The sequence below is a fragment of the Natrinema halophilum genome (assembly GCF_013402815.2).
Classification (GTDB): domain Archaea; phylum Halobacteriota; class Halobacteria; order Halobacteriales; family Natrialbaceae; genus Natrinema; species Natrinema halophilum.
In genome coordinates this window covers 115,030-230,372 of the sequence record NZ_CP058601.1, presented here as the reverse complement: position 1 = coordinate 230,372, position 115,343 = coordinate 115,030, and the positions used below count along the sequence as shown (strand labels likewise).

Annotated in this window: 102 protein-coding genes, 1 tRNA gene and 4 pseudogenes (2 of these 107 only partly in view); 48 read left to right on the top strand and 59 right to left on the bottom strand. The window is 60.8% G+C overall.

Annotated elements, in window-relative coordinates:
• The 5 genes from cbiG to HYG82_RS21855 all read right to left on the bottom strand — a co-directional run.
• Window positions 1-205 carry the 5' portion of a cobalt-precorrin 5A hydrolase gene (gene cbiG, locus HYG82_RS21875; RefSeq protein WP_179259273.1) on the bottom strand. Its footprint begins 791 nt before the window's first position, so only the first 205 of its 996 coding nucleotides appear in the window; it begins with the start codon at window positions 203-205; its stop codon lies beyond the left edge, outside the window.
• A gap of 3 nt (window positions 206-208) precedes the next feature.
• On the bottom strand, window positions 209-1,144 hold the full coding sequence (locus tag HYG82_RS21870) for a cobalt-precorrin-4/precorrin-4 C(11)-methyltransferase (RefSeq protein WP_179259272.1): 936 nt from the start codon (window positions 1,142-1,144) through the stop codon (window positions 209-211).
• On the bottom strand, window positions 1,141-1,962 hold the full coding sequence (locus tag HYG82_RS21865) for a cobalt-factor II C(20)-methyltransferase (protein ID WP_179259271.1): 822 nt from the start codon (window positions 1,960-1,962) through the stop codon (window positions 1,141-1,143). Before HYG82_RS21865 ends, HYG82_RS21870 begins: the two co-directional genes overlap by 4 nt.
• The gene (gene cbiT, locus HYG82_RS21860) at window positions 1,959-2,579 is read right to left on the bottom strand and encodes a precorrin-6Y C5,15-methyltransferase (decarboxylating) subunit CbiT (RefSeq protein ID WP_179259270.1); all 621 of its coding nucleotides are present in this window, start codon (window positions 2,577-2,579) and stop codon (window positions 1,959-1,961) included. Before cbiT ends, HYG82_RS21865 begins: the two co-directional genes overlap by 4 nt.
• Window positions 2,580-2,967: 388 nt before the next feature.
• Window positions 2,968-4,275 (bottom strand): cobyrinic acid a,c-diamide synthase, encoded by a 1,308-nt coding sequence (locus HYG82_RS21855; RefSeq protein WP_179259269.1) that lies wholly within the window; start codon window positions 4,273-4,275, stop codon window positions 2,968-2,970.
• 259 nt (window positions 4,276-4,534) lie between these two features.
• Between HYG82_RS21855 and HYG82_RS21850 the strand changes: the two genes are divergently transcribed.
• Window positions 4,535-4,702 (top strand): hypothetical protein, encoded by a 168-nt coding sequence (locus HYG82_RS21850; protein ID WP_179259268.1) that lies wholly within the window; start codon window positions 4,535-4,537, stop codon window positions 4,700-4,702.
• A 138-nt stretch (window positions 4,703-4,840) separates the two neighbouring features.
• Window positions 4,841-5,364: pseudogene (locus HYG82_RS44540) on the top strand (hypothetical protein); the annotation flags it as partial.
• A 19-nt stretch (window positions 5,365-5,383) separates the two neighbouring features.
• Here HYG82_RS44540 and HYG82_RS21840 read toward each other — a convergent pair.
• The 3 genes from HYG82_RS21840 to cobN all read right to left on the bottom strand — a co-directional run bounded on the left by HYG82_RS21840 (window position 5,384) and on the right by cobN (window position 10,869).
• Window positions 5,384-6,169, bottom strand: a complete 786-nt coding sequence (locus tag HYG82_RS21840) for a cobalt-precorrin-7 (C(5))-methyltransferase (protein ID WP_179259266.1) — start codon at window positions 6,167-6,169, stop codon at window positions 5,384-5,386.
• Window positions 6,166-6,912 carry a precorrin-8X methylmutase gene (locus HYG82_RS21835; RefSeq protein WP_179259265.1) on the bottom strand — a complete coding sequence of 249 codons (747 nt, stop codon included), beginning with the start codon at window positions 6,910-6,912 and terminating at the stop codon, window positions 6,166-6,168. Before HYG82_RS21835 ends, HYG82_RS21840 begins: the two co-directional genes overlap by 4 nt.
• A 66-nt stretch (window positions 6,913-6,978) precedes the next feature.
• Window positions 6,979-10,869, bottom strand: coding sequence for a cobaltochelatase subunit CobN (gene cobN, locus HYG82_RS21830; RefSeq protein WP_179259264.1), 3,891 nt, complete (start codon window positions 10,867-10,869; stop codon window positions 6,979-6,981).
• Window positions 10,870-10,903: 34 nt separating this feature from the next.
• Here cobN and HYG82_RS21825 point away from each other — a divergent pair, with 34 nt between their 5' ends.
• The 6 genes from HYG82_RS21825 to HYG82_RS21800 all read left to right on the top strand — a co-directional run bounded on the left by HYG82_RS21825 (window position 10,904) and on the right by HYG82_RS21800 (window position 19,273).
• Window positions 10,904-13,126, top strand: a complete 2,223-nt coding sequence (locus tag HYG82_RS21825) for a VWA domain-containing protein (RefSeq protein WP_179259263.1) — start codon at window positions 10,904-10,906, stop codon at window positions 13,124-13,126.
• Between the two features lie 134 nt (window positions 13,127-13,260).
• On the top strand, window positions 13,261-14,244 hold the full coding sequence (locus HYG82_RS21820) for a hypothetical protein (RefSeq protein ID WP_179259262.1): 984 nt from the start codon (window positions 13,261-13,263) through the stop codon (window positions 14,242-14,244).
• Between the two features lie 312 nt (window positions 14,245-14,556).
• Window positions 14,557-16,146, top strand: coding sequence for a uracil-xanthine permease family protein (locus HYG82_RS21815; protein ID WP_179259261.1), 1,590 nt, complete (start codon window positions 14,557-14,559; stop codon window positions 16,144-16,146).
• Window positions 16,147-16,253: 107 nt separating this feature from the next.
• Window positions 16,254-17,081 carry an alpha/beta fold hydrolase gene (locus tag HYG82_RS21810; RefSeq protein WP_179259260.1) on the top strand — a complete coding sequence of 276 codons (828 nt, stop codon included), beginning with the start codon at window positions 16,254-16,256 and terminating at the stop codon, window positions 17,079-17,081.
• A 461-nt stretch (window positions 17,082-17,542) separates the two neighbouring features.
• Window positions 17,543-18,199: a MaoC family dehydratase gene (locus tag HYG82_RS21805; RefSeq protein WP_179259259.1), complete on the top strand. Its 657-nt coding sequence runs from the start codon at window positions 17,543-17,545 to the stop codon at window positions 18,197-18,199.
• Window positions 18,200-18,949: 750 nt separating this feature from the next.
• The gene (locus HYG82_RS21800; RefSeq protein WP_179259258.1) at window positions 18,950-19,273 is read left to right on the top strand and encodes a hypothetical protein; all 324 of its coding nucleotides are present in this window, start codon (window positions 18,950-18,952) and stop codon (window positions 19,271-19,273) included.
• Between the two features lie 242 nt (window positions 19,274-19,515).
• On the opposite strand, the gene HYG82_RS21795 is transcribed toward HYG82_RS21800, so the two are convergent.
• The 6 genes from HYG82_RS21795 to HYG82_RS21770 all read right to left on the bottom strand — a co-directional run bounded on the left by HYG82_RS21795 (window position 19,516) and on the right by HYG82_RS21770 (window position 28,878).
• Entirely contained in the window at window positions 19,516-20,184 is a 669-nt protein-coding gene (locus tag HYG82_RS21795; protein ID WP_179259257.1) for a helix-turn-helix domain-containing protein, read from the bottom strand.
• Between the two features lie 135 nt (window positions 20,185-20,319).
• The gene (locus HYG82_RS21790; protein WP_235217785.1) at window positions 20,320-21,174 is read right to left on the bottom strand and encodes an ABC transporter permease; all 855 of its coding nucleotides are present in this window, start codon (window positions 21,172-21,174) and stop codon (window positions 20,320-20,322) included.
• Window positions 21,171-22,124 (bottom strand): extracellular solute-binding protein, encoded by a 954-nt coding sequence (locus tag HYG82_RS21785; RefSeq protein WP_179259256.1) that lies wholly within the window; start codon window positions 22,122-22,124, stop codon window positions 21,171-21,173. Before HYG82_RS21785 ends, HYG82_RS21790 begins: the two co-directional genes overlap by 4 nt.
• Before the next feature lie 162 nt (window positions 22,125-22,286).
• On the bottom strand, window positions 22,287-22,952 hold the full coding sequence (locus tag HYG82_RS21780; RefSeq protein WP_179259255.1) for an MBL fold metallo-hydrolase: 666 nt from the start codon (window positions 22,950-22,952) through the stop codon (window positions 22,287-22,289).
• A 2,572-nt stretch (window positions 22,953-25,524) separates the two neighbouring features.
• Window positions 25,525-26,511: a formylglycine-generating enzyme family protein gene (locus HYG82_RS21775; RefSeq protein ID WP_179259254.1), complete on the bottom strand. Its 987-nt coding sequence runs from the start codon at window positions 26,509-26,511 to the stop codon at window positions 25,525-25,527.
• Between the two features lie 51 nt (window positions 26,512-26,562).
• Window positions 26,563-28,878: an arylsulfatase gene (locus tag HYG82_RS21770; RefSeq protein ID WP_179259253.1), complete on the bottom strand. Its 2,316-nt coding sequence runs from the start codon at window positions 28,876-28,878 to the stop codon at window positions 26,563-26,565.
• A 535-nt stretch (window positions 28,879-29,413) separates the two neighbouring features.
• On the opposite strand from HYG82_RS21770, the gene HYG82_RS21765 reads away from it, so the two are divergent.
• The 11 genes and pseudogenes from HYG82_RS21765 to HYG82_RS44530 form a co-directional block, all read left to right on the top strand.
• Window positions 29,414-31,096 carry a DUF1254 domain-containing protein gene (locus HYG82_RS21765; protein ID WP_235217784.1) on the top strand — a complete coding sequence of 561 codons (1,683 nt, stop codon included), beginning with the start codon at window positions 29,414-29,416 and terminating at the stop codon, window positions 31,094-31,096.
• Between the two features lie 330 nt (window positions 31,097-31,426).
• Entirely contained in the window at window positions 31,427-32,551 is a 1,125-nt protein-coding gene (locus HYG82_RS21760; RefSeq protein ID WP_179259252.1) for an HAD family hydrolase, read from the top strand.
• Between the two features lie 404 nt (window positions 32,552-32,955).
• On the top strand, window positions 32,956-33,423 hold the full coding sequence (locus HYG82_RS21755; protein WP_179259251.1) for a DUF1254 domain-containing protein: 468 nt from the start codon (window positions 32,956-32,958) through the stop codon (window positions 33,421-33,423).
• A 30-nt stretch (window positions 33,424-33,453) separates the two neighbouring features.
• Window positions 33,454-33,804, top strand: a complete 351-nt coding sequence (locus tag HYG82_RS21750; protein ID WP_179259250.1) for a hypothetical protein — start codon at window positions 33,454-33,456, stop codon at window positions 33,802-33,804.
• Window positions 33,725-34,105, top strand: a complete 381-nt coding sequence (locus HYG82_RS21745) for a DUF1214 domain-containing protein (RefSeq protein ID WP_179264294.1) — start codon at window positions 33,725-33,727, stop codon at window positions 34,103-34,105. The genes HYG82_RS21750 and HYG82_RS21745 overlap by 80 nt, the downstream gene beginning before the upstream one ends.
• Window positions 34,106-34,337: 232 nt before the next feature.
• Window positions 34,338-34,904: a site-specific integrase gene (locus HYG82_RS21740; RefSeq protein ID WP_218834198.1), complete on the top strand. Its 567-nt coding sequence runs from the start codon at window positions 34,338-34,340 to the stop codon at window positions 34,902-34,904.
• A gap of 180 nt (window positions 34,905-35,084) precedes the next feature.
• A complete protein-coding gene (locus HYG82_RS21735; protein WP_179259249.1) occupies window positions 35,085-35,270 on the top strand; it encodes a hypothetical protein in 186 nt (61 codons plus the stop codon).
• A 401-nt stretch (window positions 35,271-35,671) separates the two neighbouring features.
• Window positions 35,672-36,067, top strand: a complete 396-nt coding sequence (locus HYG82_RS21730) for an Hsp20/alpha crystallin family protein (protein WP_179259248.1) — start codon at window positions 35,672-35,674, stop codon at window positions 36,065-36,067.
• A 743-nt stretch (window positions 36,068-36,810) separates the two neighbouring features.
• Entirely contained in the window at window positions 36,811-37,275 is a 465-nt protein-coding gene (locus tag HYG82_RS21725; protein ID WP_425495415.1) for a hypothetical protein, read from the top strand.
• Window positions 37,160-38,245 (top strand): annotated as a pseudogene (locus HYG82_RS44535) (PAS domain-containing protein); the annotation flags it as partial. The gene HYG82_RS21725 and the pseudogene HYG82_RS44535, both read left to right, overlap by 116 nt.
• A gap of 74 nt (window positions 38,246-38,319) precedes the next feature.
• Window positions 38,320-39,054, top strand: a pseudogene (locus HYG82_RS44530) (sensor histidine kinase); the annotation flags it as partial.
• Between the two features lie 206 nt (window positions 39,055-39,260).
• Here HYG82_RS44530 and HYG82_RS21715 read toward each other — a convergent pair.
• Window positions 39,261-39,334 (bottom strand) — tRNA-Lys (locus HYG82_RS21715).
• A 163-nt stretch (window positions 39,335-39,497) separates the two neighbouring features.
• Here HYG82_RS21715 and HYG82_RS21710 point away from each other — a divergent pair.
• Window positions 39,498-40,958: a DHH family phosphoesterase gene (locus HYG82_RS21710; protein WP_179259243.1), complete on the top strand. Its 1,461-nt coding sequence runs from the start codon at window positions 39,498-39,500 to the stop codon at window positions 40,956-40,958.
• 413 nt (window positions 40,959-41,371) lie between these two features.
• On the opposite strand, the gene HYG82_RS21705 is transcribed toward HYG82_RS21710, so the two are convergent.
• The 10 genes from HYG82_RS21705 to HYG82_RS21660 form a co-directional block, all read right to left on the bottom strand.
• Window positions 41,372-41,665: a PRC-barrel domain-containing protein gene (locus HYG82_RS21705; protein ID WP_179259242.1), complete on the bottom strand. Its 294-nt coding sequence runs from the start codon at window positions 41,663-41,665 to the stop codon at window positions 41,372-41,374.
• Window positions 41,666-41,773: 108 nt separating this feature from the next.
• A complete protein-coding gene (locus HYG82_RS21700; RefSeq protein ID WP_179259241.1) occupies window positions 41,774-42,913 on the bottom strand; it encodes a phosphotransacetylase family protein in 1,140 nt (379 codons plus the stop codon).
• The gene (locus tag HYG82_RS21695) at window positions 42,910-45,006 is read right to left on the bottom strand and encodes an acetate--CoA ligase family protein (RefSeq protein ID WP_179259240.1); all 2,097 of its coding nucleotides are present in this window, start codon (window positions 45,004-45,006) and stop codon (window positions 42,910-42,912) included. The genes HYG82_RS21700 and HYG82_RS21695 overlap by 4 nt, the downstream gene beginning before the upstream one ends.
• A 97-nt stretch (window positions 45,007-45,103) precedes the next feature.
• Window positions 45,104-45,502, bottom strand: coding sequence for a hypothetical protein (locus tag HYG82_RS21690; RefSeq protein ID WP_179259239.1), 399 nt, complete (start codon window positions 45,500-45,502; stop codon window positions 45,104-45,106).
• A 133-nt stretch (window positions 45,503-45,635) separates the two neighbouring features.
• Window positions 45,636-46,655 (bottom strand): metal ABC transporter permease, encoded by a 1,020-nt coding sequence (locus HYG82_RS21685; RefSeq protein WP_179259238.1) that lies wholly within the window; start codon window positions 46,653-46,655, stop codon window positions 45,636-45,638.
• Window positions 46,655-47,392, bottom strand: a complete 738-nt coding sequence (locus HYG82_RS21680; protein WP_179259237.1) for a metal ABC transporter ATP-binding protein — start codon at window positions 47,390-47,392, stop codon at window positions 46,655-46,657. Before HYG82_RS21680 ends, HYG82_RS21685 begins: the two co-directional genes overlap by 1 nt.
• Window positions 47,389-48,450 (bottom strand): metal ABC transporter substrate-binding protein, encoded by a 1,062-nt coding sequence (locus HYG82_RS21675; protein ID WP_179259236.1) that lies wholly within the window; start codon window positions 48,448-48,450, stop codon window positions 47,389-47,391. Before HYG82_RS21675 ends, HYG82_RS21680 begins: the two co-directional genes overlap by 4 nt.
• A gap of 175 nt (window positions 48,451-48,625) precedes the next feature.
• Complete coding sequence (locus tag HYG82_RS21670; protein WP_179259235.1) at window positions 48,626-49,048, bottom strand: DUF7988 family protein; 423 nt, start codon at window positions 49,046-49,048, stop codon at window positions 48,626-48,628.
• Between the two features lie 147 nt (window positions 49,049-49,195).
• A complete protein-coding gene (locus HYG82_RS21665) occupies window positions 49,196-50,389 on the bottom strand; it encodes a YhjD/YihY/BrkB family envelope integrity protein (protein ID WP_179259234.1) in 1,194 nt (397 codons plus the stop codon).
• A gap of 139 nt (window positions 50,390-50,528) precedes the next feature.
• The gene (locus tag HYG82_RS21660) at window positions 50,529-51,497 is read right to left on the bottom strand and encodes a carbohydrate kinase family protein (RefSeq protein WP_179259233.1); all 969 of its coding nucleotides are present in this window, start codon (window positions 51,495-51,497) and stop codon (window positions 50,529-50,531) included.
• A 170-nt stretch (window positions 51,498-51,667) separates the two neighbouring features.
• On the opposite strand from HYG82_RS21660, the gene HYG82_RS21655 reads away from it, so the two are divergent.
• Window positions 51,668-52,918: an RNA-guided endonuclease InsQ/TnpB family protein gene (locus HYG82_RS21655; RefSeq protein WP_179259232.1), complete on the top strand. Its 1,251-nt coding sequence runs from the start codon at window positions 51,668-51,670 to the stop codon at window positions 52,916-52,918.
• 209 nt (window positions 52,919-53,127) lie between these two features.
• Here HYG82_RS21655 and HYG82_RS21650 read toward each other — a convergent pair whose 3' ends face one another.
• Window positions 53,128-54,597, bottom strand: a complete 1,470-nt coding sequence (locus HYG82_RS21650; protein WP_179259231.1) for an aldehyde dehydrogenase family protein — start codon at window positions 54,595-54,597, stop codon at window positions 53,128-53,130.
• A gap of 202 nt (window positions 54,598-54,799) precedes the next feature.
• Here HYG82_RS21650 and dpsA point away from each other — a divergent pair, with 202 nt between their 5' ends.
• Window positions 54,800-55,345 carry a DNA starvation/stationary phase protection protein DpsA gene (dpsA, locus tag HYG82_RS21645; protein WP_179259230.1) on the top strand — a complete coding sequence of 182 codons (546 nt, stop codon included), beginning with the start codon at window positions 54,800-54,802 and terminating at the stop codon, window positions 55,343-55,345.
• 155 nt (window positions 55,346-55,500) lie between these two features.
• Here dpsA and HYG82_RS21640 read toward each other — a convergent pair whose 3' ends face one another.
• The gene (locus tag HYG82_RS21640; RefSeq protein ID WP_179259229.1) at window positions 55,501-55,668 is read right to left on the bottom strand and encodes a hypothetical protein; all 168 of its coding nucleotides are present in this window, start codon (window positions 55,666-55,668) and stop codon (window positions 55,501-55,503) included.
• 415 nt (window positions 55,669-56,083) lie between these two features.
• Here HYG82_RS21640 and HYG82_RS21635 point away from each other — a divergent pair, with 415 nt between their 5' ends.
• Together HYG82_RS21635 and HYG82_RS21630 are read left to right on the top strand one after the other, a co-directional pair.
• Window positions 56,084-56,407 carry a hypothetical protein gene (locus tag HYG82_RS21635; protein WP_179259228.1) on the top strand — a complete coding sequence of 108 codons (324 nt, stop codon included), beginning with the start codon at window positions 56,084-56,086 and terminating at the stop codon, window positions 56,405-56,407.
• A gap of 82 nt (window positions 56,408-56,489) precedes the next feature.
• Window positions 56,490-56,987 carry a macro domain-containing protein gene (locus tag HYG82_RS21630; RefSeq protein WP_179259227.1) on the top strand — a complete coding sequence of 166 codons (498 nt, stop codon included), beginning with the start codon at window positions 56,490-56,492 and terminating at the stop codon, window positions 56,985-56,987.
• Between the two features lie 477 nt (window positions 56,988-57,464).
• On the opposite strand, the gene HYG82_RS21625 is transcribed toward HYG82_RS21630, so the two are convergent.
• Both HYG82_RS21625 and HYG82_RS21620 read right to left on the bottom strand, forming a co-directional pair.
• On the bottom strand, window positions 57,465-58,829 hold the full coding sequence (locus tag HYG82_RS21625; protein WP_179259226.1) for a hypothetical protein: 1,365 nt from the start codon (window positions 58,827-58,829) through the stop codon (window positions 57,465-57,467).
• Window positions 58,830-58,954: 125 nt separating this feature from the next.
• Window positions 58,955-59,809, bottom strand: a complete 855-nt coding sequence (locus HYG82_RS21620) for a 3-hydroxyacyl-CoA dehydrogenase family protein (RefSeq protein ID WP_179259225.1) — start codon at window positions 59,807-59,809, stop codon at window positions 58,955-58,957.
• 155 nt (window positions 59,810-59,964) lie between these two features.
• Here HYG82_RS21620 and HYG82_RS21615 point away from each other — a divergent pair, with 155 nt between their 5' ends.
• The 3 genes from HYG82_RS21615 (at window position 59,965) to HYG82_RS21605 (ending at window position 62,616) form a co-directional block, all read left to right on the top strand.
• Window positions 59,965-60,702, top strand: a complete 738-nt coding sequence (locus HYG82_RS21615) for a hypothetical protein (RefSeq protein WP_179259224.1) — start codon at window positions 59,965-59,967, stop codon at window positions 60,700-60,702.
• Between the two features lie 247 nt (window positions 60,703-60,949).
• Window positions 60,950-61,744 (top strand): class I fructose-bisphosphate aldolase, encoded by a 795-nt coding sequence (locus HYG82_RS21610; protein WP_179259223.1) that lies wholly within the window; start codon window positions 60,950-60,952, stop codon window positions 61,742-61,744.
• Window positions 61,745-61,746: 2 nt separating this feature from the next.
• A complete protein-coding gene (locus tag HYG82_RS21605) occupies window positions 61,747-62,616 on the top strand; it encodes a class 1 fructose-bisphosphatase (protein ID WP_179259222.1) in 870 nt (289 codons plus the stop codon).
• 34 nt (window positions 62,617-62,650) lie between these two features.
• Here the strand turns inward: HYG82_RS21605 and HYG82_RS21600 are convergent, their stop codons facing one another.
• Both HYG82_RS21600 and HYG82_RS21595 read right to left on the bottom strand, forming a co-directional pair.
• Window positions 62,651-62,893, bottom strand: coding sequence for a DUF8119 family protein (locus tag HYG82_RS21600; RefSeq protein ID WP_179259221.1), 243 nt, complete (start codon window positions 62,891-62,893; stop codon window positions 62,651-62,653).
• A 53-nt stretch (window positions 62,894-62,946) separates the two neighbouring features.
• On the bottom strand, window positions 62,947-64,164 hold the full coding sequence (locus HYG82_RS21595; protein ID WP_179264292.1) for a hypothetical protein: 1,218 nt from the start codon (window positions 64,162-64,164) through the stop codon (window positions 62,947-62,949).
• A gap of 645 nt (window positions 64,165-64,809) precedes the next feature.
• Between HYG82_RS21595 and HYG82_RS21590 the strand changes: the two genes are divergently transcribed.
• From HYG82_RS21590 to HYG82_RS21580, 3 genes are all read left to right on the top strand, one after another.
• On the top strand, window positions 64,810-66,615 hold the full coding sequence (locus tag HYG82_RS21590) for an acyl-CoA carboxylase subunit beta (protein WP_179259220.1): 1,806 nt from the start codon (window positions 64,810-64,812) through the stop codon (window positions 66,613-66,615).
• 24 nt (window positions 66,616-66,639) lie between these two features.
• On the top strand, window positions 66,640-66,879 hold the full coding sequence (locus HYG82_RS21585; RefSeq protein WP_179259219.1) for a hypothetical protein: 240 nt from the start codon (window positions 66,640-66,642) through the stop codon (window positions 66,877-66,879).
• 106 nt (window positions 66,880-66,985) lie between these two features.
• On the top strand, window positions 66,986-67,336 hold the full coding sequence (locus tag HYG82_RS21580) for a DUF5658 family protein (RefSeq protein WP_179259218.1): 351 nt from the start codon (window positions 66,986-66,988) through the stop codon (window positions 67,334-67,336).
• A 41-nt stretch (window positions 67,337-67,377) separates the two neighbouring features.
• Here the strand turns inward: HYG82_RS21580 and HYG82_RS21575 are convergent, their stop codons facing one another.
• The 4 genes and pseudogenes from HYG82_RS21575 to HYG82_RS21565 all read right to left on the bottom strand — a co-directional run bounded on the left by HYG82_RS21575 (window position 67,378) and on the right by HYG82_RS21565 (window position 68,746).
• Window positions 67,378-67,686: a PH domain-containing protein gene (locus HYG82_RS21575; RefSeq protein ID WP_235217781.1), complete on the bottom strand. Its 309-nt coding sequence runs from the start codon at window positions 67,684-67,686 to the stop codon at window positions 67,378-67,380.
• 228 nt (window positions 67,687-67,914) lie between these two features.
• Entirely contained in the window at window positions 67,915-68,115 is a 201-nt protein-coding gene (locus HYG82_RS44430) for a hypothetical protein (RefSeq protein WP_343233085.1), read from the bottom strand.
• A 25-nt stretch (window positions 68,116-68,140) separates the two neighbouring features.
• Window positions 68,141-68,209, bottom strand: a pseudogene (locus tag HYG82_RS44425) (PH domain-containing protein); the annotation flags it as partial.
• A gap of 69 nt (window positions 68,210-68,278) precedes the next feature.
• On the bottom strand, window positions 68,279-68,746 hold the full coding sequence (locus HYG82_RS21565; RefSeq protein WP_179259217.1) for a MaoC family dehydratase: 468 nt from the start codon (window positions 68,744-68,746) through the stop codon (window positions 68,279-68,281).
• Between the two features lie 586 nt (window positions 68,747-69,332).
• Here HYG82_RS21565 and HYG82_RS21560 point away from each other — a divergent pair.
• The 4 genes from HYG82_RS21560 to HYG82_RS21545 all read left to right on the top strand — a co-directional run bounded on the left by HYG82_RS21560 (window position 69,333) and on the right by HYG82_RS21545 (window position 73,241).
• Window positions 69,333-69,749 carry an erythromycin esterase family protein gene (locus tag HYG82_RS21560; RefSeq protein ID WP_179259216.1) on the top strand — a complete coding sequence of 139 codons (417 nt, stop codon included), beginning with the start codon at window positions 69,333-69,335 and terminating at the stop codon, window positions 69,747-69,749.
• 184 nt (window positions 69,750-69,933) lie between these two features.
• Complete coding sequence (locus HYG82_RS21555) at window positions 69,934-70,788, top strand: HpcH/HpaI aldolase/citrate lyase family protein (RefSeq protein WP_179259215.1); 855 nt, start codon at window positions 69,934-69,936, stop codon at window positions 70,786-70,788.
• 307 nt (window positions 70,789-71,095) lie between these two features.
• Complete coding sequence (locus tag HYG82_RS21550; RefSeq protein WP_179259214.1) at window positions 71,096-72,352, top strand: Glu/Leu/Phe/Val family dehydrogenase; 1,257 nt, start codon at window positions 71,096-71,098, stop codon at window positions 72,350-72,352.
• 145 nt (window positions 72,353-72,497) lie between these two features.
• Window positions 72,498-73,241, top strand: a complete 744-nt coding sequence (locus HYG82_RS21545; RefSeq protein WP_179259213.1) for a DUF6517 family protein — start codon at window positions 72,498-72,500, stop codon at window positions 73,239-73,241.
• Window positions 73,242-73,319: 78 nt separating this feature from the next.
• Here the strand turns inward: HYG82_RS21545 and HYG82_RS21540 are convergent, their stop codons facing one another.
• Together HYG82_RS21540 and HYG82_RS21535 are read right to left on the bottom strand one after the other, a co-directional pair.
• A complete protein-coding gene (locus HYG82_RS21540; RefSeq protein ID WP_179259212.1) occupies window positions 73,320-74,462 on the bottom strand; it encodes an acyl-CoA dehydrogenase family protein in 1,143 nt (380 codons plus the stop codon).
• 66 nt (window positions 74,463-74,528) lie between these two features.
• Complete coding sequence (locus tag HYG82_RS21535) at window positions 74,529-75,680, bottom strand: efflux RND transporter permease subunit (protein ID WP_179259211.1); 1,152 nt, start codon at window positions 75,678-75,680, stop codon at window positions 74,529-74,531.
• A 181-nt stretch (window positions 75,681-75,861) separates the two neighbouring features.
• Here HYG82_RS21535 and HYG82_RS21530 point away from each other — a divergent pair, with 181 nt between their 5' ends.
• Together HYG82_RS21530 and HYG82_RS21525 are read left to right on the top strand one after the other, a co-directional pair.
• Window positions 75,862-76,671: an RIO1 family regulatory kinase/ATPase domain-containing protein gene (locus HYG82_RS21530; RefSeq protein WP_179259210.1), complete on the top strand. Its 810-nt coding sequence runs from the start codon at window positions 75,862-75,864 to the stop codon at window positions 76,669-76,671.
• Between the two features lie 1,084 nt (window positions 76,672-77,755).
• Window positions 77,756-79,336: an aldehyde dehydrogenase family protein gene (locus HYG82_RS21525; protein ID WP_179259209.1), complete on the top strand. Its 1,581-nt coding sequence runs from the start codon at window positions 77,756-77,758 to the stop codon at window positions 79,334-79,336.
• 143 nt (window positions 79,337-79,479) lie between these two features.
• On the opposite strand, the gene HYG82_RS21520 is transcribed toward HYG82_RS21525, so the two are convergent.
• Window positions 79,480-81,177, bottom strand: a complete 1,698-nt coding sequence (locus tag HYG82_RS21520) for a PQQ-binding-like beta-propeller repeat protein (RefSeq protein ID WP_179259208.1) — start codon at window positions 81,175-81,177, stop codon at window positions 79,480-79,482.
• Window positions 81,178-81,599: 422 nt separating this feature from the next.
• On the opposite strand from HYG82_RS21520, the gene glmU reads away from it, so the two are divergent.
• Entirely contained in the window at window positions 81,600-82,790 is a 1,191-nt protein-coding gene (glmU, locus tag HYG82_RS21515; protein ID WP_179259207.1) for a bifunctional sugar-1-phosphate nucleotidylyltransferase/acetyltransferase, read from the top strand.
• A 240-nt stretch (window positions 82,791-83,030) separates the two neighbouring features.
• On the top strand, window positions 83,031-83,753 hold the full coding sequence (locus HYG82_RS21510; RefSeq protein WP_179264288.1) for a hypothetical protein: 723 nt from the start codon (window positions 83,031-83,033) through the stop codon (window positions 83,751-83,753).
• 313 nt (window positions 83,754-84,066) lie between these two features.
• Here HYG82_RS21510 and HYG82_RS21505 read toward each other — a convergent pair whose 3' ends face one another.
• The 6 genes from HYG82_RS21505 to HYG82_RS21480 all read right to left on the bottom strand — a co-directional run bounded on the left by HYG82_RS21505 (window position 84,067) and on the right by HYG82_RS21480 (window position 88,696).
• The gene (locus tag HYG82_RS21505) at window positions 84,067-84,933 is read right to left on the bottom strand and encodes a carbon-nitrogen family hydrolase (protein ID WP_179259206.1); all 867 of its coding nucleotides are present in this window, start codon (window positions 84,931-84,933) and stop codon (window positions 84,067-84,069) included.
• A gap of 26 nt (window positions 84,934-84,959) precedes the next feature.
• Window positions 84,960-85,394: an SRPBCC family protein gene (locus HYG82_RS21500; RefSeq protein WP_179259205.1), complete on the bottom strand. Its 435-nt coding sequence runs from the start codon at window positions 85,392-85,394 to the stop codon at window positions 84,960-84,962.
• 123 nt (window positions 85,395-85,517) lie between these two features.
• A complete protein-coding gene (locus HYG82_RS21495) occupies window positions 85,518-85,742 on the bottom strand; it encodes a DUF7123 family protein (protein ID WP_179259204.1) in 225 nt (74 codons plus the stop codon).
• A gap of 131 nt (window positions 85,743-85,873) precedes the next feature.
• Entirely contained in the window at window positions 85,874-86,059 is a 186-nt protein-coding gene (locus HYG82_RS21490) for a DUF7525 family protein (protein ID WP_179259203.1), read from the bottom strand.
• Between the two features lie 137 nt (window positions 86,060-86,196).
• Complete coding sequence (locus HYG82_RS21485; protein ID WP_179259202.1) at window positions 86,197-87,228, bottom strand: phosphate signaling complex PhoU family protein; 1,032 nt, start codon at window positions 87,226-87,228, stop codon at window positions 86,197-86,199.
• A gap of 130 nt (window positions 87,229-87,358) precedes the next feature.
• Window positions 87,359-88,696, bottom strand: coding sequence for an ATP-NAD kinase family protein (locus HYG82_RS21480; protein ID WP_179259201.1), 1,338 nt, complete (start codon window positions 88,694-88,696; stop codon window positions 87,359-87,361).
• Between the two features lie 171 nt (window positions 88,697-88,867).
• Here HYG82_RS21480 and HYG82_RS44220 point away from each other — a divergent pair, with 171 nt between their 5' ends.
• Window positions 88,868-88,993 (top strand): hypothetical protein, encoded by a 126-nt coding sequence (locus tag HYG82_RS44220; RefSeq protein ID WP_284145016.1) that lies wholly within the window; start codon window positions 88,868-88,870, stop codon window positions 88,991-88,993.
• A 35-nt stretch (window positions 88,994-89,028) separates the two neighbouring features.
• On the opposite strand, the gene HYG82_RS21475 is transcribed toward HYG82_RS44220, so the two are convergent.
• Entirely contained in the window at window positions 89,029-89,712 is a 684-nt protein-coding gene (locus tag HYG82_RS21475) for a competence/damage-inducible protein A (RefSeq protein WP_179259200.1), read from the bottom strand.
• A 167-nt stretch (window positions 89,713-89,879) separates the two neighbouring features.
• Between HYG82_RS21475 and HYG82_RS21470 the strand changes: the two genes are divergently transcribed.
• Together HYG82_RS21470 and HYG82_RS21465 are read left to right on the top strand one after the other, a co-directional pair.
• Window positions 89,880-90,236, top strand: coding sequence for a winged helix-turn-helix domain-containing protein (locus HYG82_RS21470; RefSeq protein WP_179259199.1), 357 nt, complete (start codon window positions 89,880-89,882; stop codon window positions 90,234-90,236).
• A 339-nt stretch (window positions 90,237-90,575) separates the two neighbouring features.
• Window positions 90,576-91,691 (top strand): beta propeller repeat protein, encoded by a 1,116-nt coding sequence (locus tag HYG82_RS21465; RefSeq protein WP_179259198.1) that lies wholly within the window; start codon window positions 90,576-90,578, stop codon window positions 91,689-91,691.
• 467 nt (window positions 91,692-92,158) lie between these two features.
• Here the strand turns inward: HYG82_RS21465 and HYG82_RS21460 are convergent, their stop codons facing one another.
• Window positions 92,159-93,058 (bottom strand): beta propeller repeat protein, encoded by a 900-nt coding sequence (locus HYG82_RS21460; protein ID WP_179259197.1) that lies wholly within the window; start codon window positions 93,056-93,058, stop codon window positions 92,159-92,161.
• Between the two features lie 265 nt (window positions 93,059-93,323).
• Between HYG82_RS21460 and HYG82_RS21455 the strand changes: the two genes are divergently transcribed.
• Genes HYG82_RS21455 through queC form a run of 3 tightly spaced genes read left to right on the top strand, consistent with a single transcriptional unit; the run spans window position 93,324 to window position 95,366 of the window.
• Entirely contained in the window at window positions 93,324-93,812 is a 489-nt protein-coding gene (locus tag HYG82_RS21455) for a 6-pyruvoyl trahydropterin synthase family protein (protein ID WP_179259196.1), read from the top strand.
• 1 nt (window position 93,813) lies between these two features.
• The gene (locus tag HYG82_RS21450; RefSeq protein WP_179259195.1) at window positions 93,814-94,608 is read left to right on the top strand and encodes a 7-carboxy-7-deazaguanine synthase QueE; all 795 of its coding nucleotides are present in this window, start codon (window positions 93,814-93,816) and stop codon (window positions 94,606-94,608) included.
• 14 nt (window positions 94,609-94,622) lie between these two features.
• Entirely contained in the window at window positions 94,623-95,366 is a 744-nt protein-coding gene (queC, locus tag HYG82_RS21445; protein WP_179259194.1) for a 7-cyano-7-deazaguanine synthase QueC, read from the top strand.
• Window positions 95,367-95,426: 60 nt separating this feature from the next.
• On the opposite strand, the gene HYG82_RS21440 is transcribed toward queC, so the two are convergent.
• The 3 genes from HYG82_RS21440 to HYG82_RS21430 all read right to left on the bottom strand — a co-directional run bounded on the left by HYG82_RS21440 (window position 95,427) and on the right by HYG82_RS21430 (window position 101,365).
• Entirely contained in the window at window positions 95,427-96,806 is a 1,380-nt protein-coding gene (locus HYG82_RS21440; protein WP_179259193.1) for a PQQ-binding-like beta-propeller repeat protein, read from the bottom strand.
• A gap of 196 nt (window positions 96,807-97,002) precedes the next feature.
• Window positions 97,003-98,229, bottom strand: a complete 1,227-nt coding sequence (locus tag HYG82_RS21435; RefSeq protein WP_179259192.1) for an iron-containing alcohol dehydrogenase family protein — start codon at window positions 98,227-98,229, stop codon at window positions 97,003-97,005.
• A gap of 100 nt (window positions 98,230-98,329) precedes the next feature.
• Window positions 98,330-101,365, bottom strand: a complete 3,036-nt coding sequence (locus tag HYG82_RS21430; RefSeq protein ID WP_179259191.1) for a PAS domain-containing sensor histidine kinase — start codon at window positions 101,363-101,365, stop codon at window positions 98,330-98,332.
• 300 nt (window positions 101,366-101,665) lie between these two features.
• On the opposite strand from HYG82_RS21430, the gene yqeC reads away from it, so the two are divergent.
• Window positions 101,666-102,415 carry a selenium cofactor biosynthesis protein YqeC gene (gene yqeC, locus HYG82_RS21425; RefSeq protein WP_179259190.1) on the top strand — a complete coding sequence of 250 codons (750 nt, stop codon included), beginning with the start codon at window positions 101,666-101,668 and terminating at the stop codon, window positions 102,413-102,415.
• Between the two features lie 15 nt (window positions 102,416-102,430).
• On the opposite strand, the gene mobA is transcribed toward yqeC, so the two are convergent.
• Together mobA and HYG82_RS21415 are read right to left on the bottom strand one after the other, a co-directional pair.
• Window positions 102,431-103,069: a molybdenum cofactor guanylyltransferase gene (gene mobA, locus HYG82_RS21420; RefSeq protein WP_179259189.1), complete on the bottom strand. Its 639-nt coding sequence runs from the start codon at window positions 103,067-103,069 to the stop codon at window positions 102,431-102,433.
• Window positions 103,070-103,142: 73 nt separating this feature from the next.
• Entirely contained in the window at window positions 103,143-103,697 is a 555-nt protein-coding gene (locus HYG82_RS21415; protein WP_179259188.1) for a hypothetical protein, read from the bottom strand.
• 228 nt (window positions 103,698-103,925) lie between these two features.
• Between HYG82_RS21415 and fdhF the strand changes: the two genes are divergently transcribed.
• Window positions 103,926-106,067 carry a formate dehydrogenase subunit alpha gene (fdhF, locus tag HYG82_RS21410; RefSeq protein ID WP_179259187.1) on the top strand — a complete coding sequence of 714 codons (2,142 nt, stop codon included), beginning with the start codon at window positions 103,926-103,928 and terminating at the stop codon, window positions 106,065-106,067.
• Window positions 106,068-106,142: 75 nt separating this feature from the next.
• Here fdhF and HYG82_RS21405 read toward each other — a convergent pair whose 3' ends face one another.
• The 8 genes from HYG82_RS21405 to aroC form a co-directional block, all read right to left on the bottom strand.
• Window positions 106,143-107,024 (bottom strand): DMT family transporter, encoded by an 882-nt coding sequence (locus HYG82_RS21405; RefSeq protein ID WP_179259186.1) that lies wholly within the window; start codon window positions 107,022-107,024, stop codon window positions 106,143-106,145.
• A 99-nt stretch (window positions 107,025-107,123) separates the two neighbouring features.
• A complete protein-coding gene (locus tag HYG82_RS21400) occupies window positions 107,124-107,723 on the bottom strand; it encodes a nitrous oxide reductase accessory protein NosL (protein WP_179259185.1) in 600 nt (199 codons plus the stop codon).
• A 93-nt stretch (window positions 107,724-107,816) separates the two neighbouring features.
• A complete protein-coding gene (locus HYG82_RS21395; protein WP_179259184.1) occupies window positions 107,817-108,296 on the bottom strand; it encodes an SRPBCC family protein in 480 nt (159 codons plus the stop codon).
• A 76-nt stretch (window positions 108,297-108,372) separates the two neighbouring features.
• Complete coding sequence (gene lrpA1 / locus HYG82_RS21390; protein ID WP_179259183.1) at window positions 108,373-108,801, bottom strand: HTH-type transcriptional regulator LrpA1; 429 nt, start codon at window positions 108,799-108,801, stop codon at window positions 108,373-108,375.
• A gap of 503 nt (window positions 108,802-109,304) precedes the next feature.
• Window positions 109,305-110,240, bottom strand: coding sequence for a thiamine pyrophosphate-dependent enzyme (locus HYG82_RS21385; protein WP_179259182.1), 936 nt, complete (start codon window positions 110,238-110,240; stop codon window positions 109,305-109,307).
• Between the two features lie 3 nt (window positions 110,241-110,243).
• Window positions 110,244-112,148: a 2-oxoacid:acceptor oxidoreductase subunit alpha gene (locus HYG82_RS21380; RefSeq protein WP_179259181.1), complete on the bottom strand. Its 1,905-nt coding sequence runs from the start codon at window positions 112,146-112,148 to the stop codon at window positions 110,244-110,246.
• 219 nt (window positions 112,149-112,367) lie between these two features.
• On the bottom strand, window positions 112,368-113,153 hold the full coding sequence (locus HYG82_RS21375) for a PHP domain-containing protein (protein WP_179259180.1): 786 nt from the start codon (window positions 113,151-113,153) through the stop codon (window positions 112,368-112,370).
• A gap of 170 nt (window positions 113,154-113,323) precedes the next feature.
• Window positions 113,324-114,475: a chorismate synthase gene (gene aroC / locus HYG82_RS21370; RefSeq protein WP_179259179.1), complete on the bottom strand. Its 1,152-nt coding sequence runs from the start codon at window positions 114,473-114,475 to the stop codon at window positions 113,324-113,326.
• A 126-nt stretch (window positions 114,476-114,601) separates the two neighbouring features.
• Here aroC and HYG82_RS21365 point away from each other — a divergent pair, with 126 nt between their 5' ends.
• Both HYG82_RS21365 and HYG82_RS21360 read left to right on the top strand, forming a co-directional pair.
• A complete protein-coding gene (locus HYG82_RS21365; RefSeq protein WP_179259178.1) occupies window positions 114,602-114,973 on the top strand; it encodes a DUF7344 domain-containing protein in 372 nt (123 codons plus the stop codon).
• On the top strand, window positions 114,970-115,343 hold the 5' portion of the coding sequence (locus HYG82_RS21360; RefSeq protein ID WP_179259177.1) for a histidine kinase. Its footprint extends 358 nt past the window's final position; only the first 374 of its 732 coding nucleotides appear in the window; its start codon is at window positions 114,970-114,972; its stop codon lies beyond the right edge, outside the window. The genes HYG82_RS21365 and HYG82_RS21360 overlap by 4 nt, the downstream gene beginning before the upstream one ends.

Genomic DNA, 115,343 nt, shown 5'->3' with positions numbered 1-115,343 from the left:
CGCCGTGGTACTCGATGACGTCGACCGTCTCGTAGCGATCGCCGATTTCATCCTTGATCTCCTCGGCGGTGTCCATCTTCCGACCGAAGGAGATAATCCCGATCTCCTCGGCGACTTCGCCGTCGCTGTCCGCCGTCGAACAGTGTGCGCCGCCGGAGTCCGATCCAGCATCGTCGTTCGCGTTGTCAGCGTTATCCGTACTCATAGATTAGTCGTCTCCTGCGTGCGTTTCCGATTCGTTCGCGTCGCTCGAGTCGGGGCCGCGGTTCGCCCAATCGCCGTAGAGGAACGACCGCTCGTAGCCCGCTCCCGTCACGGCGTCGCCGATGACGACCAGCGCCGATGCCCGATATCCCGCCTCCTCGACCTGCTCGGCGATATCGCCGATCGAGCCGATAATCACGTCTTCGTCCGGCCAGGACGCGTGATAGATCACCGCAACCGCTGTCTCGGGGTCGTGGCCGTCCTCGAGCAGCCGGTTCATCGTATCCCGGACGGCGTGGGTCCCGAGGTAGATGCAGGTCGTCACGTCACCCATTCCGACGAAGTCTGAGATGTGATCTTCCTCCGGCGTCAGGGTCTTCCCCTGTGGCCGGGTGAAGGCGACGTGATTCGAAACCTCGTTTAACGTCAGCTGCGTCCGCAGCGTCGCGCTGGCCGCGAAGGCCGATGTGACCCCGGGAACGAAGTACGTCGGGACGCCCTCGTGTTCTAGCGCGTCCATCTGCTCGAGTGCCGCCCCGTATATCGCTGGATCGCCGCTGTGGAGTCGGACGACGTCGTCGCCATTCTCGTAGGCGTCTCTCATCAGCGGAATCAATTCCTCGAGGTCTTTCCCCACGGAGTTTACCAGTTCGGCGTGGCTGCAGTACTCGTCCAGCAACTCGCTGTTGACCAGCGACCCCGCGTGGACGACGAGGTCGGCGTCTTCGAGCAATTCCTTGCCCGCAACGGTCAGCAGGCGGGGGTCGCCTGGGCCAGCACCGACGAAGGGGACCCCTTCCTGCTCGTCGCCGGCGCTGTGGTCGAATATTCGGTCGTCCAGTTCCTCGCGACGTCGCTCGCCCTGCGCGTCGATCGCGTCCTGGGGGCCGCCTCCGTCCGTCGTGACGGGTGTCTCGCCGTTCGATGTGTCCTCGGTCATCGGTGGCCTCCACAGTCGCCGTGTGCGCAGCCTTCGGCGCGCTCGAGATCGATCAGTTCGCCGCCGTCCGCGACCAGCTCGTCGCTGGTCGTCGAATCCTCCTCGCTTGAGGTGTCGGACTCGTCGGCGTCGTCCCGCGTGAACGCGGCTGTCGCCTGTTCGACCTCGAGGTCCGCCTTCTCGGCGTAGGCGAGCGTGTAATAGTCTCGTTCGTCGACCACTTGGGGGTCGTTCGTGACGATCGTTTGACCGTGCTCCATGAAGAGCCGGCGGCCGTAGGTCACGTCGTAGCCGGCCTCGACGAGGCCTTCGTGGGTCGCCGGCGTGTCGGTGACTTTAAACAGGATCATCCGGTCAGGCCCCGTCGGACTGTGGCCGCCTGCGGCCTCCCGCAACGAGAGACCCGCACCGGCTTCGATTTCGACTCCCAGCGCGGTCGCGAACGCGGTCACCGCGCTCACGCCGGGAACGATCTCGAGGTCGACGTCGGGATGGAACGCGTCGATCGTTCGGCGCAGGTGACCGAACGTCGAGTAGACGTTGGGGTCGCCAAGCGTGACGAAGGCGACGTCCCCGTCGCGCGCGTTTGGGGCAATCTCCGACGCAGCCTCCTTCCACGCTGCCCGCAGCTTCTCCTCGTCTTTCGTCATCGGAAAATCGAGGTCGCCGATCTTCGATTCGTCGACGTGCTCGAGCGCGACGGTCCGCGAGAGCCGACCCGGCGAGTAGACCACCTCGCAATTCTCGAGGGTCACCTTCCCACGGACGGTCACGAGGTCGGCCTCACCGGGACCAAGTCCGACGCCGTAGAGCGTCATCGCTTTGCACCTCCGGTCGCCGTTCCACCATCCGCGACGCCCGTCTCTCCGTCGGCGTCGTCTCCTTTCGCAGTCGCGCTTCCGACCAGCATGTACACCGGATTGTCCGAGTCGAAACTCGTCGCGCCGGCGAGTTCGTAGCCGTGACTCACCTGGAACTGGACGACCTCTTCGAGTAGGTCGCGCTTCCGGAATGCTTCAGTCGCTTTGCCGGCGACCTCGAGCCGAGACACGTTCATGACGATTCGGTCGATTCCTGTTTCGACGGCGTGGTCGAGAACGGCCCCGAAGTTGCGACTCCCGCCCAGAAAGAGCGCGTCTGCGTCGTCAGGAAGCCCCTCGGGTGCTTCCGCGTTGCGGAGTTCGATATCGGCACGGACCGACTCCTCGTTCGCGGCGAGATTCTTCGTCGTCGTCTCGAGCCGTTCGGACTTCCGCTCGAGGGCGGTCACCCGCCCGGCTCGCTGTGCGGCTTCGATCGTGACGGCCCCCGTACAGGAGCCGACCTCCGCGAAGTGGTCGTCCGGCTCGAGCGCGAGCTTCGAGCGAACGACGGCCCGGACCTCGGACTTGGTCGGTCCGGCCTTCGCGTCGTGTGGAAGCGCGATGGGTGGCATCACCCGTTGGAACAAAGTCCGGCCCTAAAACAATTTTGTTTGTGGTAGGACAACTGTAGTTGCTATTCCGGCGGAGCGGATTGACGACTCCAGTTGTCATACGAAAGCGGACAACCGTTTTCGAGCGAGTTTTCGGCACAGAACGAGTCGGTCGCCGGTCGGATCGAGATGCGAACAACCGACTGATCGGCGCTTCGCAGCCGACATCGCTCGCCGTCGAAGACGCGTCTCACCGAGGAGCCTCCAGACACCGAAAGTCGAGTCTACACAGCTGAAATCGTTTTCACCGCCTTTCATGTTGGAATATGGGTCGAAGGTCACGCGGTCGGGACCGTACGCGATTCCCGTTACCAGGTGAGTGTCCGTCGACGGTCGCGAAAACGGGCTGTTATCGCTCCAGTCGCTCGAGGAACTGATCGAACGCCCCGCTTTCGGGGTGGACGTGGGCATAGGTGCCAAGCGACTCGTGCTCGACTAGCCCGTCGTGAGCGCCGTCGATACCGTCGCCGCGCAGCGTCTCGAAGGCGAAGCGAGCGTCGGCGTCGGCGTCGGCGCTCGAGTAGTGGAACTCGTGGCCCCGAATCGTCTCGCCGGCGCTCGCGGTCAGAGTCCCCTCGAGCGCCTCGAGTTCGACGTGATCCAGCGCCTGATACCGGTCGTGCATGGTCACGTCCGCCGGGAAGATGCCAGCCATCTCGCTGCGCTCGCCCTCGGCGGTGGTTAGCGATCGGCTCATGGCCATCAATCCGCCGCACTCGCCGAGGATGGGCATCCCGTCGGCGGCCAGATCGCCGATCTCCGCGAGGGTGCCGGCCGACTCGAGTTCGGCGGCGTGGAGTTCGGGGTAGCCACCAGGCAAGTAGATCCCCTCACAGTCCGGGACGGAATCACCTGCAGTCGGCGAGAACGTCACCAGCTCGGCACGCTCGTCGATCCGTTCCAGACTCGCCGGATACCGGAAACAGAACGCCGCATCGCTCGCGACAGCGATCGTCGCGTCGACTGAATCCGCGGCTTTAACCGGCGTATCGGGAGCGGGCGGTTCGCTCGCGACGGCAGCCAGACGCTCGGTTCGCAGCGATTCCGCAGCCGTCTGCAGCGCATCCGTCGGCAGCGTCGCTTCCGTGCCCATCTCGAGACCGAGGTGGCGGTCCGGGATTTCGAGGTCGCTCGAAGGCGGTATCCGGCCGAAGTACTCGAGGTCGTCGGGCAGGGCGTCGCAGACCCCCTGCTCGTGGCGGCCGCCATGGGCGCGCTGGGCGACGATGCCGGCGACGTCGACGTCGCGACCGATCGAATCGGCGTATTCGCGGAATCCCAGCGCAGTTGCCGCGACGCTCTCCATACCCGCGCTGGCGTCGACCACGAGGACGACGGGCAACTCGAGGGCTTCCGCGACCATCGCGGTGCTCGAACCGTCGCCGTCGTACAGGCCCATGACGCCCTCGACGACGCAGATATCGCCCTCCCCGCGGCGATAGTTCCGCCGGAGACCGCTTTCACCCTCGAGCCAGCAATCGAGCGTGCGGGACGGGCGGCCAGCGATCGCTTCGTGATGGCTCGGATCGATGAAGTCGGGGCCCGCCTTCGCGGGTTGAACCGCATACCCGGCCGCTTCCAGCGCCCGAAGAATCGACAGCGTTGCGATCGTTTTTCCGACGCCGGAACTGACACCGCCGACGACGAACCCCTTCATCGGTCCCGCCCCGGAAGGCGGCTCGAAGGTACGGGGATTCGGTCACGTTCGTTGCCTTGCGCGTTCTGCACCATTGCTGGATTTTACTTAGTGCAACTGTACTTTAGTCCAGCGGAGTGCGGTACGGGTGCCGGTCGGGGACGAGCATCTAGAGTCGAAATCACCTCACCCGAAGCGATGGGACGCAGCCGTCGATCGGAGCGGGGGCCTCACCGACGAACTTAACCGATTGAATCGGTTACGACCGTTCCCTCGAACTATGAGTGGGGAACACAAAACCGAGACCGAACGTCATCTCCGGAAGGCGCTTCGACATCTGAGCGCAGCCCGAGAAAGCGGCGATCTCAGAAAAACTAACGACGTCGCGCTCGAGGAAGTATCGAACACGGTATCGTCGGTGCTTCGGGAATACGAAGGCGACGAATAGCAGCCGGTCGTTCGGACGAAAACGGGAGGGCCGCGGCCGAAAACGCGGACCGTTTCGGTCGGTCCGCGACAAAGTAGCGACTCCAGGCATCACTCACCGTCGTGGATGTGGCTCGTGTTCCGGATCACGTCTTGCACCCTGGGAAGCATCCAGTTCGGCGGCCCCGTACGCCTCATCGCCGGCGTGCTCCTCATAGGCCTCGGCGCTCGGGAGTATTTTCACGAGCACTCTCACGGCGGACACGCTCACGACCACAGCCGCGATCACGACCACGATTTCGACCAGCAGCATCTGCCCATCTTCACGATCACAGTGATTACAGAGGCCATGATCACAGCGATCGCGAGTACAATCACGATCACAGCGATCGCGAGTACAATCACGATCACAGCGATCGCGAGTACAATCACGATCACAGCGATCGCGGAGACCACGATCACGGAGACCACTCGGATACCGGACTTCGCGCTCGACGGCCAGCGTTCGTTCCCTTCGTTGGTGGCACGCATATACCACCGACCGCCGATCGCGATGAAACGGCCGACCGGGGATTACTGGGTATCTCGTGGTTCGCGTTCGTTCTCGGGTTTGCACATGAAGAGGAGTTCGAAATTATCTCGTTGTGCGCCGGTTCGACCCGCGGCCTCGAGTTGATGGTGGCCTCTCTCGTTCGAGGACCGGCTATACCGGCTGTCGAATCACGAGCACGACCAGGTCGGAAAACGGTGTGTCGTCTCTGCCGTTCCCGCCTGCGTGCTCCGACAGTCCCGCGAGCGTAAATCGATGGACCGCTTCGTCCTCGTGTGTCAGCTTCTCGAGCACGAGCGTCTCCAGCGTCGGTTCTGTGCCCTGCTCGAGCAGGAAGGCGGCGATGTCGCCGGGCATTCGGTCGTAGGGCCGCGGGAGCACGAGCAGGTGGCGGTCGTCCGCCGCGGCTGCGAGCCGATCCAGATCGGCCCCGAGGTCGCCGCTCTTGTGCAGCGTGACGAACTCGGTGTCTTCCATCGGCGTTCGGGCGCGGCTCGCGGCCACCTGCAGCGACGAGATGCCGGGGACGATACGAACCGAGATTTCGGGAGCCTCGCGCTCGAGGGCTTTCTGTACCTTGCCGACGAACTGGTACCCCGAGTGGTTCGGATCGCCCATTGCGACGGCGGTCCCGGATTCGCCAGCGGCTACGCGCTCCGCGAACTCCTCGAGCGCCTCGGCCTCGTCGCTGTAGCCGCAGGTCAGCAGATCCGCATCAGTCTGGCCCTCGATGAACTCCATGACGGTCGTAAAGCCGACGACGACATCTGCTTCGCGGATCGCTCGCTCGCCCCGCGGGGTGAGATACTCCGGATTTCCCGGGCCGACGCCGACGGCGTAGACGGATCTAACCGCCTCCTCGTCGCTGTCCGGCTCCGCCGCTGCCGCGGCAAACGTCGCCGGGTCCGGCCCGCTCTCGAGGTCGTACTCGTCGGTCATTCGTCCTCCGACGATGCCCGTTCGACGGCCGTGAGATCCAATTCGAGGTCGTCCGTTCGGACGTCCGTCGCGACGTGGATCAATTCGTTCGTCAGGGCGGCGGCGAGGCCGCTCCCGCCGCGTCGGCCGACGTTCGTGATCGCCGGGATATCGTACGCCTTGCTGACCTCGCGGATGCGCTTGCGGCTCTCTTCGGCTTTGACGAAGCCGACCGGGGTCGCGACGATAGCGGCCGGCCGGGTCCCGTCCTCGATGCAGTCCGCTAGCGCGAACGCGGCCGTCGGCGCGTTCCCGATCGTGGCGATGGCGCCGTCGTAAACGTCTCGCTTGTCGAGTTCGAGCACCGATGCCGCGGTCCGGGTCATCCCGGTCTCGTTTGCCAGCTTGGCACCGTTGCCGATCGCCTTTCGCTTCTCGCAGTTGTGGCCGCGGCCGGTGATCCCGGCCCTGGACATCGTGATGTCGGTCACGATGGTCGTCTCGTCGAGGACGGCTCGGGCGCCGGCACGGACCGGTGCGTCCTCGTCGTCGCCGAGCGCGTCGCTGCCGGTGAACTCGATCAGGTGCTGGAACTCGATGTCGCCCATCGAGTGGACCGACTTCTGCCGGATTCGGTCAGCCAGCGTCTCGTCCGGCACGAACTGCCGGACGATGTCCATGCTCGTTTCGGCGATGTCCATTGCGTTGCGCGTCGTCGCGCCCAGATCGGCGTACTCGGCTTCGAAGTCCTGACTATCGCTCATCGTGACTCACTCTCCGTTCGGCCGTCGGCTATCGTCCCACCACGGTCGGTCGTCGATTCACCGACGTCAGTCATCGTTCGTCACCTCAACTGCGTCAGTAGTCGTCCGTGCCTCGAGGTCGCCGTCGATCTCAAGATTGAGATCTCGGAGGCGATCGCCCATCCCGTCGTCGGCGTTCCAGAGGCCCCGCTCGATCGCCTCGAGCAAGGTGTCCGTGATCGACTCGAGCGCCCACGGGTTCACCTCGCGCATCCACTCCTGGCGATCGTCGTCGAGTGCGTACTTTTCGGCCACCTCCTCCCAGAGGGCGTCACTAACGACGCCGGCGGTCGCGTCCCACCCGAGCGTGACGTCCACGGTCGTCGAGAGATCACCGGCGCCTTTGTAGCCGTGTTCCTCCATGGACTCGAGCCAGTCGGGGTTGAGGACCCGCGAACGCATGGCCTTCCGGACCTTCTCTTCGTTCGTGTAGACCGAGACGTTGTCCGGGTCCGAGGAGTCGCCGACGTAGGAGGCTGGCTCCTCGCCCGAGATTTCCGAGACGGCCGAAATGAAGCCACCGTGGAACGCATACCAGTCCGACGAGTCGAACTCGTCTTGCTCCATCGTGTCCTCGATCTTGACCGTCGCGTCGACGCTCGAGAGATGGCGCTCGAAAGCCTCGTGAGCGTCCGAGACGCGCCCTCTCGAACCCATGGCGTAGCCGCCCCATTGGACGTACACCTCGGCGAGGTCCGAGCGATCGTCCCAGTTGCCCTCGTCGACGGCCTTGTTCGTCCCGGCACCGTAGCCGCCGGGTCGGGTCGTGAAGACGCGGTGCTTCGCGGCTTTTCGGGCCGACTTCTCGTCGAGTCCCTCCTCCGTTTCGAGTTCGGCCCGCTCTTCCTCGACGTGTTTCTTCACGTAGTTCATCTCGTGGGGTTCGTCGAGATCGACGACGGCGTCGACGGCGTCGTGGACGACCCCTGCCGCCGCCGGGAACGCGTCCCGGAAAAGACCGGAGACGCGCGTCGTCACGTCGACTCGAGGCCGATCGAGTTCTTCGAGCGGGATCGGTTCCACGTCGTCGATTCGCCCGGCGTCAGTCCACTGCGGTTCGACGCCCATCATCGCGAGTACCTGGGCGATGGTCTCGCCGCGGGTTCGAACGGTGGGAGTCCCCCACACGACGACGCCGATCTCCTCGGGGTACTCGCCGTTTTCGTCGTGGTGGCGCTCGAGGACCCCCTCCGCGACGTCGCTCCCGACTTGCCAGGCGGCCTTCGCGGGCACCTTGCGCGGATCGAGCGTGTAGAAGTTTCGCCCCGTCGGAAGCAGGTCGACGCCGCCGCGAGTCGGTGCACCGGACCCACCCGGCGGGACGTACTCCCCCGAAAGGGCATCCGCAGTTCTTGGGATTTCCGCTTCCGAGCCCTGGACCCGCGGCTGAGCCTCCTCACAGATGAATGCGAGAACGTCGCGCAGGTCGTCGTGTGCTCCCGGCTTCGCCCGCCCGTCGCCGATCGTCTCGAGACCGACCACGAGCAGGTTCATGTTCACGTCGTCGTCCGGACCGGCTCCGCGCTCCGATGCGGGGACGTCGAAACCGTGCTCGGCGAGCGTCTCGATCAGGTCGACGCTGGTCTCGTAGACCTCGTCGGCGGCTTCGGCGTAGGTCATCCCGAGGGCCTCGTCGTACTCGCCCGGCGACTCGAGCATCGTCTCGTAGTCCACACCGAGCGCGCCGGCCACGCTCTCGCGCAGGCTCGGGGCACCGGGGTTCTCGAGTCGCGTAAGCGCGACGAGATACTCGACGAGTCGATCACCGACGGGCGGCTCGGACATCGTGTGCAATCCGAGCCGAATCTGCGTCGTCTTCACGTCCGTGAGGTACTCGTGGACGCGATCGACGAGTTCGTCGATCGCAAGATCGTCTCCGTCCACGTGACCGTCCGCGAGCGTCGATCCGGCATCCTCGGGGCCACGTACGTCGGCTTTTTCGTCGATAGTACCCGTGATCCCGAGTTCGACAGCGAGATCGAGTTCGTCGATTTTCTCCCGGATCAGGGTCTCGAGGTGCTCGCCGTCGTCGGCGCGCGCATCTTCCATGCCTGCCTCGCGGTACTGGTTTGCGAGTTCCTCGAGTTCCGAGAGTGCGTCGTAGGTACCCGCGTTCCGCATGACGGGCGTGAGATAGTCGACGATAGCCGCGTAGGACCGTCGCTTGGCCTGCGTTCCCTCCCCGGGGTTGTTCACGATATACGGATAGACGTTCGGTATGTCGTCGAGTAGCTGGTCGGGCGCGCTCTCGCCGTTCAGCCCGACTGTCTTGCCGGGGAGCCACTCGAGGCTGCCGTGAGTCCCGAGGTGGACGACCGCGTCGGTCTCGAACGTGTTCCGGAGCCAGCCGTAGAACGCGTCATAGTCGTGTGGCGGCTGGAGGTCTGAGTCGTGGTAGACTTTCGACGGATCCATGCCGAATCCGCGGGGCGGTTGAACCGTCACGAGGACGTTACCGAACTCGACCCCCGGAATCGCGAACGGGCGGTCAGGAACGTCACCCCACTCCTCGACGATGTTCTCCTGGAAGCGCTCGTCGGCCTCACTGAACCAGTCTGCATAGGTGTCCGGCGAAACCACGTCGACCGACAGCTCCCGGACGTCCTCCGGTGCGACCCAGCGGTCATCGAGCGTGAGCTGTGCGGTCAACTTCTCCACCAGCGACTGTCCGCTATCGGGCATGTCCTCACCCACATCGTAGCCGCGCTCGTCGAGTTCCTCGAGCAGGTTCACTGTCGACTCGGGACTGTCGAGGCCGAACGCGGTTCCGATCCCGTCGTCGCTCGGCGGGTAGTTGTGGAGGACGACGGTGACCCGTTTGTCCTCGTTGGGGGTGTGCCGGAGTTCGGCCCAGTTGACCGCCAGTCGGGTCGCGTGGTCGATCCGGTCTTCGATCGGGAAGTGGTGTTTCGGCGCGGAACCGATGCCGGCCTCGTCGTTGGTGCGTTCCTTGCCCGAAATCGGGTGGGTGATGACGTTCCCGTCGAACTCCGGGAGCGCTACGGAGAGCGCGAGTTCGAAGCCCATCACGCCCGTGTGACTGGACTCGTAGCGCGACCGCGACCGCATCGTCGTGATCGTTTGCAAGACCGGTACCCCGAGGCGGTCGAGGAAGACGTCTTCGGCGCCCGAGCCTTCGTCGTCGGCACTGCGACCGCGTTCGTCCATCGAGAGAGAAAACATGAACGAGGAGAGCACGGCGTCGACGATGGGCCGGTCGGCGTCATCCAAGAGCCAGTTGTCCGTTACCCACTCGGCGTCTTCTTGCTCTTCCGTGTCCGTCGCCGGATTGCAGAAGATCGGCAGGGCGTTTGCCCCATGCTCTTCGAGGGCCCGAACTTGCGCGTCCACGTACCGGGTGTTTTCGTGGGTCCAGTGGGACTCGTAGAACCAGATCGCCACCGTCGGTCTTTCGGGATCGTGGGTCGCGAGCAGGTCTTCGTACTCGATTCCTGGATGGTCGGGGTGGTAGACGCCCTCAGTTGGGAGTTCGGTCGGACCGTCGTACTCGAGGTCCCGGCCCTCGTACTCGGACGCGAGGAAACGGCAAAGGTTTGCAGTGTTGATCGTGCCACCCCTGTCGAGGTAGTCGTAGACCTCGTCCCGATGCGCTGTCGAAACCGTCGTATCCTCGATGGCGAAGGCGTCGCCGGTCGCCTTGACGATCAGCGGGACGCCCGCCTCCTCGAGCGCAGCCGTCGCATATTCGTACCCCGGCATGCTGTCTTCGGCCCCGTGCAGCCAGAAAATCGCTGCCGTGGCGTCGGTCAATGCGTCGACGAACTCCTCGACGTCGGCTTCGTCCTCGAGGTCGCTCTCCGAGCGAACGACCAGTTCGACATCCTCGAGGCGCTCGGCAGCCCGGCCGATCGAGCCGAGTTCGTTCTCCGTCGCGGTGTAAATACCGATGCGTGTCATCGCGTTTTTAAACCTCTGTTGTATTAGCTCAAGTATGGTTGCAAACGCCGGGGGCAAAAAGCTATCGTCACTCCCGTTTCCGGCGATCGTCGGACAGGAGGAGCTAAAGCGCGTGTTGCTCGCCACAGCGTCGAACGACGAGCTCGACGGAGCTCTCGTCGTCGGAGAGAAAGGCACTGCCAAGTCGACCGCCGTTCGGGCGCTCGTCGATCTTCTGCCCGAACAGCGGGTCGTCGCAGACTGCCCGTACGGCTGTTCGCCGAACGACGTCGACTTGCAGTGTGAGGAGTGCCGTCGGCGTGACCCGGACGAACTACCGGTCGAGACCCGATCAGTGCCCCTCGTCACCTTGCCACTCGGCGCGACCCGCGATCGAATCGTCGGAACCCTTTCGATCGAGGACGCGCTGGCGGGCGACGCAGACTTCGACCCCGGTCTATTGGCCCGCGCGAACAGGGGTATCCTCTACGTCGACGAGGTCAACCTGCTGGACGACCACCTTGTCGACGTCCTCCTCGACGCCGCAGCGAGCGGGATCAACACCGTCGAGCGCGACGGAATCAGCGTCTCTCACCCTGCAGACGTCACGTTGATCGGGACGATGAACCCCGAAGAAGGCGATTTGCGCCCGCAACTTCGCGACCGCTTTGCCCTGCAGGCCACCGTCGAAGGGTGTCGCGAAATCGACGACCGCGTCGAAATCATCGATCGAGCGCTCGAGGGAGAGGGCAGTAACGATCCGGCGTCCAAAACGGAGTACGCCGACGACGTCGAGGCGCTTCGCCGCGACCTGATTGCGGCTCGAGACCGCCTCCCGTCCGTCGACCTGCCGGCGGAATTCAAAGCCGAGATCGCCAGCATCTGTCTCGAGGCCGGCGTCGACGGTCACCGCGGCGACGTGGCGACGGCACGAACAGCGCTGTCGCTGGCCGCGCTCGACGGACGAGAGACCGTCATCGAATCCGATGTCCGCGAGGCTGTGACGTACGCACTCCCCCATCGTCTCCGAAGCACGCCGTTCGAGGACGAACCGGACCTCGACGACGTGCTCGAGGATCGATTCGACGAGAGCCTCGCGGACGAAGGCGAGGGGGACGGCGGGTCCAACGGAGACGACGAGACGAGCGGAGACGAAGACGGCCAGACGAAATCGGACTCCGGTGCCGGCGAATGCGATTACGAGAAACACAGGGACGACGGAACCGACGGAGATAGCGACGACTCGATCGACGGTAGCGGTTCCGATTCTGACGGCTTCGGCAGCGATTCCAGCTCCGGCGATGACGGCAACGGGTCCGGTTCCAAACGGCAGTCGGAAGACGGCGGTCGACCGACGTCTGCGAGCCAGTCATCCGCGTCGGTCGGCGACGGAGGGGGCGACGATTCGAGCCGACGCGAGTCGGACGAGTCGCACGACGACACGGAGGACGAAACCGCTCGGCCGGTAGTCCCCGGCCAGCAGCGGGCCGGAATCGGCGAGGCACGGCCGCCGAATCTGGAGCCACCGGCCGCGGACCGGAGTGAGCGCACCATATCGGGTTCGCGCGCGAACGTCGAACCGAGCGTCGACAACCGGGGCGCACGCGTCCGTACCGAACCCGCATCGGAAGACGGGCCGATCGACGCCGCAGCGTCGGTGCGTTCGGCCGCCGCTCGAGGCGAATCTCGTGTCCGGACGGACGATCTCCGTCAGTCAGTTCGAACGGGAAAAACGTCGGTTACGATCGTCTTCACCGTCGACGCCAGCGCCTCCATGCGGCCGGCGATGCGGACCGCGAAGGGTGTCGTCCTCGAGTTACTACGCGATAGTTACGAACGGCGCGATCAGGTCGCCTTCGTCACCTTCGCCGGTGAAGAAGCCGAGGTATTGCTCCCGCCGACCGACAGCGTCTCGCTCGCCGCCCGACATCTCAAGGAGCTGCCGTCGGGCGATCGAACCCCGCTCCCGGCCGGTCTCGAGACGTCGCGGCGAGTTCTCGAACGAGCCGACACCGATACGGCGGTGGTCGTTCTCGTGACCGACGGCCGAGCGAACGTCGCGGACGGCAGTCCGACGGCTGACACACGAGCGGCCGCGAGAGCGCTCGCGAAGCGCGGTGCTCGAGTCATCGTCGTCGACGCCGGCGGGGATTCTCGAGCCGGCCTCTCCGAACTGGTCGCGCGCGAAACCGAGGGCGAACTGGTCGATCTCTCCGCGCTGTCGGCTGAGACGATACGAGACGCTGCCGACCGCGCGACCACCGATGCGAACCGGTAGTGGTGTCGCGAGCGATTGGGGCGCAGCCGCATCGACGGAAGCGCAATCGTCTCGCTTGCATCCGTTTTCTATAACAAAAATTCACATAGATTATTTTAGTTATTTTATAAAATAGGGGCACCTACCTTGCGACGATGACACGGAGATCATCCCGACGAGCGATATTGAAAACAAGCGCGATCGGTCTTCTTGGTAGTGAAGTCGTCTCAGGAACGAAGACGACAGCAGCGAGAAGCACCGTTACAACGGCTGGTGCCCACAACGTATGCGTTTCAGCGCGCGAACACGATCATCGTGGCCACACCGGCGGTATCCTCGAAGATCTAAGCGGCATCGACGAATCGTTCCGAATCGCCGATCTCCACACGTTCGTCTGGGACGACGGTGAAGCGAATACGGGGAACGTACGCGATGACGGGCGGAACGTCTCCGTCCGGAAAGCGGCCGACGCACCGGAGGTCACGATCGATGGACAGATACGGATTGAAGCGATGGGCGGCAGGTCGCTCTACGGAGGCACGTACTACGTCGGTGACGTGGTCCAACGCGCACTGGTCGCGCGTGATCGGCCGGCGATCCTGATCGACACCGAGATCTCCTTTTTCTGGCCGGATGAGGACATCTACGGCTTCAATTACGACGAGAAATTCGGTGACAACGAGCGGACGATATACACGCTGTTGAACCCACAGATCGGCGACGCCGACAACGAGGCGTGGACCACCAGTCACGAGGGATACGATATCCTCGTCGCTCGTGGCGGCACCCGATACGTCGCAGTCGGTCACCGAGCGGGTGACCGGATAACCTTCGACGGCCACTGTATCGGCCGAACGGATGGGACCGAAAAGAGCGCCTGGCAGGACATCTACGGAGAGACCGAGAACGGCTATGCGGACTGGCGAAATCGATACGGCGATGGTTGGCTCGACAGTAACGAGTACAACGAGGGTCCGATCGACGTCGCCTTCGGGAATTATATCGGGACGGCCGACGAGGCCGAATGGCAGGTCGCGCTCGGATTCGGGACCTCCGAAGATGCTGCCGTGACTAGCGCCGTCGGAACGCTCCGCCGAGGGTACGACGCGGAGCGAGATCAGTACGAGCAGCGCCAGTAAGACCGCGTGTTCGGGCTACAACGGTGTCACAGAGGCAGGTCGTTGCCGTCGTACTGAGCGGCCCTGCCGGTTCGATGGGTGAGACGATGCAATCCCGCTTCTCTCCGTCCGTTCGTTCAGGGCCGACTCGAGTATGAGCTGACGGAGTCGATCATCGTTCGCCCGGACTGACAAAAACTCGATACGGCCGTGTTCGGCACCTGTCTCGTCGTGGGTCGTGTTCGCTCGTGGCTCGTCTCGAGGGCGCCCGCGATCGACGATGGCGGATCAACACTACTATCACCGTCCTTCGTTGATAGTCGGCGACTATCGATGACGAGGGACGACTCTGGTGCCGGCGGAGCCGTCGGTGACGAAATCGAGTACGGAATCGAGGATCGGCCGCCGTTCGCGGAATCGGTCGTGCTTGGCATCCAGCACTACCTGACGATGGTGGGCGCCAACATCGCGGTGCCACTGATACTGGCGGACGTAATGGGAATGCCTCCCAACGTAACCGCGCGTTTCGTCGGCACGTTCTTCGTCGTTTCCGGGATCGCAACGCTCGCCCAGACGACGTTTGGCAACCGGTACCCGATCGTCCAGGGTGCGCCGTTCTCCATGCTCGCACCCGCACTGGCCATCGTCGGCGTGGTCACCGCGGGAGGCGTTCAGGGCCAACCGAGTTGGGAAGCAGCGCTGTTGCAGTTACAGGGCGCGATCATCGTCGCTGCGGTCGTCGAAGTCGCGATGGGGTACTTCGGACTGGTCGGGAAACTGCGCCGTTACCTCTCGCCGGTCGTCATCGCACCGACGATCGCGCTGATCGGATTGGCGCTGTTTAGCGCACCCCAGATCACGGCCGAGAATCAAAGTTGGCCCCTGCTCGGACTCACGCTCGGTCTCATCCTGCTGTTCTCGCAGTATCTCGACGTCAAACACAAGGCATTTCGGCTCTATCCGGTGATTCTGGCCCTCGTCATCGCCTGGGTCGCCGCCACCGCGCTGTCGGTACTCGGCGTAATCGGGGCTAGCCACCCGGGCTACGTCGACCTCGGAGCGGTCGCAGGTACCCGGCCGTTGCTGCCGATCTATCCCCTCCAGTGGGGGATGCCGCAGGTGACAACGGCGTTCGTCGTCGGGATGTTCGCCGGCGTCCTGGCCTCGATCGTCGAGAGCATCGGCGACTACTACGCGGTAGCGAACCTCTCCGGGACGGGGGCGCCAAGCGAGAAGCGGATCAATCACGGCATCGGAATGGAGGGGCTGATGAACGTCTTTTCGGGTGTGATGGGGACCGCGGGATCGACCTCCTACTCCGAGAATATCGGTGCGATCGGGCTGACCGGCGTCGCCTCGCGATACGTCGTCCAGCTCGGGGCCGCAGTCATGCTCGTCGTCGGTTTCGTCGGCTACTTCGGCCAACTCATCGCGACGATCCCCGACCCGATCGTCGGCGGTCTCTTTATCGCCATGTTCGGCCAGATCGTCGCCGTCGGCATCTCGAATCTCCGTCACGTCGACCTCGACTCGTCGCGAAACACCTTCATCATCGGCTTTGCACTCTTCGTCGGACTGGCGATCCCGGCGTACATGGGCAACTTCGAGAGTACGATCGCGTTCCGCGACGCCGTTGGTCTCGAAGGAACGATCGAGTTCCTGGTCGGCGCGATCGGCGTTTCGGGGACAGCCCTCGCGGCCTCGATCGAAACAGCGACACAGGCGATCGTCGACACCGTCTACATCATCGGTTCGACCGGGATGGCGGTCGGCGGTCTCGCCGCGCTGTTTCTCGATAATACGGTTCCGGGAACACGCGAAGAACGCGGCATCGCAACCTGGGATCGCATCACCGAAGACGAATCCGAGTTCGAGTCGTTCTGGGATCGGTGGCTCGAGGTCGACGCCGGACGCGAGCGCTGAGTTGACGACGTGGCGGATCGACTCGGTCATCGACCCTCTCCAACATCTTTTCAGTCCGTGCTAACGCAACCCGTCGTTCTAATAGCGAGTGGAGCCCAGAAGATTCCATGGCAGAACTCGGGCTCGAAGACGGCACGATCTGGTACGAGACGATTGGCGACGGCCCGCCGCTGGTGTTCGTCCACGGCGGCTGGATGAACGGTGGGGCCTGGACCCCACAGGTCGATCACTTCGCCGACGACTACCGAGTCGTTACCCTCGATGTCCGAGGTCACGGTAACACCGGTCCGACCGATCCCGATCGATACTCGATTGAACTGTTTACCGACGACCTCGAGGCGCTGCTCTCCCATCTCGAAATCGAGCAGCCGATACTCTGTGGTCTCTCGCTGGGATCGATGATCGTCCAGGAGTTCCTGAGTCGCCATCCGACCGACGCGACGGGTGCAATCCTGGGCGGGGCGGTTCGGTCGATGCCGCCGATCGAACTTCCAACGGGGCTGAAGTCGTTCTGGTCGCCGGTTCCAGCGCTGACCGCGTCGCTGTCGCTAACGGGGACGACGGGAACGTTTCAATCGATGCTGTACTCGATTCAGGCGACGACCGGCCAGCGGTGGCTCTCCGTCGATCCTGAGGTCAGAGCCGACGCGATCGACGACGTCGGCGACATACGATCGACCGAGTTTCGTAAGATCTTTCAGGCACTCTACCGGTACGACCCGCCGGAACTAACCGACGTCCGGACGCCGGCGCTCGTCGTCCACGGCGAACAGGAAGCCCCGCTAGTCAAACGGCAGGGCCAGCGGATCGCCACCTCGGTCGCCGACGGTGATCGACTCGTGCTGTCTGAATCCGGTCACCTCGTCAATCAGGATCGCCCGCATGCGTTCAATGCAGCCACGACCGATTTCCTGCAGGATCTCTCCGCTGTCTAGCTCAATGCGGGCCATCGTCTCGACGTGCTCGTTTCCGATCGTTCGTCTCTGCGGTGGGTGTCTCGATATAGTAGTCGGTGAAACGATTCATCCACCGCTCGCACTACTGCGGCCAGCGCGTACTCGCTGGCCGCGAATTCGCGAGCGGGGTGTGCAATGACTGTCACCGACTACTATAGCACAGCGAACGGATACCGTCGACTGCAGCCGCGTTCGTCCTATTCGAAGGTATCCGATCCGATCGCCTCATGAACGTCCCCGCATCAACCGCACAAACCCGGAACATCCCGTAAAGACACCGGATACGGGCAGGAGAGCCTTCGGTTTCCACGTCGGCCACTCAAACATCGTGTTATTCTTCGAAAGCCATCCAACACGATTTGGCGATACCACAAAGAGGTGGGCTCTCTATTTTCTAGGAGAACCGCCGCCTGGCAAACACCACAGATCGCCACAGCACTATGAGCAGCAAATGTTCAGATACTGACAGCAACGATTCAGGGTCAACAACCACTCACTGGACGAGTATCTCGAAACACGTCGTCAATAGCTACGTCGAAGCTAACAACGCCTTCCTGGCGGCGATCGGAATGTCACCCTCGTATAGTGATGCACCCAATTCCCAGCCGGAACCGACCACGACGACGTCCTCCTCGGTCGACGAAGTCGCCTTCGGCGATGAAACGTGGGTTTTAGAGCGTTCGACGGACAACCACGACGCACTGGGCGTCGGCGACTACGTCCGATTTAGTAAACCGATCGTCGAAAGCGACGTCACCGCCTTTTCACAGATTTCGGGCGATACTAACAGACTGCACCTCGAACCCGGTTTCGCTGAAGGTACCCGATTCGGCGATCGGATCGCTCATGGCACGCTCGTCGCCGGCACGATCAGCGCCGCGCTGGCCCGCCTTCCCGGAACGACGATCTACCTTTCGCAAGACCTCGAGTTCACGGGGCCCGTCGAGATCGGCGAGACGGTAACGGCGGAGTGTGAGATAGTCGAAACACTCGGCGGCGATCGATATCGGTTGCACACGATGGTCGTCGACCAGGACAACGAAACGGTCGTCGACGGTGAAGCCGTCGTTATTATTAACGCACCGCCCGCCGAGTGACGGCTTTCTCACCAGACTGCCCATCGGGCGACAGCTTTCTCACCAGCACGCCTACCGAGTGACGGCTTTCTCACCAGCACGCCTACCGAGTGACGGCTTTCTCACCAGCACGCCTACCGAGTGACGGCTTTCTCACCAGCACGCCTACCGAGTGACGGCTTTCTCACCAGCACGCCTACCGAGTGACGGCTTTCTCACCAGCACGCCTACCGAGTGACGGCTTCACCACCAAAGCGCTGGTCGAGAGTCCGACGGCTCGAGAATCGAGACGGACCATCTCAGCGCAACGTGCGATGCCTGCCACTTCGGTGATCGCCTGCGAATCGAATTCGTCCGTCTTTTGCAATCCGCAAGACAAGTCATGAAGGGAGACTCCGGGCTGTGCCAAGGCGCTGTTCAGATTAGAGTTCGCTAACGGACTCCGGTCTTCGAGGTCGAGATCGTCACCTCTAGCAAGTTGGAGGTGTCTGGCACTGGTGTTGGAGAACGCTCGTTCGAAGGCACTTCGAGTGAGGGCTCTGGCGAAGTCCTCACTCGGATAGGTGCCGTTTGCCTTCGCTCCGAAGTCCATGGACGGATAGAGAAGCGATCCTGCAGCACGGCAGATCTGCCGTGGCTCGGCAGTAGTGACCATACTCGTTGTATGTTGCCACGAAGAAATCCATCTCTCAGGCACTTTGGCAACTACTGTAACGGCGCGAGTATTCTCCTTACCCTTTATAATACATGCGTCACAACCGCCGGCCGACGATGACCGATCGGCCTCCATCGCCGCCGACTCCCCTCTCTGCATCTCCCATCGCCGAAACTGACCGTGAGGACAGCGTCTTGGCGACGACATCCCGACTGAACGAAACGATCGAGAACGCTCTCGGATTTCGTCTCGACGAAAGCGCTCTCGAGGAGTTTTTGTTCGAGTTAGACCGACACGACTACCTCGAATGGGTGACCGTTACCCGTCGCGGCGAGTACGTCTGGGACCTCTCCGACTCACCAGAGCGCATCGCGGACGCGGTCGCCGACGCCCTGATCGATCGAGTTCAGTCGTGGCTTGAGAACGACAGCGAGGGCTAAGTACGCCTTTCGGGTACCTACCGAGACATCACTGGCACCAATCGAACCCGGTCAGCGAAGAATTTTGACTGGCGGTTGTGATCGTGGATGGTGGCGTCCCGTGTATCGGCTCCCCGTGAAGCGTACGTCGACGCGGCCGGTCTCGCACCCTTGTCGAGCCGCGTCCGGACGGAAAATCTCGTGACGCCTGCCTGAGTTCAGACGAGTCCCTCACCGAGCGGTCCGAATACGGTCAGCGTCCGTTAATTCGTCGGAATGGCCGGTGCGGCGGTCTCTTCGTCCGTCACGTTGAGTTCGGACGTGACGAGCGCTCGGTACGCTCGGCGGAGGCGTTCGGAGAGTGCCTGATGGGAGATCCCGAGTTCCTCAGACAGTTCCTGCATCGAGACTTCGCGGGGTATCTCGAAGTATCCGTGGTCGATTGCCGCGACGAGCGTCTCGTACTGACGGGATGTGAGGCCACACTGCGAGTGAGTCTCCTCGGCCAGATCGAACAGCCGGACGATCGTCGGCGTAACGCCGGTATCGTCGAGGCGGTCGTATAGCGTGCTCACGCTCTCGCGGTCGATGACGCGGATACTGAGTAGCCACTTTCCGTCAGTGGCCGACGCACTCAGCACCGTCCCACCCTCCTCGAGGATGAGCTCGAAGGGATCGACCGTATCCGGTTGGAACTCGATGTCGTACAGCCAACGGTCGTCTTCGCTACTGATCTGGGAGTGGGAGCCGATCGCCGACGACTCGACTAGAGCCGTTTCGATCTCCGATTGCGATGGTCCCGACAGCCAGAGCCCGTGGCCGCTCGAAGCGATCACCTGTTCCATCTCGCAGGTGAGAGACGGGACGGTATCGAACAACTCGCCAGTTCCGGTTCCGTCGGCCGGGATTTCGATGTCTGCGATGGAGGTCATGATTCTCAAACGAGGATAGGACGACAACGACCATAATCGCATTTCCAAAGCACTTAGAAGGGATTTGAGCGAATTACACGCGTTCTGATCGGTTGGGAAGTAGATTGGAATATATTCGTCCAAGCTCACCCTCGTTTAGTACCGACGCGGCGTTCCGACCAGCAACTGCACGGCTACGACGACGATCACTGCGATCGCCAGCAGCGCGAGCGCGATCGGAACAATAGCGTCGATCCCGTGGGCGATAAACGAGACGCGAATCTGCGTTGGCATGGTTCGCGGAGTGTAGGCAACCATCATAGTCGCGCCGAACTCTCCGATCGCTCGGACGAACGTGAGGACGATCCCGGCAGCGATGGCGTTGCGAGCGAGGGGTAACGAGACGAGTCGAACCGTCCGTAGTCGGCCGTATCCCAACGTCCTGGCCGCCTCCTCGAGTCGCGGATCGACGCTGTCGAAGCCCGCGCGTGCGGTAACGACCAGAAACGGGGCAGCGACGAACGTCTGAGCGAGAACGACGCCGGCTCGACTCCCTGTCAGTGGTACGCCGAGTGTCGCAGCGGCGGATCCGATCGGCGTAAATCGACCGACGACGGTAAGCAACATCACGCCGCCGACGATCGGCGGGACGACCAGCGGGAGCAACACTGCGGCCTCGACCAGTCGCTTACCACGAAACGAGACCCGCGAGAGGACGTATGCTAACGGAATGCCGAAAACTGCCGCGATCGTCGTCGAAATCGGTGCGGTCAGGAGCGACGTCGTGATAGCGTCTCGAATCGCCGGATCGGCGAACGCGGTGCCGACGGCCACCGCTCGCGTCTGAAGGAGAAATACTGCGAACGGAACGACGAAGTACGCGAGCAACACCGCCCCCAGCATCGCCGGGACGGCTACTCCGTCGGCCGGCCACGTGAGACTCCTGCGAACCGAACTGACGGCCGTATCACCGTCGGCGTTCCCGTCACGCGGCCGATCCGACAGACTCACGGTTCGACCTCCTCGGGCGGATCGCCGTGAAACCGCGGTAGCGAGTCGCCGACGCGCAGTCCGTGCTCGACGAGCAGGTCCCTGTTCTCGAGGAGAAACGAGACGAACGTTCGGCCAATTTTGGGGCTGGCCGCGTCCGTTCGAACCGTCGCGTTGTAGACGACGGGGGACCCCTCGACGGTCTGGCCACCCTCGGTGGTGTAACTCACCGCGGCGTACCGATCCGCGTACGCGGGATTCCCGAAATTGTACGCGTCGGAAAGCTCGCGAACGGCCACGTCGCGTTCGGCAGCCATATTGCTGTAGGCTACTGCACAGGCTCGATTTCCGTTTTCGAGACCCGCGAGCAACTGCGGTTCGTCTGGCTCCCGATAGACAGCCTCGGCCATCGCCTCCCGGAAGCCCTCGAGTCCGTGCTCGCGCTCAGCGAGTTCGAACAGGAGGATCGCACGGTAGCCGAGCGGGTCGAGATCGGGGTCGGTGATCGCGATGTCGCCGTCGTCCGCGTCGGCGAAAACCTCGTACCACGGTTCGCCGGCCGCAAGCCGCTGGCCCAGATTCGTCTCGGGTTCGTACGCGATCACCACTTCGTTGGCCGCGAATTCGGCATCCCAGTCGGCGTGGTCCGGATAGAGTCGGTCCCGCAACAATTCCACGTCGGCGCCGACGACGACGTCCGGATACTTCGTTCCGTCCTCGACCATTCGCAACAGGGCGTTGGTCCCGTAGTACTCTCCCTCGTATCGGTAGCCGGTCTCGGTCTCGAACTCGGGCCCGATCCCGTTTTCGAGGGGCACCGAGAGGCTCCCCGCAGCGAGTACTCGAGCGCCGTCAGCGCGACCGAGACAGCCCGTCGCTCCGACCAACCCCGCAGTCAGCCCGACAGCCCCGGTGAGGGCTGCTCGACGGGTCGTCGGAGACGGTTCGGAGCGGCCGCCACGACTGTGCATATCCCCCCATTCGAATTCCAGCATAAATATAACTGGTATCGGTTCCAGATCTGTGGGGAGATAACTGGAATTAGTTACTCCTCCCCAGTGTCACCTGTAGCTGACGCGAGTCGGATCCGATAGTCGCACCACTCGTTGCAGACGAGAATCCCGATCCGGGATTCAAAACAGTTCGACTCGGATTCCGTCGGCGTCGAGATCGGCTGCGAACGCCTCCGCATCGGTTTCGATCGGCTCGAACGTATCGTAGTGTTCCGGTAGGACGAGTCCCGGGTCGATACGTCGGGCGAACGCAGCGGCCTGATGGCGATCCATCGTGAAGTGCCCGCCGATCGGCGGGACGAACACGTCCGCGGACATTGACTCGTGATGCGGGAGGAAGTCCGTGTCCGACGGGAACAAGATCGTCGTCCCCTCGAGGGTCACTACCAGCCCGATCACTTCACCTTCGGCGTGGAAGGGGGTTCCGTCGTCGTCGACGTGGTCTCCGTCGGGATCGTTGTAGGCTGGAACCGATCGAACGTCGATCCCATCGACGGTCAGTTCGCCCTCGTGAGGGAGGTCGACGACATCAAACGCGAGGTCCGCGGTGTCGACCGCCTCGTAGACTGCGACGGTCGCGTTCGGGCCGGAGACCGCTTCGATCGCATCCGGATCGTAGTGATCGTAATCGTCGTGCGTGACGAACACGACGTCGCCGTCGCTCGGTTCGTTCGCGAGTACCTCGCTCCACGGGTCGACGTAGACGACGGTTCCGTCCTCGGTCTCGAGGCGAACGCTCGCGTGTCCCAGTCGCTCGAACGTGATCCCCCTGTAGTCGACTGACATGGTCGATCGATCGTATGTTGTCTTTCGTGTTATAGGTCGTGGTGTTTCCACCGCGAGAAAATCCGCATCGGCGACTCTCACCCTCGAGAAACTGCTCCGAATAGCAGCGGACAACCGAGTGGCAACGCAGCTCGTAACCATCGAACCAGGGTCCCTGATACGGAGATTTCGCACGTCGTACCACACCAATCTGCCAGCGATGGTGCCGGAGGCGGAATACTAACGCGTCGGTTCATCTCGACGCAGCCGTTGCTCTGACCACCTTTCACACTCGATACTGTCTGCGTATCTGAACTGCCGAATCGATCGCTACTCAGTCGGAACAGGGGGTCGTTTGCGAACGACGCCACGTTACCCAGGGCTACGATCGTTGGTCGACTTCGCGTTCGCTATCGCGGCGTTCTCTATCGGGGTAGTACGGAGCGTTCGTTCACCGCCCGCGCCAGTGGTTACAGGCAATTACCAATAAATACAAGTGATGCTATGTAGTATTCTCCGTCGGAAGCTCTCGTCTCCAGAACGGCCGCAGGGGGCATGCGCTGAAATGCCCCGGGTGGAACCAGCACCCGAGACGTGGCTTCCACCGGATCGGTCGAAGCCATGATTGCGTATCCGCTCGCGAGATATAAACGTCTCGCACGCGAATCCGCCCGCTTCACACGGAGAGCGACGCGTTTCGAGGTCACTTCTCGATCCAGTCCCATCGCGACGCTTGCGAGTTCGTGGCGACCTGGATCGACCGTGCCCGACGACCAGCGGGGGCTGTGTCGTCCGGTGACCACTGGGGGTGGTGACGTCGACTCCATTCGAAGGTGTCCCCATCGCCGCACTCTTGTGGCGACGCCGACACCGACGACACGTCGACGACTCGCCTCGACGCGACCCGCTCGAGCGGCCGCGTCGTGGCTCTCGAGCGATCCGATATCGCGCTGACACACCGCTGATACCGCTTGTCGACGGTTTTTCGTCCCGAACGGCGGGGTATACCGATGTGTGGTCGGTTCGCTCCCGTCCCGGATTCGCGGCCGCGATCTCCTCAGAAAACGCTGCGAACTCCCGCCGTTCAAATTCGGCCGGGTCCGGAACCAGCCTCTCACGGAGTTGTTCGCGATTGGAACGCGGGCTGGTCCGGTAGCCGCTTCGCTCCTCACGTCCGTATTCGGAGCAGAAGCGGGCCGGGCGCGATTTGAACCTCGTCGAGACGTTCCTGCTCGCGCGCCAGAGGCGCGCTGCGCGGGCTTGCGACTCGTCTGCTCCCGATCGCCTGCCGGGCGCGCTCCCTTCGGTCGCGTGCCGGGCGGAACTCTCGGAGAACACGACCGAGCCTGCGCTCCAACCGGTTTCGCGGTTCGGTGCTCGCGCCGTCGGCGCTGCGCTCCGCTTCCACGGACTAAAAGTCAGGTATTTATGCGTCTTGAGCTACCGGCTATCGCGCGCGTGACGGTTGGACTGGGTCGAGTCATGCACATCATGACCGACGAAGATATCGATCCGATCGATCCAAGCACTGCACTCGAAATGTACTTGCAATCCCGGCAGAGCGAACTCGCTAACAGTTCACTCAATGCGCACCGATGACGACTTTCTTTATTTGTCGATTGGTGCGATGAAATAGGTATCAATACTCTCGACGGACTGTCTGCCCGAGATTTTCATGAGTTCCGCGTATGGAGACAAATCGGTATCCGTGCAGGAACACTTAGAGCATTAGATCTACGGGATTATCAACGAGATCAGCAATGTCTCAGGATTCGCCACCGTCCAGAGACAGGAACACCGTTGAATAACGGTACTGACGCGAACCGACTCGTCGCAATCAAAGATCGGACGTGCCAAGTCCACGATGATTATATTGACGAGTACAGGCACGACGTGACAGACGAGCACGGCCGACAACCACTATTCAGCACGGAGCATGGTCGTCGATTGCGTCAATCAGTCCGGGCGAATGCCTACTTCTGGACATGCCCCTGTAGGGCTAATCTCCAGTGCCCACATGGGCGTGATCCGGATACCTGTGAGAGTAACAACTGGGAGGATGCATCAACGTGTCTAAGCAGTGTATCGACACACCCAATTCGACGAGGCTCAATCACGCATCACCTCCGAGAAGGTGTTCCTGTAGCTGTCGCATCCAAGAAGACGGACGTCTCACCGTTTGTACTTGAAACCTATTACTCAGTGTTATCTGGGGCAGAAGCTATAGAGGTGAGGAGGGACTATCTGGATAACATTTAGAGGCTCAAACTCCGGTCTGATTGAAGCCCACCTAATCATTTCCCACGGCGTCTCCAAACAAGGGGCAACTTGAATTGTTAATCTACGATCGCTCTCCTTTGGGTTGACGGGTACAAACGCACACTACGCGTGCCAACCTACCACGGAAGTTGTATCATCTGTGGATGATGTCGATAGAGCCGTGCTGAACACAGAGCGCAAATGTGGCACAAGATCCGCTTCGATTTGCGAAAGAAGGTATCGCACAGGGCAGAAAAACGTGGTTAACAGGAAGCCGACTACATGAACTGGGAATCAAGGAATCACTACCGATACCCCGTCTTCGCCCGCTTCGTTAGTCGGGTTCGACCACGCACCGGAACCCGACGTGACTGGTCGAGGTATCGATCGGCTCAGGGTACCGAGCAGCGGGCCGGTATCGGAAACAGTAGTTCGGCGCACAGAGGTGCGACCCGCCTTTAAGCACTTTCCGAGGCATCTCGGTCGGGTCACGCGGGTCGACACTCTGCGCTTCAGTGACACCGCGTGGATTCGTCGGTGTACAGCACGACGGCGACTCTGACTCATCTGACGTTGGATCGTCGCTGTACCAATCGCGGGTCCACTCCCAGACGTTTCCAGCCATATCGAAGAGTCCGAACTCATTCGATGGAAACGACGCCACGGGCGACGTACGCTCATAGCCATCGAGAACCGTGTTCTCGTGCGGAAATTCTCCTTGCCAGGTGTTGGCCATCAGCCGTCCGTCGGGGACGTGCTCGTCACCCCAAACGAATCGTTTGTGCTCCAGCCCGCCGCGGGCGGCACGTTCCCACTGTGCCTCCGTCGGCAACGTTTTGCCCGCCCACTCGGCGAATTCCATCGCATCTTCGTAGGCGACGTGGACGACGGGATGATCCATCTTGTCGCCGATATCACTGTCCGGACCGAACGGGTGTCGCCAGTCTGCGCCAGGGACGTAGTTCCACCATCTATTCGGATTCCGGAGCGGTACCGAGCCCCGAGGTTGTGTAAAGACGGCGGACCCCGAGACGAGGTCGTCCGGATTCGCGCCCGGGTAGTCCGCGGGGTCCGGGTCGCGCTCAGCGAGCGTCGTGTAGCCCGTGTCCGCGACGAAGGCGGCAAACTCCCGATTCGTTGTGGGCGTTCGGTTCATCCAGAACCCATCGACTGTGACTGCTCGAACAGGCTTCTCTTCCGGGTAGAAATCCTCTGAGCCCATTCTGAACGTGCCGCCCGGTATCCACTCCATCTCGGGTTCGGGTGGGTCCCCTGGGAGTTCTGTCACTGGCTTCGTTCGCTCGTCTGTCGTACGTGTCATCCTGAATTCCGATGATTACGAGATGTGTTTCTTTACCTGTGTGCTCTCGCGTCACTCTCTCGCCATAATACGTTTCACCACGGCCTCGTGGTGAACGAACGGTTCGCCGCTGACGTCGACGGTCACTTGTGTGAGGTCGCCTGTGAATGCGAACGGTTTTTCGTACTCCGTAGTTACCGCCTGTACGAGATCCTGGCCGCAACTCAGTCCCGCGTTAATGGCGATCATGATCGGGATAGTGACCGGTAGATCACCTTCGCCGACCTGGTCGTCGTCGTAGTAGAGTCGAAGCGTCGCTGGCGCTCCCGCTCCGTTCTGGACGTCCGGTTCACCAGTCACTTCGAATTCCATTCCGAGTTCGGCTACGTCCGCCGGAATTTCACTGTCGGTTGTTATCTGGTACTCCTCGATGCCGCAATAGTTGTGGACGTAGTGCAGCCGGTTGTCCAGGACGAATAGCGAGTAGCCACCGTTCGTGCTCCCGTGAGCGAGCAGCACGCCCTCCGTCCCACCCTGCGGTATATCGACCTCGGCTGTGATGCTGTGGTCGCGATTTAGCACCGAGACTGCGCCATTCTCCGGGACGCTCTCCCCTCCGGGGTAGTAGACGTACTGGTCGCGAGGTGAGGACACTTGTGGCCGACCTGTGGCTGCCATTCGCTCAACGGCGCGTCCGTCGAGTGGCAACACGTCGTACGTGCCAGCTTCTGCCCACCACAACTGGGCGAGTTCGAGTACCTTCTCGGGGTGCTCGTCGGCGACGTTATGCGCTTCCGAGAAGTCCTCCTCGAGATTGTACAGTTCCCAGCCAGTCTCCTTGATCGTCGTCGCCGAGAGGTCCTCAGCGGTGATCGGTTTCCCAAACTCCCACGGTTTCACCGCTCGCCAGCCGTCGTGATAGATGGCCCGATACGCGAGCATCTCGAAATACTGGTCAGTATGCTGCTCGGGGGCAGCAGGGTCGTCGAAGGTGTACGCGAAACTCGTCCCTTCGATTGGGGATTGCGAATAACCTTTGATCTCCTCGGGTGCCTCGATTCCGATCGCTTCCAGAACAGTGGGGACGATGTCGATAGCGTGGACGAACTGGTCGCGGATTTCATCCTGTGCGTCGATACCGTCAGGCCAGTGGACGACCATGGGATCGCTTACACCACCGCGGTAGGTTTCACGCTTCCACCGGCGAAACGGTGTATCACCGGCCCACGCCCATCCCATCGGATAGTGGTTGTAGTACTCTGGGCCCCCGAGAGCGTCCATCGCCTCCAGATTGTCCTCGAGATCTTCCTCGATGTTATTAAAAAATCTCATCTCGTTAACTGAGCCACCCGGGCCCCCTTCGGCGCTCGCACCATTATCCGAGACGACTAGTACGAGCGTGTTGTCGAGTTCGCCGATCTCCTCGAGAAAATCGAGGATGCGACCGATGTGATGGTCAGTGTGCTCGAGGAAGCCTGCGAAAACCTCCATCATTCGGGCGTAGAGCGTCTGCTCGTCGTCCGAGAGGTCATCCCAGTGTGGGATATCGGGATCGTCTGGCGAGAGGGTTGCATTTTCAGGGACGACACCGAGTTCTTTCTGGCGCGACAGGATTTGTTTCCGTAACTCATCCCAGCCTATATCGAATTCACCCTCGTACTTGTTCGCCCACTCTTGTGGGACGTGATGTGGGGCGTGGCATGCACCTGTCGCAAAGTACGCAAAGAACGGCTTCTCGGGAGCAACCGATTGTGCGTCCTGGATGTGTTGGATGGTTCGGTCAGCGAGATCTTCTGTGAGGTGATATCCCTCTTCGGGGGTTGCGGGTGGTTCGATCTGTTCGTTTCCCTGCACCAGATTGGGATAGTACTGATGCGTGTCACCGCTGAGGAAGCCATAGTAGCGTTCGAACCCTCGACCGAGCGGCCACTCGTCGTAAGGACCGGCGGCACTCGTCTCCTCGGCAGGAGCGAGATGCCATTTGCCAGCGGCGAACGTGTTGTACCCGTGCTCGACTAACATCTCAGAGAGGAAGCCGTTCTCGTGCGGAATTGAACCATTGTAGCCCGGGAATCCGGTCGAGGCTTCGGTGACGAGACCCATACCGTTCGAGTGGTGATTTCGCCCGGTAAGCAGACAGCTGCGCGTTGGCGCGCAGAGCGCAGTCGTCTGGAAGTTATTGTACTGGAGTCCGTTCTCGGCGAGTCGATCGATATTCGGTGTGTCGATCGGACCGCCGTAGCAGCCGACCTGACCGAAGCCGACGTCGTCAAGGACGATCATCAATACGTTCGGTGCGTCTTCAGGCGGTCGCGTCTGTTCGGGCCACCACTCCTCGGATTCATCGTACGTACGACCGATGTGGCCGTGGAATTCCTGTTCTGGCATATCGTTTCCCTCGCGATGGAGTCCGTCCGTGATTCGTAGAAATCAGGATCGCCAACGCCACCGTCGAAGCAGATTGAACAGCGTAGATTGACGTAAAATCGTTCTATCGTTCCCCCAAGAAATTGCACGTATACTGGACACCAGTAGCCAATAACGCCGGTAGAAGAAACAATTCAATTACGGTGCACTTCGGTGGCGATACCGGCCAGCCGAACTTCATCTACCTTTTGACGGTCGTGCTGGAGACATCCTCTGTATCTTGCACGCCGATTCTGACAACAGGTCTGTAGTTCGATGAGTCTTTGCAATGATACACAGCGCGAGTGTAACAATGAACTAACGTAACGCGTTCCGTGAGCGCTCACTCCAGGTACAGATTGTATCTTGAGGATTCAGAGATAGTTATCAATCTAACACTACCATCATGTCATGAAATTATTCTCGAGTATCGTCGCTGTATTATGTGGGACACTGATGTGCCAGCAGGTGAGTTAGTCCCAACCGCTGCAGTGGGACACTCAGGGAGACACGAATCATGAGCAACGAACCACCAGACATGACGGAGGAATCGGGCTTCGAACCGCTGCGAGCAACGCGCCAAACTGCACTTCGTGGAATGAGTACTTACCAGGGAACCCAGAATTCAGACAGGGCAGCTGACGGAGTGGACCTGTTTCGTACCCGAACGCTGACGCGCCGCGAGGCACTCCAGAAAGGGGGGCTCATCGTGGGCGGACTCTCACTCGGGGGATCGACGGTGACGCGGACAGTCGCCGCCGATCGAGAATCCGAAGGTAGTCAGGAAAGCGATATGGATAGCAGTGTGGCATCGATCGCCGAAGACGCGTACCTCTACGGTCTCCAGCAGATTATCTTCTACGTGACGCGCTTCAACTACACACAGAAGGAGAACAGCGACGTCTTCGTGGGCGTCAATCGGTTGTACTATCCTAACGATGGCCAACCGATAACGGCCGACTTCACGGCTATCGTCACTCCGAACAACACCACCCTGTACGGAATGGGCTTCCTCGACCTGCAGGACGACCCCATCGTCATCGAGATGCCCGAGGTTACCGACCGCTACTTCTCGTTACAGTTGATGAACCAGTACGGAATCTTCCCTCTCTACGCCGGGAATCAGTTCAACGGCACCGACGCGCGGTCGTACCTGATTCTGCCGGACGATTACGAGGGCGAGATTCCAGGCGACTTCGCCGCGACCGACGTCGTCCAAGCAGGGACGAAGACCCTATTCACCCTCGTCCGGTACGCGTTGCGCAACCCCACGGACGAATCCGAAATCGCCTACGTCAACGACCTGCAGGAGCAGACGAACATCACCCCGCTCAGCGAGTGGCTCGCCAACGACCGCTCGGGCGTGCCACGGGTGGAGCAGTCAGTCGTCCCCGGCGACTACGAGACGATCCCACGAATGGCGGACCTCACAGAGCAGCAGGTCGAAAACCAGACCCCATCGGACTTCTTCACCCTCCTCAACCTCGTCCTGAACGATCCGAGTATGTCGCTCATCGACGACTCCCGAAAAGAGGCTGCGATGCTCGAGCGACTGGAACAACTCGGAATCGGCCCGGGACTGGAATTCGACTGGTCCGCCCTCGATACCGACGTGCAGGAGGCCCTGACTAGCGGATTCGAGAGCGGGTTCGAGCGCGTCAGAGCCACCGTCGTGGAGGGTAACAGCGACGTCGTAGTAGACATGAATGGGTGGAACATCGTTCAGAACACGGCGGACTTCAGAACCGACTGGTTGACCCGGGCCGCCGTGGCCGACTTCGGCTTCGCGGGCCCCGACTCGCCCGCATCTCACGTCGGTGCGTTCAAATTCACCGACGCGAACGGCGAGCAACTAAACGGGTCGACACAGTACACCATCACGTTCGACCTCGATAACTTCCCGCCAGTCACCGAGTTCTGGGAGATTCCGATCTACGACGCGCAGGGCTACTTCGTCGAGAACGAACTCGACCGCTACAGCATCAACAGCTACATGCTCGAAGAAGGACTGTTGCACACTGACGCCAACGAACTCGTCATCTACGTCCAACACGAGAAGCCGGACGATTCCGAGCAGGTGACGAACTGGCTGCCAGCTCCCGAAGGTGGTATGCGATTCGCAGCGCGGTTCTATGGTCCCCACTGGTCGCTGGTCGATGGGACCTACGACATGCCCGAAGTCGTTCCTGCAGAGGAGTGATACCTTCTACCTTCATCCCTAACAAGACAGTTTGCTAGCGTTTTCTGTATCCAGTACGCCGTTTTTCACAGCGGCTCGGGAGTTTGGACAGAGTCGGTTGGACAGAAGGCGCGAGTACAGCACGAACTGACGGATGAATAGCAAGTTCCGTGAGCGTTCACTCCAGGTACACATAGTACATTGAGGATTCAGGGATGGTAATTAATATAATACTATCATCAGGCCATGAAATCATTCTCGAGTATCGTCGCTGTATTATATGGGGCGCTGGTGTGCGGTTGTCTGAGTCGGTCCCAACTGCTGCTGTGGGCTACTCAGAGAGGCATGACCATGAGCAACGAACCACACCACACGACGGCGGAGCCAGTATCCGAACCGTTGCGCGCAACCCGCCGAACCGCGCTTCGCGGGGCAGGTCTCGCCAGTTTATTCGCACTGGGCGGCGGCAGCGCCACGGCCCAGCGAACCGTTCCGAATGCGGATGCCCATCAGAGTCGGAAAGAGACCACCGAGGCGCTTCCATCCTGGAACGACGGCAGGGCCAAGCAGGCCATACTTGCGTTCGTAGAGAAAGTGACCACGCCAGACTCTCCCGACTTCGTACCGCCCGCTGAGCGCATAGCCACTTTCGACAACGACGGCACGCTGTGGGTCGAACGGCCAGTGTACGCCCAGCTCGCCTTTGTAATCGACCGAATACAAGAGCTGGCCCCCCAGCACCCAGAATGGGAGGACGAACAGCCCTTTAAGGCGGTGTTGGAGAACGACCTCGAGACACTGGCGGCGATGAACCAGAATGAGGTGGCCGAACTGCTCACTGTCACGCACACCGGAATGACCACGGACGAATTCGAGGCAACCGTGACCGACTGGCTGAATACGGCTCGCGATCCGCGTTTCGACCGGCGCTATACTGACCTCGCCTATCAGCCGATGCTGGAACTGCTCTCGTTTCTGCGGGCGAACGAGTTCAAGACCTTCATCGTTTCCGGCGGTGGCGCCGAGTTCATGCGACAGATGAGTGAAGCGACGTATGGGATCCCGCCAGAGCAGGTGGTCGGCTCGACCGGGAAGACCCGCTACGAGGTCCGGGACAGTGAGCCGGTGCTGGTAAAGCTGCCGGAGGTCGATTTCGTCGACGACGAGGCTGGCAAACCAATCGGTATCCACAAGTTCATCGGCAGGCGCCCCATCGCGGCGTTCGGCAACTACGTCGGAGACCGCCAGATGCTCGAGTGGACCGAAGCAGGGGACGGTCCGCGGCTGCTCCTGCTGGTTAACCACGACGACGCCAAGCGTGAGTATGCCTATAGTATGGACGAAGACCTAACAGGAGAGACGTCCGACGAGTCTTCCCAGCCATTTATCGACGTGGCAGAAGAGAAGGGCTGGGTCGTCGTCAGTATGAAAGACGATTGGGAGTACGTCTTCCCCTTCGAGCAAGCGGATAGCTGAGGCGCCCCACCGATGGATTTCGAACGGGGACCACCGCTGAACGGCCGATACGACGACGTCGCTGCTCGCAGATTCGCCGATTCGGTTGCTGTTTTGTCCTGATGTAGGAACACATCCTCTGGATTGCACAGGCCGCTTCTGACAGCAACTCGGAGTTCGTTGAGTCTCTGCAACAGAGAAGGCGCGAGTGCAGCACGAACTGAAGTTTGAATAGCGAGTTCTGTGAGCGCTTACTACAGGTACTAATAGTATATTGATGGTTCTGAGATAGTCATTAAGCAAATAGTTCTATCATGTCATGAAAGTATTCTCGAGTGTCGTCGCTGTTTTATATGAAGTGCTGGTGTGCGGTTGTCTGAGTCAGTCCCAACCGCTACTGTGGGACACTTAGAGAGGCATGAGCCATGACCAACGAGACACACGACACGCCGGCTGATTCAGAATCGAATTCCAACCCGTTGGGGGCAACCCGCCGCACCGCGCTGCAAGGAGCAGGACTCGCCGGCTTGCTCGCACTGGGCGTCGGTAGTGCCAGCGCCCACCAAGACACGCTGAGCCAGACCCCCAACCAAGCCGAGCAACAGACGACGGACAATACCGATGCTGTCCCAGTGACATGGGCGAACTTCCCACGTGCCTACTGTCATGCTTCATTTCAGCCAATCGTCAGCAAGGGTGGATTCGGACAGTTCTATCATGTCCGAAATCTTTCTCCCATCAGGGCAAAGAATGAGTTGGGTATCGGGGAGCAGCGTGACTCACTCTACTCGTTTGGGGTGTTCGATCTGACCGAGCCCGTCACCATCACGAAACCAGACACCGGTGACCGATATCAGTCGATGAATGTACAGAATGAGGATCAATATGTGTAGCTGAGCGTCACCGAACCTGATACGTACACATTGACGCAGGATCAGATCGGCACGCAGTATGCTGGTATCCTGTTCCGCACGTTCGTCAATGCTGACGACCCGGCCGATGTGAAACAAGTCCGTCAACTCCAGGATCAGATCGGCGTGGTGCAATCGTCGGCTGGGTCGTTCGAGATTCCCAATTGGGATCAACAATCTCTCGAACAGATCGACGACACGCTGAGAACACTCTATTACACGATAGACAACTGGTCGGACGCATTCGGTGACGTTGGCCAGGTCGATCCTGTGAAATTTTTTTATCTCCAGCGCGTCGGGGTGGACTGGCGTCCCGGAACCGTCAGAAGCACTCATCCTCCAACGGACACCCGACCAGAATGACGGCGAGACGCCATACACACTCACCGTCAAGGACGTCCCTGTCGACGGGTTCTGGTCGATTAGCGTCTACAACCGTCGCCTGTCCTTTGTAAAGAACAAATACGATGCTTTTACTGTGAGCAACGTGACCGCAGACCGGAACGCTAACGGGAGTGTCACAGTGCATTTCGATGGCGACCCCGACCAGAAGAACTTCCTCTACACCCCGGGGGGATGGCGCTATCTTTTCCGGTTCTACGACGCAAGCAAGCCAATTATCAACGAGAACTATCAATTCCCCGAAGCTCAGCCAATTAAATGACATGCGGGCGGAGAGCAGCTTAATTGCCATTCAGGACCGAATCACTGCGATATCGAATTTCGACTGTTTTTTCATCTCGTACTACCGGTCGTGCTGAACTTGTCCTCTCTATTCGGCACTGCCGAACAATCTCAATTTTGAATAGTTTCTCTGGGAACCGCGCACACCTCCTGCTGTAATGACACAGCATCAGTCTGAGTCGTCAACATGGGCGAAGCGACATCGACGAGCGTTGACGACACGACATTCTCACGAAAATGTACTCACCGACCGAGAGTTCGAGTTGCTACTCGAAGCCTGTTCGGAGTTGCCCAGTCCCCGTGATTTCCAAGCACGGTTCATCTGTCTGGTCGCAGGTCGGCTCGGATTACGGGCGGGAGAGATTTCCCACCTCAATACCGACTGGTTCGACTGGGATCGGAAACTTCTCCAGATCCCACAGCACGAGCCATGTTCTTGTGGGTACTGTCGTCGCCAAGCAACTCAGGAAGCGAGCCACTGTAGCGACCTCACTGAGGACGAGACAGTGGAGGCCCGGTGGCACCCAAAGACGGTCTCCTCCACGCGGGCGATTCCTTTCGACCTGTCGTTACGTCTCGAACTGTGTATCGAACGGTTCGCCAATCGCTACGATTCGTTCCCGCATTCGCGCTCGACGATCAATAGGCGAGTGAACGAAGCAGTTGAGACTGCCGATCTTCGGGGGCGCGTCTACCCACACTGTTTGCGAGCAACCGCTGCGAGCTATCACGCCTATCAGGGGGTTGCGCCAGTTCCGCTTCAGGCCTTGATGGGGTAGAGCGATCTCGCCAATGCCCAGAAATACATCCGAATTTCCGGAACAGCGACCGCAGATGCACTCCGACAAGCGCATCATTGATAACTAACAGGCTACTCACTACTCTTTTAGCCTCTGCTGAATAGAAGGCGCAAAGGTGCTGTGGATAATTCTTTGTAATATCATCATGTGGTTTGCTGTATGAATTCACAGGCACTCAAAAAATCAGCTATTGCAGGAGTTATTTCTCTCTCAATTACACTGGTTCTAACCTATATTGCTTCACTAATTTGGCCGACACAACTGTTTATTGCTGTTGGATTAGCCTCATTCTTTTCAGCATTTGGTAGCGCGTACGGCGCACACATAGAATATCTTGAAAGTTGAGTGGATAGTACACGTTGTGAATATCCTACTATCCTGTAGGTGTCACTGTGCTGGATAGAACCTCTGTATCTCGCACGCCGTTCCTGACAGCAGTTAGGTTGTTCTGCAAGTCTCTGCCAGATACAAAGCGCGAATACAGCACGAGTCAAAACTTGATCTACAAGAACGGCGATCGCTCAGTACAGGGTTCGCAGCTATCACAGTACTCGTCGATTTCTTAAAGTGTTACTATCTTAATGTCAAAGATACATTTTATAATCCGTCACGATTGTTGGCATCTCGATAAAACACTTAGAAAACCATTGTAGCTATCATATAAACGAACGATCAGTGTGTATAACAAAGGAGATCTAATCCCAAGCAAGGGAAGTGTTATGAACCGACACCATGTTCCAGTTGGAATGACTCCCGTACCGCAATATGCTACATGGGAGGAACACCGTCGTGCGCTTTCACAAACAGCAGAGGAAGCCCGGTCACAACACGCTGTACCAAGACCAGCAATCGAAATTATCAACGAACCTGAATCGATAACTGTCAGTGCTCAACTTCCAGGTTTCGAGAGTGACAATATTCAAATCAAGAGTACAGATACCATGTTGACTATTTCAGCAACCCGCGACGAATACGAAGGGGAAGGCGAAACACTCCACAGTGAATGGCACTCTGACGTCCAACGGACCATTCCATTACCAGTGCCAACGAACCCGGATAAAGCTGAAGTCACTTACGAAAGCGGTATACTGAAAATTACGTTGCCAAAAGAAGAAGGGCAACAGGTGACTATCCCGATATAGTAAACGAGAACGACTGATTTCGGACAATCCGATTCAATTCATTGAAAAGAATTTTTCAGACGTGGTTCCGACCTCAGTACTGAATACATCCCTAGATGGGAGGTAGTTTGCTGACGTCAAGGAGAGAAGTCAATCGAATAGAGTGTCAAAGGGCCGGTGGACTTGACCCATCACAGCGCGACACCCTACTTTTTCCTGACCCGGGAGGTGTCACTGAAATCTAATATAGATGATATCGCTCATTACACAGGTTTATTGATAGTCTGGTTCTTGGCATAGGAATAAAACAAACGAAGTGGGTTTGCTGAACCAGCACTGTTTTTACAGGCAACAGGAAGGTCGATAGATATTCCATTAACTGTTTGACCTGTATTCAGCATGGCCCTATCACCGTCTCCTCTATTTGACCTAACTCGCAGCGTTACGTTCGCAGGTCTACTTATCGGCAACTCCAGCACGAATTGCTTGGAATAAACGATGTCGGTTTGCTGTATCCATCCTCTGTATTCAGCATGCCGCTCTTAACAGTGATCTGGTAGTTCGGTTAATTGCTACTGAATACAGGGCTCGAATGAGGCATCACGAGGGAATCAGCAACGACTCCGTGATGGGAGCCAGTCACAGATCGTCCGTATCCCGCACAACGAAGGCATCTGTGCACTAATTTTCGCGCATCCAACGTGGAAGACGATTAAGTGCCAACCAACGTAAGATCCATAATACTTTCTCTCAAAAAGGGGCTAATGGTTCCTCGGAGACGCCTGCTGTCTGCTATCGGTGCGAGATACATCATCGGTCTTCTCGGCACCCTATTCGTTGCGGTTGCGGTCGGATTTGCGATCGTTGAGAGTGATCACCCTCACTACCATGTGAATATTCTTGTCCTTTTGATGATGATGATTGTCGTCCCCGGGGTCATCCTCGTATACGGTGCATATTGGCTCGCACGCGACGATATCGATCCCGACTTCTATCCACGTATTGCTGGCTGGTGTCTCGCCGGCTTCGGCGTCATGGCCTTCCTCCTCGTTGTCTACCACCTCCAGCCCGGCGAAAGCGTTTCCATGAGATCGACGCCGATTCTGACCGCACATGCCAGCGTTGCAGGCTTGGGCGTGGGGATCAACGACGGGCAATGCGAGAACGCGGACGTACGAACTCGAAACTCGCAACCAGCAACTCGAACGCTATCGGGAGTACACGGATGACGTACTGACCGCGATCCACGACGTTTTCTACGTGCTCGAAACTGATGGGACGCTCCACTGCTGGAACGACAGTCTCTGTGAGGTAACAGGCTACGAGGATTCGGAAATCACGTCGATGCCCGTGCTGGAGTTCTTCGACGAGAGCGATCACGACCGGGTCGCTGATGCAATCGAGGAAGGATTCGAAACGGGGAATGCACAGGTTGAAGCGGAGTTGCTCACCAAGGACGGTGCCTCCATCCCGTACGAGTTCGTGGCGTCAACGCTCGTCGGTCCGGACGGCGAGACAGTGTTGGCGGGCATCGGACGAGAAGTCACTGAACGGAAGCGACGTGAACGAGAACTGACCCGCTTCGAAACGATCGTCAAAACGAGTCCGATTGGCATTATGATCGCCGACAGTGACGGAGAGTTGCAGTTCGCCAACGACCGCGCCGAGGAGATTTACGGGCTGAGCAAAGAGCAAATCAACAACCTCCGCTTCGACGATTCCGACTGGAACCAAGTCTCCATCGACGGCGAACCCCTCCTGGATGACGAGAAACCCATCTCGCAGATTCTGGAGTCCGGATAATCGGTGTTCGATCATCTCAGTGGCGTGTCTCGTCCGGATGGGAAGCGCGTCTGGATCTCTGTTAACGGGGCGCCGGTCTACGACGACAGCGGAGCGTTCGACAGTGCCGTGTTCACCACCGAAGACATCACCGGCCGATTAGAGCGGGAACGAGAGCTCGAACAGTACGAAACGGTCGTCGAAACGGCTCACGATGGTATCTACGTCTTCGACGAGGAGCGACGGTTCGAACTCGTTAACGAGTCGTTTGTCGATCTGACCTCGCTTTCCCGATCGGAGTTACTGGGTCAACACGCCTCGACGGTGTTCGGCGACGAGTTCGCGTCCATCGAGGCCGAACAGTGGGAGCGTGCGACGCCGGATGAACTCCCGTCATTCGAGGAGACGATCTACGCTGGCCCGAACGAGACCCGAACGGTCGAGAACCGGTTTGTCCTTCTGGACGAGGATGCGCGAGAACGCGCGTCGGCGTCATCAGAGACGTCACGGAACGCGAGGAGTATCGCCGAAAGCTGGAGGAGTCAAACGAACGGCTGGAACAGTTCGCGTACGCCGCCAGTCACGACCTCCAGGAGCCGCTGCGGATGGTCACGAGCTACCTCCAGTTGCTCGAGCGGCGCTACGGCGACGAACTCGACGAGGATGCCGAGGAGTTCATCGACTACGCGGTTGATGGTGCCGAACGGATGCGGGAGATGATTGACGGGCTGCTCGAATACGCCCGCGTCGAAACGCGAGGCGACCCGCTCGAACCGGTCGAGTTGAACGAGGTGCTCGACGACGTGCGCACCGACCTCCAGTTGCAGATCGAAGAGTCCGACGCCCGTATCGAGGTTGGCTCGCTCCCGCAGGTCAGCGGGGACGAGGGACAGCTCTGTCAGGTGTTCCAGAACTTGGTGGCGAACGCGATCGAATACAGCGGCGACGAACCGCCCCGGGTTGCCGTCTCGGCGGAGCGAAATGGATCGATGTGGCGCATCTCGGTTCACGACGAGGGTATCGGCATCGACTCGGATGAGACCGATCGCGTCTTCGAGGTGTTTCAACGCCTCCACAGCCACGACGAGTTCGAAGGAACGGGCATCGGACTGGCGCTCTGTCGGCGAATCGTTGAGCGCCACGGCGGCGGGATCTGGGTCGACTCCAAACCCGGTGAGGGATCGACGTTCTCGTTCACGCTGCCCAAAACGTCTCATCACGAGTAAACGACTCGCAGAAAGCCGGTCAGCGCAGGCTCGGCCCTACGCCTGCTTGCGATTCTTCCGTACTCCGCACGCGTAAGAGAGGTAGCGGGCCGGGCGCGATTTGACCACACGGTCACACGGTCGCTCGCTCCGCTCGCGCTGCGTGTTCCCTGCGATTCAAATCGCGGTAGCCGCTTCGCTCCTCACGTCCGTATTCGGAGCAGAAGCGGGCCGGGCGCGATTTGAACACGCGACCGTCTGATTAAGAGTCAGACGCTCTGCCGGACTGAGCTACCGGCCCTTCACCTCCGACTTTCCCTCGGTCGTTAAAATACGTTTCCCTTGTGGACTCCCGTGGCAGCTATCCACGCACCAAATTTCCGGCTGGAAGTCGTTCTCTTTTCCCGTCAGTCTGTGCTACTCTTCGGGAGCGTTAAGTGCAACCGGTCCGACCACTCGGGCATATGAGCACGGGGGTTACGATTTCGTCGATCTCTGACTACGCTATTTTGGGCTGTGGGAGCGTGGGCTACGCCGTCGCGGAGGAGCTCGTCGAACAGGGCAAAGACGTCCTGATCATCGACCGCGACGAAAACCGGGTCGAATCGCTCAGAGATCAGGATCTCGATGCCCGGACGTCCGATATCCGTGAACCCGGAGTCGCCGAGTTAGTTGCCGACCGCGACGTCGTCCTCATCCTCGCCTCCGACGTCGAGTCGAACAAACAGGCCGTCGAACACATCCGCGATAGCACCACCAACCAGTTCGTCGTCGCCCGAGCGAGCGACCCCGTCTCCGGTGACGAACTCTCCGAACTCGGGGCCGATATCGTCATCAACCCTTCCTCGGTCATCGCCGAATCGGCCCTCCGAGCACTCGAGTCCGGCGAACTCGAGTACAACGCGGGCAAACTCGCGGATATCGTCGAAGACACGACCACGCGGCTGGCCATCGTCACCCAGGACAGCCCGGATCCGGATTCGATCGCCAGTGCGGCAGCATTACAGGCGGTCGCGAACCATCTCGGAATCGAATCCGACATCATTTACCTCGGCGAGGTCGGTCACCAGGAGAACCGGGCGTTCGTCAATTTGCTCGGGATCGACCTCGTCCAGTGGGACGAAATCGAAGATCATTCGGTATACGACACCGTCGCACTGGTCGATCACGCGACCTCGAACGACATGGAACTCCCGGTCGACATCGTCATCGATCACCTCGAAACGGAGTCGGAAACAGAGACGGAGTTCGAACCCGAGTTCGTCGACATTCGGCCGAACATGTCCTCGACGTCGACGATCATGACGAAGTACATCCAGGAGTTCGATATGAACGTCTCCGAGGAGGTCGCCACAGCCTTGCTCTACGGTATCCGAGCCGAGACCCTGGATTTCAAACGCGACACTACCCCCGCCGATCTCACTGCCGCGGCCTACCTCTATCCGTTCGCGAACCACGACACGTTAGAGCAAGTCGAGTCGCCGTCGATGTCCCCCGAGACGTTAGACGTCCTCGCGGAAGCGATAACGAATCGCGGCGTTCAGGGCAGCCACCTCGTTTCTAACGCCGGGTTCGTCCGCGACCGCGAGGCGCTAACACAGGCTGCCAGCCACCTCCTGAACCTCGAGGGAGTCACGACGACTGCGGTCTTCGGAATCGCGAACGAAACGATCTTCCTCGCCGGCCGTTCGAAAGACATCCGCATCAACATCGGCAAAGTGCTCGACGACGCGTACGGCGACATCGGCGAGACGGCCGGCCACTCGACGCAAGCGAGCGCGGAGATCCCACTCGGCATTTTCACGGGAATCGAAATCTCGGAGGACACGCGGGATACGTTGCTCGAGTTGACCGAAGAAGCGGTCAAGCGGACGCTGTTCGATGCGATGGGTGTCGAGGGCGGTGAGGGATCGAACGGCGGTTGATTCGTGGGTACTGTCAGCCGAATACTACTGTTTCATCGATAACGGCTAGAACGGTCAGCCCGAAAACGAGAGTAAGACCGATCGTTACCCCGATAACTATAGTGTCTCCCAGAGTTGACGGAACAACGTGAACGCTCCATAAAGATCCAATTATTACTCCAAGAAGCGCCAAGATTGGTGACCCTCTGTAGACATACCATTTATTATTCCACGATTTCACATCATTTCGGAGTGATTTTTTCTTTAATGAGGTAGCCACATAATATAGGATATAATTATTTGTGATGGCGAGAAGTTATAGCTTACGCACATTTAGTATGTTAGCGGCGACCGAAGAAGCGGTCAAGCGGACGCTGTTCGATGCGATGGGTGTCGAGGGCGGCGAGGGATCGAACGGCGGTTAGGGACGGAATTCAGACCAGGAGTTCGTCCTCTTCTTCGTCGGGTTCGCGAACGCGTTCGACGACGTCGTTGATGAGGATTATATCGCCGACGGACCGGACCCAGCGGTAGGGAACGATGATGCCCTGCCCGCTGCGGGCTTCGTCCGCGAACAGTTCGACGTTTAGATTCGCGAGTGCAAGACCGGTGACGGCTTCGCTGTCGATGTTCAGCCGAAGGTCTTCGACCTCGCCCACGAAAACGCCGTTGTTCGAGTACACCTCGCGGCCGACGAGAGACGTGATCTCTTGCGGAGTGTCGTCCATGACTTGACCCACGCGTGGCGGACTCTTAATTCTTAGTCAGACGTGACAGTCACGCAGCGACTAGCGTATCGATGAGTGTGTGCGATCGCCAAAATATCGATTCAGACCCTAGCCAAGAATCGAGTCGACGGCGGCGTGGTCGGACAACAGCTGTTGCATCCGATCGACGGTGGCGGCGTCTCGAGTTCGACCGCTCCGGACGATATCCTCCGCGCGCTCGACGGTCGCGAGCGTGTCCGTCTGGACCGCGAGAATCGGAACGCCCTTCTTGCTGGCCTGACCGAGAATCGCACCCGAGGGCCGGTGGCCGCCGGTGAGGATGAGACAGCGAACGCCGGGCGCTTCCAGCGCCGCGGTGTGGATCTCCGCCCGGTCGCCGCCGGTGATGACGGCGGCGTCTTTCGTCCGCCGGAACCGACGCAGAGCGCTGTCCGCCCCCATCGCGCCGACGGTGAACCGTTCGACGTAGGCATCCCGTCCGGCCTCGACGAGCATCGAACCGCCGAGTTCGTCCGCAAGTTCTCCGACAGTCACGCCAGATAACTCCCGTTCGCTCGGAAGGACGCCGTGGACCGGGATTTCATGTGCCTCGAGAAACGGAATAACGTCCGTTTCGAGCCGATCGTAGGCCGCGTCGGACACGTCGTTGAACACGATCCCGTCGAGCCGGTCGCCAAAGGTCCGTGCGGCGGCGAGGATGTCGTCTACGTCCCCGGGGACGTCGTACGATGCGACCAGCAGAACGCGCGCGTCGATGATGTCTGCGATGTCTGCGTCTGCGAGGTCGACGATGCCGCCCAGGGTGTACCGCCCGCCGCCTTCGACGAACATTCGGTCGCGATCCGCAGCGAGGGTCCCGTACGCGTCGCGGATGCGCTCGCGGAGCTCGGCGGGTTCTTCGCGTCCGCGGAGCGCCTCTTCGATGAACGTTGGCGAGTAGACGACCGGTTCGAGGTCGTGCATCTCGGCCTCGAGTTCGAGCAATTCGCGGGCGAGCAGCGGGTCCTCGTCCAGCGTTTTCCCGACGTTGCTCTGGAGTCTGGTCCCTTTCGGTTTCATGTAGCCGACGCTGTCGCCCTCGGCTGCGGCGAGGCGGGCGAGTGCCAGCGTAATTCCGGTTTTTCCGGTACTCGGTTCGAGCGAGCTGACGAGCAACGCGTCGGGTTCAGTGTCGGTATCGCCGTCGGTAGCTGTGGTGGCATCGCTGTCAGCGTCCGTGGATTCGGGGTCTGTATCGGTCTCGGTCATAGTTTCTCCGTGTCGACGGTGAGTCGTAGATCGATCGCCTGTACGCCCTCCGGTCCCGCAACGAGCGGGTTGACGTCGAGTTCGAGGATCGCCGGGAAATCGGTCACCAGCTGTGAGAGTCGCTGGATCGTCTCGACGACGCGCTCTATGTCCGCCGGCTCGCGGCCGCGAGCGCCGCGCAACAGTGGTGCGGCCGTGATTTCGTCGACCATCTCGCGGGCTTCGTCCTCCCCGATGGGCGCGACGCGAATCGACGTATCTTCGAGTATTTCGACGAAGATGCCACCGAGTCCGAACAACAGCAGCGGACCAAACTGCGGGTCGCGGTTCATTCCGACGATCGTTTCGGTCGCGGATTCGAGGTCGAGCATCTCCTGGACTTGCACGCCCACGATAGTCGCGTCTGGCTGGTAGGTACGCGCTCGGGAAACGACGTCCTCGTAGGCGTCGTACACCTCGTCGTCGGGGACACCGACTTTGACGCCGCCGATGTCGGATTTGTGGGAGATGTCCGGGCTGACGATCTTCAGAACGACGTCGCCATCGATCGATTCGGCTACCTCCCGCGCTCGGGCGGGGTCGTCGACTATTTCGCCGGTCGGCGTCGGTATTCCGTAGGCCTCCAGCAGGTCCATCGATTCGATTCCGAGCCGGTTGTCGTCGCGGCGCTTTGCCCGTCCCAGGACGTCCCTGGCGCGCCGGCGATCGACGTCGAACGTCGTCGGCTCGGCGACCGGTTGCGCTCGAATCTCACGGAAGCGAGCGAGTGCATCGAGTCCCGTCACCGCTCGTGATGGATCGAAATAGTTCGGAACCCCCGATTTTCGCAGCGTTTTCTCGGCCCCCGCCGTCCGTCTGCCGCCCATCAGGCAGGTGACGACCGGCGTGTCGTGATCCTCGAGGGATTCGATCACGGTCTCGGCGAGTTCGTCGTAGGACAGCACCGCTGTCGGCGCTGCGACGATGACTGCGCTTCCGACAGCTGGATCGTCGAGTGCGATCTCCAGCGCTTCGGCGAAGCGCTCGACGTCGGCGTCGCCGATCGCGTCGATCGGGTTGTAGACGTTGGCCTCGTCGGGCATCGCCGCTGCCAGCGCAGCTATCGTTTGATCGGTGAAGTTGGCCATCTCGAGCGTCGAGTCGCCGACCGCGTCAGTCGTAAGGACTCCCGGCCCGCCCGCGTTGGTCACGACGGCGACGCCGTCTGTTTCGGGTTCCGGAAGCCCCGAAAGCGCTCGCGCGGAGTCGAACAGTTCCTGGACTGAATGGGCTCTGAGGACACCAGCTTGGTCGAGTCCGGCCTCGTACGCTCGTTCGCTGCCCGCGATTGCACCGGTGTGGGAAGAAGCGGCTTGCGCACCGGCATCCGTTCGGCCCGACTTGACGAGAACGACCGGGGTATCGTCGGTTACCTCGCGCGCGGCGTCGACGAATTCCCGGCCGTCGGCGATGTCTTCGAGATAGCCGATGATGACGTCGGTCGCGGGATCATCGCCCCACTCGCGGACGAAGTCCGTCTCGTCAAGGACGGTCTTGTTGCCGAGCGAGACGACGTCCTGAAAGCCGATGCCCTGTTCGTTGGCCCAGTCCAGGACGGCGGTGATGAACGCTCCTGACTGGCTCATAAAGGAGATCGAGCCCTCGAGGGCGCTCTCCGGGCCGAACGTTGCGTTCATCCCGTTCGGCGTGGCCATGAGTCCAAGGCTATTGGGCCCAACGACGTTGAGGTCGTTTTCCTCGGCGATCTCGCGGAGCTGCCGTTCGCGATCAGCGCCTTCGCTCCCCGTCTCGGAGAAGCCGGCGGTGATGATGACGACGTTCTCGGTGCCCGCCTCGGCGAGATCGCGGATCGATTCGAGTACGATCTCGGGCGGGACGACGACAACCGCCAGATCGATCGGCGGTGCACTCGACGCGTCCGGATAACACTCGATCCCGAGGACCTCCTCTCGCGACGGGTTTATTGGAACGACCGTCCCTGTGAATTCGTCTCGCAGGTTCTCGAGGATCGCCCGCCCGACTGCACCGTCACGGTCGGTTGCGCCGACCACAGCGACGGTTTCGGGATCGAAGAGTTCGGATAACCGTCCCATCGTTCTCTGCTTGAGCGAGTAGGATGTTAAGCGTACGGCGTGTTCCCGCGACCCTGACCAATCGACGGGAATCAGGGTGTGGACCGACGCGGCGGTCTCACTCGACTGAGCGGGAATTCGAATCGGATACCGGGTCTCCACGCGTTCCACGAGAGAACGCGCCGAACACCGCACCGATGCCGAAACAGAACAGTAGTCCTCCGTACAGCAGGAGATGGACCGGGCTGTCGGGGCCGATGACGCGCTCGATGAGCGCCATTCCGATACCGTAGGCGAGCAACCCCCCGATCGCGAGTTCGGAGAGCGACCATCCGAGGACCGTGACGGCACCCAGGCCGACGACCGCGGCCAGCAGGCCGACGAGCGTCAGGGAGATCGGTTCACCGACGATGCGTGAAACTTGTACCCAGTAGACGTGTCCCGGTGGCCAGAGGACGTATCCCGCAACGAACGCGAGGAGACCGCTCGCGAGTGCCGACGTCGGTCGAATGCCCATACTCGAATGTTGGCACTCGAACGTGTAATCGCGTCGGTTGGCGGCAGGCTTCGCCGACGGTTCCGTCAGTCGGAATGTCCAGCCGGTAGTCGATACCGTCGCCGTGGTCCGGAGCGCAGTATCCTCGAGCGAATCAGTGCGTCGAAATCGCCGTCGTCGATCGGCCGGAGGCGAACACCGCGAGCAGGTAGCAAGCGATGGCGACGACGACGATCGAGCCGCCGGTCGGGAGCCCCTGAGAGATGGAAATGACGAAGCCGCCGATAACCGCCGCCTGCCCGAACAGAATCGACAAATAGAGCGTCTCTCGAAAGCTGTGGGCGATCTGGGTCGCTGCGGCGACTGGGACGACGAGCATCGCGGCGACGAGGATCACGCCGAGGATCTGCATCGCACCGACGACCACGACGGCAGTCATGACGACCAGCAGGGTGTTGTACCAGGTCACGTTGAGCCGCGCAACTCGAGCGGCCTGCTCGTCGAACGTGATGAACAGGAACTGTTTGTAGGTCGCGACGATGACGCCGACGACGACGACGCTGATGACGGCCATCAACCGCGCGCCCGACGGCGTGACGACGGAGATGCTGCCGAAGATGTAGTCCTCGACCGCGATCCCGGTCATCCCGCGGCCGTAGCTGATGACCAGCGTGCCGACGGCGAAGCTGCCGGTCAACATGATCGCGATCGGGACGTCGCCGTACGTGTCGGTCCGTTCGGCCAGCCACTGAACGCCGAGTGCGCCGAGAATGCCCACGATCAGTGCGACGAGCATCAACGAACCGTTCCAACCGGTCCTCGCGCTCACTAGCAGGCCGACCGCAACCCCGGCGAACGCCGTGTGTGCCAGCGTTTCACCGATCAGGGCCATCTCGCGGTGGACGAGGTACGTCCCGACCAGCGGTGCGACGACGCCGATCAGGATTCCCGTCGCGATCGAGCGCCACATGAACGGGTGGTAGAACACGTTCGTCCCGAGATAGTAATCCGCCCACCAGCCCGCGATTCGAGCCTGGTCGTACAGTTCGCCGACGATGGGGACCGCCCGCAGCGCGTCGACGACGAGCAGGCAGATCATCGCCAGTGCGAGGACTGCAGTCAGGCCGATACCGGCGTACTCGAGTCGTCGGCGGAGAGAGACGTTTCGACTCATCAGTGGTGGTGGTGGACGACCTGTCCCGTCGCGCCGTAGGCTTCGGTCAGCGCGTCGCTTTCGACGAACGATTCTGTATCGCCGTGGTGGTACAGCTCCGTATTGATGCAGGCGATCCGGGTCGCCCGATCTGTGACGACGCCGATGTCGTGTTCGATCAGGATGATCGTGATTCCGTCGTCGTTGAGCGACTCGAGTAGCTGGTAAAACTCGTCTCGGGATTCGGCGTCGACGCCGACGGTCGGCTCGTCGAGCGCCAGCAGGTCTGCTTCGGAGGCGAGCGCGCGTGCGATGTAGACACGCTGGCGCTGGCCGCCCGAGAGCCGGTTGATCTGGCGGTCACCGAGGTCTGCGATGCCGACTGTCTCGAGGGCGTCGTTCACCGCGGCTCGGTCATCGTCGGTCAGCCGGCCGTGGCCCGCGTGGGCGAAACGGCCCATAGTGGCGGCTTCGCGGACGGTAACCGGCATCGAACCGCCGCGGTTGGTCGCTTGCTGAGAGACGTAGCCGATTCGTTCGCCGTCCTCGAATTCGGAAACGGGCTCTCCGAACAGCTCTATCGACCCGCTATCGGGACTGCGCAGGCCGAGCATGAGATAGAGGAGTGTGGTTTTGCCCGAGCCGTTGGGCCCGACCAATCCCAGAAAGTCGCCTTCTGTGACCGTCAGCGAGACGTCTTTGACGGCTGGCTGCTCGCCATAGGCGAACGTCACGTGCTCGAGGTCGACGATCGTCACTGTGCGTCTAGTGCCTCTCTGAACGCGGGAACGTTTATTTCTTGCATCTGATCGACGTACCCCCAGTCTTTCTGCTGCCACTTTGCGAGCGTTCCTGACAGGTGCGTGATCGGCATGGCGTCCGTTGCATCGGTATCGCGAAGGATGGTGTTGACGAGCGTCGGGTACTGCCCGTCGCGGTCTTCGAAGGGGCTGTAGAGAATCGTCTCGATTCCTTCACTCTCGATCAGATCGATGGTCGCCGAGATATCACCTTGGCTCGGCTCCGACTGCGGGGAGACCCCAATCGGCGTGTGAAGCTCGAACCCGTATCGCTCCTGCAGATAGGTAAACGAATCGTGACCGGCGAAGACGGCGACGGTCCGGTCGGCTGTCTCTATCAACGCTTCGAACTGTTCGTCGAGTTTCTCGAGGTCGGTTGCGAACGCGGAAGCGTTGTCCCGGTACGTCTGGGCATTGTCCGGGTCGGCGTCGGCCAGTCCCGCGGAGATGGTCTCGACGATTTCCCGTGCGAGCACCGGGTCAAGCCAGACGTGTGGATCGATGGACGACTCGTCGTGATCGTTCGATCCGTTTTCCGCCTCGGGGTCGTGTGAGTCCGTATCGTTTTCGTCATCGTTGTCGGTGTCCTCGGATCCGTGATCGTGTCCACTCGCGTCGACTTGGTGATCCCAGTCGAGTAATTGGTCGTCCAGTCCGGCCAACCCATCGATCACTGCAACTGTGTCGTAATCGGCCTCGAGCGTCGCTGCGATGTCCTGCGCCCACGAGAATTCGGGCGTGTCGAAGTAGACGAAAACCCCCGTATCGGCTATTTCGCGCGTGAGGTCACCACCGGGCGACCAACCGTGGCCGGCCTGTCCGGTTCCGACCGGATTCTCGAAGTCGATCTCGTTTCCGCCGATCTGCTGTGCCCAGTCCCAGAGCGTAAAGAAGGCGGCGTAGCCCGCGTCGATCTCCGTTTGGGAAACGCGGACGTCGTCGAGACAGCCAGCAAAGGCTCCGGCAGCGATCGCACCGGCTCCACGCGTGACCAGTGCGCGTCGTGACAGCGTCATGTACGAGAATTAGGTTCCCGGAGTATAAGAGTTATTATCTCAGAGAGGGATGTTATTAACATCCTGCTTCCTCAACCAGGGTTGTTAACAACAGCTGCCGATATAGCCACCTGAATTGCTAGTGCTGTTGCTGTCGGTTCCCAGATGTAATCGTTGTGAAAAGAAAGACCACACCTCATTCGAGCGACACGGTCAGTCGGACGCCGTCGCGTCGGCGATAGGCTGGCGGCTTACCGGGGTCGGAATCGCGAACGACATCGAAGGCATCGAACCGGATGACGAGCCGACCGGGATCGATCGTCGCCCGGAGAACGGGCCCGCGACTGGTCACGACGACGTAGGGCGGTGCGGGAACGGGATTCGCCCGCAGTTGGGAATCCGTCGCAGAAACAACATCGACTAGAACGCCCGGTAGCGCACCGAGTATCCCGGATTCCTCGAGTGAACGGTGGAGACCGCCGACGATCGCCTCGCGGTTGGTCGTTCGAGCGGTATCCCAGGGCTCGATAATCGCGTCGGCGCAGGCGTCGATTCCGTCGACGACTGACGCATGCTCCGCCTGAATATGGCGCCGAGCGGTTCGAACTGGATGGGACACGGTTTTCGGTGGAACGGGCACTCACTAAGATGTCCCGAATCGAAGCGAGATCAGCGATTCGAACTCCTATCGGAGCAATCAGTCGTATCCGTTACTCAGTCGCCGGACGACGGCGATCGATCGTCCATCCAAGATGCCGAGACCTTATCATTTACGGCGAGGCGGGCGCCCTTCGTTTCGGCGGTCGATAGTACCGATCGTTACCGACCGAACCCCAGTCAGAATTGCACCAACCCGTTGGCGCCACGACGAGCCATGGCGCGCCTCGAGTTCGCGTCGGAGACGGTTGGTTTCCGCCTCGAGTGCACCGTTTTCCGATTCGAGTCGATCGATCCTCGCTTCGAGTTCGTCGACGGTATCCTCGAGTCGATAGCGACGGGTCCGCTGGGCGTCGCGATCGTGTTGCAACTGATCGCGTTCTCGCCGCAGATTCGTTGCTCGCTCCTCGAGCAGTTCGCGTTCGCGCTCCGACGAATCGACGAACTGCCCGCGGTTTTCGTCCTGAGGAATGCCCTCGAGTGTCTCGTCGCTCTCGCTTATCTCGTCGGACTCGATCTCGATATGACCCGAGTGAGTCGCATTAATGACGGCCCCCACGAGCAGAATGAGCCCGCCGAAGTACAGCCAGGTCAGCAAGAGGAGGACGGCCCCGATCGGTCCCGCCGAGTCGGAGCTGCTCGAGAGAGCGACGTAGATCTGAAATAGTGCCTGGAGGGCTGCCCAGCCGCTGGCTGCGACGATCACGCCCGGCAGCACTTCTCTCACGGAGACGTCCACGTCCGGGAAGAGGTAGTACATCGGAAAGAAGGCGATCGATAATCCACCGACGAGCAACAGCGGGTTCAGTAGTCCGATGAAGAGACTGGACGGGAAGAACGCGAAAACGGCCGTCGTCACGCCGGCGGCGATCAACGCGACACCGATCGTTCCGAAGACGACGGCGCCGTCGCGCAACTGGTCGACCAGGGAGTTCTCTTCGGTCGACGTGTATATCTCCGAAAATGCGGTGTCGAGCCCGCGGAAGATCTTCAGCGACCCCCAGACGAGCGCGACGAGCCCGATGAGCGACGTTCCGACGCTGCCGGTCGACCCCTCGATCCCGTTCTCGAGTATGATCTGTCCGCTTTCGGGGAGAAACCCCTCGGTCATGGACGACACCTGCGTCGCAAGCGCGTCGTCGCCGACGAACGAAACCAGAAAGAAAAGGAGGACGAGCAGCGGGATCAACGAGACGAACGCCTGATAGGCGATGCTTGCGGCCATGAACGTCACATTTTTCTCCTGAATCCCAACGATCACCGACTTCACGAACGATCTCGGTCCGCGCTCGGACAGTGACATACGCCATCGTCAGCCACAGGCTCGGATAGCGGTCCGGCTTGCAGCCACCTGTCCGTGTTCCGGCCCACCTTCGGGTTCTACAGTCGACCTGTCTCGATTCTTCGTCCCGAATCGGTCGCTTCCGCCCGGCACTGCTCGACTATTTCGACCGCGACTCCTCGAGCAACGCCGTCACAGCGTCACGCGTTGGCAGGGCCGTCATCGCCCCTGACGCGGTAGTCGACATCGCCGCGACCGCGTTCGCGAACGCGACGGTTTCCGTCAGGTTCGTGCCGTCTCGTAGGGCGTCGATTACGCCGGCGACGAAGGCGTCCCCGGCACCCGTCGTGTCTATCGTCTCAACCTCGAATCCTGAATGCTCGACCACCGTCGCAGGCCACGGTGCCTCGTCGCCTGCGACGGCGACTGCGCCGTCGCTTCCCTGGGTCACGAACACGGTGTGAATCGATCCGCGATCGAGCACCGCTCGAGCAATCGCCTTCGGTGACCCTCCCGTGAAGCCAAGCGCCTCGAGTTCCGCGACCGTCGCGAGACAGATGTCGACGTGAGCGAGAGCGTCACCAACCACGTTGGGAAACGCGGCCTCGTCGGGCCACAATTCGGGCCGCAGGTTCGGATCGAACGAGACCGTACAGCCTGCAGCCGCCGCGCGCTCGAGCAACTCGAGTATCGCGGTGCGCGACGAGCCACTCGAAAGGGTCACGCCGCCGGCGTGGACCCACTCACAGGCAGCCAGGGTCCCATCGTCGATCCGGCCAGGTTCGAGGCGTGTATCTGCGGTATCGTGCCGATAGAAGCTGAACTCGCGATCGCCGATTTCGTCGTGGGAGACGAACGCAAGCGTCGTCTTCGCATCCTCATCGCGTTCGATCCACCGGTCTGAGAGACCGCACTCGACGAGCGATCGCTCGAGATACCGGCCGAACGGATCGTCACCGACGCGGGTCCAGAACAGCGGTGGGCGCTCGAGCCGTGTGAGTGAGACGGCGACGTTCGCCGGTGCACCGCCGGGCCGTCGTTCGAAGGTGGCGACGTCCTCGAGCGGGCCGGTTTGGTGGGGAAGGAAGTCGATGAGCGTCTCGCCGGCGACGAGTACGTCGTGTTCCATGGGCGACGTCCGATCGCGGATAAGTTAGGCCTATCTTTCCTCAAGGAGAGAATCCCGCCGTTTACGGCGGGAGTGAATCCGACACTTCTCACACAAACCACCGTCGATGGCACGGTGGATATTCAACGCTAATCCGTATCATTAAGTAACTCTACCTACATAGGCTATGTATGGTGATTCAGGCCACTCGTACCTTCGTTGGCTCCATTCAGAACCACCGGCAGGTCTGCGATGGCCTTGACTCGCTCGGAGATTCCGCCTCGAAAATCTGGAACGTCGCACGCTGGACTGTCGACCGCATATGGGACGAAATCGGTAAAATCCCGGACGAAGGTCCGCTCAAATCGTATATGAAGGACCAAGCGTGCTGGAAAGACCTGAATGCACAATCCAGTCAGAAAGTCATCGAAGAACTTTCCGACGCTTTCCAGTCATGGTTCGACCTGCGACACAAAGACGACAAGGCGAATCCCCCCGGCTACCGCAAACACGGCGACACCCGACCCCGAAGTACGGTCACGTTCAAAGCAGACGGCTTCAAACACGACCCCGGGAACAATCGAGTCAGACTCAGTAAGGGGAAGAACCTCAAAGAACACTTCTCGGACTTCATCCTCTGTGAGTACCAGACTCATCCCGACGTAGACCTTTCAGAAGTCAATAAAGTACAGAACGTTCGCGCGGTCTGGAACGGCGACGAGTGGGAACTACACTTTGTCTGCAAAGTCAGTCTCGAAACGAACGACTCAGCAGGCGACGAAGTGGCTGGTATTGACCTCGGTATCACGAATATCGCCACGGTCGCGTTCCCTGACGAGTACGTCCTGTATCCCGGCAACTCACTCAAGCAGGACAAGCACTGCTTCAAACGTGCCGAGTACGACACTGAGGGCGAAAACGGCCCGTCCGAGAAGTCGATGTGGGCGCGTCGCAAACTCACAGACCGTGAGACACACTTCTACCATACGCTTGCAGACACCATCATCACGGAGTGTGTGGAACGCAGTGTTGGCACGCTCGCGGTGAGTTGGCCTGAGAACATTCGAGAGTCCGACTGGGGGAAGACTGGAAACAAAAAACTCCACACATGGGCGTTCGACCGTATCTACCAGTACCTCGAATACAAAGGCGAAAAACGTGGTGTTGAGGTGTCGAAGGAGAACGAGTGGGACACCTCAAAGACCTGCTCGAAGTGTGGTGACGACACGAAGTCCAACCGCAAACATCGTGGGTTGTACGTCTGCTCGTCGTGCGGGTTAGTCGGAAACGCGGATTGCAACGGGGCAGAGAATATGCGACAGAAGATAACTCCGAGTCCTCACGGTGAGGATAGGAGTAACGGCTGTGTGGCACAGCCGTCGGTACACTTGTTCGACCGCGAGAGCGGGATGTTTCACACGAGAGAACAAGCCGTGTCGTAAACCAGCAAATATCCCACCTGCGGTACGGGAAGCCCCGTCGTCGTCGGGCTCTGCCCGACTGCCTGAGGGATCTTCGATCCCGCTCCGTTTACGGCGAGGAGGATGTCACCTCTACATCCGGTCCGTTCAGTATCGATCGGTCGATGGATAAGCAACACCGCTTGAGAGAAACGGAGACGGGAATCGAACCGGCGGTCGTCCGTCGTCGATCAGAGAATGATGCTTTTCTCGCGCATCATCGCGTGGATCGAGGCATCCAGGCCCTCGCGGCCGATTCCAGAGTCCTCGTTGCCGCCGAATGGGATGTCGCCGAGGCCGTGGCTTGGTGCGCCGTTGATCCGGACCGCACCGGCGTCGATTCGCTCTGCCATCCGCATTGCACGCCCGTGGTCGTTCGTAAAGACCGCGGCGTCGAGCGCGAGATCGGAGCCGTTTGCGATCTCGAGGGCTTCGTCCTCGTCCTCGAAGGTGGTAATCGCCGCGACGGGACCGAACTGCTCTTCGTCGACGATTCGAGCGTCGTGAGGGACATTTGCGAGCAACGTCGGCTCGAAGAACTGGTCGCCGAGGTCGTCCGGAACGCCCTCCGGAGCGCGGCGTTTGCCTCCGCGGACGAGAGTGGCCCCCTTCTCTACGGCGTCGTCGACCAACTCGGCGACCCAGTCGGCCTGTTCCTCGCTGATGAGCGGGCCGAAGCCGGTTTTCTCGTCGAAGAGGTCGCCCGCCTGCCAGGCATCCATCTGGTCGTCGATCAACTCGACGAGTTCGTCGTGGACGGGTTCGTGGGCGAGTACGCGCGAAATCGCGGAGCATCGCTGTCCTGCGTACTTGAACGATCCCTTGGCGCAGTTGCCTGCGACGTCGGTAAGGTCTGCATCGTCGAACACGACAGCCGGGGCGTTCCCGCCCAGTTCCATATGAAGATTGACCATTCCGCTTTCGCGGGCGACGTGTTTCCCCGCCCCCGATGAACCGGTCATGGCGATTGCGTTGACGCGGTCGTCGCCCGCCAGTACGTCGCCGATATCGCTTGCCTGGCCGGGGATGAAGTTGAATGCACCGTCCGGGATTCCATCCACGCTGGCGATGACGTCGGCGAGGATCGAGGCTGAGACGGGCGTCTTCGTCGCGGGCTTGAGAAGGACGCTGTTGCCGGCCGCGAGTGCGGGCGCAACCTGCAAAGCCGTCGTCGCCAGCGGATAGTTGTACGGTGTAATACAGAGGACGGCACCGATCGGTTCGTGTTTGACGATGGCCTGCCACCCCTCGTGGCCAGCCGTCGAACCTTCGCGATACTCGCCCTTGCTTACGACGTTCCGAGCTTCCTCGGCCGCTCGGTCGAATCGTTCTGCTGCCTGAGCAACCTCGCCGCGGGCCGACGAGATCGGTTTGCCCGCTTCGCGAACGATGACCTCCGCAAGTTCTTCCTCGCGCTCGCGAAGTCCCGCTGCGATCGCTTCGCACCATGCTGCCCGCTCGACGACCGTCGTCTGGCGCATCGTCGGTTTGATCTCGTGTGCCGCCTCGAGCGCCGTTCGCGCCTCCGCCGGTCCTGCCGCGGCAACCTGCGCGAAGGTCCCGCCCTCGGCGAGGTCAGAGACCGCGAGCGCATCTTCGGTCTCGAGCCACTCACCATCGACGTACATCCGTTCTCTCCGTTGGGCGATTCTTGTTGCCATACACACCCCTTAGATCCCCACACTGAAAATGTTTACTCGAGGTTGAAAAAACAACGGCAGCGGAGACAGTGGTATACAGTAACACATGAACACGTCAAGCGGACATTTGATGCGTGATTCAAAAAGATAGGTTCCTGAATACCAAAGAAAAATTTCCTACTGGGCAAGGTTTAAGTGTGAGGCGGGTGTACTCCGAGTTAGGATGAGCACTCAAAAGACCGTCCGCCAACAGGCTGGTACCGTCGAGGAGAACGCACTCCGCCTCGAACAGGATAAGGCCGAACAGATCATCGAGGCACTGAACACCGAACTGGCGAACTCTTACGTCCTCTATCACCAGTTGAAAAAGCACCACTGGGTCGTCGAGGGTGCGGAGTTCCTGCCACTCCACGAATTCCTCGAAGAGGCATACGAACACGTCGAGGAAGGTGCGGATGTCATCGCCGAACGCGCCCAGGCACTGGGTGGCGTTCCCGTTTCCGGCCCGGCGAACCAGGAAGAACGCGCAACCGTCGAGTTCGAGGGCGAAGACGTCTACGACGTCCGAACGATGTTCGAAAACGACCTCGAGATGTACGGCGACATAATCGAATCGATGCGAGACAGCATCGAACTCGCGGAAAACCTCGGCGATCACGCGACCGCAGAAATACTGCGCGAAATCCTCGTTACGATCGAAGAAGACGGTCACCACTTCGAACACTACCTCGAAGACGACACGCTGGTCCTTGAGGAAGCGACGCACTGAACAACCGCTCTCGGTCGACTCCGAAACGCGCGGGAAGGTACTGGCGTCGACGACTACCGACACGCGGCGACGGTTTTTCGCAGAATTACTCCATCACGTATTCGACTCGAATGACCGGCTAACTGATCGAGCGAGCGGTTGGAGTACCGGTCGAATCAGGGCTCGAGATCGACGGTCAGGTCCGTCGCGATCCAGCCGTCGGTGTTGTTTCGCTCGGTGAAAACCATCTTTCCGGGGCGGGTTTCGTGGCTCGTCACGTCCATCGTCGGCACTTCGGTTTCGTCGTCGAAATCGGGTTCCTCCCTGCGGGCAGGTGCGTCCATCAGGTGGAGTTAGGCGAGCCTAAATCTAAAAAGGTTTTGGTCGACCTAAGATCGCGAGAACGGGTCGTCCGAACGTCAATTCCGTCGGTCGCCCCACAACGATTCCGGCCGGGTGAAAAACGATCCAGTCGCTGGCTTCGCTATCGTCCGTTCGTCTCACCGTCGTCTCGCGAGGGTTCTCTGTGACACCTCCTCGCCATTTGCGGCGGATTTGTCCCCTCGAAGGAAGAGATGAATCGATGACGATCGACGTACCTCCCGCTCGCGAATTCGCAGCCAGCGAACCTTCGCTGGACGCAGCAGTGCGAACGGTGAGTATATCGCTTTACCGACGGCTCGATTACGGTCGCGTTTCGTGAGGACGCGCCACGCGAGGATAGCATTATTTTTCCGGGCCCACCGACACGACTGGTGTATGAGTTCGCGCGAGAACAAGTCACAGGGTGTAACAGGGCACCAACGGGGACGGAAACTGATCGCTCGGCTGGTCGACGTCGGTAGTGAGCACGTCGAATCGCTGAGCTGGCACCTCGGAAACCGAGTGACGGTCGAAGCGGACGCGGAGCGACGCTTCGAACTCGCACATCGACACTCGAGGCGAACGGTGACCGCCTTCGAAGTGACCGACTACACCTGCGTTTTGCGACTTCGAACCCCGATCGGCCGCGAGAAGTTTTACGGCGTCGCCAACGCCGACGTCTCGAGCCGATTCGACGACGAGTGGGTGCGTACCTGCTGACTCTCCGCCGGAGCCACCGCCAGTGCGAACCCGACGAACCGACACGATCAGTTTCATCTGGCTCGATTGAGAAGATTCGTCCATGGAGTGCACCATCGTTCAGGGCGACATTGCAGAGCAGTCCGCCGATGCGCTCGTCAACGCCGCCGGGACGAGTCTCCGAATGGGGTCGGGCGTCGCTGGCGCACTCCGTCGCGGTGCCGGCGAGGCGATAAACGAGGACGCGATGGACGCGGGACCGATCGATCTCGGTGCAGTCGCAGTCACCGACGCCTACGACCTCGAGGCCGAGTACGTCATCCACGCTGCCGCGATGCCCCACTACGGCGACGGGCAAGCGACTGCGGAGAGCATCCGGGATGCCACCCGGAACGCCCTCGAGCGAGCCGACGAACTCGGGTGTCGATCGATCGTCGTCCCGGCGCTCGGCTGTGGCGTCGCCGGCTTCGACCTCGTTGATGGCGCCGAAATCATCGCCGAAGAGATCGACGCGTACGACCCGGATGCCCTCGAAGACGTTCGGCTGATCGCCTACAGCGACGCAGAGTACGACGCGATGCGGACGGCAGCGGGAGAGTAAACGGTCGACGCGAACCCAAACAGAGAGAGCTGATCAGTCCCTCTCGAACACCGGAGGGAGACACCGCCGCGTCCACCGCGAGTGGAGACCCCGAATCCACGTCGCAAAACACACTTCTATATAGTACCCTGAAATGCTCTTAGCAGCGCTCAAGTAGTCTTCCCGTTCCATACGGACAGTATATGACCGTGTTACAGGACCGCCCGACGACCGTCGCAATCTGTGAGAAGTGTGGTTCGCCGGGTGCCGCACGAAAACTGGAGGACGGAACGCTCCTGCTCATCGGGTCCGGGAAGCGATGCCCCTGCGGCTGTGACCGGCTTCGCCCGTTCTGCTGAAAAGTATGGGCAGCCGTCGTCCGACTAGCACTCCTGACCGATCCCGCTCGAGTCCAGAGGCGCCACCACGTTCAATCCGGAGCCCCGTTCTCGAGATTGATCGTGTTCACGGTGAGGTCCGGTCGGTGCCGGCGACGACTCACTTGCGGCTGGTACCCAGTTGTCGCCCCAGGAGCGCCAGCGGAGTGCCGAACAGAGCGACGACGGCGATCCAGGGGAGAAAGAGGAGTACCCCGATCGCGACGTTCCAGACATGCGCGGTCGTCATCGGATAGACGAGCGCGATGCCGGCGCTAGGCACGAGGGCGATGACACCGAGGAGACCGATCGGCGTCCGCCCGCGTTCGAACGCGAAGCCGATCGGGAGACAGAGTCCGGTGGCAAACCCGAACACCAGTGGCAGCGGATACACCACCGGACCGGCGAGCAGGCGGGTGTATCCAGCGGCGGCGATCGTTGCGATGACCACGAGTCCGACGAGGCCCCGCATTTCGAGTCGATCGCCGATACGGGAGACCGTTACACCGATCAGCGCGTATCCGAATCCGAGAGACGACAGAACGACGGCACCCGGACTCAGCGCGCTGCCCGTCCTCACCGCCCCGAAAAGGAGCAACACGATCGCGCCGATGGCGCCGACGGCGACGATCGATTCCTCGAGCGAGCGAGAACCGAGAGGAGCGTCCTGAAGACCGAGGCGGGCGGCTGTCTCGTCGACGACGGTTCGCGCGAAACTCGTCCGATCACCGATCGATCCCCTGCCTACGAACGCGCCGACCAAACCGATCATCACGCCGGGCACGATCCCGATGGAAACGGCCCGGACAAGTACCCCCGGACCGACCGCAAGTCCGATCGTCGCGTACCCGTTTGCGGTGTCGAACACACCGCCGGTGCCGTAGGTGAGGTACAGCTGCTCGCCGAAGTCATCTCCGCCGCTGCGTTCATTTTCGCCCGTCCACGTCGCGGTGTTGTCGTCGACTTCCGCGCCTGGGATTCGGTTCGTGACGACCGTTCCGTCGGGCGTGTGAATCGTCACCCGCTCGGCTACACGCTCGTAGTGCGTCCGCGACGTCCCGGTTGCGAAGTAGTCCACTACCCAGGTGTCGCCGACCCCTCGACGGGCGAGGCCGTTGACGGTGTAGTTCACGACGACGACGTTACGATCGAGCGACGACTCGACCGCACGGACGTCGCCGGCGGCGGCGTGATACCGACCCCAGGCGCCGTCGACCGCGGCCTCGAGTGCGGTCGCGTTTTCACGGTATCGTTCGGCGGCTCCAGGGGTTACCGGGATTCGCGCACTCCACCGCGAGTCACCGGTCTCGTCGACGTAAACGTCGAGCGTTCCGTGCCCCGTCGCCCCCTCGAGGGCGGCATCGTCACCGATTCCCGGGCCACACACGCCACAGACTTGCGACGGTGGGGGAGCGCCCGCGACGACGGCAACGCCAGCCAATCCGACGACGGAACAACAGAGGACGGCGAGTACGAGGGGGCGCATCGTTACGGACCATTAGTATAACACACCAAATAAGTGACCCCGAGCCAGAACGGTTTCCGGGAGTCGAACCGCCTCCGGTGGCATCGTTGGATGGAGCAGTCCGATCGGTGCCACCGGAAAGGGAATCACTCGTAGTCGTAAAATCCCGCGCCGGTCTTCTTCCCGAGGTCGCCGGCCTCGACTTTCCGCTTGAGGAGATACGCCGGCTTGTAGCGGTCGCCCAGTTCCTCGTAGAGCGTTTCGGTCGCGTGGAGACAGACGTCGAGGCCGATGTGGTCGGCCAGGGTCAGCGGTCCCATCGGAACGTTCGTACCGAGTTCCATGCCGGCGTCGATGTCAGCCTTCGAAGCGATGCCTTCGTCGAAGGCTCGAATGCCTTCGTTGATCCAGGGCATCAGGATACGGTTGGTGACGAAGCCCGGCTTGTCGTCGGATTCCCAGGTCGTCTTCTCGAGATCCTCGGCGATGTCGTGGGCCAGTTCGATCGCTTCGTCCGTCGTTTTCTCGCCGACGACGATCTCGACGCCCTCCATGATCGGCACCGGATTCATGAAGTGCAAGCCGATCACGCGCTCGGGTCGCTCGAGGTCGCCCGCGATCGAGGTGATCGAGAGCGTACTCGTATTCGATGCGAGCAGGACGTCATCATCGCAGACGCGCTCGAGATCCGCGAACACCTCTCGTTTGACCTCCAGCTCCTCGAGTGCGGCCTCGACCACGAGGTCACACTCCGCGAGGTCGTCGAGTATCGTCGTTCCCTCGATCCGCTCACGGATCGTCGCGGGATCCTCGTCGAGACCGTCACGATTGGCCAGTCGCTCGAGGCTATCGTCGATAGTATCGAAGCCGTTCTCGACGTACTCAGTTTCCATGTCGCGCATTACGACGTCGTAGCCGTTGGTAGCGGCGACCTGTGCGATTCCACTTCCCATCGTTCCCGCGCCGACGACGCCGATTCGATCGATCTGATCTCGAACCATACAGGCGGTACTTTCGTCGCTGCCGTAAGCATGCTGGTACGTCCGAGGTGACCGGTCATCACCGGTGACGCGCTGAGTCGCACTGTAGTCCGATCGACGCCCGAGGACAACTTTCAAGTCTAGAGAGTGTGAGATATGGACGACCGGTGAATCGCGTGAGCAAGAATAACCCCGTCCGCGACACGGAATCCGGACCAGAACGCGATACCGACGTCAGCGACGACATCGTCGACATCGGTATCGCCGTCGATATCAGCGCCGCCGACGACACGTCCGCAACCGCAGCGGACGTAGAACTCGAATTAGCGGACGGCGAGCTGCTCGGGACGGGTGACGCGAACTGCGGATTCGACGATCCGACGGACCGGAAGACCGACGCGACGATGGATCCAGACGAACGAGCAGCACTCGAGGCGGTCGATATCGATCCCGAAACCGTCGTGGAAAAGGAGTACTCCTATCGGCTGTTGCTGGACGACGGCGTCGAGGAATCGATCGCCGACACCCTCCGCCGACGGTACTCGCTGCCGTGGTCGTTCGAATCGAACGGCGACCTCGATCGGCGCTCGAGCGAAGTGCGTGGACTCGGCGACGCAGAACGCGAGTGGATCGCCAGCAGCGAAGACGAGGACTGGCAAGCGTTCGAGTACGATCACGCCGACCCAGTTCCAGCCGTTCGTGAGCGTCCGTCGGAACGGCCGTACCCGAGACCAACGCCGATCACGGCGGTAACGGGTGTCGGTCCCGACGATGCTGACAGGCTAGCCGAAGCAGGCATCCGGTCCGCAGAGCGACTGGCGACGATCGACGCGATGTCCGTCGCGACCCTTCTCGATATCGACGTGTTGCACGTCCGAACGTGGCGACACAACGCTCGCGAACTGCTCAGTTGATCCCGACCCGGGTTCCTGCCCAGCTGCAGGTTCCGAATCGAACCCTGTTTCTTTCGCACTCGAACTCTCCTCCGAACCCGTCTTTTCCTCTTCTCTCACCACAGTCGGTATTCCCCGTGAATTCGAATTGCGTCGCGAAATTTCTCCTCGATAGTCATACATTATCGGACGGCTTACTACTCTTGTACGTAATATCGATAATCAGGACCATCAAAGATTTATAGCGGCCTGTTGGACCGTCTAACAGATGATTCCGATCGACGACTCTCCGATCGTTCGCGACGGCAAGTCACTGATTCTCGCGATGGACCACGGACTCGAGCACGGCCCTGTGGACTTCGAAGACGTTCCGGAAAAACTGGACCCGTCGACGGTTTTCGAGACGGCGACCCACGACGCCGTTACTGCGATGGCGGTCCAGAAGGGGATCGCAGAAGGGTATTATCCGAGCTACGAGGACGACGTCAATCTGCTGATGAAGCTAAACGGGACGTCGAACCTCTGGATGGGGGAACCGGACTCGGCGGTCAACTGTTCGATCGAGTACGCCGTCGACGTCGGGGCCGACGCCGTCGGATTTACCGTCTACGGCGGATCGAACCACGAAATCGAGATGGTCGAAGAGTTCCGCGACGCCCACGAACGAGCCCGCGAGTACGACCTTCCGGTCGTCATGTGGTCGTATCCGCGCGGACAGGGCCTGAAAAACGACACCAAACCCGGCACGATCTCCTACGCCACCCGTCTCGCACTCGAACTCGGCGCCGACATCGCGAAGGTCAAATACCCCGGTAACAAGAACGCGATGAGCCACGCGGTCACCTGTGCCGGGGACATGAAAGTCGTCATGAGCGGCGGCTCCAAGACGTCTGACTACGAGTTCCTCTCGCAAGTAGAAGCGGTCATCGACGCCGGTGCGAGCGGGCTCGCGGTCGGGCGCAACGTCTGGCAGCGTGAAGATCCCACTCGAATCCTCGACGCCCTCGAGCAGGTCATCTACGAGGAAGAAACCGCTGACGCCGCACTCGAGGCGACCGAATAGGAATGACGATCAAAGACCCAGTCGTCGAGGACGTCGTCGCGACGATCAGTCGTTCGGCGACCGAGATCCGGCAGGGATTGATCGGCCGACGCGGGACGATCGACGAAGAAAACCCGAGCGGCGAGACCCAGGCCGAGGCCGACGTCTGGGCCGACGGGTTGCTAGCGGATCGGATCGCCGAACTCGACGGCGTCGGCCAGTACGCTAGCGAGGAACGAACCGACGTCATCGACTGCGGCGACGATCCCGCCGAGTCGGACGCCTATGCGATCGCAGTCGATCCGCTCGATGGCTCGTCGAACCTCAAGTCCAACAACACGATGGGGACGATTTTCGGGGTTTACGACGCCGCACTGCCTGCTCGCGGCGAGACCCTCATCGCCGCGGGCTACGTCCTCTACGGACCGATCACGACGATGGTGATCGCGACCGACGAAACGGTCGCGGAGTACGAACTCTCCGGCGGCGAGCGGGCCATCGTCGACAGCGACGTGACTCTCCCCGGGGAGCCGGTCGTCTACGGCTTCGGCGGCCGCGTTCCCGACTGGACGGACGACTTCCGCGAGTACGCCCGAGAAATCGAACACGAACTCAAACTTCGGTACGGCGGCGCACTGATCGGTGACGTCAATCAGGTCCTCACCTACGGCGGCACCTTCGGCTATCCGGCACTCGAATCCCGCCCAGTCGGAAAGCTCCGGCTCCAGTTCGAGGGGAACCCGATCGGCTACGTCGTCGAACGAGCCGGCGGTCGTTCCTCGAACGGCGAACGATCGCTGCTCGCCGTCGAACCCGAGGACCTCCACGACCGCACCCCGGTCCACGTCGGCAACGCCGCCCTGATCGACCGACTCGAGAAGGCGCTCGAGTAAGCAATCAGCCCGACGTCAATTTCTGCGGTCCGCGTCAGCGAACCCAGGCTGCCGTGACGGAGACGTAGACTCCGATACCGGCCACGAGTAAGGCATAAAACGTCCAGCCCGGCCATGCGGTCTCGAGGAACAGAAGCGTCAGGAAAAGCACCCACAACGAAATAACGAGCAGATCGACGAGAAGACGAAGGCTCCCGTTTATGAGTGTCGCGATCGCACTACGGTCGTCGTCACGGTCATGTTCGGATTGTGATTGCCGGGCAGTATCGTTGCTCATGCGAAATCGATCGAAACAGATGTTCGAGTTCGGTTCGTGTCGGCCGTTGGTTCTCAGAAGTGATACCCGTGCGTTTCGGTCAGTCGATACGCGCCGACGCCCCAGACGTAGCTCTGTCCGGGCCACCACGTGCGGGCGTTGTTGAAGCCCGCTACGAGAACGTCGTGGGTCTCGCCGTTGGGATCCCGGTGATAGCTCACGGAGCCGCTATCGCCGTCGGTCAGGTCCATTTCGCCACCCCAACGGAGTTGGCCGCGCCGACAGAAGCTATCGGTAAAGCAAGTAACCGCGTCAACACCTTGGACCTTCCCGGTCGTGTGACCGCTCAGGGCGCCGACTTTCTCGAGTTCCTCGCCGCGAGCGACGAGATCGGCGAGACCGAGTTTAGTGAACTGGCCGCGCACGCGCGGCTTCGACGGTGCGTCGATCAAACTAGCGGGTTCGATCCAACTCTCGGGCTCTACGACAGCGACGTCTTCGGTTGGATGGTAGTGGGCGACACTCCCCAACTCGACGGCATCGTCGTCCTGGCGTGGGAGAACCAGAGACCGACCGAGCGGATCGTGACTCTCCGTCTCCCCGAACGCGTGTTCAGCGGTAACAAAGAACGTTCGTTCGCCGTCTGGGTCGTAAAGTGCCGGCCCGAGCGTTGCGAGGCTTGTATTGGTCTCACAGGCGACGCCACTGGGGACATGTCCGTTCGTAATAGTGTTCGCGAACCGCGGTTCACTGTATCCACCGTGATTGTGGATGTCGTCTATTTCGATGATCGTTTTCACGTCGATATCGATTCCTTCAGCGACTTCGGAGAGCATCTCGCCGACCGAGTGACCTTCACTCGAGACGCCGATCGAGACGGTGGCGGTCTTGCTTTCGTAATCGCCGGGAATAACCGCGCTACCGAGATAGCCGGTAAAGGCAACGCGGGCCAGTCGTCTGTTCACCTCGAAGGCTTTCTTGACGGCTGCATACCATTCGGCGGGTACGTACTTGGTCCGCTCTCGTATCGACCAGGGATCGTCGGGGTTCTCCCTGGCGAGGGCCGTGACGATGGGGACGTCACCGTCCTCAGCCGCGAGAAAATCGTCGACTCCTAGCAATTTCGCCATTCCGATAGCGTAGCCGCCGCTGACGAGGGTCCGGAGGAATTCTCGTCGGTCCATTCCTCCATCTATCCGGTCGCGAAGTGTCGTCAGCCGGTGGACGACTCTCTCCGTGTGTGACAGGCCGGCCGGCGTCGACCCACGATATCGGTAATCGGGCGCTGCTATCCCCGTTCTGTCACCGCATTTGTACACGGACACTGGATCGATAACCGTCGGAATGAACGCCAAAAATGATGAAAGGAATTCTGCCTGCAACTGCCGATGGTTCCGCTCGCGTTACTCTCATGCGAATTTATCAGTACTGGCGTTTTTGACTGCCGATAGAGGTACTGAAAGAAGCGACGGCGATCACGCTCGAGAATCGCTCTCGGTATAATGACTGCACGACTGAACGCAAGCGTTCGTATCATCCCGCCATTCAGTACAGTTCGTCTCCGTGTTGGTGACCACGGAGACGGAATGCGATCACGAGTGGTTCGCGCCGCGGCCGCGACACGCATCCTCCTCATCCCTCGCGGTGAACGGAAACGATCAGTGGCGATCGACCTGGTGCGAACCAGCCTCCTCTCTTCCCTCTCCCCTTTCCGTTCGTCATCTCCGTTATAGTAGTCGGTAAACGTCATTGCACAGTCCGATCGCAAATTCGCGGCCAGCGAGCGCTCGCTGGCCACAGCAGTGCGAGCGGTGGGTACATCGTTTCACCGACTACTATAGCCTCGCATCCGACCATCGTCAGCCGGTTCTATCGCAACGTTTCGAGCGAACGCATATGGGGAAAACGGTATCCGGTCGCCCCACACAGAAAATAGCATGCAAATTCGCATCGCAGCTGGTGCCACCGACGATGAAACTGCGGCGATCGCGACCGCCCTCGCTGCCTACGTCGGGGAGACAGTCGAGGTGTTCGTCGGCGACGAGACGAACCCGACGACAGTTTACGACAGTGAACCGTCATCTGAGAGTTCGGTCGAGAACGAAGCAAACGCGAGCGAAAAATCCGTCGAACGCACGAGCGCCGACGAACTGGGGCCGACCGAGCGCGAACGGAAACTGAAAGACGAAATCGCCGACATTCTCGACGGTGGTCCCCAGAAGTACAAGGACCAGCTTGCCGACGAAGGAAAACTGTTCGTCCGCGACCGACTCGAGCTATGGTTCTCCGGCCCGGACAGTGAGCTGTGCTTCGAGGACGGGACGTTTGCGGCGTTCGACGACTGGCACCCGCGAGGGACGGCAGACGACGAGTCTAGCGGCGAGGGTGACCGCCTTCCCGCGGACGGCCTCATCACGGCTGCAGCGACGTTTGAGGGCCGCGACGTTCACGTAATGGCCAACGATTACACCGTCAAGCGAGGGAGTATGGCCGCCAAAGGCGTCGAAAAATTCCTGCGGATGCAACAGCGCGCCCTGAAGACAGGAAAGCCCGTGTTCTATCTGATGGATTCCTCGGGCGGCCGGATCGACCAGCAGACGGGATTTTTCGCTAACCGGGAAGGTATCGGGAAGTACTACTACAACCATTCGATGCTCTCCGGCCGGGTTCCCCAGATATGCGTCCTCTATGGGCCGTGTATCGCCGGCGCGGCCTACACGCCGGTCTTCGCCGATTTTACCATCATGGTCGAAGAGATGTCCGCGATGGCGATCGCGTCCCCGCGGATGGTGCAAATGGTCACCGGCGAGGATATCGACTTGCAGGAACTCGGTGGACCGACAGTCCACGCACGCGAGTCTGGGTCGGCTGATCTCGTTGCGACCGACGAGGAACACGCCCGCGACCTCGTGGCTCGACTGATCGCCTACCTTCCCGACAACGCCGACGAAAAACCACCGACCCGCGAGCCGAAACAGCCGGCGAAGCCCCCCGCCGAGATTGACGCGGTAATTCCCCAGGAGCCAAACCGCGGATACGACGTCACGGACGTGATCGATCGGCTCGTCGATCAGGGATCTCTTCTCGAGTTACGACCGGATTACGGTGCCGAAATCGTTACCGCTTACGCCCGAATCGACGGTCGGCCGATCGGCATCGTCGCCAATCAACCGGCTCATCGTGCCGGGGCGATATTCCCCGACGCGGCCGAAAAGGCCGCGGAGTTCATCTGGAAATCTGATGCGTTTAATATTCCCTTACTATACCTCTGTGACACCCCCGGGTTCATGGCCGGCGCGCAGGTAGAGAAAGATGGTATCTTAGAGCAGGGCAAGAAGATGATCTACGCCACATCTTCAGCCACAGTCCCGAAGCAGACGGTCGTTCTTCGCAAGGCCTACGGAGCGGGTATCTACGCGATGGGCGGTCCCGCCTACGATCCGGAAAGCGTCATCGGCCTTCCCTCGGGAGAGATCGCCATAATGGGGCCTGAAGCGGCAATCAATGCCGTTTACGCCCGCAAGCTCGCTGATATCGACGACCCCGAAGAACGCGAGCGGATGGAACGGGAACTTCGCGAGGAGTACCGCGAGGACATCGATATCCACCGAATGGCGAGCGAGGTCGTCATCGACGAACTCGTTCCACCGAGCGCGCTCCGCGAGGAACTGGCAGCCCGATTCGACTTCTACGCCGACGTCGAGAAGTCGCGGCCGGCGAAGAAACACGGCACTATTCTCTAGCGGACGACGGCCCGCGACGGGACGATGGCCCGCGACGGGACGACAGGCCGCGACGGGACGACAGGCCGCGACGGGACGATGGCCCGCGACGGGACGACAGGCCGCGACGGGACGACAGGCCGCGACGGGACGACAGGCCGCGACGGGACGATGGCCCGCGACGGGACGACAGGCCGCTTTCGTCCTCAACGCAGTGATACGTGTCCGACTGTTGTCCACACGTTCGATGGCGACCGACGAGTTCGAGCAGTTACGTCCTCTTAACGGATTCGTATCGGCAACTATGGTTCTCATAACAATACCCCGTGGCCTGAAAACAGCATCCGCTCCCGGTGGCACGAGACTCCGGTTCGACCCCGGCGGGGAGCCTATGAGTTCCGAGGGTGCGTCGGTGTATCACCGATTGCCAGGCGACGTCACGCCCGTCGATCTGGAGCGACTGCTCTGGGCGGTCGTGGTACTTGCGCTGGTCGCCGATATCGTAACGACGTTCATCGGCCTCGAGCTCGGGCTCTCCGAGTCGAACCCGGCCGCCCGTGGGATCATCGAAGGGTACGGAGTCGTCGGAATGCTGGTACTGAAAGCGTTCGCGATCACCGTTGGACTGGTTTGTCGGCCCCTCCTCGAACAGAAATATCGGTCAATCGTTCCTGCCGGTCTCGCCGTTCCGTGGTTGGCCGCCGCGATTCTGAACGTCTATACGATTTCTGCGGTGATTTGAGCCGCACGCATCGAGAGAGATGGCTCACAGACACGAGCCGCTTAGAAATCGCACTCCAGAACGCGTCGCCACTCCTGAAGTTCGGCGAGGATCGCGTCCCACTGGTCGCGCGAGCCCGGAACCTCGGCCCCGGTCAGACGCTTGCGTTCGGCCTCGAGTCGTGCTCGAATCCCCGTCGGCTCCTCGACGTTCCAGAACGCGATCTCGGTGCCGCTCGCGGTTTCGATCGTAACGGTGCCGTAGCCGACGAGTCGACCGAGCGGATGCTGCTCGACCGTCGTATTTTGAATTCGCTCGAGCGCCACGGTCCGGACGGTAACGCCGAGAACGCCGTTGCGGGCCGCGGCCACCGCGTTCGTACCGACGAACGCCGTCCGCGAGACGCGAGCATACTGCCACGGCGCGGGTGCGACGACGAGGGAAATCCCAGTGGCTGCGATTATAGGGTCGAGTTCGAACGCAACAGCGGCTAGTATGCATACCGTTCCAACGACGGCGAGGCCGATCCACGGAAGTACAGTCTGGATTCGCGACCCGCCATGCCAGCGGACCCGCTCGCCACCGATTCGGACCCAGCGTCAGATCGATCGGCAGTCGTCTGCCCCTGTTTCCCGGAGGTGACCCGTGCCGTCTTCCACGGCGGCCCAGATCGCCCGCAACTCCTCGAGAATCGCCACGAGAACCTCCTCGCTCGAGCGGTCGTCCGGAGATTCGCCTCGCTTTCGATCGATTCGCCTCGCTGAGTCGCCGCTGGACCGCCTTCGGGTCCGAAACCGCATCAAAGGACATCTCGACGCCAGATCCCCCCGCGGTACTGCCGTCGACGCTGCCGTAACCGAAGTGGGTTCCGAGTGCGCTCTGGCTGTGCGAGATATCCTGTACGTTCCCGTGTTCGATCCGCTTTATGTCCCGCGAGAGATCGCCGGTCTCCTCATCACGCGATCAATCCCCGCCTTCTGTGGCGTGTTCGCGTTTCAGCGAGAGAACCGTTCGATCGAACTCGCAGACGAGATCGTCGTTCTGGTTGAACGCTTCGACGTGCATGCTGACGATTCCGCGCTCGCCGTCGCTGGTTTCGCGCTTGTCCGTGACCGTCGATCTGGCTCGAATCGTGTCGCCGTGGAAGACCGGATGAGGGTGTTCGACGCTATCGTAGGAGAGGTTCGCAACGATCGTCCCGTCGGTCGTTTCCGGGATCGAGACGCCGACAGCCAACGACATCGTGTAAAGGCCGTTGACGAGTCGCTCGTCGAACTCGGTGTCGCCAGCAAATTCCCGGTCGAGATGCAGGGGTTGCTGGTTCATCGTCATGTCACAGAAGCGCTGATTATCGCTCTCAGAGATGGTCCGCCGGCGCTCGTGATCGATCGTCTCGCCGACGGTGAATTCCTCATAGTACAAGCCAGTCATAGGGCAGAAATCGTACAGTGACCACAAAAACGCGTCGCTCGATCGAGCGTGAGCGGTCCGAACACACCCTATCGAGACGACGGTTCGAGCCCGATCCGTCGGGTTGGCGGAACCAATTCGTCGCAAGTCCGACCGACGCACGCAAGAGGGGTCGGCACTGCTTCGCGCGAGATATCTGCGTGGGTGACGTACGTGACCCCACATCGATTCGAATCGGCAGACACTCCCACGGCGATTCGAATCGGCAGACACTCCCACGGCGATTCGAATCGGCAGACACTCCCACATCGATTCGAATCGGCAGACACTCCCACGGCGATTCGAATCGGCAGACACTCCCACGGCGATTCGAATCGGCAGACACTCCCACATCGATTCGAATTGGCAGACACTGATCCAACACGGGTGGCCGAGGCGGTCGTCGAGCGCACGACCCCTATCGAGGAGGGATTCGCCGATCTCGTGATCGGCATCGGCGATGCTGACGTGGTCCTCCCGGGCGAGGCCTCCCGCAGTACGTCGGAGTACTACCGAATACGGGCGCGGTTGACGGTACTACCGAATACGGGCGCGGTTGACGGCTCGTTTGCTCGAGGAGGACGATTTCTCGTTCGTCGCCGTCGTCAGCTTCGGTTCATTTCGCGAAACCGTTATCGCTGGCGACGAATGGGGTACAAAGATGGAGCGGATGCTGGTTCCCGAGGCATCGGCGGGCAGCTACGAGGACGTCTTCCACCGAACCGGACTCGAAAACGAAATTATCGAGTTCGATCGGAGAGTCGGCGTAGCAGATCGCTCAGAACAGGATTCCATCGCCGATCCTCGCGGCCATCGCGCGATCGGGATCGTCTACGGTCCAACGTACGAGGGTAGCAACTACGTATGGACGGTGGTACCGGATCGATACGATGGGTTCGTCTCCGTCGACGAAAGCGAAGCGCTCCATCCGTTCGGCAAGGAAAGGAGCGAAACCCCGCCAGAAACGTATCCCTGTGGCGTCTGATCTCGTTTGAGGTCGATCGTCTACGGTCGTCGACCTCGCGGTTATGATTCCGAGTTCGGATTCGGAATACGTAGAATCACCCCGATTCCTTTCCAATTGATCGATTTTTGCGCACCTGAACGACGCGACGAATCGATCACATGAAAACGCCTACGACTTTGGTGCTGGACTCGAATCTCCCCGTATGGCCCGAAGAAGCATGTTATTCACTCCCGGGGACCGACCGGAAATGTGTCGCAAAGCACACGAATCAGGGGCCGATGTAATCATTTTCGATCTCGAGGATGCCGTTTCGCCCGGACGAAAAGGGGAAGCCAGGGAAGCCGTTCGTGACGTACTCTCTGACCCCGACTTCGATCCCGACTGCGAAGTTTGCGTTCGAATCAACGCGACTGAACCAGACCTAGCTGACGACCTCGAGGCCCTGCTGACCAACGGCACTACTAGCGGTCTCGATTCCGTACTGCTCCCGAAAGTCGGGTCGCCTGAGGACGTTCGCGACCTCGAGACTCGACTCGAGACCCGTGGCGAATCGCTACCGATTCTTGCGCTCCTCGAGAGTGCCGCCGGCATCCTCGCAGCGCCGGAAATCGCTGCAATCTCGGCGACCGACGCACTGGTGTTCGGAGCCGAGGATCTGGCGGCCGACATCGGTGCGAGCCGAACCACCGAGGGAACCGAGGTGCTCTATGCTCGAGAACGCGTCGTCCTCGCGGCAGCGGCGAACGACTGTCCGGCGATCGATACGATCGTCTCCGATTTCGAGGACGAAGCCGCACTCCGAGAGGACACTGAGTTCGCGATCCAGTTGGGCTACGACGGGAAACTCGCTATCCACCCCACGCAGGTCGAGCCGATAAACGAAGCGTTTACACCGTCGGCCGAGGAGCGCGAGTGGGCCGAACGCGTTCTCGAAGCGAAGCGAGAAGCCGAGGCTGAAGACCGAGGCGTCTTCGCCGTCGACGGAGAGATGATCGATGCGCCGCTGATCGCCCGCGCCAGGCGAATCCGATCACGTGCTACTGCAGCAACAGAGTAGCTACCCCGATACCCAAATTGCTCACACACGTTTCAGTGCGTTATTGCCGGGAAAAAGACGGGCTGTCGTTTTCTGATCCCTTCCGAAAGATACCTGATATCTCAGCAGGCGACAATAGTTAACTCGACAAAGAGTAATACTTCCATCTGGGGTTAGAAGTGGTATCGGGACCACAAACGATTAACTAGCGGAAGGAACGTCGATGCAAGTTAATTATATAATCATATTCAGATACCTTATATTGTATTTAATGGACTATGGGAGGCATTCGTCACGTTTATTTCGGTTTCCTCAGAATCAACTGACAATGTCTGACGAAGCTAACCCGTTCGAAAGCCTTCAGTCGCAGATCGACGACGCTGCGGCGTACCTCGACATCGGTGACGACGTGATCGAGCGACTCAAATACCCCGAGCGCATCCTCGAGACGAACCTCACGATCGAACGCGACGACGGCGATCTAGAGCGTTTCAAAGCGTTCCGTTCGCAGTTCAACGGCGATCGCGGGCCGTATAAGGGCGGTATCCGCTACCACCCGCAGGTATCGCGCGACGAGGTCAGGGCACTGTCCGGTTGGATGACCTACAAGACCGCCATCGTCGACATCCCGCTCGGCGGCGGTAAAGGCGGCATCGTCATCGATCCCAATGACTACTCCGAAGCGGAGCTCGAACGACTGACCCGCGCGTTCGCACGCGAAATTCGACCGATGATCGGCGAAGATCAGGACGTCCCCGCACCCGACGTGAATACGGGTCAACGGGAGATGAACTGGATCAAAGACACCTACGAGACCCTCGAGAATACGACCGAGCCGGGCGTCATCACAGGGAAAGCGCTGGACTCCGGTGGCAGCGAAGGTCGCGTCGAGGCGACCGGCCGCTCGACCGTTCTCGCCGCGCGCGAAGCCTTCGACTACCTCGACAAGGACCTCGAGGGGGCGACGGTCGCCGTGCAAGGCTACGGCAACGCGGGCTGGATCGCTGCGAAACTGATCGACGAAATGGGCGCGACCGTCGTCGCCGCAAGCGACTCGAGCGGCGGCATCTATAACGCAGACGGCTTCGATCCGGTGGCGGCGAAAGACCACAAGAACGAGACGGGCAGCGTCGTCGGATATGCGGAAAGCGAGGAAGAGATCACCAACGAAGACGTTCTCACCCTCGACGTCGACTTGCTGATTCCCGCCGCACTCGAGAACGCGATCGACGCGGACCTCGCCGAAGACGTCACGGCGGACGTCATTTCCGAGGCCGCAAACGGTCCCCTGACCCCCGAGGCTGACGAAGTACTCGAGGAGAAGGACGTTTTCGTTATCCCAGACATCCTGGCTAATGCCGGCGGCGTCACCGTCTCGTACTTCGAGTGGGTGCAAAACCGCCAGCGCTTTTACTGGTCCGAAGAGCGCGTCAACGAGGAACTCGAGACCCACATCGTCGACGGTTTCGACGCCCTAGTCGAGAGCCTCGAAGAACACGACATCGAAAACCCCCGCACTGCTGCGTACGTCGTCGCGATGCAGCGGGTCGCCGACGCCTTCGCTGAAGCCGGCAGTTGGCCCTGATCGGCAGGGGATAAACGATCTTTGAACTCAGGCGAGCGGATCGCAGCCCCAATTTTAAATAATCTTACAAAGGAGATCAGATTTGGTTGACAGACAATCGCCGTTCCAACAAACACTTATTATTTGAACCCCCAAATGAAGGGAGATGAATCGACGAAGCGCTCTGGCAGGACTCGGGGCTGTCGGCCTCGCCGGCCTTTCCGGCTGCCTGGGATTGATCGGGATGGACAGCCACGAATCCTCGCCGGCGGGCGTCGAGGCAACAACTCGTAACGAGACGGGGTACGAACAGACCGCTGTGAAGGAACTCAGCGTCGAGAAGGACGCTCCCGGCGGCCCCATCACTGGGAAGATATCCGTTGGGAACTATATGACCAAACACGAGAAAGCCGTAGACATTCCCCTCGTCGGACGGCAACGTGGCGCCGTCTTCAACGTTCTCACGACGCCAAAAGTCACGCTCCTCGGTAAACAGTTCAACCCGGTCGAAGATATGACAACCAAGGAACTGATCGGGCTGGTCGAAAACAACTACAACGGAATCGATAACATATCACACGATGGGGATTCCGACGTCACGATCCTCGATCAATCGACGACCCAATCGCAGTTTACTGCGGATGCGAAGTTCGACGGTCAAAGCGTCACGGTCAACTTCCACATCACCAAAGCCGTCGAGGCTGCCGGCGACCTGCTTGTGACAATCGGCGTCTACCCAGAGCAACTCCAAAGCCAGGAAAAACCGAACGTGACAGCGCTCGCTGAAGCGGTGAGTAGCGACGTCGACAAAAACGCCTCGAGCAACGGGTCCAGTGACGGTGGCGATGAGGGCGACAGTGATTCCGGAAGCACGGACGGCAACGAGAGTGACGACGGCGTTCTAAACTAGCTGCTCTCGCGGTCCCGTAGCGGTATCGACCGTTCGAATTCGAAATTCTCTCTCGAGGGCGAGTCCACCCGAAAGCGCTCAGAGACCGAGCTCTCGGCCGATGACGAGATGCTGAATCTCGCTCGTTCCTTCGCCGATTTCCATGAGTTTCGCGTCGCGATAGAACCGCTGCGGGGCAAAATCAGTTGTGTACCCGTACCCACCGAGCACCTGTACGGCGTCTTCTGCGACCTCGCGGGCGGCCTCGCTGGCGTCGAGTTTCGCGAGTGCGGACTCCTTGGTCACGGGGTCGCCCCGATCGTATTTTCTGGCAGCCTGTCGAGTGAGCAATCGCGCTCGCTCAGTCTTGCGATACATGTCGACGATCATGTCTCGTACGGCATCGAACTCGCAGATCGGTTGGCCGAACTGCTCGCGCTCCTGGCTGTAGGTCTTTGCGTGTTCGTAGGCCCCCTGGGCGAGACCCGTCGATAGCGCAGCGATCGAGATGCGGCCGCCGTCGAGCGTCTTCTTGGTTTGGTTCCAGCCGTCACCTTCCTCGCCGAGTAAGCGATCCTCGGGTAGGCGTACGTTTTCGAGTGAGATTTCACAGGTTGGTGAGGCGTTCAGACCCATTTTCTCCCAGATGGTTGTCACCTCGAAGCCGTCGTCTTCGCGTGGGTCGACGATAAATGTCGAGATACCGTCGTATCCCGCGTCAGGATCAGTTACTGCCTTGACAAGAACTGATCCGGCTTCGGAGGCGTTCGTGATGAATTGCTTGGTTCCATTGAGCACCCACTCGTCACCGTCGTTTACCGCGCGTGTGTCCATATCGGATGCGTCGGAACCGCTTTCGGGTTCGGTCAGCGCCCAGCCGCCGACGTACTCACCCGCTGCGAGCGGGCGCAGCCATCGTTCTTTCTGGGCCGCCGTTCCAAACAGCTCGATCGGTTTCGATGCGAGCGACGTGTGTGCGACGTAGGACAGACCGATCGCTCCAGAGACCCGGCCGAGTTCCTCGGCGACTAACGCGTACATAAGCGTGTCACCGCCGAGTCCGCCGTATTCCTCGGAGATGGGGACACCCATTACGTCGAGACCGGCGAGTTGCTCGAATATCTCCTCGGGAAACCGATGCTCGTCTTCGATCTCCTGAGCGATCGGCTCGATTTCGGTCTCGCAGAAGTCCCTGACAGTCTCCCGAATCATTCGGTGTTCGTCTGGCAAATCGACAGCCATACGTGATACTCACATGCGTTCGAAATAAGCCCACTGCAGCGGATCGCTCGGTGAAGCGTGCGGCTATTACCAGCCGTCCTCTTCGTCTTCGCCAGTTTCGCCGTTCGGGCCGGTCGAGTCTTCCCGGTCGATTTCGTCGTTCAAACCGATCCGCTCGTCTTGCTCGTCGTCCGAGTCGCGATCGGTCGAACCGATATCATCGGATCGGTTTCGCCAGTTTGCAGACTCGGTGCGGACCGCCGAGCGTTGGTCCGGGATTAGATCGAGATCCGCGTCCGTATCGCCGAGGAGCAACAGCGCGTAGTACTGGAAGTACGTCACGATCGGTGCCATGACCACTCCAACCAGGAGCAATCCGAGCGCGACACCGATCAGGCCGACTGGGATCGACAGGATGACCCCGATCGGACCCAGCAGAAACACCAGAGTTGCGATGACGACGGCGAACGGAATCGCGAGAACAAGTCCGGCGATTCCGATGACGAACCAGGCGACGGCCCCGGTAACGAGACGCAATATCCAGACCAACAACAGGTAGATGCCGTACTCTGCCCAATTTGGCCGCGCGGTCGTCCAGAACCGTCGCCAGGCCGCAAGGACGCCCCGATCCTCGATCAGCATGACGGGCGCGACGAACGCCGTAGTAAACTGCATCGTAACGCCGTAGAGCAATCCGACGACGATGGCGTACGGAAGAAACGCCAAAATAGAGCCGACAGTGAGCGCCCCCAGTCCATCCATCGCAAAGAAGACGATGACCAGAACGGGCGCGCCGAGGAGGATCGCAAACAGGAGACCGAGTCCCAAACGAAAGAGGAACAGCCACAGCCCCCTCTGAAGATGGTCTCCGAAATAGCGTCTGATGTGGATTTCAGACGTGCGAAGCGATTCGAGGAAGACGAACGTCATGACCCCGCTGAGAAAGCCGTAGATAAGCCAAACAGCGACAAAGACTGCGAGAACGACGAGCCCCCAGAATAGAAGTTCGGATGTCGGGAAATCCTCCTCGAACGTTGGTGGCGCATCGCTTTGCCCCATCGGTGCGTCGGTAACCGATCCGGTCCCAGCGTTCCCGCCCGAAAACGCCGGTCCGCCGACCCCGAACGACGCCACGAACAGGACGATGAGGGCCAGTCTGAGCCATTTACCAGCGTCAATTGGGGTCAAGAATTCCCGCGACACGTCGATAGCATCACTCAAATTGTCTATCGCAATCATATCTTTTCAGTTGGGTTTTTAGCGTGATAGTAGTACTGCTCTGACGATTGCCGGTGTATGGTCCGGCTCTTTCACGCACTCACTCGATCGATAGCGGATGGCAACACCTTCTATACTGGTGACATATACTGATTGTAACGCTTCGGGACGCATTTAACGCCGCCGGCCCTGACTGGGACGTATGGACATCCGCCGGCTCGCACGTGGGTCCGTCGAGTGGAGCCGCATCGAGCGTGTCATCCGCACGCTGGCGGATCGGTACGACCGCGAAGAAGTTCGCGTGGAGTTTCTCGAGGCCGACAACTGGCTCTCGACACCGTGTGTCATCGACGACCGGTGGTTCGTCAAGATCGTCTCCCGGCAAAACGCGCTGGTCCACGCCGTCCTGACGACTGGGCGAAACGTCGGCGCGTTCTCCTCGGGCACCGAGGGCTTTTTCGACCGGTTCGATACCCCGCTCGAAATGGTCGAACACGAATACGACGCGACGGAACGAATGCGTGAAATAGGCGTCAATGCGCCGCAACCGATCGATGCCTTCGAGGTCAACGGACTGGGCGTCCTCGTCCTCGAGTACCTCCCGGCGTTCGAGTCTCTCGACGAGGTTTCCGATGAGGTGGTCACTACGCGGGCCCCGGAACTGTTCGAGATGCTCGCAACCCTGCACGAACACGGACTCGCCCACGGTGATCTGCGATCCGAGAACATCCTCCTCTGCGAGGACGAATTCTACTTCATCGACGCCACGAGCGTGCACGCGGATCGAGTCGACGAGACGACCGCGTACGATCTCGCGTGTGCGCTGGCCGTCCTCGAGCCGCGAATCGGTCCGCGAGACGCTGTCGATGCGGCTGCGACGGCCTACGATCCTTCAGCCCTCCTTTCGGCACGAGAGTTCCTCGATTTCGTTCGGCTTCGGCCCGATCACGAGTTCGACTCGACGACGCTTCGAAGCGAACTCGAAAAGGCGGCTGACCTGAACAAACAGTGACGCGGACGCGGATTCGAACCCCTGCCCAACCGGCCGGTGCAGGCACCAGCAGTTGTCGCCGTATGGCGCTGTGGCACACTCTCGAACGCGACGAACCGGCCGAAAACCCGGATGGCCGCAACGAGCAGCGAACGCCCGGGGCACAGCCGGGGGAGCTCCCGACAAGCCTCCCTGAAGCGAAGAGGGGCGGACGGGCCAGCCTCTCGAATCTTCGACGGCGGAGTTGACGGAGGCGAGCAGGGAACGGCCTTCGGATACCGAACAGGCTCCGTCGGAAGGTAACCAATCCCCTCCGGCAGAGCGTGGTGAAAAGGAAGCCCGCTATAGTAGTCGTTGAAACGATGTACCCATCGCTCGCTTTGCTGCGGCCAGCGAGGTGTGCAATGACTGTCACCGACTACTGTCACCGACTACTATAGGACGCACGGCGAGCGGGCGGAGTGCTCGAAGGAGAGGCGGCGGCCTCGAGGATCGAGAGATTCTTCGAACGCAAAGGGTACTCCCCAACTGTAACTATTAATCATAGTTCATTCAGCCATAATTACTTTTTACCTGTTACTCGGACCGTTTGACGATGCCGAGTGCCATAGCCGCTCTCGCTTTGCTACTGCTGAACGTTGGAATAATAGCTGCAGTCCTCGTGCTGTCGCCCACTCCGAGACGAACGGCGACACTGCCTTCGACTACCGATCAGTGCTTCATTTGCTCAACTGGCGACCTCGACACGACGATTAACGATTATCCAGTGTGTGCCGATTGCAAACGCGAACATTTCCGGACTGTGAATTGAGCGGACGGGACTGTGGGTCCAGCGGACGTCTTTCTCAGATCCGGTCGCGATCGGATCGCCGGATGGCGTGTGATATCGTTCCACCGGGTAGCGCGTCCCGTTTGCCTCACGTTTTCACCGACGTTTAGCCCTCAGAATCGACCGATACGATGGTATTTGAATATCTCTCGCACGTCTACGATCGAGCAAAATTGGTCGAAGATACGATACCGTTTCGGGGGTCGAACGCCACAGGCGTTTCGTGATATGCGAACCACCACCAGGATTTTCACCGTGCCCATCGTTCATTCTACTATGAGCCAGCAACTCACCGAACAGGTATACGGCCACTACATCCGCGGCGAGTGGACTGACGGCAGTGGGGACACCTTCGAGAGCGAGAACCCCGCCACCGGCGAGACGCTGGCGACATTCCAGCGCGGGACCGACGCGGACGTAGACGCTGCCCTCGAGGCGGCGGAATCGGCCTTCGAGGAGTGGCGCGACCTCTCGTACATCGACCGAGCGGAGTATCTGTGGGACATCTACCACGAGCTCCGGGATCGCCACGAGGAACTCGGAGAGATCGTCTCGATGGAGTGTGGCAAAGAAATTTCGGAGGGGAAAGCCGACGTGACCGAGGCCTGGCACATGGTCGAATGGGCCGCTGGAAACGCGCGCCATCCTCACGGCGACGTCGTTCCCTCGGAAGTCGCGGGCAAGGACTCCTCCATGCGGCGCAAACCGCGGGGCGTCGTCGGCTGCATAACTCCCTGGAACTTCCCGGTCGCGATTCCGTTCTGGCACATGGCTATCGCGCTGGTCGAGGGCAACACGGTCGTCTGGAAGCCCGCCGAACAGACTCCCTGGTGTGGAGAGATAATCGCCGAAATGATGCACGACGCCGGCGTGCCAGAGGGCGTCTTCAACATGGTGCAGGGCTTCGGCGACGCCGGCGCGGCCATCACCGACGACCCTCGAGTGGACACCGTCCTCTTTACCGGATCTGCAGAAGTCGGCCACGAAATCGCTGGTACGGTCGGCGGCGAACCCGGAAAGCTCGCAGCGTGCGAAATGGGCGGCAAGAACGGGATCGTTATCACCGAACACGCAGACCTGGACACCGCCGTTCACTCGGCGATCATGTCCTCGTTCAAGACCACCGGCCAACGGTGCGTCTCGAGCGAACGATTGATCGTCCACGAAGACGTCTACGAGGAGTTCAAAGAACGGTTTGTCGATATCGCCGAAAGTATCGCCGTCGGCGATCCCCTCGACGAAGACACGTTCATGGGGCCGGCTATCGAGGCCGACCACGTCGAAAAAATCCACCAGTACAACGAACTCGCTCGCGAGGAGGGTGCGACCGTGCTGGTCGACCGATTCGAACTCGCAGACGACGAGATACCGGACGATCAGGAGGAGGCGGCGGCGACCGCCGTCGATGGTGAGCGAGGCGGCAGCTTCGGGAACGGCCACTGGGTCGGCCCGTTCGTCTACGAAATCGACTACGATCCCGACCTGCGGTGTCTGAACGAGGAGTGTTTCGGTCCCCACGTCGCGTTGCTCGAGTACTCGGGCGATATCGAGGACGCGGTCGAAATCCACAACGACACTCCGTACGGACTGGCCGGCGCGATCATCTCCGAAGACTATCGCCAGATCAACTATTTCCGAGACCACGCCGAAGTGGGGCTCGCGTACGCGAACTTGCCGTGTATCGGCGCGGAGGTCCAGCTCCCCTTCGGCGGTGTCAAAAAATCCGGGAACGGCTATCCCAGTGCTCGAGAAGCCATCGAGGCCGTCACAGAACGAACAGCCTGGACGATCAACAACGCGGAGGATATCGAGATGGCTCAGGGGCTATCGTCCGACATCACCACCTCCGAAGAGTGATGGGTAACTGCCCCGACCATCGAATCGGCCACCGTCGTCGATGGTGATTGCGATGTGGCGATCGTCCGAACAGGGTGTACCCGTCCGGCGCTGTCTGCTGTGAGTACTGCCGGAATCACCCACCGCCGTCGGATCGCTCGCCGTTAATCGTTCTCAGCCGGTTCGTCAGGACTCGAGACGAGCCGACGAGCGGCGAAAGCCGCGCCGCCGATAGTGCCGACGAGACCGCTAAGGGTGCCAAAGCCGGGCGTTTTTTCGGCCGCGTTCGATCCCTCTTCGGAGTCGTTCGTGGTGCCGGCCGAGCCATCGGATCCGTCGCCGGAGTCGGCGGCGTCCCCAGTCGGCTTGCTGGGTTCGTTGGAATCGCCGTCGGCGGTGTCCCCGGTTCCGGCTTCATCGCCCGGGGGAGCGACACCGTCTGAGCCGTTGTCGGCGGTGCCGTTGTCAGCGGTATCCGCATCACCGGTTCCATCTGTCTCGGCGGGTGCACTGGAATCGTGCTGGTCACCGTCGGTGTCGCCAGTATCGCCAGACTCGTCCGGCGCTGATCCGGACTGGTCGTCGGATTCGTCCTCGCAGTCGCAGTCGCCATCCTCGCCTCCTTTTTCGTCCGCCGTTATCCGAAATGCAGTTATCGAATTCGACTGTCGAAGCAGAATAATTCCGTTTTTGACGTCCTCTATCCGGACATGTTGGCCGTGAGAGGAATATTCGTACTCCCACAGTGTCGTCCCGTCCCGTTTATCTAGTGCCCCGATTGTGATGGGACGCTCCCAACTCCCAGCGCCCGTTGTGTAATAGATTGCCTCACCGACGAATCCCTGTTTGGACCTCAGTGTCGGTGTTTGCCACAGTTCCGTGGCGTTCTCGAGGTCGATCGCAACACCCCCTCCCGTTTTCTCGTCGGGGACAATGGCGATTTCGTCCCCGAGAACGAACGGATCACGGTTGGGGACCTTCGTGATTCGCTCCTGGGTCTCGAGATCATAGATCCTGATGGAGTATTCGTCCTTCATCGCGATGGCGTTCGAACTCACTTCGATCGTGATCGACGTATCGTGAAATATATTCCACAGTTCTTCGCCGGTCTTCGGATCGAACGCGTGAGCCGGTCCACCAGACGCGGCGTAGATGTGACCGTTGGCAGCGATCGGTGCGTACTCGAATTCCCTCGCCTGATATGCCTCCTTTTGCCACCTGATTGACCCGTCGTCGACCTCCACCGCATACAGCAGGCCGTCGACGTTCAGGTAGATGGCCCCCGCGTACACGGGGGCGGAGTGCCCGACAGTACCGGTGTCGAAATCGACTTTCCACCGGACCGATCCGTCGGCGGTTTCCAGCCCGTACAGTGTCGAACCCGCTCTAACAAAGGCTGTATCTTCCGCCACGGTTAACAGATTGACACTGTGACTGTCGGTCTCGAGGTCGGTTCGCCACCGAATACTTCCGTCAGCTCTATCGAGGGCGACGAGCTGGCCGTTCCGTCCGATCGCCCACCCGTAGATCATATCGTCGACCACTTTCGGATTTTCGGCCGTTTCGTTTCGCCACTGGATCGACCCGTCCGCGACGTCGAGAGCGATCATACCCTCTTCTCTCATGGATCCCTCTTCACCTACCGCTTCGTGATAGGATAGATAGACACTGCCATCGACGAAGCTCACTGACCCATACGAATCATAGGTCCAGAGCCCTTCGAGAACGTCGTCCTCGGGTGATGGCTGCGAGTCGGAGGCCCCTTCGTCAGCCCCGATGGCACCACCCGTCGTCACCACTCCACCTGCGATGAGCGTCGCACCTGTTGTCTTCAGGACATCGCGCCGATCGTACTTCGACATACGTCTCCAAATGGTAACAGACCCATTTATTTCCTTTGAAAGTTAAATTGATGTAATAACAATAGTAGTCTAATCACATCGGAGTTATCGCGGAATGGATGCAGTGGTACGGATCACTCGTAACACCGTGCTCGAGCACAAAGCAACGGTTGCGCTCTAGTTCCGAGCCCGAACGAGACCGAAATAGACGAACATCGAGGCCCCCGAACGTGATCGCAAGCGACGATTCGTCACTGGACGACTCTGATACATCGAGGATACTGGACCCGCAAACGCAGCGGATCGTTCCCGCCGTCTCGTCCGGCTCGCCGAATCGGCCGAACCGTAGTCGATGAGGCGCGAAATGTAGCCGAGCGATCGAGTTTCAGTGCGCATTCGCGAACGAATCGCTTATCCGACGATTCGTCGAATAGAAGACCAACATGAAGGCAGTCGTTCTCGCCGCGGGTCAGGGAACACGCATGCGACCGTTGTCGGAATCAGTTCCAAAACCGATGCTCCCGGTCGCCGACCGACCGCTCTCAGCCCACACGGTTGACGCAGCGATCGACGCTGGCGCCGACGAAATCGTTCTGGTAATCGGGTACGAAGCCGAAACCGTCCGAGATTACTTCGGCGTCGAGTATCGGGGCGTCCCCGTCACGTATGCCGTCCAGGAGGTGCAAGCCGGCACGGCCGACGCCGTCAATTCGGCCCGCGACCACCTCGAGGGTCCATTTGCGGTTCTGAACGGCGACAATCTATACGATCCGGACGCGGTCGATCGACTGTTCGACGCGTGTCCGGCTATCTGTGCGATCGAAGTCGACGAACCGAGCAATTACGGCGTGTTGAGTACCGACGGCGAGATGGATACTCGAGTGACGGGAATCGTCGAGAAGCCCGATGACCCGCCGACGAACCTCGCCAACGCCGGGGCGTACGCGTTCCCCGCCGAAGCCCGCGAGTGGCTCGAGGTCCCCGCAAGCGAGCGCGGCGAACGCGAAATTACCGACGTCGTCGCGCAGGTGATCGACGAGCACGACGTCACAGCCGTCACCCTCGAGCGCTGGCTCGACGTCGGCCGACCCTGGGAACTGCTCGAGGCCAACGAGTGGAAGGTCGGCGACCTCGATCGCCGGATAGACGGCGATGTGAGCGAGGCTGCGACACTTGAGGGTCCCGTCGTCGTCGAAGCGGGCGCGACGGTTCGACCCGGCGTGGTGATCGAGGGGCCGGTGCTCATCAGAGCGGGCGCGACGGTGGGGCCCAACGCCTACGTTCGCGGGTCGACGATGGTCGGCCGGAACGCGGAAATCGGCCACTCGGTCGAGATCAAAAATAGCGTCATCTCGCGTGGAACGTCGGTCAGTCACCTCTCGTACGTCGGTGACAGCGTTCTCGGTCAGGACGTGAACTTCGGGGCGGGGACGAACGTGGCGAATCTCCGCCACGACGACGCCGACGTCAAGTTCACAGTTAAGGGCGACCGCGTCTCGACGGGGCGACGAAAGTTTGGCGTCGTCGCCGGCGACGAGGTCAAAACGGGGATTAACTCGAGTCTCTCACCGGGGCTAAAACTCGGCCCCGGCGCGATGACCCGCCCTGGCGAAACAGTCGACCGGGATCGGTAACCGCTCGAGTTCCGTACACCAGTATCGCGTTCGGTGCGATCGACGTCCGTTTCCCGATGGGTTCCCACGTTCTGGGTCAAGAAACTGCGCGTCGACTCGGTCGGGCTGGACGGATCTGTCATTGGTGTTCCAGAAACGCCTGCTATACCGGTAGCTGTTGCTCAGGAACCAGAATTTAAGATGAATTGGCAGAAGGTAGCGCGTATGTCGACTGCGTCAGTTCGCGGTACGATAAGGGGTATGGGAGAGCGCGCGAATCCTGCGTTTGCGGTGGCCGTCATCATACTGCCACTCGCCGCACTCGGATATGCGATGACGGTGGCATCGGTTCAACAACACACCTACGTCCACGTTATGGCGGGAGTTCTCTGGACGGGAATCGATATTTTCATCGGCGCCGTCCTCGGGCCGGTGATCGGGGGTCTCGACGAGGAGGAGAGTTCGGCGGTGTTCCAACGGCTTACGCCAAAAACCACGTTTCTCCTTCCGTCGCTTGCGTTCGTTACGATCGCCGGCGGAATCACGCTGGCCCAGCGTATCGGCATGTTCCCTCACGCAGAGTCGTGGCTGGCGCTGTTTACTGCCGTGAATCTCGTTCCGATCCTCTTGTTGTTCGGTTGGCGGTTGAACGTCTGGGACGACCTGCGCTGGCAGGTACCGTTCGGCCTCGCAACGGTCGGATCGCTGGCCTGGGTCGCCCTGACGATCGGCGAATTCGAAATGACCGAACCCACGGTCGCTGTCGCGCTCGCCATCGTGACGATCCTATCCGTGCAGGGATTCGGATTTCTGTTACCCGGCGAGCTGAGGATATACAGGGAGATGCGATCGGCCCGTCCCGACCCGTCGGTTATTTCCGCGATCGGACAACAGAACGCGATGCTCGGCGGCGTTCAAGGATTGTTCCAGTTGCTCTTGATTCTCGATATGGTCTATCTCCGCTACGGGAGCTTCCCATTTTAAGATCCACCGACGGACAGTCCGGCTCGCTGGGTGGAGACCCAGGTCATCGATGCGGGCTACTCGAGGGTTTGTACGCAACCGTCCGAGGAACAGCGAAAGGTGGACGAGGCGAGGAGTCGAGTGCGGACGTGATCGCTCGGTCCCGGGAACCGAGCGTCGACGGGCCGGAGCGACGCGCTGCCGGTTTTGACGTGAAAAGCGTCCATCCCGGCATCTATTCCAATGGGGTACCGAAACAAAAAGTCAGCGGTCGATAGAAGAGATACAACGTGCAGGGGGATTCGAATTCGGTGACAGTGACGATCGGAGCCTCTCAAAGTCGACGGTCTCGCAGTGCTGGAAACTCCTCGCGGACGTCGGCGACTGTCCGCGGGTCGATTTCGGCGGTGAATAGCGCTGGATCGTCGCCGCTCGAGGCGAGTGAGATCCCCCAGGGGTCGTAGACGCTCGAGCGTCCGAGGAGCGTGGCGTCGTCGAACTCGCCAGTGCCGTTGATCGTCGCCACGTAGCTCTGGTTTTCGATCGCCCTGGCTCTCGAGAGCGTTTGCCAGTGTTCGATTCGGGGATACGGCCACGCGCTCGGAACGAGAATCAACTCGACGCCGTCGTCGACCAGTCGACGGTAGAGTTCCGGGAATCGGAGATCGTAACAGGTCGTGACACCGACGGTCAGGCCGCCGATAACCGTCGTCTCGAGTGACTCGCCGTGGACGAGTAGGTCTGATTCCGCGGAATCGTAACCGAACAGGTGGTGTTTGCGGTAGACGAGCCCGAGTTCGCCGTCTGCGTCGAACAGTGCAGCGGTGTTCGAAAGCCCCTCAGGTGCCGGCGTCTCGACGGATTCCGTGGCCGCCAGATCCTCGACGATACTCCCCGCGAGAACGGCGATTCCGTGGTCTGCTGCCGCCTCTCGAAGGCGGGTAAACGTCTCCCCCGCGAACGGTTCCGCATAGCGCTCGTAGAGGTCGAACGCGAAATAGCCCACGTTGAACAGTTCCGGTAACGCGACCAGATCCGCTCCGCGGTCGGCGGCTCGCGACACGGCCGTAAGCGCCCGATCGACGTTTCGTTCGACCTCTCCTGCTTCGACGCGTAGCTGTGCGAGCGCAAGCGTCAGCACTTCGCCACCTGCGTCGGCGTCATCGGCGTCGTCGAACTCGACAGACGTGTCGGTTGTCATACTCCATTCGTGTTCTTCGAGCACCGTTACCGTGTCGTCTGCAGGTCACGTTCTAGTGCACGCCGGAGGTTCTCGAGTTCCGAATCCAGATTTCGTTCGAAAAACGTCTCCACGCCCGGGAGTTTGCCGTCGACGACGAAGCGGTTCTCGAGACGGGTGCCGCCGTCAGTGTCGATAATCTCGTGTTCGCCGGTGACCTGCATCACTTTCGATTTGCCGACGAATTTGACGTATTCGGGCGGCGTTCGCGTGACATCCTCCGTGTTTACGCGGATCGTTTTCCGAACGAGGGGGATAGGGAGTTCGACGTGCCAAGTGACGCGCTTGCCGTCGGGGTCGTCTACGGAATACTCTTCGACGACACTGATGGATCGGGCTCTGTTTGCTGGATCGGCGATGAACTTCCAGACGCGCTCCGGTGCCGCCGAAACTTCGAACGACCGGTCGACGCGGACAGTCATGCCCGTACGTGAGCGACTGGTGGATAAAAAATCCGTGGACCGGCGAGGACCGTCGACTCGATCGACGCCAATCGGATTCTGGGACTCGCTCTCAGCCGAATGCGGGATTGTACGAGGCTTGCGTTAGCTGATCGTGACTCGCCAGGTCGTCGATCGGGCACGGCCCCACTTCTCGATATCGACTTCGTCAGTCTTCTCCGCAAGGTGTGGCAGTCGTGCGCCAACCTGTTTCGACGAGAGTCCAATCGCGTCCGCGATGTTTTTCGCGCGGAAGTACTGCTCGCCGCGGGCGGCGCTCTCGCGGAGATACGAGAGTATTCGCCGTTCTTCATCGGAGTAGTCGGTCATCGTCCGTATGGGTCCTAGGTGGTCAGCGGTCTTAACTTTTAACGGCCGTCACAATCCGCTGGCTCTGGAACCACTGCGATTGATGCGATCAGTGCGATCGACATCGGGTGTCGCTAATCACGAGGTCGTCGTTAGTCCCAGTAGAGGTGAACGCCAACGACTGCCAGCGAACTAAAGAGAACTGCAGCGGCGAATCCCCAGGCAGCTGTCACGTCAGGTGCGCCAGTTAACATCACGAGTGCACCGATCACAGCGAGTGCGCTCAGCGCGAGTGTAAGTCCAACGCCTTTGTCCGTCGACTCCGTTTGCGTAGCCATGTTCGGGCGTTTCGTGTGGGGTCTCTTAACTTCACCCATTCCGAGAGGAGCGGCGAGCGACTGCTCTCGACGCTCGAGCGCCGGGCGAATCGAACGGAGACAGTGATTCGATCGCGGATCGGATTGCAGTGTGACGATCACTTAATCGTCGTGTGTTCGGACTCTTCGTTGAGCGCGAGATTGGCCGAAATTTCGGCGTTTCGCATCGCATACTGGGCAGTCTGCTGGAGACTGACGAGGACCTCACGAATTCGGAGGAGATCTTCGTTTTCCATCTCCGGAAGCTCCGCGAGAATCTCCTGCTCGCGGTTAGCGATGACGTGAAACAGCTGTCGAACCTCGTTTGACTTGTTGTAATCTCGTTCGACGGCCGCTTCGACCGCCTTGGAGGTAATCTCGTCGACGAGTTCGTTCAGTTCCCGGATATTCCGCATCACCGAGCTGTCGACGTTCAGAGTGTGGCTTTCGGTCTCGATGACGATCTCCGCGATGTCCTCGGCATTGTCGGCCGTCAGTTCGAGATTCTTCGCGATCGATCGATAGCCGATGAGCGGGAATCCGCTGTTGAGGCCGACTGCCCGTGCGAGGTTGGGGTTCTGGTAGGCCGTAAAGATCAATCGCAACAACAGGACGAATATTTTGTTAGCCTGCCGCTCCCGATTGAGCGCGCGCTGTGCCAGGTCGGGATTGCCGTGGGCGAGCGCCTTGATCCCTTCCCCGCGCATCGTCTGACCGGTTCGCTCGAGGCGCTCGAGCAGGTTGTCGAGCGTGAAATCGTCGGGATCGACCGAACACCGAATCGAGATGCTCTCCGGGGTTTCTTCGATTACGCCCAGGCCCATCAGTTGCGTTTCTGCCTGGTACACCGCATTGATGTGTTCCGACTCCAGCGCACCGTCTTCTCGCTCGATACGGATGATGCGCCGCCCGAGGACGTACTGGGCGACGATCGCGCGCTCTACGGCGTCTGCGTCGAGGTTGTCCGTGTGAATAATCGCCTCCGTTTCCTCCGTACTCGCCGATTCGGGCATTACGGTCAGCGTACCCTTACCACTGGTCCGAAGGGAAACTTCGTCGCCTTTCTCGACCCCGTGTTCGGACGCCCACTCTGCCGGGAGCGTCATCGCGAGCGTCGACGGCCCGAGCCGTTGCACTTTCCGCGTTTCCATATCCCACCGTAAGAGATACCCGACCTTAGTCTTGACTATATGCTCATTATATGGCTTCGCATCGTTATATGGTTGTATTCTCCGGCTGCCACGCTTATCTCCTTAAACAATTTGTGTCGGCCGGAGCGACTTAGATCACTTTCGCTAGCCGAGTCGTGAATCGGCCCGTCCGGACCTGCAGCCAACCCCGAAGCTGGTCATCGATGTCTGCGTCGTCCGTGTCGACGCGCAGCGAATCGATATCATCGAGTTTGTCTTCGGCGGCGACGACTGCGATTTCGTCGGCCTGTCGGATCACTGACGGCGAAATCTGGTGATTTCCCCGTCCGAAGATGAATCCCTGTCCACCGATAGGCGAGACGACGATCGTCACTGGGTCTGCGAGAACTGAGAGGATCTCCGATTCCGACGCATCGCGAGCGAGAACGTCGCCGCGTCGTCCGGGTTGTTCGGCATCGATCGTATCGCCAGCCTCGATGGTATCGTCGGCATCGATCGTATCGCCAGCCTCGATGGTATCGTCGGCCTCGTCTGTATCGCCACCTTCACTTCTCCTCCCGGTTTCGTTCACGGTCGACTCACCGGCTCCGTTTGCGCCGCCTGTCTCGCGGGCACGGGTGGCGCCTCGCCAGACGTCGACTCCAAGCGGTGAGGGTTCGATTCCCAGTTCGCTCTCGATCGCTCCGACGGTACTTCCGGGCCCGAAAACGTACGTCCGCCCCGGCTCAACCTCGCGTGCGAATCCAGCCGCCAGCGCGTCGACGCTTCCGCTCGAGACCCGTTTTCCCGACTGAACGTCCGGTGCGACGGGGACCGGAACGACGGCCTGCAGTTCGGTGCGAACCTCGCCCTCACGGTAGGCGTCCTCGTCGATGTCGTTGACCTCGCGGGTCTCGACGCGATCGAATTCGGCGGCGATTCGACCGGCATCGGCCGGTGTTACGGCGAAAACAGACGAGTAGACCTTGACACCGGCCGGAACTCCGAGCATCGGCGTTTCGCCGTCCCGAGACGCGGCGGGATCGCCATTCGGTTCCGCAGCGCTGTCGGTACCCTCGAGCACGGCTGCGACATCGACTGCGGTACCGTCACCACCGACGAAGAAAATGAGGTCGACACCCTGCTCGAGCATCGCCCTGACAGCCGCGCGGGTATCAGCGGCCGTCGTTCCCGCGGCTGACGGATCGGTCGAGGTAGTCTCGGTAGTGGCTTCCGCCGGGTCGTAGACGACGTCGGGATCGTAGCCGGCGTCTCTCGTCGCGTGCTCGCCCATTACTCCCGCGGCAGTGTAGACGGTGATGTCCGGAGCGCGTCGGTACAGCGACTGCAATGCCTCGCGCGCACGCTCCGGTGCTCGCGGCTCCGCACCGCGGCGTCGTGCCTCCTCCAGTTTCCCGTCGGTCCCCTTGAGTCCGACCCGTCCGCCCATTCCGGCGATCGGGTTCACGACGACACCGATAGAATCCATACAGAGGTGTGGGAGTGCCAATCGGAAAGCGATATCGTGTTGCGTACTGCAATTCGTTGGGTTCGCGGCTCGAAAAGAGGACCAATTACCAGAAAACGTCTCGACTAACGAGCCGAGAGGGACTGACTCCGTTTCTGAACAACTAAGGGGGTTGGGGACCGATCGCCGACCATGTACGCACTGAACGACGCCGTTCTCGCGACGGAAACGCAGTTACCGATGAACGTAGTCGGCTGGGGTGCCCTCGCCCTGAGCCTGCTTGTGACGATCGCCTGGTTGCTCTACTTTTACAGATAACTCGGTCCGAGTCGATCCACCGCGACGGGATCGCGTCAGGGTGGCTCAACCCGTTCCCGAAGCCACGTTGCCGCCGCCTCGACGGCGTCCTCGTCCGCACTCTCGAGTTCGATCCGAACCGACTCGCCAGGATAGCACCCAACAGCGACGTCGAACCCCTCGCGGAGATCGGCGATCCGCTCGAGTAGCGCGCTTTCGGGTTCGGCGGCGACGACGGTCTCTCTGTACGTCGGCGTTCCCTCGAATTCGTGTGCGATCGCCTCGAACATCGTTTTCATTTCCGACGGAACGCCGGGAAGGATGTATACGTTCTCGATCGCTGCACCAGGGGCGACGCCGTCCTCGTTGTGGAGCGCTCGCGCACCCGCCGGCAAGGTAGTCGTCCCCGACGCGAGATCGTCTCGGCTGTAGCCGTCTTCCTCGAGCCAGGCGAGCGCCGCCTCGTGTTCCTCGAGCGACCGTCCGAGCGCTGCTGCGACACCGTCCATAGTGAGATCGTCGTGAGTCGGACCGAGTCCGCCGGTGACGATGACGGCATCGTACTCGGCTCGATACTCGTTCACGACGCGGGCGATGTCGGCGATTCGATCCGGAACCGTCGTCACGCGGTCGACGACGACGCCGCGGTCGTCGAGCCGCTTGCAGAGCCACGTTGCATTGGTATCCGTCGTTCGTCCGGCGAGTAGTTCGTTGCCGACCGTTACGACCGCGACCTTCATGTCGATTCGTTCGAGCCGTGGCCCCTAAGGCGTCTCGCCATCGATCGTCATCTCTCGAGGATTTCGGGTGAGTTCCTCTCGCGAAACTGTTTCAGACCCAACGGACATATATACTGACACTCAAACAACCACAAGATTCAATTCTGATAATTGGTAACGAGGAATGTATGTCTCGGAGTCGATTAGAAAACAACGAGGTCGATTCAGCCGTCGTTCTCTCTGCGCTGGGGAGTAAATACAGTGCGGAAATCCTCTGCGCCGCCGGAACGCCGAAATCGGCGCAGGCATTGAGCGAAACTATCGAAATTCCGATCGCGACCTGTTATCGCCGTATCGAGGAACTCGTCGACGCGGGATTGTTAACCTGTGAGGGTCGGCAACTATCCGATGAGGGTAGACGGACGAACATCTACAGACGAACGCTCGACGAAATCGAAATCGACTTTTCGGACGATGCGCCCGGATTTTCGCGAAAGCGACGTACCGAGGCCAAAAATAGACTGCAAGACCAACTCGAGGAGTAAGCGGATCAGAAGCGTATTCGGGACGACGCAGTTTCGCCTCTGGTCCCGTCTTCAGCCGTCGAGCGAGAAAGAGAGCGTACTGTGCTGGCGAGAAAGAGAGCGTACTGTGTGGCAACCGCGTGGTTTCTCGAGAGATATCCATGACCCGGGTGAGCGAGATTTGGACAACTGCCGAACGGGGATTGGGACCGATATGAGCCGTCCGAAGCCTGGAGAAGTCGTCCGGTGATCGACGATTTGGTCCGGTGATCGACGATTTGGTCCGGTGATCGACGATTTGTTTCGAACTATCGGAACGTCTACACTACTTATTCCCGCTGAGCCGCTTCGATCGGATGCATGTGGGAACTTGGCCCCGATGCAGACGAACCGGAGTGGCAGACCGTTGAAACGCCTTTCTCGTACGATCTCTTCGAAGTGGTGAGTACGGCCGCTGGCCCCTATGCGATCGGTGACGGTGGCGTCATCGTTGCGAATCGCGGTGACGGCTGGGAGGAGATAATAGACGACGGTCCGAACGTCAGGAACAACCAACTTCGCGGATTGGGCGTTACGGACGACGGCCGCAGAATCTGGTTTGCGGGCTCGAGCGGTGCGATCGGCTGCTACGATATCGAGATGCGGCGGAAGTTCGACTACTCGTATCCCAAGGAAAAGACGAGCACCTGGGAAGGCCTCGCCGTATCGGGGGAGACGGGCGACGAAAAACTCCTCATCGCGAACGGGTCGGGCGAAATCCTGCCCGCGACGATACACGGCTTCGACGTAAACTGGGGTGTGACGGGCAAACCGAACGACAAGGGATCGAAAGTCGCAGCCCTCGCGGCGGCACCGACGGGCTACGGGTACGTCGTCGACACGAGCGGAAACGCGTTCAAAACGACGAAAGACGACGGCTGGGAGGACATCGGCATCGTCAATTCGCAAGTGAAATTCTACGATATCTGGGCGGGCGAGAACGGACGCGTTTACGTTGCTGCTGGTGACGGCCGCCTCTACCGATACGACGACTCGTACAAGGACTGGACTCCGATCGGAGTCGGCGAAAAGTCGCTGCGCGCCTTCGATAAGTACGGGGACCAATTGGTCGCGCTCGGCGACGGCGGCGCATTCTATCAGCGTATCGACGGTGGGCAGCGCTGGGAGAAACTGCACACGCCGACCGATAGCGTCCTTATGGACGTCGCACTCGGCACGCCGGACGTTGCGATCGGCAAAGGCGGTCTCGTTCTCAAACGCCGCCGCGGCGACCCGCGTGGCGAACGAACGAGCCCGGACGGGGACAACTTCGACGGGCGGGGCGAGTCCTACGATCCAACCGATACCGCGCGTTCCGACACGGCTCAGAGTGACGGGAGCACCGACACCGCTGAAGACCAATCGGATCGGTCGCAGTCCACCGAGCAGACAGAGACCTCATCGGACGGTCAGTCGGCCCGAAGTACAGAGATGTAACTAGCTGCGCCGATCTATCTTTAAACAGAGAGAATCCCGCCGTTTACGGCGTTGACGTGACGCGAAGCGTCTCGTTCGCACACCAGAACGCATAGCGTTCTGGGGACGGGCGTGAATCGCGTACTCTCATTACGTTTTTATCGAATTGGAACGAAAGATACGCCACGTGCCGGTACATCCGCCCCCATGTCGGGACAATCGGACAATATTGGGATTCCGTCCGCACTCATTGGGAGTATCCTGCCAAGAGAACGAGTCGGATACCGACGTAAAACAAGCAAGATACTCTCGAATCCCGTGTGGGATAGGGATAACGGGGACGTGGCATTCCCAGTACATCGTCGGTGTACGAACCCGAGGTTCCCAAATCAACCGCGTGCGGTGCGGTGGGAAGCCCCGCCGTCGTCGGGCGACGCCCGACTGCCTGAGGGATCGACGGTCCCTCTCCGTTTACGGCGGGGAGGATGTCACTCGGCCGTTCCTTCGAGAACGAGTCCGTTTTCTCCGACGGCGACGCTCGGTGAGCCGACGTGCACGCCGTGAATCGTCGTCGGTTCGTCCCAGTCCGTCTCGTGCCACGTATCGCGCTCGCGATAGCGAAGGAGTCCACTTTCTCCGCCGACTAACTGTAGCCGTCCGTTCAGGTCCAGACACTCGATAGCGGCGTCATCGACCGAGTGTGGGGTCCAGGCGCCGGTCCCGTCGCGCTCGTAGAGACGTCCGTTCCCGCCACCGACGACGAGAGTCTCCTCTGTTGCAGCCGCCGCATAGAGACTGTGTTCCGCATCGGCGAGGCCGATTCGCTCCCACCCCGATTCGGTAGTCATCCAGACGTTCGCGTTATCGTCGACGCCGTATCCACGTCCATCCCCGTCCGCCGCGAGTGCCGAGACGGCGGTTCCATCGGCAGGGTTCGTCCGCGCGTTCCACTCCAGTTTCTCACCGTCGACGATCCCGGGAAGGACGACGCCGTTTCCATCCGCGAGAAGCAGTTTCTCTGCACCGTACGCACCGGAGACCGCGAGTGCGTGAAACGTGACATCCATTCCGTCGGGTCTGGAGTGATCGACCCGTTTACCGCTCGTGAGGTCGTAATGCCCCACTGCTCCGCCCGAACCGCAGAACCACACTCGCCGCCCGCCGTCAGTGGCAGCCACCGCGTGGAGCGATTCGTCGCGTGCAGCAGGGCCATCCGGAACGACGACTCCCCATGATCCATCACAAGTTCGACCCACGATGGTTCCCCCGTCACCGACAGCACAGGCTCCGTTCGCCGTTTCCGTTACGTCGTACGCGGTCCCGTCAATCGGCGTTTCACTGACAGTCCACGTAAGCGGCGCGTCTGCACTCGTTTCGAAGTTCCACATACCGCTCGTTGGATCTCGCCGCGCAAAGGTACCAGTCATGTGATAGGTATTCTAGGTATCTATCGACCGAAATTCCTCCTTGAGAGACAGGACATTCATCGACAGGGAGCGAACTCGAGTGCTCACGTCGACTGAACCGACGGTTTCGCCGCAGGTCGCTGCCCTAATGGGCCCGTTACCAGTTTTGAGAACGGGTGTGGCCCGGAACAGAAACCGAACGGAAGCGTTCCCCTATTCTTAAGTGCTCTCTAGGTAATATCGAGGTATGACTGAGGGCGCAGGTACCCGGCCGATCGAGCGGGGCGTCGATAGCACCCCGATCGACGGACCGATCACTGAAAACCGTCGTCTCCTTCACGTCGGCCGCGACCGGCCGATACGGATCAGTGCGGGACATCGGATACAGCACCACGATGGCAAGTGTTCCAGACCACACGGACACAACTACGAGATCGCCGTTACGGTCGCGGGCCACCTGACGAACGAGGGCTGGATCGCCGACAAGGGAGATATTACTGACGTAATATCTGAGTGGGACCACATGTTTCTGCTCGAGGAAGGCGACCCGCTGGTCGAGGCCTTCGAATCGGCCGGCGACGACGATGCGATCGTGGTCCTTGCGGCCCCGCCCACGGCAGAGGTGATGAGCGTCGTTCTCGAGCGAAAGCTCGAGGCAGCCCTGCCACAGACGGTTACTGACATCGCCGTCAGAATCAGCGAAACGAGCGAACTCTGCGGAGGGTCCGAGATCTGAGATGCCGGTCTCTGATTCTATCGATTTCGAGTCCGGGGTGGATACCGCCGTGGAAGACGAAGCTGGGAACGCCACCGAGAGACTCCCGATCAACGAGTTGTTCCACTCGCTGCAGGGGGAAGGGTCCCTCGTCGGCGTCCCGTCGACGTTTATCCGTACCAGCGGCTGCAACCTCCGATGTTGGTTTTGCGACTCCTATCACACCTCCTGGGAGCCGACTCATACCCAGTTGCGCATCCCGGAGATCGTCGCCGAGGTCGAATCGCACGGCACCGATCACGTCGTCCTTACAGGGGGCGAACCCCTGTTGTACGACGAAAGTGTCGCCTTACTCGAAGCGCTCGACGAGCGAGGGTACCATACCACCGTCGAGACTAACGGAACGATTTACCGAGAGGCACCGATCGATCTCGCCTCAGTGAGCCCGAAACTCGAGAGCAGTACCCCGACTCCCGAGCGCGATCCCTCGGGCGAGGGGGCGTGGGAGGAACGTCACGAAACCGACCGAATCGACGTGGAGTCGCTCGCTCGGCTGGTCGAAGCGTACGAGTTCCAGTTGAAATTCGTCGTGACCGACGCGGACGATATGCCGGAGATCCTCGCACTGCTCGAAACGCTGCGTGACGCCGCCGAGAGTCCGATCCGTGACGATGACGTTCTCCTGATGCCCGAAGGAGCCACCCGCGAACGGCTCGCCGAAACCCGCACTCGAGTAGCCGACCTCGCGATGGAGTACGGCTTCCGATACACGCCGCGACTACACGTCGACCTCTGGAACGATGCCCCCGAAACGTAATCGAGGATCCGTCTATGACCGATACAACGCAGACCACCGAAACCGAACCCAGCGAATCGACCACCGAACGCGCCGTCGTTCTCCTCTCGGGCGGGATGGACAGCGCCACAGCCGCCTACGAGGCCCGCGAGCAGGGATACGAGCTCTACGCCCTGCACACCTCCTACGGCCAGCGCACCGAGGACCGCGAACTCGAATGCGCTCGTCGAATCGCCGACGAACTCGACGCGGCGGAATTCCTGCAAGTCGAGACCGCTCATCTCGCTGCTATCGGGGCCTCGAGCCTCACCGACGAGGAGATGGCCGTCGCTGACGCCGACCTCGAGAGCGACGACGTCCCGTCCTCGTACGTCCCGTTCCGAAATGCGAATCTGCTCGCGATGGCCGTCTCCTACGCTGAGGCCAACGGTTGCGAGGCGGTTTTCATCGGGGCCCACAGCGAGGATTTCTCCGGCTATCCGGACTGCAGACCCGCATTCTTCGAGGCTTTCGAGCGCGTCGTCGACGTCGGCACGAAATCCGAGACCGAGATCACAATCGAAGCCCCGTTCGTGGAGCACTCCAAAACTGACATCGCCGAGTACGGCGTGAAACTGGACGTTCCGTACGAACACACCTGGAGTTGCTACCGCGATACCGAACCCGCCTGTGGGACCTGCGACGCCTGTGCGTACCGTCTGCAGGCGTTCCAGAACATCGGTAGTCGCGATCCGATCGACTATGCCGAGCGGCCGTCGTACGCTGACGGTAATCGATAATCTCTCCGTCACGACCACTGAACGATGGCGGCCGAACCGGGTTCTCTCGACTGCGGTTCGTTAGTCCGCTTCCTCACCGGAAGCGCTTCGCCTGCGTAACCCCTCGAGTGCAAGGACACCGCTTGCGATTGCAACGCCGGACGTAAACCCGGGGATACTTTGGCCTTTCCCTTGGTCCTCGTTCGATTCGTCGGCTGTCTTCCCCGCGTCTTCGGACCGAATTGCGGACAGTGTCGTCTCGGTACTCGCATACAGCGTTTCGTCGGCAACGGCGATTCGACTCGGTCTAGCGTCGGTGGTGACGCTCCACTTTCGACTCCCGGTATCGGTATCAAACGCAAACACACCGGTCTCTCCGGACGGCTTTTCGACTGGCGCGTAGACGGATCCATCGTCGACGATCGGTGTTCCAACCGATTGCATCTCCGGCGACGAGTGCCAGACGTCGTCGCTGGTTTTTCTATCGTAGCCGGTGATGACCGCTGAACTGCTGCCGTCACCGGACTTCGCTTCGCCAGTGGCGTATACGCGATCCTGTGTTAGCACGTCGAGTGAGTGGCCGGGCAGTGTCAGTCGCTTCTCGCCTGTCTCCGTGTCGAAGACGGTTGGGGTACCGCCTCTGATGGCAACGACGGCGTCGTCATCAGCGATCGGCCTTCCGGAAAACCCCTCGGTCGCCCAGTTTTCCTGAAGCATGTCCGTCCATCGATCGTCTCCGGTTTCGATGTCCCGTGCGAACAGTCGCTTGTTGCTCACGGCGAACACGGCTCCGTCTGCAACCGCGACAGGCCGTCGCACAAGCATATCGCCGTACTCTCTCCCGTCGAACGAAACCAGATTCGGCTCGAACCGCCACAGCTTCTTCCCCGTGTCCGCGTCGAGTGCATAGAGGATTTTATCGACGATGATAAACACCGACCCACCTGCGACGACGGGGGAAAGATTCGTTGCGTACCCGAGATCGGTCTTCTTCCAGCGAACGTCCCCGTTTGCCGCGTCGAGGGCGGTGACCGCTGGACTGTTTCGGTCCCCGCTAACGTACACAGTATCGGACGCTACCGCCGGTGACCCCGCTGCAGTGACGGATTTCTCCGAGGAGATTTCGCTCGTCCATTCGACCGATCCGTCGGCTGCGTCGAGTGCATGTACTCGGCCGTCGTCCGCGGTGAGATAGACCGTGTCGTCGACGACGGCGATCGAACCACCGTGATCGTACTCCCAGGTGACGGTGACCGGTGGTTTCGGCCCGACTGTCGATGGAGCGTAACCGGTGTTCGCCGCGTTGCCGTGCTCCGACGACCACTGGGCTGCCCCACTGGCCGAACTCCCACCGACGGTTGCGTTGCTGACAGCTCCAGCACCGGCGGTCGCTGCCATCCCCCCACAAGCAACCGTCAGTCCGGCGTTCATCAGAAACCGTCGTCTCCCGTAATCGGTCATACTACTGAACACAACAGTCGATAGCGGTTACTTATCGGTTCGTTATCTCCGTTTCGGTGTCGAAACAGGAAGTGGAGCTGTTCTACTTATGCAACAGTTATCGAACCGAACGTCGATCGACTCCACCGATCACCCGGTTACCTCGAGAACAGATACCCGAACCATTGGCGTCGGAATCGGCCCCACCAGTCAGTTACTACCACGCTGCCTCGAGGACGCCCTCGAGGTCCCCGACCGTCGGGTCCAGTCCAGGCGGTGCATTCACCATGAACGGGTCGTTCAGAACCATCTCCGCGACCGCAGAGAACTCGCTTCGATCGGGCCCATCGACGTCGCGAAGTCGCGACGGGAGCCCGAGTGCGTCCCGTACCTCGGTGACTGACTCGACGACCGCAGCGGCCTGATCCGCGGCGTTTTCGACGCCGAGCGCGTTCGCGAGCGTTCCGGAACGAGCGTCCACGCCGTCCCGTTCGAAGAGGTACTCGAGGACGTGGGGTACCACGATGGCATGAGCAACCCCCTGCTGGATGTCCTCCGTTCGCGTCAGTCCGTGACCGAATGCGTGGACGATAGAGGCCGTGGTTTCGCCGGGTCGCGAGATTCCGTACTGTACCAGGATCAGGCCCTCGAGGATCGCTTCGAACGTCTCAGTGTCTCGGTCGCCGTCGCCGAACGCTCGGAGACCGTCTCCGAACGTCTCGAGGCCGTGTCTCGCCGTCGCATCCGTTACCGGGGTCGCGTTGCTCGCGTAGAGCGTCTCGATGCCCTTGTCGAAGCCGTTCATGGCCGAGCCCGCGAGTACCGACCGGGGCGTGGTTTCGACGAGTTCCGGATCGTAGAACGCGCCCGCAGGCATCAATCCCGGATCGGAAACGCCGCCGCGTCTCTCCTCGTCGACCGGGCTCGAGTCGGGTCCGGCGGTGATGCCTGCGACCATCGAGAGGTCGGCTCCGGCGAGCGTCGTGGGGACGGTCACGATCGGAAGCAGTCCGTCGTCGGGAACGGTGAGCGTCCCTCGCGCGGCGAATTCCGATCCCGCGTCTTCGTGCGATCGATCATCAGCGGCGAGGACGCTGATCACCGTCGCGACGTCTAAGCTGCTGCCGCCACCGAGGCTCACGAGAACGTCCGCGTCCGCGGCCTCGAGCGCGTCGCGGCCGTCGACCGCCGTCGCGAGTCGCTTCTTCGATGTCGTCTCGTCGAAGACGCCAGCCAGTCGGTCCCCCAATCCTGATCTGACCGGTTCCATCACCGCCGCCGTGCTCCCAACGGTCGACCCACAAACGATCAGCGCGCGCTCGAGACCTCGCCGCTCCAGTTCAGCCTCGAGGTCGTCGACACAACCCGATCCGAATCTGATCGCCGGCGGCTGGTATTCGAATCGAAATGCCGGGTCGCGCGCTCCCGATCGGGATGGAGTCATGCCCGTCCGTACGGAATGAGCGGTGTTAAAACCGAGCGCAGCGGTGATCTGCTCGGACTCCCGCACAGACGTGCTGTGTCGTCCGACGGCACCGACGACTTCACTTGTCGGTGTTCGGTACCGCGGGGAGCGTAAACGAAAAGGTCGATCCTTCGCCCGGTTCCGACTCGAGCCAGATGTCGCCGTCGTGGCGTTCGATGATGCGCTGACAGAGCGCGAGCCCGATCCCAGTTCCTTGATACTCGTTGCGGCTGTGAAGCCGCTGAAACACGTCGAACACGCGTTGTTGATCCGTCGGGTCGATACCGATTCCGTCGTCGTGGACCGAGATCACCCAGTCATCGCCCCGGCGGCGTGCGTCGACGTGAATCCGTGGTGGGTCGTCGCCGCTGTAGGTGAGTGAATTCGACAGGAGATTCTGAAACACCTGCCGTATCTGGCTTGCGTCGCCTTCGACGCGTGGAAGTCCGTCTCTCGTGATCTCGGCGTCGGTTTCCTCGATCCGGAGTTGTAAATCAGTCAGAACGCTGTCGAGGATCTCCTCGAGGTCGACCGGTTCGAGCGGACCGCCCCGTGTCTCGACGCGAGAGTACTCGAGGAGGCCGTCGATCATCTCGCGCATTCGATCCGCGCCGTCGACGGCATACGCGAGGAACTCCTCGCCCTCCTCGTCGAGGTCGTCTGCGTAGCGGCTTTTGATGAGTTGCAGGTAACTCGAAACCATCCGCAGCGGCTCTTGCAGATCGTGGGAGGCGGCGTACGCGAACTGCTCGAGGCGTTTGTTCGATTCCTCCAGTTGCGAGATGGTTTTCTCGAGTTTGCGTTGGTTCGCCTTCCGCTCGGTGATGTCCTGTGCCATCGTTACGCCGGCGAAGACTTCGCCGCGTTCGTCGGTGATCGGGACTGCGTGGATGACCCATTCTCGGCCCGCGTACGAAAGCTCGACCGACTGTTCATCCCCCTCGAGCGCGGCAAGGATTGCGGGTTCGAGATCGCTGCTCGTTCCCGCAGGCCAGACGTCGTAGAAGCTCTGCCCTTCCAGATCGTCGGGGTCGACGGGAATGCGGTCGAAGCCCTGACCGGCCGCCAGCGTGTACTCGAGATCGTGGTCGAACAACGTGATGATACCGTTTGGAAAGTACTCCGCGATGGTCCGGTATCGCTGCTCCGATTCTTCGAGTTCGCGTTCGCGCTGCTTGCGTTCGGTAACGTCGCGGTCCGAGACGATGACCGAAACGACGTCGCCATCGTCGTTCGTGACCGGTCTGAAAACGCCGTTCAGGGTGTACAGGTCCCCGTTGGGTCGCGTAAGATCCGCCTCGAAGTTCACGTACTCGCCGTCCGCGGCGCGTTCGGTCCATTCTCTCACGTCGGCCCGGATTTCCTCGCCTTCTCCCCACCACGGCGTCTCCCAGAACAGTTCACCGGTCACTGCCGCCAGATCGGCGTCGATGTACTCCATCGCCGTTTGATTAATGTCGATGACCGTCCCGTCGGGTTCGAGCAGGCCGACGAGGATGTTCGGATCCTCGAAAATTGCTTCGAACCGGCGCTCGGTTCGCTCGAGTTCACGTTCGCGCTCCTTTCGATCCGTTACGTCACGGAAGTACACCGAGATACCGGTCTCGGACGGATAGAGGTTCGCCTCCACCCAGAAGTCGAGGACGTCGTAGTACAGTTCGTAGCTTGTCGGCTGCTGGGTTTCAAGCGCCTCGTGGAAGGCGGTCCGGACCTCGTCGATCTCGCGGAGATCGGGAAATACGTCCCAGAGCGTCTCCCCGAGTAGGTCCGCTTCGGAACGCTGCAGGAGTTCCTCGGCACGGTCGTTGACGTGGGTGAATCGAAACTCGTCGTCGACCGCGTAGAACGCATCCGAGATCCGACTGAGGATGCGATGGAGTTCGCTTTCGAGTTCCCGCTCGCGCTCCCGTCGATCGGTCATGTCGCGAGTCACCTTCAGGTATCCACGATGGGAGCCGTCGTCCCACACCGGCGTAATCGTCACGTTCGCCCAGAAGCGGGTGCCGTCCTTTCTGAGACGCCACCCTTCGTCCTCGACGGAGCCGTTCTCGAGTGCGGTCTCGAGGTTCCGTTCGGGTACGTCCGCCGCGCGGTCCGCCTCCGTATAAAACGTCGAGAAGTGTTCGCCGATGATCTCGTCGGGGTCGTAGCCTTTGATCCGCTCTGCACCTCTGTTCCAGCTAATGACACGCCCATCGGGGTCGAGTCGGAAGATAGCGTACTCCTCGACCGCTTCGACCAGCGATTGAAACGCTTCCTGGCGCTCCTGAAGGGAGTCCTCCGACCGCTTTCGATCGGTGATGTCGTAGTAGAGTTCGATCCGCCCGCCGGCGTACCGTCCCGACGTGATCGGCTTGCTCTGGTACTCGAGCCATCGGTCCTCGAGTTCGCCGTCCCCATCGCCGGTGACCCGACACTCGAGGTGATCGATGTACTCGTCGTCGTCGTACGCCGCGAGAACGGTTTCGGCGAACGAGTCGGGGTTGATGTCCATCCCCGTAAGCGTCTCCTCGATCACCCTGCGTTTGTTTCGTCCGACGACCGCTTCGCGGTCGAGACCGAGATACTCCTCGATTGTCTCGTCGATCCACCTGACGTCGAGCGCATCGTCGAGGACGAGCACGCCGACGTTCGTCTCGTCTAAAATATTGGAAATCGACTCGTACGACGGTCGGACCGAGTCGAGTGCGGTCGGTTGCGGTCCCTCGGAGCGAACTCTGACGACGCCGATCGTTCCCCGAAACTCGTCTTGGTCCGTAAGCGGAGTTATTTGGACTTCACAGCGGATTCTGTCCCCGTCGGCGGTGCGAACGGCGAGTTCGAAGGCGGGGATCTCGCTTGCATCCGCAGTCAGATAATCGGAGAGTTTGCGTTCGATCGAGTCCACATCGGCCGCATCTAGAAGGAGTGAAACGTGTTCGCCGCGGAGTTCGCCCCGAGTATAGCCCGTTATCTCGACGATCGTCTCGTTTACCGCGACGAAATTTCCGTCGGTATCGAGCTGGTAGATCCCGTCGCCGATCGCCTCGACGAGCCTTCGATATCGTTCGAGCGCCACCTCGTCGTTCGTGTCCCCCCAGAAAACCTCGTCGGTGGCGTCCGATCGTGTACTCATGCAATGGGTAGTAGCCGTTGAAAGGGAAAAAACTCCCGCCACACGCCCGCAAGCCGGTCGACTACGGGAGAGCGCTTCAGGGACACGACGGCAGTACGACGCGTGTAGCCTGCCGACGAGGCGCCGATCGATGGCGGGCATGATCACTATTCGATCGAGACCGAGATCGGTCCTGGATCGAGTGTCGCCCCGTCGAACGGCGATGACCGGGCGTCGCGGTCCGGGGTACGTCGAGCGAGTGGCGGATGCGTCGCTCCCGTCGGTCCCAACTGATTAGGCTGTCACGGTGGTACTGCCAGTATGGACGTCATCGAAGCGCTCCGTGCCGAGACTGGCGTCGTGGCCGTCGTCGGTGCGGGCGGGAAGAAGACGACGCTCTACGCGCTTGCCGAAAAAGCCGCCCGCGAGGAAGACCGACGAGTGGTCGTGACTGCGACGGTCCGGATTCCGCCTTTCGACCGGAACGTGACACGAGTTCACGTGACTGCCGATCCGATCCCGGCCATCAAGCGGACGAGCGATTGGCCCGTCGGGGTCGTTCCGGGACGGGACGGAGAAGAGCGATACGGCGGATACGACCCCGGTGACGTCGATCGAATCGCATCGGCAGAAGTCGCCGACCTCGTACTCGTCAAGGCAGATGGTGCCCGGACGAGGGAGTTCAAAGCCCCGGGTACGGACGAACCGCAACTTCCCCGCCGCGTCGATACCGTGATTCCGATCGCGAGCGTTCGGGCCGTCGGGAAACCGCTCTCGAGCGAATACGTTCATCGTCCCGAACACGTGTCGGCGATCACCGGACGCAAACGCGGCGACCCCGTTCAGGCCATCGACGTGGCTCGCGTTCTCGCAAGCGAGCGCGGCGGACTGACGGACGTCCCCGACGACGCGACGGTTGTCCCGCTGCTCAACAAAGTCGACGATGAAGATTCCCGGTCCGACGCCGAGGAAATCGCGGCGGGGCTCCTCGAGCGAACGCCGGCCGTCGAGCGCGTCGTGTTGGCCCGGATGGTCGCCGACGATCCGGTTGTCGACGTCATCGAAGCGTAGCGTGGGATGCCGGTTTTACTCGGCTTCCAGACGGGTCGCGGCCGCCTCCAGTTCCTCACGGGTGTTGACGTTCTCGAATGTCTCGAGGCTGGCGTGTGATCGAACCTCGTTTTCATCGACGACGACGTAATCGAGTTCGAACAGCGGTTCGACAATTCGTCGCTCGTCGCGCTCCAGGGCGCGCTCGCAGGCTTCAGCCATCGGCTTAGCCTGGTACACGGCCTGTGTCGTCTGGAACCACCGATCGTCGAGCCGTGGTACTGCGGCATCGTGGCCGCTCGCCCGCTCGAAGAGGTGGTCGACGAGCGCTGTATCGATGAAGGGCATGTCGCACCCGACGACCGCGGCGTATGCAGTTGTGGCTTCACGAAGACCCGTCAGGATTCCCGCCACCGGCCCGCGGTCGGGGATGGGATCGACGGCGAATGACGCGTTCGGCCCGTCCGCAAGCGCTGTGCGAATCGCCGGCACCTGCTCCATCCGACAATTGACGACGATATCGTCGACGACCGGCTCGAGACGGCGGAAAACGCGGCGGATCATCGGCGTTCCGGCGAGGTCGGCAAGGGCCTTGTCCTCATCGCCGAAACGGGTCGAATGACCGCCTGCGAGAATCAGGCCCGTACGATCGTCTCGGCCAGTTTCGGAAGCCATATTCGTTCTTCGTCGACGGAGGGGAAAAGCATCCGGTGTCTCGTTGCTGTGTAGGCACCACCGGCGCTCTCGATCACGACGAGAGCCGCCAGAGCGCTCGGTACAGCGTCCAGTAGTTACACTCCAGACGAGCGGTAAGCGAACGACACCGCTCGAGGTAGTCCACGTACTCCGGAATCGCTGGCGGATCAGGGTAGGGTCGAGAAAGCGCTTCAGCCTCCCGGAGCGCCGACCACTCGCGGGGACCGACGACGATGTACTCGTCAGGGTCCACGAACATGAGGAAGGCCGAGCCGACGGGGACATCGACGGCTGCGAGATCGGTCAGCCGAGCGAGGCCTGCTGCGGCGTCGGTCGCGTCGACTACGTCTGCGATAGCCCGACGGACCGTCTCGAAGTCGTTCTCCCAGAACCGCTCCTCGGCATCCCGTCGCTCGTCGTCGGGATACGCCCCGAGAAACCGTCGGTAGTACCATCTGACGACCCAGGCGGCATCCCGGCGGCCGTATTCCCCCGTTGCGAACGCGTCCGGGAGCGTCTCGATGTTCTCACGCTCGACCGCGTACAGGGGCTCGCGCTCCCTGTACTCGCGCGCCTGAGTTTCTACGAGCGAACGCGTGAGTTCCATCGTCCTGTCGTTCCCCACGACCGTCCGTCAACGTTTCCCCGTCGTCGGGGAACGGTACCTCGGCGGCGACCCCGCGACGAGAGCGGCCGGCTGCCCCTTCAGAGGCGGGAATTGCGATCAGTGCGATCAGTGACTCCTCCCTCGCACCGACATACATTCCGCGTGGTAGAAAACATCATGCACGGTGGGGTCGTTGGATGCGGGTAACGGGCGAGACGGAAGAACACAATGTCCAGTGAGAACCAAGACCCGGTCAAGACGATTTGTCCGTACTGCGGCGTCGGGTGTGGCATCGAGATCCAGCAGGGCGACGAGGCTGGCGACGTCCGGTTCCTCCCCTGGGGCGATGCGCCCGTCAACGAGGGACGCATCTGCATCAAAGGTGGGGCGGCGACGGAGGTCGTCGACCACGAGGACCGGCTCACCGATCCGCTGATCAAAGAAGACGGCGAGTTCCGCGAGGCATCCTGGAGCGAGGCGCTCGAGTACGTCGTCGACGAACTCGAGCGCATCCGCGACGAACACGGACCGGATTCGATGGGATTTCTCGCCTCCTCGAAGGTGATGAACGAGGAGAATTACCTGCTTCAGAAACTAGCCCGCCGGTACGGGACTAACAACGTCGACAACTGTACGCGAATGTGCCACGCTTCAACGGTCTGGGCGCTGCGGACCAGTCTAGGCGCGGGCGCGATGACCAACAGCATGCGAGATCTCCGCGACGCGGCGGATCTCTTCTGGATTCAGGGTGCGAATCCGGGCGAGCAACATCCGATAGCGAACAGCCAGTACTTCAGGCAGGCTGTCCTCGATGGTGCGACCGTTGTCCAGGTCGACCCGCACGCGAACAAGACCACGCGGACGTTCGGAATCGACGACACGGACCGCCACCTGCACCTGCAGTTGAATCCCGGAACGGACATTCCGCTGTTGAATATCGTTCTCAAGACGATCCTCGACTACCACGACGAAAACCCCGACGAGGGCTGGATCGACGAGGAGTTCGTCGAGGAGCGCACGGAGGGGTTCGAACACCTCCGGGAGACGCTCGAGGGATTCGACAAATCGGCCGCGGCAGCGGAGTGTGGCGTCCCGCTCGAGGAGATCGAACGTGCGGCGACGAAGTATGCGGCGGCGGACAACGCCGCGATCTTCACCGGAATGGGGATGAGCCAACACGCCTGCGGCGTCGACAACGTTCAAAACGAAATCAACCTGGCGCTGATCACGGGCAACCTCGGACGACCCGGAACGGGTGTCAACCCGCTGCGCGGACAGAACAACGTCCAGGGGACCTGTGACGTCGGTGCGATGCCGAACGTGTTGCCCGGCTACCAACTCGTCGACGACGACGCAGCCCGCGAATCCGTCGAGGACGTCTGGGGCTTCGAGATCCCGGCCGAACCGGGCCTCACGAACGTCGAACTCACCTACGAAGCCGGCGACGCCATCAGAGGACTCTACGTTATGGGCGAGAACCCGGTAATGAGCGAACCCGACGCCAACAGCGTCGCCGAACGGCTCGCGGACCTCGAGTTCACAGTCGTTCAGGACATCTTCATGACTGAAACCGCGGAGTTCGCAGACGTCGTTCTCCCGGCAACGACGTGGGCCGAGCGCGGCGGCACCGTCACCAATACCGACCGCCGCGTCCAGCGGATGCGCGGCGTCGACAAAGTTCACGAGAACACGAAACACGACCTCGAGATCCTTCGCGAGATCGGAACGCGACTCTTCGACGGCGACGCGTTCAGCTTCGAGGACCCGGAATCGGTCTTCGAAGAACTCCGACGGGTCTGTCCGAGCTACCACGGCATGACCTACGACTTACTGGGCGAGGAGGGCCTCCACTGGCCCTGCTACGAACCCGGTGACGAGGGCGACCCCTTCCTCTACGAAGCGGGGTTCGACACCGAAAACGGACGCGGTCACATCGAAGGCGTCGACCATCAGCCGCCGGCCGAGACCCCCGACGACGACTACCCGCTGATCCTCACCACCGCGCGACTCGAGGAACACTACAACACGGGTACGATGAGCACCCGGTCGCCGACGCTCAACCGGCAGACGCCGGAGAACTTCGTCGACGTCCACCCGGCCGACGCCGACCGCTACGGGATCGAGGACGGCGAGTACGTCCGACTCCGCTCGCGGCGCGGGGAGATTACGCTCGAGGCCCACGTCACCGACGACACGAAGGAGGGCGTCGTCTGGACGACACCGCACTTCGCCGCCGCCTCGGCGAACGTACTCACGAATCACGTTCTCGACGAGCGGGCGAAGATACCCGAGTACAAGGCGGCGGCAGCCGAAATCGAGGTAGACATCGAATCCGCGTCGGCGGACGACGATCCGGCGGCGACCGATTGATCTGTGACGTGCCGACACGAACGATCGGTCGGACGAGTCGTCACGCCGAACGCCTCGCTTCGTCTGTTCGACGGGTTATCCTCGCTCGAGCGTCGCGACGGCGACGCCCGCAACCACGGCGAGACCACCGACGACCGTGACCGGATCGGGGACCTCCGCGAGCAGGACGAACGCGAGCGCGGTCGCACCCACCGGCTCGCCGAGCCAGGCGACGCTCACGACGACCGACTCGAGGCGCTCTATGACCCAGTTGCTCACGGTATGGCCGACGATTCCCGGGCCGACGGCCAGGCCGAGAAAGAGGAGCCATTCACGGGTGGGGTAGCCGACGAACGCGTGGCCCTGGGCCACGACGACGAGCATAAGCATCACCGCGCAGACGCCGTATACGACCGCCACGTACGGAAAAAGGGAGACGCGCTGACGAATAGACCGGCCGGCCAGTACGTATCCGGCGACGGTCACCGCGCCGAGTAACGCGAGCGCGTTACCGTACAGCGTCGCGTCGGACAGCAGCGTCGTTTCGGTGTCGCCGAGAGACATGACGGCGGCGCCTAGTATCGCGACGACGATTCCAGCCGCCGTTTTTCGACCGATTCGTTCGCCGAGGAGTAGCCACGCTCCAACCGCCACGAAGATGGGCTGGCTCTGTACGAGCGTTACGCTCGCAGCGACGCTCGTGTGGTTTAGGCTTTCGAACCAAGCTGCGAAGTGGACCGCCAGAGCCGTGCCGGCACCGATAGCACCCATGAAGTCGCGACGGGAGAGTCGCGCGAAGGCTGCGCGGTAGCGACCTACGGCGACCGGTGTGACCAGCGCCGTCGTAAAGAGAATCCGATAGAACGCCGCGACCGAACTCGGGGCCGCGCTCCAGCGAACCAGAATCGCGCTGGTGCTCGTCGCCAACACGGCAACGGCGAGCACGGCGATCGGCGGTACCTCGAGGTCGACGGTCACGGCTGTCGCACTCGCCCGAGGAGTAAAACAGGTTCCGAAACTCGCTTCAGGTCCGAGTTTGCAGGCCCCCTCTCATCGGCGGCGGTGAGGTTCGGACCCCTACTCGTCCGGGAGATGGTGTTCGCGATAGATCGACGCGATTTCGAGGTCGACGTCCTCGAGTCCGACGATGATGTCGTCTTCGGGCGTCAACTCCTCTGCATCCCATTCTTCGAGGAACGCAACCGCGTCTTCACGGTCGGCGTACGGGCGCGGATCGATTCCCATCGGGTCATCGGCTGCCTCCTCGTCGGTAATGAGGACGAAGTGGGCCTCGGTCGCATCGATGAGACCACCAGTCTCGTAGTCGGTCGTCCAGGCACCGGCGATCGGCGATTCCGGCGTCGATGAGGCGACGTACGCGAACAGACAGCCGGGCGAGTCGAAGACCGCCGCTAGCCCGTTTTCGTGGACGAGTTGGCTTTTCCCGAACCATTCGGTCGCGATCATGCTACAGACCGCACAGCGGTGCCCGTCGGGGAATTCGAACGGTCCGTCGTCGACGTTCTCGATAGTGGGTTCGTATACCTGCGCGGGGGGCCCGTCGTCGGTCTCGGTGTCGGGCTGGTCGCCGCCGAGACAGCCCGCGATACCTGCGGCAAGTCCCGTCCCGAGGATGCCCAGCAGGGCCCGCCGCTCGAGCCCGGTTCGGTCAGTCATATCCGATGTTACCGATACAACGGACAAAACTATCGTGGTACGGCTCTCGAATCCGAGCGATACTGCCGCCGACGAGGGACCGGAACCCGCCGGTCACTCGAGTCGCGCCTTCGCCAGTCGATGGCGCGTCCGGAACATCGCCTCGAAGCCGAGTTTCGAAAGCGGTGCCACCGCGTCGCCGATTCCACCGAGCGGAAGTTCGTACTGGACTCGGTCTCGTATGACCGTCCGGTCGCCATCGGCGTAAAACGTGTGAGTGTGTTCCCAGCGATCGAACGGACCGTGGACCATCTCGTCGCGAAAGTAGGCCGACCCCTCCTCACGCTCGCGGTCCGTGATGACCGATGTCCAGTGCTGGCGTGGCCCCACTCCGAACGGGCGAATCGACAGCGCGACTTCCGAACCGTGCTCGAGCACGTCGGGATGTGCCTCGCCGTCCGGGCCGATTACGTGCTCGACGCGGAGGTTCATCCAGTCCGGCGTCACTGCCTCGAGCCCAGAAATCCGCGAATTGAACTCCCAGACGTCCTCGAACGTCGATTCGACGGTCGTTTCGCGGTCGTACGTGGCCATGGAACAGTTCCACCTACGGCGGCCACCGACAAAACGAGGGCCCCGACGGTCGGCGACGAATCGAGCACCAGGCCAGTTACTTCAGACGCTCCTGTAGAAACGAGGGATGGGCCGCGGTGACGCCGTCTATCTCGAGCAATTGCTCAGAAATGATCTCGCCCAGCGAATCGCCGTCCTCGGCGCGAACTTCGGCCATTAGCATGTGATCGCCGCTGGAACTGTACAGCGCTTCGACCTCGTCGAGTTCTTTAATGGCCTGCGTCGCTTCCACGTATCGCTCGCTCGAAACGTCGAGACCGACCAGCGCGATCGTTTGGCTCGAGAGTTTTTTCGGGTCGATGTCGGCAGAGTAGCCGACGATGACCCCCTCTTCCTCGAGTTGATTGATGTACTTCCGCACCGTCGGTTTCGAGACGTTTGCCCGCTTGGCGATCTCGGCGTAGGACGCCTGAGCGTCCTCCTCGAGAACCTCGAGAATTTGATCTTCCGTCGCCTGGGTACTCATGTGAGTATGTTTTGCTCCGACGGAAAAATATCTTTTGTATACGAAAACGACGGATATCCGAACGGAACGAACGTGAACGCGCCGTCCCGAGCGGGGGTGTCCTGACGGCATACCCGACGGAGGAACGGCACGCTCGAGACGCTCCAGACGGTGGGTAGTTTCTGTACGGTCGCCACCGACGATATCGGCCGAACCGCCGAATTTCGGTCTCAGTTCTCGATTCGTGCATCGTTTTTCGACCCCGAGCGGTCCTCGATCGGTCCCGCGACGGGGCGGTCGATTCTGCGAACGAAGACCGAGGTGGACGGGGATAGCGAACGTGAACGCAGTACTCCTATTCGGTGTTCGACGGGTGACGGTTCGACGACAGAACTGCCGCAATGGCGAGTCGCTCGAGACCCGCTCTTGAGGGAGAACGTGCAAACCTTACTGCAAACGAGACGGCGATACGCAACTCGGTGACAGTCGCTGACTACGGGGAGCCGTTTCGGGATTCGTTGCGCTCAGGTGTGGCGCTCGAGCAGATCGTAGCTTCGTTCCCATTCGGCGTCGTCGTCGAAGTACCGCTCGGCCAGCGGTTCGTCCGGCATCTCTCCGACGGCGGCTTTTTCCTGCTGGTAGGACGGGCGATCGTCGTCGACGTAGTACCGGCCGGTCAGGACGGTGCCCTCGTTGAGGACGTCCTCGGTTTCGTGCATCATTTCGGCGGCTTCGCGCCGATCGGTCACGTCGAAGTCGTAGTCGTCGGATTCCTGTACGTCGATGTAGGGGACGTATTGACGGGCGTCCTTGTTCCAGGTCGGACACTGCGTGAGGAAGTCGATGTGGGCGAAGCCGTCGTGTTCGATGGCTTCCTTGATGATCTCCTTGGCCTGGTTCGGATTGACGGCAGCGGTGCGGGCGATGTAGCTCGCGCCCGCGTTCAACGATAGCGAAAGCGGCCGCAACGGCGTCTTCGCACTGCCCGAAGGCTGGGTCTTTGACTTGTGACCTTTCGGACTCGTCGGGGAGGTCTGACCTTTGGTCAGGCCGAATATCTCGTTGTTGAACACGATGTACGTCATATCGTGATTTTCCCGGGCCGAGTGGATGAAGTGGTTCCCGCCGATCCCGTATCCGTCGCCGTCGCCGCCGGCAGCGATGACTTCGAGATCGGTGTTCGCCAACTTGGCCGCTCGAGCGACGGGCAGCGAGCGTCCGTGAATCGTGTGGAACCCGTAGGTGTCCAGATAGCTGTTCAGTTTGCCGGAACAGCCGATCCCGGTCACGGTCAGCACCTCCTCTGGCGTCTTGCCGACTTCTGGGAGGGCCTGCTTCAGCGCCTTTAAGACGCCGAAATCGCCACAGCCCGGACACCAGGTCGGCTGCGGTTCGATACCGGGCGTAAACTCGTCCCGGTCGATCTCTCGTTCCTCTCCGATCGCGTTGAATGCACTCATTGGTTAGTCACCTGCGGCTGGTTCGATTCGTACCTGTGCGCTTGGCTGGCGGTCTTCTCCTTCGAGATTGACTTCGTATCCCTCGACGATCTCGGCGGGTTCGAAGGGGTTGCCGTTGTACTTCAGCAAACTGGTCATTTTGTCGCCGAACCGGCCCAGTTCTTTCTGGATCAGCCCGCGGAACTGAGCGGTGGCGTTCATCTCGACGACCATCGCCTCGTCGACGCTCTCTAGGAAGTCGGTCACTTCGGCTTCGGGGAACGGCATCATGTCGGAGACGCTGAGTCCCTTGACGGCGTAGCCGTTCCCGTTGAGCCGCTCGACGGCTTCCGCGACTGCACCCTGTGACGAACCCCAGGTGATGATACCGTACTCGGCCGTCTCGTCGCCGAAGGTGGTCTGGTTGGACGCGTGTTCTTCGGTAAGTTCCTCGCGGATGTGGTCGAGTTTCTCGAGACGGCGATCCATCTGGAAGACGCGGTTGTCGGGGTCCTCGCTGATGTGGCCGACCGGGCTGTGTTCGTTGCCGGTCGCGAGGAAGCGCCCGCCTTGCTGGCCGGGAAGCGAACGAGGGCTGACGCCTTTCTCGGCGTCGTCGTAGTTGAACCGTTTGAATTTCCCGCTCGCGTCGTGGGCGGCCTCCCGGAGTTCCTCCTCGGTCATCGTCGACCCCAGATCGGGCTCGGGTTCCCGGTCGAAGAACTCGACGTCGACGTTCGTGTTCTCGCCCGAGAGCTTCTGGTCGTAGATGATAATCGTCGGGATCTGGTAGTCCCATGCAATCTTGAAGGCGAGTCTGGTCTGATCGTAGGCTTCCTCGATGTTGCCGGGTGCGAAGACGACCCGCGAAGAGTCGCCCTGGCTGGTGTAGAGGACGAACTCGAGGTCGCCCTGTTCGGGTTTCGTCGGCATCCCGGTCGAAGGACCGGCGCGCATCGACTCGACTAGGACGATTGGAGTCTCGGTCATCTCTGCGAGGCCGAGCGGTTCGGACATCAGGGCGAACCCGCCGCCCGACGAACCGGACATGGCCTTCGCCCCGGCGTGGCTCGCACCGACCGCGAGTGCCGCGGCGGCGATCTCGTCTTCGACCTGCTCGGAGACGCCGCCCATGTCGGGGAAGTTCTGGCTGAGAATGGTGAACACGTCCGTCCACGGCGTCATCGGGTAACCGGCGATGAATCGGCAGCCGGCGTCGATCGCGCCGTACGCGATCGCGTTCGAACCCGACAGCAGCGCTTGCTCGGTCTCGTGGGAGCCTTCCGGCGCGCGCAGGTCGTGATCGAAGTCGTACTCTTCGGCGACGGTGTCGTACGCCTCGTGAAGAATTTCGAGGTTCGACTCGAGGACGTCCCCGCCCATCGCGTCGGACATCAGGTCTTCAATGTGATCGAGGTCCATCTCGAGCAACGCCGCCGTCACCCCGACACCGGCGGTATTGCGCATGACTTCGCGGCCGTGTTCCCGTGCGAGCCCCCGAAGGTCCATCGGGAAGACGTGCCAGTTGTTCTCCTCGGCGCGTGCCTCCAGATCGATGTCCGCGACGTCTTCCTCGCCGATGAGCCCCTCGTCGTAGACGATGATCCCGCCTTCGCGGAGATCGTCCAGGTTCTCGGAAAGGGGTTTGATCTCCTCGTTGCCGTAGTAGGCCTCTTCCTGGGGGTTCCGGGCGAACGAATCACCCAGTGCCAGCAGGAAGTTGTAGCCGTCTCCGCGTGACTGTACCTCGTGGTCTGCGGCCCGAATTTCGACGTACGTGTGGCCGCCGCGAATTCGCGACGGGTAGTGTCGATGGGTAAATACGTCGAGCCCCGAGCGCATCAGCGCCTTGGCGAAGTTCTGACTCGTCGAGTCGATTCCGTCACCGGAACCGCCCGCGATTCGCCAGATAAGTTCGTCGCTACTCATAGGTGGATCAGTGGCCAGTGGCCAACCGTACGTGGATTTTCGGACTACCGGACCTAAAGCCTTTGCTATAGATTACCAAGGATCTTTCGTGAAGAATGGACATCCATTTAAGAATATGTGTGGACGACCATTATAATTGCCACATTTGAGGCGAAAGACCATTACATTCTTCGAGAACCAGTATGCTGTTTCTTCCAGTTTATGACGAACCGGATCGCGTCACCGACTACGGTCGATTCCGTCCGGTTCGACCGGCTCGAGCCCGGCTTCCTCGACGAATTCAGCGAGAAAATCAGCGCGTTCGGGTATATCGGACGGGCGGTGCGAGTCGGTACCGACGGTTACGGCCACGTCGTGTTCCCGGAGAACGGACAGGAAGGGGTCCGACGGATGGACGACGTCTGCATCGGTCAGCGCTCGACCGGCGTTTATCTCGGGAACGGTCCGTGAATCGGCGAATGCCCGGGCCACACGGTGATACTGCTCTTCGGTCGCTCGACCCCGCAACGGAGGGGTTCGCTCGAGTAAATCTGCGTGAGCCGCAATGCCGAACAATTCCGATTCGACGAGTGCGATCAATTTTTCGAAGTAGTCGTCGACGACACCGTCTCGCTCGGCCTCGGTCATTTCCGTGAAATGGGCTGTGATCTGTACGTTTCTCCCATCGACGTCGTGGACGCTCCCGATCGCGTAATCGAATCCTGCCTCCAGAAGAAACTCCTCGATAGCGGCCTCGTCTCGCGGATCGTAGTCCATCTCGACGGCGTCGTAGATCTCGAGATCGAAATCCGTCCGGAGCCGTTCGATTCCCTGACGCCGACGCTCGTGAGTGAGATCGAGATTGAAGCCGTAGACGCTCCGCATCGATTCGTGGCGTTCGCGCGAGGCCACGTTGCAGTGGTCAGCAAAGCCGACACCCTCGAGGCCGGCCGATTTGGCGGCTCGAACCATCCCCCTGAGGAAGTCGCCATCCGAGTAATTTGAATGAACGTGAAAATCCCGCATAGGTCGTCGACCACGGGAATCGGGTTAGTTGTTTCGCTTACAGAACCGTCGTTGCGTCCGGGACGGCCGAGATCGGTCGCTCACGGGCACGAGTTCGCGCCAGGTATCAACCCCGAGCTACCGATCGTCGGTCCCTGCACTCCGCCCGTCGGTTCGACAGCCGGATCGGACTACTCGTTTCGGGGGCTGCTCGGGTGATAGTCCGTGTCGTACTCGCCCGGCTGATCGTCGAGACGGTCCGGGTTAAGGCGACCGGCGAGTAGCATGAAGTCGACCAGCGTCAGCGCGAGCATCGCCTCGACGACGGGGACGCCACGGGGCGGGAGGACGGGATCGTGACGGCCGATGACCTTCTCTTCTTTGAGTTCGCCGGTCTCCCAGTCTGCGGTCTGCTGAGTCTTCGGAATCGACGTGGGGGCGTGCAACGTAACTTCGCCGTAGATCGGCTCTCCTGACGATATACCGCCCTGAATGCCGCCGTGGTCGTTCTCGACTGGCACCGGGTTTCCGTCATCGTCGAACTCCCAGTCGTCGTTGCGCTCCTTGCCCGTCCACTCCCGCGCCTCTCGTCCAAGGCCGAATTCGAAGGCCGTCGTCGCCGGGACCGCCATCATCGCCTGCCCGAGGCGGGCCGACAGCGAGTCGAACCGGGGTGCGCCGAGTCCGACTGGGACACCTCGAGCCTCGAAGTAGATACTTCCGCCGATAGAGTCCCCTTCCTCCTGGTAGTCCGCGATCAGGTCCTGCATCGCTTCGGCCGTCTCGGGGTGGGCACATCGCACGTCGTTTTCCTCCGAGCGTTCAACGATCTCCTCGAAGCTCACTTCGGGGGCTTCGACGTCGCCGATCTGGTTGACGTGTGCCTTGAGTTCTATCCCGTTTCGCTCGAGGAGTTTCTTCGCGATCGCACCCGCGGCGACCCAGTTGACGGTCTCGCGGGCCGAGGAACGGCCGCCGCCGCCCCAGTTACGCGTGCCGAATTTGGCCGAGTACGTGAAGTCGCCGTGGCTCGGTCGCGGGGCAGTGATAAAGGGCTCGTATTTGCCCGAGCGTGCGTCTTTGTTCTGAATGACCATCCCGATCGGCGTCCCGGTCGTGTAGCCGTCCTGTATCCCGGATTTGATCGAGACCGCGTCGGGTTCGCCGCGGCTGGTCGTGATCATCGACTGGCCCGGCTTTCGGCGGTCGAGATCCTCCTGAATGTCCTCTTCCGAGAGTTCGAGGCCGGCGGGACAGCCCGAAACGGTACAGCCCATCGCCTCCCCGTGGCTCTCGCCGAACGTGGTCACCTGAAAGAGGCGACCGAAGCGGTTGCCGTTCATTATCGGTTCTCTGGGACGCGGACACTTAGCCCTGCAGGATTCGGACAGGAGCCGCGGACGCAGGTTCCGCGAGTCGTTTCGATCACCGCGTACAGGTATTTCAGTGTCGGTCACGTAGATTTCTCAATGGACGACGAGCAGTTCGAACCTGATCTGTTCGCGCTGCGCGCGGCGGCCGACGAGCTTCCGGTCGACGACGTACTACGTCTGTTCGCCGACCGCCACGCCCGCTACGCGGTCGTCTACCTCATCGACAATCCGACGCCAACGCTCGAGGACCTCGCCGACGTGATTGCCGCGAAGGACGCCACCAATGAATCGACGATCGCGGCGCCGGCCGATCGAAACCAGATTCGAACGCATCTCTATCACGCGATCCTCCCCAGGATCGAGGCGCTGGGGTTCATCACATTCGAAACCGAAACGAACGCAGTCACCGGGACCGACATCCCAAACGCGGTGGCCGATGCCCTGGGGGTGACCGATCGACCGCCATGAGCTCGCTCGGAGAGTTCGTCGAGGCAGTCGAACGCCGGCGGAAGACGCTCGAAGTCCACACCGATGACGACGCAGTCAGTGACGCACTCCGACGGCAGTTCGAGACGCGAAACGTCGACGTCGTCCATCGATCGATCGGGTCGCTCGACGACGCCGGATTCGTGATCGTCAGAGACGCCGACGACGAGTTCCGCGGCGCGCTCGGAATCGATCAGTTCCAAGCGATCCTATCACCGCAGGTCCATCCACCGTGGGAACTCGCCGAAACCGACGAGGATCGATCGGATCTGTTCGATTTCCTCGAGAACACGCTATTCACCTCGTACAGTCGCCGCCAAATGCTGGCGACGGCTCGCGAGATCGAAGAGCG

Coding starts and splice junctions, on each gene's coding strand:
- HYG82_RS21870 (WP_179259272.1), bottom strand. CDS start 1,144: ATGACCGAGGACACATCGAACGGCGAGACACCCGTCACGACGGACGGA.
- HYG82_RS21865 (WP_179259271.1), bottom strand. CDS start 1,962: ATGACGCTCTACGGCGTCGGACTTGGTCCCGGTGAGGCCGACCTCGTG.
- cbiT (WP_179259270.1), bottom strand. CDS start 2,579: ATGCCACCCATCGCGCTTCCACACGACGCGAAGGCCGGACCGACCAAG.
- HYG82_RS21855 (WP_179259269.1), bottom strand. CDS start 4,275: ATGAAGGGGTTCGTCGTCGGCGGTGTCAGTTCCGGCGTCGGAAAAACG.
- HYG82_RS21850 (WP_179259268.1), top strand. CDS start 4,535: ATGAGTGGGGAACACAAAACCGAGACCGAACGTCATCTCCGGAAGGCG.
- HYG82_RS21840 (WP_179259266.1), bottom strand. CDS start 6,169: ATGACCGACGAGTACGACCTCGAGAGCGGGCCGGACCCGGCGACGTTT.
- HYG82_RS21835 (WP_179259265.1), bottom strand. CDS start 6,912: ATGAGCGATAGTCAGGACTTCGAAGCCGAGTACGCCGATCTGGGCGCG.
- cobN (WP_179259264.1), bottom strand. CDS start 10,869: ATGACACGCATCGGTATTTACACCGCGACGGAGAACGAACTCGGCTCG.
- HYG82_RS21825 (WP_179259263.1), top strand. CDS start 10,904: ATGGTTGCAAACGCCGGGGGCAAAAAGCTATCGTCACTCCCGTTTCCG.
- HYG82_RS21820 (WP_179259262.1), top strand. CDS start 13,261: ATGACACGGAGATCATCCCGACGAGCGATATTGAAAACAAGCGCGATC.
- HYG82_RS21815 (WP_179259261.1), top strand. CDS start 14,557: ATGACGAGGGACGACTCTGGTGCCGGCGGAGCCGTCGGTGACGAAATC.
- HYG82_RS21810 (WP_179259260.1), top strand. CDS start 16,254: ATGGCAGAACTCGGGCTCGAAGACGGCACGATCTGGTACGAGACGATT.
- HYG82_RS21805 (WP_179259259.1), top strand. CDS start 17,543: ATGAGCAGCAAATGTTCAGATACTGACAGCAACGATTCAGGGTCAACA.
- HYG82_RS21800 (WP_179259258.1), top strand. CDS start 18,950: ATGACCGATCGGCCTCCATCGCCGCCGACTCCCCTCTCTGCATCTCCC.
- HYG82_RS21795 (WP_179259257.1), bottom strand. CDS start 20,184: ATGACCTCCATCGCAGACATCGAAATCCCGGCCGACGGAACCGGAACT.
- HYG82_RS21785 (WP_179259256.1), bottom strand. CDS start 22,124: ATGCACAGTCGTGGCGGCCGCTCCGAACCGTCTCCGACGACCCGTCGA.
- HYG82_RS21780 (WP_179259255.1), bottom strand. CDS start 22,952: ATGTCAGTCGACTACAGGGGGATCACGTTCGAGCGACTGGGACACGCG.
- HYG82_RS21775 (WP_179259254.1), bottom strand. CDS start 26,511: ATGACACGTACGACAGACGAGCGAACGAAGCCAGTGACAGAACTCCCA.
- HYG82_RS21770 (WP_179259253.1), bottom strand. CDS start 28,878: ATGCCAGAACAGGAATTCCACGGCCACATCGGTCGTACGTACGATGAA.
- HYG82_RS21765 (WP_235217784.1), top strand. CDS start 29,414: ATGAGCAACGAACCACCAGACATGACGGAGGAATCGGGCTTCGAACCG.
- HYG82_RS21760 (WP_179259252.1), top strand. CDS start 31,427: ATGAGCAACGAACCACACCACACGACGGCGGAGCCAGTATCCGAACCG.
- HYG82_RS21755 (WP_179259251.1), top strand. CDS start 32,956: ATGACCAACGAGACACACGACACGCCGGCTGATTCAGAATCGAATTCC.
- HYG82_RS21735 (WP_179259249.1), top strand. CDS start 35,085: ATGAATTCACAGGCACTCAAAAAATCAGCTATTGCAGGAGTTATTTCT.
- HYG82_RS21730 (WP_179259248.1), top strand. CDS start 35,672: ATGACTCCCGTACCGCAATATGCTACATGGGAGGAACACCGTCGTGCG.
- HYG82_RS21725 (WP_425495415.1), top strand. CDS start 36,811: ATGGTTCCTCGGAGACGCCTGCTGTCTGCTATCGGTGCGAGATACATC.
- HYG82_RS21710 (WP_179259243.1), top strand. CDS start 39,498: ATGAGCACGGGGGTTACGATTTCGTCGATCTCTGACTACGCTATTTTG.
- HYG82_RS21705 (WP_179259242.1), bottom strand. CDS start 41,665: ATGGACGACACTCCGCAAGAGATCACGTCTCTCGTCGGCCGCGAGGTG.
- HYG82_RS21700 (WP_179259241.1), bottom strand. CDS start 42,913: ATGACCGAGACCGATACAGACCCCGAATCCACGGACGCTGACAGCGAT.
- HYG82_RS21695 (WP_179259240.1), bottom strand. CDS start 45,006: ATGGGACGGTTATCCGAACTCTTCGATCCCGAAACCGTCGCTGTGGTC.
- HYG82_RS21690 (WP_179259239.1), bottom strand. CDS start 45,502: ATGGGCATTCGACCGACGTCGGCACTCGCGAGCGGTCTCCTCGCGTTC.
- HYG82_RS21685 (WP_179259238.1), bottom strand. CDS start 46,655: ATGAGTCGAAACGTCTCTCTCCGCCGACGACTCGAGTACGCCGGTATC.
- HYG82_RS21675 (WP_179259236.1), bottom strand. CDS start 48,450: ATGACGCTGTCACGACGCGCACTGGTCACGCGTGGAGCCGGTGCGATC.
- HYG82_RS21665 (WP_179259234.1), bottom strand. CDS start 50,389: ATGTCACTGTCCGAGCGCGGACCGAGATCGTTCGTGAAGTCGGTGATC.
- HYG82_RS21660 (WP_179259233.1), bottom strand. CDS start 51,497: ATGGAACACGACGTACTCGTCGCCGGCGAGACGCTCATCGACTTCCTT.
- HYG82_RS21655 (WP_179259232.1), top strand. CDS start 51,668: ATGGTGATTCAGGCCACTCGTACCTTCGTTGGCTCCATTCAGAACCAC.
- HYG82_RS21650 (WP_179259231.1), bottom strand. CDS start 54,597: ATGGCAACAAGAATCGCCCAACGGAGAGAACGGATGTACGTCGATGGT.
- dpsA (WP_179259230.1), top strand. CDS start 54,800: ATGAGCACTCAAAAGACCGTCCGCCAACAGGCTGGTACCGTCGAGGAG.
- HYG82_RS21640 (WP_179259229.1), bottom strand. CDS start 55,668: ATGGACGCACCTGCCCGCAGGGAGGAACCCGATTTCGACGACGAAACC.
- HYG82_RS21635 (WP_179259228.1), top strand. CDS start 56,084: ATGAGTTCGCGCGAGAACAAGTCACAGGGTGTAACAGGGCACCAACGG.
- HYG82_RS21630 (WP_179259227.1), top strand. CDS start 56,490: ATGGAGTGCACCATCGTTCAGGGCGACATTGCAGAGCAGTCCGCCGAT.
- HYG82_RS21625 (WP_179259226.1), bottom strand. CDS start 58,829: ATGCGCCCCCTCGTACTCGCCGTCCTCTGTTGTTCCGTCGTCGGATTG.
- HYG82_RS21620 (WP_179259225.1), bottom strand. CDS start 59,809: ATGGTTCGAGATCAGATCGATCGAATCGGCGTCGTCGGCGCGGGAACG.
- HYG82_RS21610 (WP_179259223.1), top strand. CDS start 60,950: ATGATTCCGATCGACGACTCTCCGATCGTTCGCGACGGCAAGTCACTG.
- HYG82_RS21605 (WP_179259222.1), top strand. CDS start 61,747: ATGACGATCAAAGACCCAGTCGTCGAGGACGTCGTCGCGACGATCAGT.
- HYG82_RS21600 (WP_179259221.1), bottom strand. CDS start 62,893: ATGAGCAACGATACTGCCCGGCAATCACAATCCGAACATGACCGTGAC.
- HYG82_RS21590 (WP_179259220.1), top strand. CDS start 64,810: ATGCAAATTCGCATCGCAGCTGGTGCCACCGACGATGAAACTGCGGCG.
- HYG82_RS21585 (WP_179259219.1), top strand. CDS start 66,640: ATGGCCCGCGACGGGACGACAGGCCGCGACGGGACGACAGGCCGCGAC.
- HYG82_RS21580 (WP_179259218.1), top strand. CDS start 66,986: ATGAGTTCCGAGGGTGCGTCGGTGTATCACCGATTGCCAGGCGACGTC.
- HYG82_RS44430 (WP_343233085.1), bottom strand. CDS start 68,115: ATGCGGTTTCGGACCCGAAGGCGGTCCAGCGGCGACTCAGCGAGGCGA.
- HYG82_RS21565 (WP_179259217.1), bottom strand. CDS start 68,746: ATGACTGGCTTGTACTATGAGGAATTCACCGTCGGCGAGACGATCGAT.
- HYG82_RS21555 (WP_179259215.1), top strand. CDS start 69,934: ATGGCCCGAAGAAGCATGTTATTCACTCCCGGGGACCGACCGGAAATG.
- HYG82_RS21550 (WP_179259214.1), top strand. CDS start 71,096: ATGTCTGACGAAGCTAACCCGTTCGAAAGCCTTCAGTCGCAGATCGAC.
- HYG82_RS21545 (WP_179259213.1), top strand. CDS start 72,498: ATGAATCGACGAAGCGCTCTGGCAGGACTCGGGGCTGTCGGCCTCGCC.
- HYG82_RS21540 (WP_179259212.1), bottom strand. CDS start 74,462: ATGGCTGTCGATTTGCCAGACGAACACCGAATGATTCGGGAGACTGTC.
- HYG82_RS21535 (WP_179259211.1), bottom strand. CDS start 75,680: ATGATTGCGATAGACAATTTGAGTGATGCTATCGACGTGTCGCGGGAA.
- HYG82_RS21530 (WP_179259210.1), top strand. CDS start 75,862: ATGGACATCCGCCGGCTCGCACGTGGGTCCGTCGAGTGGAGCCGCATC.
- HYG82_RS21525 (WP_179259209.1), top strand. CDS start 77,756: ATGAGCCAGCAACTCACCGAACAGGTATACGGCCACTACATCCGCGGC.
- HYG82_RS21520 (WP_179259208.1), bottom strand. CDS start 81,177: ATGTCGAAGTACGATCGGCGCGATGTCCTGAAGACAACAGGTGCGACG.
- glmU (WP_179259207.1), top strand. CDS start 81,600: ATGAAGGCAGTCGTTCTCGCCGCGGGTCAGGGAACACGCATGCGACCG.
- HYG82_RS21510 (WP_179264288.1), top strand. CDS start 83,031: ATGGGAGAGCGCGCGAATCCTGCGTTTGCGGTGGCCGTCATCATACTG.
- HYG82_RS21505 (WP_179259206.1), bottom strand. CDS start 84,933: ATGACAACCGACACGTCTGTCGAGTTCGACGACGCCGATGACGCCGAC.
- HYG82_RS21500 (WP_179259205.1), bottom strand. CDS start 85,394: ATGACTGTCCGCGTCGACCGGTCGTTCGAAGTTTCGGCGGCACCGGAG.
- HYG82_RS21495 (WP_179259204.1), bottom strand. CDS start 85,742: ATGACCGACTACTCCGATGAAGAACGGCGAATACTCTCGTATCTCCGC.
- HYG82_RS21490 (WP_179259203.1), bottom strand. CDS start 86,059: ATGGCTACGCAAACGGAGTCGACGGACAAAGGCGTTGGACTTACACTC.
- HYG82_RS21485 (WP_179259202.1), bottom strand. CDS start 87,228: ATGGAAACGCGGAAAGTGCAACGGCTCGGGCCGTCGACGCTCGCGATG.
- HYG82_RS21480 (WP_179259201.1), bottom strand. CDS start 88,696: ATGGATTCTATCGGTGTCGTCGTGAACCCGATCGCCGGAATGGGCGGA.
- HYG82_RS44220 (WP_284145016.1), top strand. CDS start 88,868: ATGTACGCACTGAACGACGCCGTTCTCGCGACGGAAACGCAGTTACCG.
- HYG82_RS21475 (WP_179259200.1), bottom strand. CDS start 89,712: ATGAAGGTCGCGGTCGTAACGGTCGGCAACGAACTACTCGCCGGACGA.
- HYG82_RS21470 (WP_179259199.1), top strand. CDS start 89,880: ATGTCTCGGAGTCGATTAGAAAACAACGAGGTCGATTCAGCCGTCGTT.
- HYG82_RS21465 (WP_179259198.1), top strand. CDS start 90,576: ATGTGGGAACTTGGCCCCGATGCAGACGAACCGGAGTGGCAGACCGTT.
- HYG82_RS21460 (WP_179259197.1), bottom strand. CDS start 93,058: ATGTGGAACTTCGAAACGAGTGCAGACGCGCCGCTTACGTGGACTGTC.
- HYG82_RS21455 (WP_179259196.1), top strand. CDS start 93,324: ATGACTGAGGGCGCAGGTACCCGGCCGATCGAGCGGGGCGTCGATAGC.
- HYG82_RS21450 (WP_179259195.1), top strand. CDS start 93,814: ATGCCGGTCTCTGATTCTATCGATTTCGAGTCCGGGGTGGATACCGCC.
- queC (WP_179259194.1), top strand. CDS start 94,623: ATGACCGATACAACGCAGACCACCGAAACCGAACCCAGCGAATCGACC.
- HYG82_RS21440 (WP_179259193.1), bottom strand. CDS start 96,806: ATGACCGATTACGGGAGACGACGGTTTCTGATGAACGCCGGACTGACG.
- HYG82_RS21435 (WP_179259192.1), bottom strand. CDS start 98,229: ATGACTCCATCCCGATCGGGAGCGCGCGACCCGGCATTTCGATTCGAA.
- HYG82_RS21430 (WP_179259191.1), bottom strand. CDS start 101,365: ATGAGTACACGATCGGACGCCACCGACGAGGTTTTCTGGGGGGACACG.
- yqeC (WP_179259190.1), top strand. CDS start 101,666: ATGGACGTCATCGAAGCGCTCCGTGCCGAGACTGGCGTCGTGGCCGTC.
- mobA (WP_179259189.1), bottom strand. CDS start 103,069: ATGGCTTCCGAAACTGGCCGAGACGATCGTACGGGCCTGATTCTCGCA.
- HYG82_RS21415 (WP_179259188.1), bottom strand. CDS start 103,697: ATGGAACTCACGCGTTCGCTCGTAGAAACTCAGGCGCGCGAGTACAGG.
- fdhF (WP_179259187.1), top strand. CDS start 103,926: ATGTCCAGTGAGAACCAAGACCCGGTCAAGACGATTTGTCCGTACTGC.
- HYG82_RS21400 (WP_179259185.1), bottom strand. CDS start 107,723: ATGACTGACCGAACCGGGCTCGAGCGGCGGGCCCTGCTGGGCATCCTC.
- HYG82_RS21395 (WP_179259184.1), bottom strand. CDS start 108,296: ATGGCCACGTACGACCGCGAAACGACCGTCGAATCGACGTTCGAGGAC.
- lrpA1 (WP_179259183.1), bottom strand. CDS start 108,801: ATGAGTACCCAGGCGACGGAAGATCAAATTCTCGAGGTTCTCGAGGAG.
- HYG82_RS21385 (WP_179259182.1), bottom strand. CDS start 110,240: ATGAGTGCATTCAACGCGATCGGAGAGGAACGAGAGATCGACCGGGAC.
- HYG82_RS21380 (WP_179259181.1), bottom strand. CDS start 112,148: ATGAGTAGCGACGAACTTATCTGGCGAATCGCGGGCGGTTCCGGTGAC.
- HYG82_RS21375 (WP_179259180.1), bottom strand. CDS start 113,153: ATGCGGGATTTTCACGTTCATTCAAATTACTCGGATGGCGACTTCCTC.
- aroC (WP_179259179.1), bottom strand. CDS start 114,475: ATGAACGGCAACCGCTTCGGTCGCCTCTTTCAGGTGACCACGTTCGGC.
- HYG82_RS21365 (WP_179259178.1), top strand. CDS start 114,602: ATGGACGACGAGCAGTTCGAACCTGATCTGTTCGCGCTGCGCGCGGCG.